A 115,343-nucleotide genomic window follows, 5' to 3' on the forward strand; every position below is an offset into this window, starting at 1 on the left:
CCGATCCCGCATCGCCCTGGTATCGCGACTATACGCGCGCCTATGCGCGCAAGGCGTGGCACCGCGCACCGTTCACCGAACAGGAGATCCGGCGTACGACGGTTGCGAAGATGACGCTCGTCGAATGAGGTAAAAGGAGGAGGGGACCGTGCCGGAGATCGCCTGGATTCGAGCCGGGATCGCGAAATTCGGCCGGGCGATCCCGCGCCTGGCGGCGGCCTGCGCGCTGGCGGTGGCCGGCCTGGTCCTGCCGGATGGTATGGCGCAGGCGCGCGCGCCGGCCCGCGAGGTTGCCGATATCCTGATCGCGCAGGGCACGCTCGTCACCATGGATCCCGCGCGGCGCGTGATCGAGGATGGCGCCGTGGCGATCGTCGGAAACCGGATCGTCGCGGTCGGAACCACGGCGGAACTGCGCGCGCGCTTCCGCCCGCGCACGGTGATCGATGCGCGTCGCAAGGTGGTGATGCCGGGGCTGATCGACGGCCATGGCCATGCCGGCCATGCGATGTTCAAGTCGCTGGGCGCCGACAGCGCCGATTGGAACGAAGCCGTCGAGCGGATGTACGCTCATGGCTCGACGGCCGATTTCTGGAGAGCGGACGCGCTGCTCGCCGGGCTGGAGCGTTTGAAGTCCGGCGTGACCACCTCGGTCAACGTCTTCGGCGGCGGATCGGATGTCTATCGCGTCGATGATCCCGGATATGGCGATGCCTATCTGGGCGCGATCGAGGCGATCGGCCTACGCTGGTTCCTGGGCGTCGGGCCGCGCCGGGGCCCCTATCCCAGCAGATTCACCGAATGGGACGGCGAGGCGCGCAGGGATGTCGAACGATCCTTCGACCAGCAGATCGCGGTGGCCGAGACGCTGATCCGCAAATGGCATGGCGCGGCCGGAGGGCGTGTGAACATGGCGGTCGCCTATCCGACGATCAGCCCGGATCCGAAGCTGGAAGGCGCGGCGCTCGAAGCGGTGAAGCGCGAGGCGCGGACGGCGCGGGACCTGTCGAAGCGCCACCATGTGCTGTTCCTGCAGGACGGCCACACGCGCGGCACCGTCAAATTCGCCAATGACGAACTCGGGCTGCTCGGCCCGGATGCGATCTTCTCGCACGCGACCAGCCTGACCGATGAGGAGATCAAGCTGATCGCGTCGACGGGGACGCGCATCTCGCACAATCCCAGCGCGATCTTCTCGATGTACGGCCGCAATCCGACGACCGAACTGATCGACGCGGGGGCCACGGTCATGCTCGGATCCGACGGCGTCGCGCCGGACCGAAGCTACGACATGTTCCGCCACATGTTTCAGGCGACGCGCTATCATCGCTTCTACTTCCATGATTCCAACGTGCTGCCGGCGGGCAAGGTGCTGGAAATGGCGACGGTCGATGCGGCGCGGGCGCTGGGCCTGGAAAAGGAGATCGGCTCGCTCGAACCCGGCAAGAAGGCCGACATCATTCTGGTCGACTGGTTCAAGCCCCATCTCGTGCCGATGAACATGCCCGTCCATCGCATGGTCTATTTCGCCAATGGCGCCGATGTCGCGACGGTGCTGGTCGACGGCCGCGTGCTGATGCGCGACCGCAAGGTGCTGACCATCGACGAGGAACAGGCGCTGCTGACGGCGCAGCGCGAGGCGGATCTGGCGATCCGCCGTGCGGGGCTGGAGCGGCTGACCACGTTTCCCGAAGGATTCTGGGGTTCGACGAAGCTGAAGCCCTGATCCGGTCTCGGTGGGTTCGCCCCGTCGAGACCCGGATCAGGCCCGCGCGGCGCCTGAGCGGATCGATCCCGGATGCGTCGGCATCGTCGGGATCGCATATCAGCGTCAGACTCGCTGGTATCTGAAGTACCAGACCTCATGACCCTTGCGGCGGGCCTTGGCTTCGTAGCGGGTTTCGGGCCAGCCGCTGGGGCGGACGAGGAAATCCTTCGCCTCCTTGGCCAGCCATTCGAAATCGCGGCGCTGGTTCATCACCATCATCGACCAGCGGCAATAGGTCGGGTCGTCGGTGCCGAGCCGGAATTCGCCGCCCGGCTGGAGTTTTCTTGCAATCAGGTCGAGCGGGCCGTGATTCATCATCCGGCGCTTGGCATGGCGGGCCTTGGGCCAGGGATCGGGATGGAGCAGATAGACGAAGCGCAGCGCACCGTCCGGCACGCGTTCCAGCACGTCGAGCGCATCGCCCATATGCAGGCGGACATTGGGGAGACGGCCGTCGCGGATGTGCATCAGCGCGCCGACCACGCCGTTCAGAAAGGGTTCGCAGCCGATAAAGCCGTGATCGGGCAGCAGGTCCGCGCGATAGGCGAGATGCTCGCCCGATCCGAAGCCGATCTCGAAATGGAGCGGGCGATTATCGCCGAACAGCCCCGTCGCGGTGACGTCGCCGGTCTCTGGCACGCTCAGCGCGGGCAGCAATTCCTCGACGAGCTGCGCCTGGCCCTGACGCAATTTATGGCCCTTGGCGCGGCCGTAGAGACGGCGGATGCTGGCTGGATCGTTCATCGGGCGGCTTTAGAGCATCGTGCGGAAAAGTGGGAACCGGTTTTCCGCAAAAAACGATGCGACGGCTGGAGCATCGTGCGGAAAAGTGGGAACCGGTTTTCCGCAAAAACGATGCGACGACGGTAGAGCATCGTGCGGAAAAGTGGGAACCGGTTTTCTGCAAATGATGCGACGCCGAATAGCGGCGGCGCGTGGCACGCTGTCGCCCGAAGGCGGGCGGCTCAATGCGCGGCCGGGTGAAGTGGAATGTCGCTATTTGAGCGCGTCGGCATTCACTTCGATATTGCTCTTCTTTCCCCAGGTCGATGTCCGCGTGACATAGTCACCGCTCCGCACGATCTCGATCGCCTGCGACGGGGGCGGCAGGCGATCCTGCGATGCGAACGCCGTGATCCGCGAAAGATCGAGCATCTCGATTCGCCAGCTCGGCTTCGCATCGGGTTCGATCAGGCCCGCAAAGCCGTCGGGACGCACGCTGATGCCCCGGCCCGCATCGGAGAGCGCGATCAGATAGCGGTCGCTCGCGTCATCGGGACGATAGACATTGCCCTTGGGCTCGACGCCGTCGTCACGGCACCAGCGCGGTGGCGGCGCGCCTTTCGCCCGGAACTGTCCGGTCAGGCTGGGCAGTGACATCATGGCGCCGGCCAGGTTCGATGCGCCGTCACCCGGTGCGGGGTGCGAACGCGCCTGTGCCGGCAAGGATGTGGCGCATGGTTCGACGGGTATGGCCGGCGGCGCGTCGTCGAGCTTGCCGGGCCATCTGAGCGCGGCGAGCACGCCCCTGATCCGTTCGGCCAGTGCATCGGGCGCGATCGTGCCTGATGAATAACGGATCTTCACCAGCCATTCGCCCATGGGGACAAGCGCCACGCCGGTGCTCTGATACGCGCCGGTCGACGGCATATAGATGGCGATCATACCGGCGTCGCCGGAGCGCCCCGGTGGCGTGAACGTCAGCTTTTCATTGATTCTGCGCGGCGTGCCGTAGAGCTGCGCGCGCGTTTCGATCGCCCAGCGCGCCCGATCGAACCACACGGGAAGGGCGTTGCCGACTTCACGATAGATATAGACCGTGATTCCTTCCGACGCGTCGGGCCTGTCGAAGCGGATGAAGGTGTCGAGCTGATCGTCCTCGAGCGCGGTGATGTTCGAACGGGCGATGCCGTCGAGCATCGGTGGAACTTCAAGCCCGCTATGCTTGTGCTTGAAGGCTTTCTTTGCGGAGAGCCTGATCTCCTGCGGTCCCTGCTGGGCCTGGACGCCGATCGTGCTCAGCGCGAGGGCGGATACGCAGATCAACACAGTTCGCAGCATCGCGATCGCTCCCGTCCATCGTCGCTCGGACAGGTTGGCAGCGGGGGTGTCGCCCGGCAAGCGGTTTGGTCCTCGACGTCACCGCCGGCAGGGTTTGCCCTCATATTGCTGGCGGACCACCACATATTGCCGGCCGTTCCAGCGCTGCACGGGAAAGCAGAAGCCAGGGCCGCCGACTTCGATATCGGCCCAGCCCCCCACGCCCTTCGTGGCCAGGAAATTCGGGATGCCGGTTTCATCGTACCAGCGTTTCCAGCCGGTGGGCGTCGGCGTGACGATGGTGAAGTGGAAGCCGGTATTGCCGTAGCAGGCGCTGCCCTCGTCCATCACGATCACTTCGGGCCGGCCGTCGCCGTTGAGATCGCGGATCGCGGCGCCGGCAACGCCGTCATCGGCGATCGAGGCGTCCGAAAGCCCGTCGCAGCCTTTCCACTGGCCGCCGGCCCTGGCGAAACCCGCCGCGCGCATGATCGCGTCCTTCTGGGCGGGCGTCAGCTTCGCCGCCTTCATCGGCAGCGTCCAGCCATCGGTGGGGTAGGCAGCCGAAGCCGGTGGGGCGGCGATCGATGCCGCGACGAGAGCCAGGGTCAGAAGAATTCGCATGCCGTTTCCCCACCGAGCGAGTCGGTGGGGAGGTTAGAGCGTTTCCACGATGAGCGGAAACGCTCCGGTCTTTCGCGGTCGCATTTTCCGAGTCGTTGGCCGTAAACGGCCAACTCGAGAATGTTCCGGCATGATAAAAGCGCTTGCGCGCCTCGGTTCAGACGGCGGCCTTGAGCTTCTCGACCAGGTCGGTGCGTTCCCAGGGGAAGAAATCACCCTCGGGCGTACGACCGAAATGGCCATAGGCCGCGGTCTTTTCGTAGATCGGCTTGTTGAGGCCCAGATGCGTGCGGATCGCACGCGGGGTCAGGCCACCCAGATCCTCGATCGCCATGATCGCCTGTTCGATCCTGTCGTCACCGACGGTGCCGGTGCCGTGCGTGTCGACATAGAGCGACAGCGGCTTGGAGACGCCGATCGCATAGGCGAGCTGGATCGTGCAGCGCTTGGCGAGGCCGGCGGCGACGATGTTCTTCGCCAGATAGCGGGTGATATAGGCGGCCGAACGGTCGACCTTGGTCGGGTCCTTGCCCGAAAAGGCGCCGCCGCCATGGGGGGCTGCACCGCCATAGGTGTCGACGATGATCTTGCGGCCGGTCAGGCCCGCATCGCCGTCCGGTCCGCCGATCTCGAAGCTGCCGGTGGGGTTGATGTGATATTCGGTCGCGTCCGACAGCAGCTTGGCGGGCAGGATGTCCGCCACCACGCTCTTCACATAGGCGTGAAGCTCGGCTTCGTTGGCGCCTTCGTCATAGCCCTTGGCATGCTGGGTGGAGACGACGATCGCGGTCGCGGCCGCGGGCTCGCCATTCTCGAAGCGCAGCGTGACCTGGCTCTTGGCGTCGGGCTCCAGAAACGGCGCCGCGCCCGAATGGCGGTCGGCCGCCATGCGCTCGAGGATCTTGTGGCTGTAGTAAAGCGTCGCCGGCATCAGGTCCGGCGTTTCGTTGCAGGCGAAGCCGAACATGATGCCCTGGTCGCCGGCACCTTCGTCCTTGTTGCCGGAGGCATCGACACCCTGCGCGATATGCGCGGACTGCGGGTGGAGATTGTTCGAGAAATCGAGCGTCTGCCAGTGGAAACCGTCCTGCGCATAGCCGATGCGCTTCACCGTATCGCGCACGGTCTTCTCGATTTCCTCGGGAACGCCCGGCGCCCAGTTGCCGGCTTCGTCCATGATGCCCTTGCCGCGGATCTCGCCGGCCAGCACGACCTTTTGCGTGGTCGTCAGCGTTTCGCACGCGACGCGGGCTTCCGGATCCTTGGACAGGAACAGATCGACGATCGCATCCGAGATCTGGTCGGAAACCTTGTCGGGATGGCCTTCGGAAACGGACTCGGACGTGAAGAGATAGTTGCTACGCATCGCTGAAAACCCGCAGATATAAGGAAAGCTTTAAATGCGGAAATCGCCTTAGCCGCGACGGCGGCGCAAGGCAACGCCGAGAGCGCCAAGAAAAACTGCGAGCATCAGTGGCAGGATGTTTCCCAGCCGCGCGAACAATGTCGGCGCATGGGGGGCGGGCAGGCGGGTTTCGATAAAGCCCGCGCGCAGATGCGGCACGCTGGCGAGCAGGCGGCCATCGGCATCGACCACCGCCGAAATGCCCGTCGGTGTCGACCGGATCACCGGAATCGCTTCTTCCACCGCACGCAGCCGCGCCTGGGCGAGGTGCTGGGGCGGGCCCCAACTGCCGAACCAGGCATCGTTGGATGGATTGAACAGGAAATCGGGGCGATCGGCGCGATCAATCACCTGGCCGGAAAAGATGATCTCGTAACAGATCTGCACGCCCGTCTTGCCGAAGCCGGGCAGTGCGTAGCTTTGCGGACCCGGCCCGGGCCAGAAATCGACATCGCCGGGCACCAGCCGCGACAGACCGATCGCCGAGAGGATCGGGCGCATCGGCAGATATTCGCCATAGGGAACGAGATGCGCCTTGTCGTAGCGATGAAGCAGCCGGCCGGCCGAATCCATCACGTACATGGAATTGCGCCCGCCGATGGTGCGTTCCTCGACATAGTCGCCGACGAACTTGTTCTCCCGGTAGCGCTTGGTCGCGCCGAGCAGCAGGATATCGCGCGGGCCGAGCAAGGCGGCGACGCGGGCGCGGGCGAAGACATCCTCGTCAAGATATTCGGGCACCGCCGCTTCGGGCCAGAGCAGCAGTCGCGGCTCGGCGCCGGGCGTGCCCGAAAGCGTCGCGAGCTTGCGGAAATTCGCGGCGTCCTGGGCGGGGTCGTATTTGGTTTCCTGGCCGATATTGGGCTGGACGATGCGGATCAGCGCGCCCTTTGCGGACGACGAGGCGTGCCAGGCGGGCAGGCTGACGAAGATGACCAGCGGAAATGCGACGAGGCCGGCGGCGAAAACCAGCGCTTTCGGTGAGGTGACCGGCGTGGCGAAGCGGCGAAACGCCAGCATCCATCCGCCGAAAAGGAGCATCAGGACGCCCGAAAGGCCGTAGGTGCCCGTCCATCGGGCCAGCAGCGCCGTCGGCTGATCATAGGCGATCGCGCCCAGCGGGTTCCATGCGAAACCCGTGAACATCGTCGCGCGCAGCCATTCGGTGACGATCCAGGCACCGGCATGGATCAGCACATAGGCCGGCCCATGATCGCGGCCCCAGCGCCAGGCCAGCCCCGCCGCCATCGCCGGATAGACGGCGAGATAAAGCGACAGCAGCACGACCGCGCCATAGCCGTACCAGTGCGGCATCGCGTCCTGGAAGGTGAAGGCATGGGCGATCCAGTTGAGCCCGACGGTGAAATGCCCGACGCCGAACAGCCAGCCGATCAGCAGCCCGCGCCGGAGCGTGGGCGCTTCGCGGACAAGGTGGAGCAGCAAGGCGAAACAGGCGAGCGTGACGGGCCACAGACCCAGCGGCGCAAAGCCCGTGGCGGAAGCGAGCCCGGCAAGGAGCGCGAGAATCGGGGCGAAGCGCGGCACGGCCCGCTTGTCGCGATCATGTCCGCAGTTTTCAAGCGCGACGTGGCGTGGCAATCAGGCGCGATGACATCCTGGCTCCCCGCCGCATTGCTGTTGCTCGCTTTCGGACAGGAAGCGCCCCCCGTCACATCGGCCCTGCCGAGTGCGGCGCGCTGCGCCGCGATGTTCGCGATCACGCTTGATCAATTGAAGCAGAAGAGCGGCGATCCCGCGATGACCGCCGCTTTCGCCCAGGACACCGCCGCGCTGCGCGCGATCGTGGTTGCGGAGCAGCGTGCCGCGGCCGATCCTGCCGCCGCGGCCGACGCGCTGATCGCGGCCGAGCGCCGTGCGGTGCGCGAACCGGCCGAAGACTTCGACCTCAAGCCCTGTTATCGCGTGAAGGCGCTCGGGCCGATCGGTGTTTGAGCTCCTCGCATTACTGGCTGCCGCACCGCTCGATGCGGCGCAGCGGCGCGATATCGACTGCGTCGCGACGCTTGCCGTCGTCGCGTACGAGCAGCAGCGAGGGCAAACCCGGTGGCCGCCGGTGGGCGAGGACGGCGCCCGCTTCGCGCAACTGGTGGGCGAACGCGTGATGAAGCAATCCGGCAGCACGCGCGAGCAGGTGCGCGATGCGATCGTGGCGGCTGTCGCCGAACGCCAGAAGGCGAAGGCGCTGCCGGACGCGGATGTCGAGGCCTGCCTGACGCTGATGCGCAAGGAAGCCCCGCCACCGCCACCACCGGGCCTGCCGCAATGCGCCGCGATGCTGAAGCTCGCTTATGATGAGGAACATGGCCGAAACGGCCTGTCCGACGATGCCAAGCGGCTCGCGACGATCGCATCGATCCTCGATCACAAGGCGCGCGAGGCGCTGCGCGCCGAAGGTAAGGCGGGCAGCGAGATCGATGCGGCGATGGCCGCCACGCGTGAGGCGGTGGCGGCGGAGGTCAAGACGCGCGCGACGGACGGCGTTTCGGCCGGGCTCGACTATTCCGCCTGTTTTGCGCTCGCCAGACCCTGACAGCCGGAAGACGGAGCGCGTTCAGGCGTTCTCGGTGGTCAGGACTTCGGTTCCCGCATCCAGCCGGACAAGATCGTCGTCGCCGGCGAAGCGCGTGCCCATGGGTGGAGTTCCCGCCTCCATCGCGGCGATCTGCTGGCGGTAGAGCCGCCGCAACATGCCGATGCCGCGATCCGAGGTCACGAGATGCTCGTCGGAATGGAGCGTGATCTCACCCTGGCTCACCTGCGCTTCATAGTCGCCGGGATAGATCTGATGCTCTTCCTCGGTCAGTTCGTGCCAGAGCTTGCCGTTCATGCGTGAACGGATCTGCTTCAGCGCGCCGCTCTCGGTCACGCGGCCGGCCGAATAGATGCGGAACGAGGTGTCGTCGATCGGCACCACCCAGCCCAGCAAGGTGCAGGGGCCATCCTTGGGCGCGCGGGGATTCGCGACGGCCCGGATCGTGGGCAGCACGGCTTCGGTCAGGCGCCGGTGCACCCGGCCTTCGCCAAGATCGCGCAACTGGGTGCTGCGGATGCCGCGTTCGGTGGTTTCGAACTTCACATTGGGCATCACGTTCATCTGCTCGACGAACTGGGTGCCGCTGAAGGTGCCGTGCAGGATCGGCACGTGGAACGGATCCATCACATTCTCGAAATGCTGGAGCCAGTTGCACGGCACGATCGCCGGGCCGCCGCTGCCGATGCTGCTGTCGTCAGCTTCGATCCATTCGCCGTCTTCCAGCTCCTCCAGCACATTGTATCGCGGCAGCAGCGGACGCTGCTCGGGCGGCCCCATATAGGCGAAGATCAGGCCGTAAAGTTCCTCGACGGGATAGCCCGGCTGCCGCACATTGGCGGCCGTGCGTGCGCCGCCATTGGGTTCGCACGGCTGCTCGACGCAGCGCCCGTCCACATCGAACAGCCAGCCATGATAGCAGCAGCGTATGCCCCGTTCCTCGGTCCGCCCGTAGAGAAGCGACGCACCGCGATGCGCGCAGCGGGGGTGGAGCAGGCCGGCGCGGCCGGTGCCGTCGCGGAACAGGATCAGGTCCTCGCCCAGCACCCGGATCAGCTTCGGGCGGGCGGCCGCGTCTTCGGCAAGGCCGACGGGATGCCAATAGCGCCTGAGCAGCTCGCCCATCGGCGTGCCCCTGGCGACCAAGGTCAGTTCGGATTCATGGCTGCCTTGCGGCAGATCATAGGCGCTCAACATGGCGGCCCTCTCTTGTCCGTGCCCAATTATTTAACGCGTTATCTATTATCGACTCGCTTCAGGCAAGCAGAAACTGCATTGGCTTTCCCTGCGATCCATGGGAATCGGAATGAAATTTCACATGTTCATCAAAGCCGGGTTTTCCGAATGAACCAGCAAACCGCTCTTCTCTACGGCCGCAAATATGCGGGCTCGGCCAGCCATCGCGCGGAATGCCGCGAACTGCCGGTCAAGATCATCCGCGTGCGCGAAGCCTTCATGGCGCTGTTCCGTGGCGCCTTCCAGGAAGTCGAGCTGACCGATCCGCAATGGCGCGTGCTGCGCGTGCTGAGCACGGTGGACGAGATCGATACCGCCGCGCTCGCCGAACGCGCCATCCTGCTCGGCCCCAGCCTGACGCGGATCCTGCGCGATCTGGATCAGCGCGGACTGGTCACCCGCCGCAGCAGCCGGCTGGATGCGCGCCGCAGCCTCCATTCGATCACGCCCGAGGGGCTCAGGATCATCGACGAGATCATTCCCCGCTTCGATCCCTTCTATCAGTCGCTCGCGCGGCGGATGGACCAGGGGGATGTCGCCCAGCTCGGCGCGCTGCTCGACATGTTGTTGGATAATCTCGACGCAGCCATCAAGGATAGCGAGGAATAGGATGCGGGTCTCGGCGCGATCCGCCGAGACCCGCATGCCTGTTCAGAAGTTCGCCGTGGCGCCGACGAAGAAGCTCCGGCCGAGCACATCGTAGACGCCGGGATAGGTGTTGGACTGGTAGAAGCTGGTATAGACCGGCGGCTGCTTGTCGGTCAGGTTCACCACGCCCAGCCGCATTGCGAAGCTCTTGTTCACCCGCCATTCGGCGTTCAGGTCGAAATAATGATAGGCGGGCGTGCCGATCGCCGTGGAATTGGCGACGCCGATCGCCGAGACGTCGCGCATCTTCGACAGATAGCGCCATTGCCCGCCGAACTGGAACGCACCCGTGGAATAGCTGAGATTCACGACGCCTTTCCATTTGGGGAAGGCGGCCGATACGCCCGCGCTGCTGCCGGCTGAACTGCCGATCGATCCGGCCAGGTTGGTGGGTGTGTCGCCGGGCAGGTTGGTGGTCGTATATTGCTCGGTCCAGTTGAGCGTCGCCGTCAGGTCGAGCTTGTCCTCGCCGATGTCGAACCGGGTCTGGAGCGTCGCGTCGATGCCCGAGGTGACGATGCGGCCGAGATTGAGGTTGAAGGTCGACACGCCGTTGATCTGGCCGGTCGCCGGATCGCGGCGGAACAGCGCGCAATAGGGATTGTCGGTCGCATATTGGGGATTGTAGCCGCCGATATTGTAGCAGCGGCGCAGCGCGTTCGCGCCGTCCAGCGTGCCGATCGCGTCCTTCAGCGAGATATGATAATAATCGACCGAGAAGGACAGGCGCGAGATCGGTCCGCCCGCCAGCTTCGGCTGCAATACGGCGCCGATCGTATAGGTGTCCGCCTTTTCCGGGGTCAGATTGGGATTGCCGCCCGTCAGTGCGCCATCGGTCAACTGCGTGTTGGTGAAGATATAGCTGTCGACGATGTTCGCGGGCACACCCTGCGCAAGGCAGAGCGAGCGGACCTGCGAAGCGCTGGCGCCGGTGCGATAGGCGCCCCGGATATCGCAGGGATCGCCCTGGCCGACGACGCCGGGCGCGCCGACCACCGGGGCGGTCGGGGTCTGGGGCGAATAGAGTTCGTAGACATTGGGCGCGCGCGCGGCGCGCGCATAGCCGCCGCGCAGGCGCAGCCAGTCGGTCATGCGCCAGTCGCCTTCTAAGCGGTAGGTGCTGATCCCGCCCGAGGTATTATAGTCCGAATAGCGATAGCCCGCGCTCAGGTTCAGTTCCTGGATCAGCGGCAGGCCGCGCAGCACCGGCACCAGGATTTCGCCGAACACTTCCTTGACGTTGGTCGATCCGCTCACCGCCGGGATCGCGCCGGTCGCGAAGCTGACCACGTCGCCCGATGCCAGGCCGGAATCGGGCGTGAAATCGAAGCTGTCCTTGCGATAGTCGGCGCCCAGCGCGAAGCGGACGTCGCCGGCGGGCAGCTTGAACAACCGGCCCTGGACGGACGCCTCGATCATGTCCTGGCTGGCCTCGGTCACGCGCAGCGTATTGCGGCGGATATAGGCCGCGCAGCGGCTGTTGGGCTGGTTTCCGAAGATGTTGTAGCCGCCGCAGGCCGCCACACCGCCGTCTGCGGCGTTGATCAGGCTGTTCAGCGCGGAGAGGCTGACGCCATTCTCGTCATGCTGGTTGGCGGTCTGCTGGCCGCGCGAGACATAGATGTCGAAGCCGCCATCGATGAAGGCGAGATCGCCCTTCACGCCGGCCATCAGCGTATAGCCGTTCGTCGTCGAATTCGCGGTGCGCGCGCCGACATCGGCGAAGCGCTTGGTGACTGTGAAGCTGGCATTCGGGTTGGGCCGCGAGGCGAGGATCTGCCGGAGATCGGCGGGAATGAACGGATTGCCGATAGGCATTGTGACGGTCGCGAAGCCCGGCGCGAAAACCGTGCCGGAGGTGACGTGCTGATATCCGGCATGCGCGTAGACGGTCAGCCCGTCGCGCACCTCGTAATCGACCTTGCCGAACACGCCATAGCGTTCGAAGGGAACAGTGAGGCCGTTGACGCCGCTGGAATTGTAGAAGCTGTTGCCGCCGATCGACAGCATATCCTCCGCGCCACCCAGATAGTTGAACGATCCGGTCGGCGCGAACAGCGTGCCGTTGGTGTTGAAGGCGAGATTGCCGGTCGCGCGCGCGGCGCCTGCCGCGACGCCATAGCGATTGAACACGGCATCGACCGCGCTCTGGCTTGGCAAATTGGCGGCATTGGGATTGAACGCGCCGAAGGGCAGCGACGATGACGGGCGGCTGACCGCCGAAAAGGCGCGGTCGCGATTGTTGACGTCGTCGCGGTTCATCCATTCGAGCGTCAGCACCGCATTGCCCCGGCCATCGGCGAAGCCGCTGCCCGCGGTGAAGGACACTTCCTGTGTCGCGCCGTCGCCGCGTTCGGTGATGCCGGCCTGTCCACTCACCTGGATGCCGGTGAAATTCTTCTTGAGGCGGAAGTTGACGACGCCCGCGACCGCGTCTGAGCCATAGGCGGCCGAGGCGCCGCCGGTGATGACCTCGACGGTTTCGATCAGGCTCTTGGGAATGATGTTGAGATCGACCGCGCCGGTATAGGTCGCGGCGGTCAGGCGGCGGCCGTCGAGGAGCACCAGCGTGCGCGGCGCGCCAAGGCCCCTGAGGCCGATCGTGGTGACGCCGCTCGTCGTCGTGTCGTTCGATCCCTGGCCGAAAGCCGGCGTCACTTCGGGAAGGCGGAACAGCACATCGTCCATCGTGACCGAATTGGTGGCCTTGAGCTGTTCCGCGCCGATCGAGACGATCGGGCTGTTGGAGGTGTAATCCTTCCGCGTGATGCGCGAGCCGGTGACGACGATCTCGGTTTCCGTCGGCTGCCCGGCTTCGGGGGCTTCGGCTTCCTGGGCATGTGCCGCCGTCGGCAGGGCCGCCATGGCGCATCCGGCAAGCAGCGCCGCGCGAAATCCGGTCCGTGTGAACTCGATTCCCATACTCCCGTCCCCTTTTAGTTTCTTGCGGCTGCCCGGTTCGTTGATCGGGGTCTGCGCCGCCGGCCGCAACCCAACCATCGAGTCGCTTGAATTAATTTAACGTGTTATATAATCATGATGCAATAGGGAATGTGATCTGAAATAAATCATTGATATAAAATGATATTATCAGAAATGGATAGATGCAATGTTAAGATTATGCCCTGGAAGCCGCTTGGCTGGCGTCCTCTCCACCCTGCTTTGCGTCGCGATCGCGAACACCGGCATCGCGGCGCCCGTGACCGCTGGAAAGGGGGACAGGGAGGGGGCGGTCGCGAGCGCCGATCCGTGGGTTCGCACGGACCATGCCGGCACGATCGGCGGCAGGGCGATCCGCTACGAAAGCACCGCCGGGACGATCGGGTTGCGCGACGAGCGCGATATCGAGCGCGGGCGGATGTTCTTCGTCGCTTATAGCCTGCCGCAGCCCGCCGGATCGCCGCCCCGGCCGGTCACCTTCTTCTTCAATGGCGGTCCTGGATCCTCGACGATCTGGCTGCATATGGGGGCGTTCGCGCCGGTGCGGCTGCGGGCGTCGCAGCCCGGCAAACCGCTGGCGCCGCCCTTCGTGCTGGCGGACAATCGCTTCTCGCTGCTCGACAAGAGCGATCTCGTCTTCCTCGACGCGGTCGGGACGGGGTTTTCGCGGGCCGCCGATGCCGGGGACAACCGGCGGTTCTGGGGCAACGACCAGGATGCCGACAGCTTCGCCCAGGCGATCGCCCGCTATCTCACCGCCACCGGCCGCTGGAACGCGCCGAAATTCCTGTTCGGCGAATCCTATGGCACGATGCGCGCGGCCAATCTCGCCCCGCGCCTTCATGAGCGGGGCATCGATCTCAGCGGCATCATCCTGATGTCGACGATCCTGAATTTCGGCCATTTCGCGCCGGGTCTCGATCAGGCTGCGATCGACCTGCTGCCGACCTATGCCGCCACCGCTTATTATCATGGCCGGATCGCGAAAGGTGACGGCGATCTGCCGGCGCTGCTCGATCGCGCGCGCGATTTCGCGCGCGGCCGCTACGCCGCTGCGCTGGCGAGAGGGGATCTGATCGATCCGGCAGAACGCGCGGCGGTCGCCGCCGAGATGAGCCGGCTGATCGGCCTGTCGGCGGCGTATATCGAGCGAAGTGGATTGCGGATCGGGCTCGACGCGTTCCGCCGGCAATTGCTTCTCGACCGGTCGATGAACGTCGGTGCGATGGACACGCGCTATGCCGGGCGAGAGACGGAAGCAGCGGGCGCGCTCGCGACCTATGATCCGAGCGACGCGCAGGTCAAGGCGGCCTTCGCATCGGTGTTCGACGGCTATGTGCGGAGCAGGCTCAATTACCGCACCGACCTCGATTATGTGCTGGGCGACAGCCGTGCGATCATGGGCGCATGGGATTGGTCGCACCGCCCGGCGGAAGGCGAAAAGCAGAACAGCCTTGCGAACAGCGTGCCCGATCTCGCGGTGGCGATGCGCCGCATGCCCAGGCTCAAGGTGCTGGCGCTCAACGGCTATTACGACCTGATGACGCCCTTTTTCGGCGCCGAATTCGATCTGGCGCGACTCGGCCTCGGTGCCGAGAGCCACGACCGCGTCCAACTCCGCTACTATCCGTCAGGCCATATAATCTATCTCGACGATGCGGTGATGCCGGCGCTGCGCGGCGATATCGGCGCCTTTTACGAAACGGTGCTGCGCGACGGAGCGTGATGCTCGGTCAGTGGCGCAGCAGGAGCGCCGAGAGCATCTGTTCGCAGCGTTCGAGCTGTTCGATCGCGACGAACTCGTCGGGTTTGTGCGCCTGTTCGATCGATCCGGGGCCGCAGACCAATGTGGGGATCCCGGAGCGTTCGAACAGCCCCGCCTCGGTGCCGAACGCGACATGGCCGCCGGGCGCGTTGCTGCGCAGCGCGCGCTTCACGTCGCGCACGAAACGGGAATCCTCGTCGATCGCGAAGCCCGGCACATCGCCCACCTGGCGCCAGTCGATCGACGCGTCGGGGAAGATCATCCGCATTTCGGGCAGGAGTTGGGTGTCGATGAAATCCTCGATCGCGTCCAGCAACTGCCGATGGCTGGTATGGGGCAGCGACCGGATATCGACCACGAACTCGCACCGGTCCGCGACAATGTTGCCGACCGTCCCGCCGGTGATGCGATTGACCTGGATGGTCGAGAAGGGGACGTCATAGCCTTGGTGGCGCGTCTCATTCTGCTCGAGGTCGCGGGCGATGGCACCGAGATGACCGATCACCCGGCTCGCATAATGAATGGCGTTCACCCCATGTGGGGCGAGCGACGAATGGGCGGCGAGCCCCCTCACCGTGAACGCATACATGCCGGCACCCTTGTGGCCGATGATCGCGCGCATGTTGGTCGGTTCGCCGATGACGCAGCCGGCCAGCGACGTCCGATCCACGGGCATGTCGTCGAGCAGCCTGCGGACGCCCAGACAGCCGATCTCCTCGTCATAGGAAAAGGCCAGATGGACGCCGCGGCCAGGCGTTTCGATGATGCGCGGCACCAGCGCGAGCGCGACCGCGATGAACCCCTTCATGTCGCAGGTTCCGCGGCCGTGGAGGCGGCCGTCGCGTTCGGCGAGGACGAAGGGATCGCTGCTCCAGCATTGCCCGGCGACGGGCACGACATCGGTGTGGCCCGACAGGATGATCGCATCCTGCCCGTGCGTGATCGTCGCGAACAGATTCGCCTTTCGCCCCGTCTCGTCGAAGCTCAGCCGCGACTTGACGTCATGGCGGTCGAGATAGTCGGCGATCCAGCGGATCAGATCCAGATTGCCTTCGCTGCTGACGGTCGGGAAAGCGACGAGCGTCTTCAGCAATCCGATCGCCTCGCTTTCGATCATTTCGCCGAATCGAGGAAGGAGACGACCGCCTGGTTCATCTGTTTGAGCGCGGCCGCGTCGTCATAGGCCATGTGACCGGCCGGCAGGCGGACATGGACGATGTTCGCGAGATAGTCGTGCGGCACCGGCATGTGATCCAGCGCGAATTCCATCGAGGCGAAGGGCGTCGCCAGATCGTAGAGGCCCTGCATCGAGAGGATGCGGAAATTGCTGTCCTTCACGAAGGTGGACTGGAGCGCGCCTAGGGTTTCGGGATAGCCGAGCTGCCCGTAGCGCGCCGGGCCGGCCAGCGCGAAGCGCGTCGCGACATCGCGCGAATACATGCGATAGGGGACCGGGATGTCGACGCGGAGTTCCTCGAGCAGATATTGGCTCGTCGCCGAGGAAAAGGCCGGGGTGAGCGCGCCCATCGCCGGATCGTAAAAGGGTTCCTCCACCCGGGCCTCGGGCGCGGGGCCCAGCAGCCTGCCGTCGACCCGGCCGGTCACCAGCCGGCGGGCGGCATGGAGATATTTCATGAATTCGGGAACCTCGATGCGCAGATTGTGCATCTCGATCACCGAAGCTTCGAGGCCGGTATAGCGGACCAGCCCCGCGACGATCTTCGCGCGTTCCTCGCCACCCAGCCGGCTGCCCTTGGCGAGCGCCGGGCCATAGACATTGAGCGACCAGTCCTCCACCTCGCGCCGCATCGCGTCGTCGTCCTTGAGGCCCGGCAGCAGCCCGTGAAAGGCGGCGACGCTGGCATAGGAGGGCAGGAGAAGCTGATAGGGCAGGTCGTTGGTCATGCCCGGCTCGGTGACGTGGAAGTCGAGCGCCGAGGACAGCAGGATCACGCCCTTCAGGGGGATGCCCTGCCGCACGAGCACGTCGGACAGGCCCGCCACACGAAAGGCGCCATAGCTTTCGCCCCACAGGTACATGGGCGATCCGAACCGGTTGTTCGAACGCAGATAATTCTGGATGAAGGCGGCATAGGCCTGAAGGTCGCCGTCGCGCGAATAGAGACGGGCCTTGGTCTGCTCGTTCGCCACGCGGCTGAACCCGGTGCCCGGCGCATCGATGAACACCAGATCCGCGCGGTCGAGCGGGCTGTCGGTATTGTCCATGAGCCGCGCGGGCGGCGGCGGCACCGAACCGTCGGCGTTGAGCACGATCTTGCGCGGGCCGACGCCGCCCATGTGCAGCCAGGCCGTCGCCGCGCCCGGCCCGCCATTGGTGAGGAAGATGATCGGGCGCTGGCCCGGCGGGACGCCGTCCTTGGTATAGGCGACATAGAAGACCTGCGCGTCGATCGATCCGTCCGGCCCGGTGATGGGAATGCGGCCCGCCGTCGTGGTGTAGCGGATCTTCTGGCCATGGAAGGTGCCGGCCTGCCGGGTGACCGAAGGCGCATAGGCGCCGATATCGCCGTCCTCGTTGAAGGTCCGATTGGCGGTGGCCTCCGCCGGAGTCGCGGGCTCGGCCGATGCCGTGCTCGACGCCAGAGCCGCAACGATAGCGACGGAAATGACACACTTCCTCATATCACCCCTCTCGGCGAAAAATTATTTAACATGTTTTATAATGGGCGAGGGGAAATGGCAAGAGCGGTGCGCGGAGTTGCGTGGTCGATGTTCCCGGGTTTGATCGATCCAAGTCGCAACACCCTATCTGTCATTCCCGCTTTCGCGGGAATGACAGATAGGGTGGCGACCGAAGCGGATCGCCTGCTGCATCCAACTGCAAATCGTTCGATATTGCCGGCAAAAACAAAACGGATCCGGTTCGCCATGAACCGGATCCGTTCTGATCGGATATCGGCGGATCGGATGGTGGTCGTTACCCGCCCGTCGCCTGCATCTGCCAGCCGCCGCCGAGCGCGCGGAACAGATCGACCTGGGTGGTCGCGACGCGGGCGTCGGACAGAGCAAGGTCGGCTTGGGCCTGGGCCAGCGAACGTTCGGCATCGAGCACCGCGAGCGAATCGATCTTGCCTTCGCGAAGCTGGATGCGGGCGAGCCGCGCGGCGGTTTCCGCCTGGGTGCGGGCGTCGTTGAGCGCGATCCGCCGGTCGAGTTCGTGCGCATAGGCGGACAATGCGGTTTCGGTTTCGCGCAAGGCATTGAGCACCGTACCGTCGAAACTCGCGAGCGCAGCCGCCGACGATGCCTCCGCCTGTTCGATCCGCGCCCGGTTCGCTTCCTGATTGGGGAAGGACCAGTTGAGCAGCGGGCCGAGCAGCCAGCGGAAGGGGCCGCCGGTGAAGAGGTCCCCGATCGACGGCCCCGTCGCGCCGATCGACGCGCCGAAGCTGATCCGCGGATAGAGATCGGCGGTGGCGACGCCGATGCGCGCGGTCTCCGCCGCCAGCCGTCGTTCCGCCTGCCGCACATCGGGGCGGCGGGCGATCAGCGTGCGGCCGTCGCCGACGGGGATCGCCTGGTCGAGCCGCAGGATCGTCCGGCGCGCGCCTGCCTCTTGCGGGAGCTCGGCAGGCGCGCGACCGGTGAGCGTGGCGAGGCGGAACAATGCCCCCTCGCGCGGGGCCCGAAGCGGCGGCCGTGGGGGGCGGTGCTGATAGCGGAGGGATGCGACACGGGCAACGTCGAGCCGCGTGCCGCGACCCGCTTCGAAGCGTTTGGTGGTGACGTTCAAGGTCTGGTCGATCAGCGCGACCGTATGTTCGGCGACCGCGAGCCGTTCGGCGGCGGCGCTGGCATCGGCATAGGCGCGCGCGGTTTCCGCCGCGACCGCGACGCGCACCGCGTCGCGCGCGCCTTCCGCCGCCTCGGCATCGCCGCGCGCCGCCTCGATCGAGCGGCTCACCCGCCCGAACAGATCGACCTCATAGGAAATATCGAGACCGATATCGAAACTCGAATCGGTGCGGTCGATCCCCGGCGGCGCCTGAACGGCCGGAATGCGGCCATAGGTTGCTCCCGCGCCGACCGTTGCTTGGGGTAGGCGGCCGGCGCGGGTCTCGCGCAGCTGGGCTCTTGCGCGAGATAGGTTGGCGGTGGCGACACGCAGGTCGGTGTTGTGGACAAGCGCGTCCGCAACCAGCGTGTCGAGCACCGGATCCTGATAGAGCCGCCACCATTCGCCCGTGGGTTCGGCGGCGGTGAAGGCGGGGTTGGCCGCGGCGACGAACGGGCCGGCGGCGGCCGCCTTGGGTGTCGGCGCGACATGGTTCGGGCCGACGGCGCAAGCGGCGAGGGTGAGGGCGCTGGTGAAGGACAGCGCGATGTTGCGAAAGCGGGTCATTTTTCTGTTCTCCCTTATTCGGCGGGCTGGAGCGCGGGCTCCGACGGCGTTCCGCGACGCGGCATCCAGCCGCGCATGGTGCGGAGGGCGACGTAGAAGACCGGGGTGAAGACCAGCCCGAAGAAGGTGACGCCGATCATGCCGAAGAAGACGGCGGTGCCGAGCGCCTGGCGAAGCTCCCAGCCCGGGCCCGATGCGGTGACCAGCGGCAGCACGCCCAGGATGAAGGCGAAGCTGGTCATCAGGATCGGGCGAAGCCGCGCGCGTGCCGCCTCGACCGCCGCCTGGAGCGCGGTGGCGCCGCGTTCCTCCGCCTGCTTGGCGAACTCGACGATCAGGATCGCGTTCTTGGCGGCGAGCGCGATGAGCACGATCAGGCCGATCTGCGTGAGGATGTTGTTGTCCATTCCCCGCAGGTTCACGCCCGCCATCGCCGCGAGCAAAGTCATCGGCACGATCAGGATGATCGCCAGCGGCAGCACCAGGCTTTCGAATTGCGCGGCGAGCACGAGGAAAACGAAGATCACCGCCATGGCGAAGACGATCGCGGCGACGTTGCCGGCGGCCTTCTGCTCGAAGGCGATGCCCGTCCATTCGCTGCGGAAGCCTGAGGGCAGGCTCTTCGCCATCACTTCCATCGTCGCGATCGACTGGCCGGTCGAGAAGCCGCGCGCGGTTTCGCCATCGATCTCGACCGCGGGGAAGAGATTGTAGCGGGTCACGCGATACGGGCCGGTCTTGTTCTCGAAGGTCGCGACCGCGCCGATCGGCACCATGCCGCCGGAGTTGGACCGCGTCTTCAACTGCGCGATGTCCGACGGATCGTCGCGGAAGGGCGCGTCGGCCTGCGCGGTCACGCGGAAGGTGCGGCCGAGCAGGTTGAAGTCGTTGACATAGGCGGAACCCAGATAGACTTGCAGCGCCTCGAACACGCGGCTGGCCGGCACGCCCAGCATATCGGCCTTGGCGCGATCGATGTCCGCATAGATGCGCGGGGTGGCGGTGTTGTAGAGCGTGAAGACGTTCATCAGGCCCTTTTCCTGATGCGCGCCGCCGATCACCCCGCCGGCCGCCTGTTCGAGCGCCTGATAGCCCTCGCCATTGCGGTCCTGCACCATCATGCGCCAGCCGCCGCCATTGCCGATACCCTGGATCACCGGGGGCGGCAGGACGAAGGCCATCGCCTCGTCCATGTCGGCAAGCGCCGCGCGCATGTCGTTCTCGATATTCGCCTCGGTGCGGTCGGTCCCCGCGCGTTCGGAGAAGGGCTTGAAGGTGATATAGGCGGCGGCGGCGTTGGGCGCCTGGGTGCCCGAAGCGCCGTCGAAACCGGCGAACATCACGGCGGCCTGGGTGCCGGGCACCTCCAGCAGCTTCTTCACCGCCTTTTTGAGAACGCGGTCGGTCTGCTCGACCGAACTGCCCGGGGGAAGCTGGATCGCGGCGAGCGCATAGCCCTGATCCTGCGCGGGCACGAAGCCCGCCGGGGTCGCCCAGAAGAGGCCGACCGTCGCGACGACGAGGCCCGCATAGGTGACCAGCATCTTCTTGGGCGCGCCGGCCACGCGCTGCGTGAAGCCGCCATACCAGTTGCTCAGCCGGTCGAAGCTGGTGTTGAAGCGCTCACCCGCGCGAAAGGCGATCCGCCGCCAGCCGCTGGCCGGCGCCTCGGTGGCCTTGGGCTTGAGCAGCCGGGCGGCGAGCGCTGGGGAAAGGGTGAGTGACAGGATCAGCGAGATGATCGTGGCGGTCGCGATCGTCACCGCGAACTGGCGATAGAATTCGCCCGAAATCCCGGTGAGGAAGGTGGTCGGCACGAACACGGCGCACATGACCAGCACGATCGCGATCAGCGCGGCCGAAACCTCGTCCATCGATCGATGCGCGGCCTCGCGCGGGCTCATGCCATGTTCGATATTGCGTTCGACATTCTCGACGACGACGATCGCGTCGTCGACGACGATGCCGATCGCGAGCACCAGCCCGAACAGCGAGAGCGTGTTGAGCGAATAGCCGAAGCCCGCGAGCACCGCGAAGGTGCCGATCAGCGAGACCGGAATGGCGAGCACGGGCACGATCGCCGCGCGCCAGCTCTGCAGGAACACGATGATGACGAGCACGACGAGCAGCACCGCTTCGAACAGCGTCTTCTGCACGGCGGTGATCGATTCGCCGATGAACTCGGTCGGGTTCCAGATGATCCGGTATTCCAGCCCCTTGGGGAAAGTCTTGGCGGCGTCGGCCAGTTCGGACTTGATGCCCATGGCCGCCGCCAGCGCATTGGTGCCCGGCCGCTGGGTGATGCCCAAGATGATCGAATCCTGCCCCGAGAGATAGGCGTTCACGCCATAATCCTCGGCGCCCAGTTCGACGCGCGCGACGTCCCGCAGCCGCGTGATCGCGCCGGCTTCGTCGGTGCGCACGATGATGTTGGCGAATTCGTCGGCGGTCTTGAACCGGCCCTGGGTCTCGACGTTGAGCTGCTGCGCGGCGCCGGTGTCGAACGGCGGCTGGCCGACGGTGCCGGCGGCGACCTGCACGTTCTGCGATCGCAAGGCGGTGACGATGTCGCCCGCCGTCAGGCCCAGCGCGGAGGCGCGGCCTGGATCGATCCAGACGCGCATCGCATAGTCGCGCGCGCCGAACACCTGGACGTCACCGATGCCGTCGACGCGGGTCAGCCGGTCCTTGAGCTGGGTCAAGGCGTAGTTGGAGACATAGCCGCGATCGAGCGATCCGTCGGGCGACAGGACATTGACCGCCATCAGCCATGACGGAGACGTCTTGCGGACGACCACGCCCTGTCGGCGGACCTCCTCGGGCAGGCTCGGTTCGGCCAGCGCGACGCGGTTCTGCACCAGCACCTGCGCGGTATCGAGATTGGTGCCGATCTTGAATGTGGCGGTGATCGTCAGGCGGCCGTCGCCGGTCGATTGCGACGACATGTAGAGCATGTTGTCGACGCCGTTGATCTGCTGTTCGAGCGGGGCGGCGACGGTGTCCGCCACCGTTTCGGCCGAAGCGCCCGGATAATTGGCGGAAACGGTGACCGTCGGCGGCACCACGTCGGGATATTGCGAGACCGGCAGCCCGAAATAGGCCGCGGCGCCGACGATCGTGATGATGATCGCGATCACGCCCGCGAAGATCGGGCGGCGGATGAAGAAATGACTGATGCCCATGGCTTTTGCCTTTGTTTTGTGCCTGATCGCATGGCCCCGGTGCCGCCCGGGCCGGCTCGTCGAAACCTTGCGCATCCGGCCCGGTGTGGCACCGGAACGGCAAGGAGAGGGACTTCGACGGGCTCAGCCCGGACGGGTCGGGGACGCGATCACCGCGCCAGCGTCGCTTGCGATGCCGACGGCGTAAGAACCGGGTTGGCCGATGGCTTGAACGACGCCGGCGGATCGATCTTGCCGATGCGCGCATTCACCTTGCTGCCCGGCATCGCGAATTGCAGGCCCTGGATGACGACGCGGTCGTCGGCCTTCAGACCCGAACGGATGCTGCGCAGCCCGCCGACCAGCGGGCCGGGAACCACTTCGCGCGCAGTGACCGTGCCGTCCTTCGCCACCACGAACACGATCCGGCGGGCCTGATCGGTGCGGACGGCGGCGTCGGGAACCAGCAGCGCCTGGGCGGATCCGCCATCGGTCAGCCGCATGTTGCCGAACATGCCGGGTGCGATGAAATAGTCTGGATTGGCGATCACCGCGCGGCCGCGCATCGTGCCGGACTTGGGATCGATGGCGTTGTCGGTGAAGTCGACCTTGCCCGACCAACTGTAATCGGCCTCGTCCTGCAGCTTGATCTGCACCTGCTGCGCTTCGCCGCCGCCCTTCTGCCTGTCGCGAAGGCCCTTCAGGTACAGCGCCTCCGAACCATCGAAGGTGAAGTAGATGGGATCGAGCGCGAGCACCGTGGTGAGCATCGATTCATTGGCGCCGACCAGATTGCCGACATCGACGCGGCGATCGGAGATGCGCCCGGTCACCGGCGAACGGATCTGGGTGAATTCCAGATCGAGCTGGCGGCTGCGCACCAGCGCCTGCGCGGCAGCGACGCCGGCTTCGCCCGAGCGCATCGCGGCGCGGAGCGAATCCACTTCCTCCTGGCTCACCGCTTCATCGCTGATCAGCCGCGCGGCGCGGGCATATTCGCTGCGCGCGAGCGCGAGCTGGGTCTGCGCCGATGCGGCGCGCGCGCGCGCTTCCGCCAGCGCCGCGGTGAAGGGGCGCTGGTCGATGGTGAAGAGGAGCTGCCCCTTCCGGACGATATCGCCGTCCTTGAAGTGCACGGCGGTGAGCTGGCCCGAGACGCGTGGACGGATCTCCACCGCCTGGCTCGCCTCGAACCGGCCGGTATAATCGTCCCATTCGGTGATGGCGCGTTGCAGCGGCTGGCTGACGGTGACGTTGGGCGGCGGAGGGGCATCGGCCTGCGCCTCGCCACCGCCGAAACCCTTGACGCCGGCAAAGGCGGCGGCGGCGATCAGGACGGCGACGATGCCGGTCTGCGTCTTGCGCTGTACGCCCCAGGGCAGGCGCTTCCGGCCCGCCGGCGTGTCGCCGCCGCCGGACTGTTCTTCCGGCTGGTTGTCGACGGGTTCGCGGTCGCGATCGGGGAATGACTTGTACATGGGTACGCCTTTCAGCGGGAGAGGGGGGAAAGCGCGGTCGCCGCGCGGGGGGAGAAGCCGGCGGCGAAAAAAGCCTGAAGCTCGGGTGCGGGCACGGCGCCGCGCACGGTGCGGGCGATCACCGCGAAGCGCCGCAGCGCTTCCAGCCGGGGGTTGGCGAGGGGATTGGAGCGGCGGATGCCGAACAGCGCCTCGACGATCCGGACGAAGCGGGTCCGCGGGCGGACGCTCCATGCCGTATCGCGCGCGGCGAGCGCGACGACGCTCATTTCGAGCGCGCTGAAGACTGGCTCTGTTCCGGGCGCGGCCGATGTCGCTTCGTCCGCCCGTTGAGCGGCGACGCCAAAAGGCCACCCGTCGAAGGCACGATATGCCATCGGAGCAACTCCCTGTTCTGATCTGTCTCTAAGTCCGAATCGGGATGTTACCGATCGGTAACGCTCTAATAGGTACCGATCGGTAACATGGCAAGCGCTTTTCTGCTGCATCTGCGAAAGGCGTGGTGATAGAAAAGCTTATGGCGCTGAAAGATGCCTTGTATATCGATTTATAATCAACATCTTATGTCGGTGATCGGCCGCCGGGCAGGCTGCGTCGTTCATCACAGGTGCACGATTTGCACTTTAGGTACCGTTCTGTTACATCTTTTTAAACCGCACGGACGTTCCTTGAATGAAGACCAAGACCGCCGACACCGAAGCCAATTGCGTCTGCGAACCCCGCAAAGGCGCCGGCCTGCGCATTTTCGAAACCGCGCGTGAGCTTTTCTACAAGCGCGGCATTCGCGCGGTGGGTGTCGACGAGATCGTCTGCCAGGCGGGCGTGACCAAGCCGAGCCTGTATCGCAGCTATGAATCGAAGGATGCGCTGGTGGCGGCCTGTCTCGAATCCTATGCGGAGGAAAGCTGGGTCGAAATCGATGCGGCGGTGGAAGCCGCAGGCGACAATCCGCGCGATCAGCTTCGCGCGATCGTCACCCATTATGCGGTGCAGATGACGAGCCCGGATTTTCGCGGTTGCCCGATGTCGAACACAGCCGTCGAATTTCCCGAGCCCGGCCATCCGGGACGGCCTGTCGTCGAGGATTGCAAGGTCGCCTTTCGCGGTCGCCTGGTCGATATCACCCGCCGCATGGACGTGCGCGAGCCCGAGGCGTTGGCGGACGGCCTGCTGATGCTGATCGAGGGCGCGTACAGCACGCACCATATCTTCGGTAGCCAGGGGCCTGCGCTGACGCTGGTCCGCGCGGCGGATGCGCTGATCGGAGCCTATAGCGCGCGCTGAGGCTGGCGGGCTCTATTTGAACTGAATCTTCCTATCACGCGTCATTCCGGCGAAAGCCGGAATCTTCTTTGGCATAGTGCACGAGATTCCGGCTTTCGCCGGAATGACGAGGTGTAGGGAGCTGTCGCAAAAAAATCCCAGATCAGCGGGAATCCAGTTGCTTCGACTTTACGAACGGGTCGGAGCCGCTGGATTCCGCTTTCACTGGATTGACAGCGGCCGTTAGTTGAAGCGCCCCTTGCTCGCGGCCTTTTCCGCCAGCAGCGGCGCGATCGCGAAGCCGTGCTTTTCCAGCCCGGCCTTGATCTTGTTGGCGCCCTCCAGATCGGCCCAGAACATCGGGCCGCCGCGATAGACCGGCCAGCCATAGCCATAGACCCAGACGACATCGATGTCCGATGCACGCTGCGCCATCTTTTCCTCAAGGATCAGCGCGCCTTCGTTGACCATCGGATACAGCGTGCGCTCGATGATCTCCTCGTCGCCGATCTCGCGCTTCACCGCGCCCGACCTGGCGGAGAAATCGTCGATGATCGCCTGCACCTCGGCGCTCGGCGTCGGATTGCGCTTCTCGTCATAGTCGTAGAAGCCCTTGCCGGTCTTCTGGCCCCAGCGCCCGACCGCGCAGAGCGCGTCGCGGACATTCTCGATACGGGTGGGGTCGCGATGCCAGCCGATATCGACGCCGGCGAGGTCGCTCATCTGGAACGGGCCCATCGGCATGCCGAAATCGACATGCACCTTGTCGATCTGCTGCGGCGTGGCGCCTTCCATCAGCAGCTTCATCGCCTCGATCTGGCGCGGCTTCAGCATGCGGTTGCCGATGAAGCCGTCGCAGACGCCCGCGACGACGGCGACCTTCCTGATCTTCTTGGCCACCGCCATCGCGGTCGCGAGCACATCGGGCGCGGTCTTGGCGCCGCGCACGACTTCCAGCAGCTTCATGACATTGGCGGGCGAGAAGAAATGCAGGCCCAGCACGTCCTGCGGCCGGCTGGTCGCCGCCGCGATCTCGTTCACGTCGAGATAGCTGGTGTTGGACGCCAGGATCGCGCCGGGCTTGGCGATCGCGTCCAGCTTGCCGAACACCTCTTTCTTGACGTCCATATTCTCGAACACGGCTTCGATGATCAGGTCGCAATCGGCGAGGTCGGCCATGTCCAGCGTCGGGGTGAGAATGCTCATCGCCGCTTCGACCTGCTCGGGCTTCATCCGGCCCTTGGCGGCGGTCGCCTCGTAATTCTTGCGGATCAGGCCGACACCGCGATCGAGCGCTTCCTGTTTCATCTCCAGGATGGTCACCGGAATGCCGGCGCTCAGGAAGTTCATCGAGATGCCGCCGCCCATCGTGCCGGCCCCGATCATGCCGACCTTGCGGATGTCGCGCAGCTTCGTGTCTTCCGGCACGTCGTCGATCTTCGATGCCTTGCGCTCGGAGAAGAAGATATGGCGCTGGGCGGCCGACTGGCTGCCCATCATCAGCTTCATGAATTCCTGGCGCTCGAAAGCGATGCCTTCCTCGAACGGCAGGCGGGTGGCGGCCTCGACACAGGCGATGTTGGCGGCCGGCGCGTCGAAGCCGCGGAACTTCCTGGCATTGGCCTTGGTGAAGCTTTCGATATAGGCGGGATCGCCCTTGACGGGCATCGCGCTCGACTTGCGCGGACCCCTGGCGACGCATTCGCGCGCGAAGGCGATCGCGGTTTCAGCGAGCTTGCCTTCCTCGGCGACCAGATCGACCAGCCCCAGGCTTTCCGCCTTGGCCGCGCTCACCGGATTGCCTGTCGCGCACATCTCCACCGCGGCCTCGATCCCGGCGACGCGCGGCAGACGCTGGGTGCCGCCGGCGCCGGGCAGCAGGCCGAGCTTCACTTCGGGCACGCCGAGCTGTGCGGAGGGAACCGCGACGCGATAATGGCAGGACAGCGCGGTTTCCAGCCCGCCGCCGAGCGCCGTGCCGTGGATGGCCGCGATCACCGGCTTGGGGCTGTTCTCGATCGTCTCGATCATTTCCGGGAAGCTGGGCGGGACCGGCGCCTTGGTGAATTCGGTGATGTCGGCGCCGGCGAAGAAGGTGCGGCCGTCGCAGCGGATGACCACCGCCTTGATGCCGTCATCGGCCAGCGCTTCCTCCACCCCGGCCTTGAGTCCGCCGCGCACGGCCGCGCCCAGCGCGTTGACCGGCGGATTGTTCGAAATGATGACGAGCACATCGCCATGGCGTTCGGTGGTGACGACGGACATTGTTTCCTCCAGTTTCTCTTCTTGCCGGGTAATGATCCCGATTTTTTGTGACAAATTTCAGTCGGCCAGCGCGGCGTAGATCATGGTCTTGATTTCGCGCCGCACCGGATAGGTGTTCGATGGCATGAGCTGCGTCATGAACACCATGATGACGTCTTCCTGCGGATCGACGAAAAAGGCGGTCGAGAACATGCCGCCCCAGAAGAAATCGCCCTTCGATCCGGGAACCATCGTCGCCGCCGGATCGATGGTGGTGGCGAAGCCAAGGCCGAAGCCCGTGCCGGCATTTTCCGCCTCGCTGAACAGCGCCCTGGAATGCTGGGTCAGGTCACCGCCGCCAGGCAGGTGATTGGCGGTCATCAGCGCCAGCGTCTTGCGGCCGATGATGCGCGCGCCGTCCAGCTCGCCTTCGTTCAGCAGCATCCGGCAGAAGCGGTGATAATCGGCCAGGGTCGACGCCATGCCGCCGCCGCCCGAAAGCTGGTTTGGCTTGCGCGCCCAGGCGCTCTTCGCGCCGGTGTCGTACATCTTCTTGGTTTCGGCGGCATTGAAGACGTAGCAGTCGGGCAGGCGATGCTGCTTCGCTTCCGGCACCTGGAAATGCGTGTCGTCCATGCCGAGCGGGCCGGTGACCCGCGCCGCGATCGCCTCGTCGAGCGGCCGATCGTCGACGCGCTGGATGATCGCGCCGAGAATGTCGGTCGCCACCGAATAGTTCCACGAACTGCCGGGATCGAACTGGAGCGGAATGCCCGCGAGCAGCCTGATCAGTTCTTCCAGATCGGGGCCGGCAAAGGCTTCGAGCTTGGCCGCGCGATAGGCCGCGTCGATCGGCGTGCGCTCCTGGAAGCCATAGGTGAGGCCGGAAGTATGGCGCAGCAGGTCGATCATCCGCATCGGCGCCGTCGCCGGCCGCGACGTGAAGGGCTGGTTGCCGCCGCCGGCGACGAACACGCCCAGGTCCTTCCATTCGGGAATCACCCGGTGGACGGGATCGGCGAGCGCGAGCTTGCCTTCCTCGACAAGCTGCATGAACGCGATCGAGGTGATCGGCTTGGTCATGGACGCGATGCGGAAGATCGCGTCGTCCTTGAGCGGTTCGCCGGCACGGGCTTCGCCCTGGACCGAGAGGTGCGCGATCTCGTCGCCGCGCCCGATAAGCAGAGCTGTGTGCGGCAGCCGGCCGGTATCGAGATATTTGGCCTTGAGATGCGCGGGGATGCGGGCGAGACGCGCGGCGTCGAAACCGAGTTCGGTGGGGTCGGACACGGTGATCATGCGCGGACGATCGAGGCGGCGATCGCCTCCGCCTTTTCGAAGAGCGCGGGATCGATGGAGAGGCCGCTGGCTGCGGCATTGTCGTCCACCTGTTCCGGCCGGCTCGCGCCGATGATCGCCGATGCGACATTGGGCTCTCGGAGCACCCAGGCGAGCGCGAACTGCGCCAGCGTGCATCCTGCCTCGGCGGCGAGCGGCCGAAGCTGCTCGACCGCGCCGAGCACCGTATCGTTCATGAAGCGATCGATGAAGCCGCCCATCTGGTCGCTGGTCGCGCGGCTGTCGGGCGGCGGTGCCTCGCCCGGCCTGTATTTGCCGGTGAGCACGCCTTGCGCGAGCGGTGACCAGACGATCTGCGAGATCCCGTTCGCGGCCGAAAGCGGGATGACCTCGGCTTCGGGCGCGCGCCACAGCAGCGAATATTGCGGCTGGCTCGATACGAACTTCACCGTGCCCGGCACGGCGAGCGCGTCGCGGATATTCTGCGGCGTCCATTCGGAAAAGCCGATATGGCGCGCCTTGCCGGAGCGGACGACCTCGCTCAGCGCCTCCATCGTTTCCTCGATCGGCGTTTCGTCGTCGTAGCGATGGCATTGATAGAGGTCGATATAATCGGTCTTGAGCCGCGTCAGCGAGGCATCGACCTGTTTGAGGATCTGCGTGCGCGAAAGGCCGCGATCGTTTTCGGTCATCGGGAAGAACAGCTTCGTCGCCAGTACATAGCTGTCACGCGGCCTGCCTGCGAGCGCTCCACCGAGAAAGCTTTCCGCGGCGCCACGGCCATAGATATTGGCGGTGTCGATGAAGTTGATGCCGATATCGAGCGCGCGGTCGAGACAGGCGCGCGCCTTGTCGGCCTCGACGCCGACACCGAAGGTAAGCCATGATCCGAGCGAAATCTCCGAAACCTGGAGGTCGCTGTCGCCGAGCCTGCGATATTTCACCGATAGTCGTCCTTATGCCGCGGTCTTGCCGGTTTCCTGGCGGGTTACGGGATGCGAGCTGGAAAGCCCGCCATCGACCGCGATCGCCTGTCCGTTCACATAGCTGGATTCGTCGGATGCGAGGAACAATGCCGTGAACGCGATTTCCTCGGGCTGGCCGGCGCGGCGCAGCGGGTTGAGCCGGCCGATCTTCTCCTCGACGCCTTTTTCGCGCGCATAGACGAAGGCGCGCTCGGTCATGCCCGTTTCGATGAGCCCGGGGCAGATCGCGTTGACGCGCACGCCCGTGCCCGAAAGCTGCTGCGCCGCCGTCTGTACCAGATTGATCACGCCCGCCTTCGATGCCGAATAGGCGGGGCAGCCCGCGCCCGACCGGATGCCGGCGACGCTGGCGGTGCAGATGATCGAGCCGGACCCCTTTTTCATGATTTCCTGCGCAGCGTGCTTCACCAGCAGGAAGGGGCCGACCAGATTGACCTGCAGGATCTGCTGCCAATCCTCGACGCTGTGTTCGAACAGGCCGGTCAGCCCGCCGGAAATGCCGGCATTGGCATAGGCGATGTCGAGCCCGCCATAGGAAAGCCGGGCGGTCTGGACGAGGTTCTTCACATCCTCCTCCTTGCCGGCGTTCATCTGGATCGCGTTGACCTCGCCGCCCTCGTCGCGGATCAGCTTCGCCGTCTCATGCACGCTGTCCGCCTTGTCGCCGATCACCAGGCGCGCGCCGTTGCGTGCGAAAAGAAGGGCCGTCGCGCGACCGATTCCCGATCCCGCGCCGGTGATGACCGCGCTCTTGCCCTGCAATCGTCCGCCCATATCGCGTCTCCTATGCCGCTCCCGCCTTCACCGCGAAGCTCCATGCCGCCCGGGCGAGCGATGGCGCGCGCGCGGCGGTCGCCTCCGCCTGCGCGCTCGATGCCGTGCCTTCGAGGATGCGCTTCCTGATGCCCTGGACGATTCCGGTGAGGCGGAAGAGGTTGTAGCTGAAATACCAGTTGAGATCGGGGACGCCCGAACGCCCGGTCGCGGCGCAATAGCGTTCCACCGTTTCCTCAAGCGTCGGGATGCCCAGCGCCGGCAGGTCGAGGCCCCTGATGCCCGAACGCCCCTCCGGTTCGGTCACCCAGTTCATCAGCAGATAGGAAAAGTCGGCAAGCGGATCGCCGAGCGTGGAGAGTTCCCAGTCGAGCACCGCCAGCACGCGCGGCTCCGCGGCGGCGAAGATCATGTTGTCGATACGATAGTCGCCATGGACGATCGATACGCGGTCCTGTGTCGGCACCGTCCTGGGCAGCCATTCGATCAGCCGTTCGACCTCGGGCATATGCTCGGTCTCGGACGCACGATATTGCTTGGTCCAGCGGCCGACCTGACGCTCGAAATAATTGCCGGGCTTGCCGTAGTCGCCAAGGCCGGCGGCCTCGTGATCGATGGTGTGGAGCGCCGCGAGCGTATCGATCATCGCTTCATAGAGGCCGCGCCGCTCGCCGGGCGCCATGCCGGGCAGGGATCCGTCCCACAGGTTGCGGCCTTCGACCAGGCCCATCACATAGAACATCGATCCGATGACGCCGTCGTCGGCGCACAGGCCATAGGGCCGCGCCACCGGAAAGCCGGTGGGATGGAGCGCCGCGATAAGCCGATACTCGCGATCGACCGCATGGGCGGAGGGCAGCAGCGGGCCGAACGGCTTGCGGCGCAGCACATAGGCGCCGCTCGGCGCATCGATGCGATAGGTCGGGTTGGACTGGCCGCCCTTGAATTTCGACAGCCGGACCGGCCCTTCGAAACCGTCGACATTCGCCGTCATCCAGGCGGTGAGCGCCGCTTCGTCGAGCCGGTCCTTCTCGGGTACCTCGACCGTGCCGGTCATGCTCGCCTGCGTATCCCCGCTCATGCGTCGAACACGATCACGGTGCGGGCGGTGTCGCCCTTGCGAAGCTCGTCAAAGGCGTGGTTGATCTTCTCCAGCGGCACCCGTTCGGCGATGATTGTGTCGAGGTCGAGCAGGCCGCGCATGTAGAAATCGACAAGACGCGGGATATCGACCGGGAAGCGGTTGCCGCCCATGAACGCGCCTTGCAGCTTCTTGCCCGACAGCAGGTCCATCGCGCTGAGCCCGGTCTTGTGATCCAGCGGCATCATGCCGAGCACCGTCGCGGTGCCGCCGCGACGCAGCAGCTTCACCGCCATGTCGCCCGATGCCGGCCTGCCGACCGCTTCGATCGCGTGATCGACGCCGCCCTTGGTGAGCGCGACGATCTCCCCCACAGCGCCCTCCGCTGATGCATCGACCGTGTCGGTCGCGCCCAGCTTTTGGGCGAGCGCGCGTTTTTCGGGAACCGGATCGACCGCGATGATCCGTCCCGCGCCCGCGATCCGCGCGGCGTTGACCGCCGCGAGCCCGACGCCGCCGCAGCCCACCACCGCGACGGTTTCGCCCGGCGTGAGCTTCGCCACGTTGAACACCGCGCCGGCGCCGGTGGTGACCGCGCAGCCGAGCACGCTGGCGCGGTCGAGCGGCATGTCCGGATCGATCGCGACACAGGCATGTTCGTGGACGAGCATCAGTTCGGCATAGGCCGACAGGTTGAGCATCTGGTTGATCGGCGCGCCGCCCATGCTCAGCCGGGGCGGTTCGCCCTTCTTGCGGCGGGTGTCGCCGCCCATGCAGAGCGACATCCGCCCGGTGACGCAGAATTCGCAATGGCCGCAAAAGGCGGACAGGCAGGTGACGACCGCGTCGCCGACCTTCACCGTCGTCACGCCTTCGCCGACCATCTCGACGATTCCCGCCGCTTCATGGCCGGGGATGGCCGGCAGCGGATGCGGATAGGCGCCGTCGACGAAATGCAGATCGGACCGGCAGACGCCGCACGCGACGGTGCGGATCAGCACTTCGCGTGGGCCGGGCTTGTCGACCGTGATCTCTTCGATGGTGAGCGGCGTCTTCGCTTCGTGGAGGACGGCGGCCTTCATCAGCGCGCTCCCGCTGCGGCCTTGGCGGCGGCGATCGCGTCGCGCCCGCCATGCTTGCCGAATTCGAGCCGGGCGATGGCGCGGTTGTGCACCTCGTCCGGGCCGTCCGCCAGCCGCAGCGTGCGGATGCCGGCATAGGCCTTGGCCAGGCCGAAATCCTCCGACACGCCGGCGCCGCCATGCGCCTGGATCGCATCGTCGATGATCCGCAGCGCCATGCGCGGCGCCGCCACCTTGATCATCGCGATCTCGGCCTGCGCGGCCTTGTTGCCGGCCTTGTCCATCATGTCGGCGGCTTTCAGGCAGAGCAGGCGGCACATCTCGATATCGATGCGCGCCTCGGCGATGCGCTGCTCCCACACGCTGTGCTCGGCCACCGCCTTGCCGAAGGCGACGCGCGACAGCAGTCGCTTCGCCATCTTCTCGATCGCTTCCTCGGCCACGCCGATCGTGCGCATACAGTGATGGATGCGGCCCGGCCCGAGGCGACCCTGCGCGATCTCGAAACCGCGACCTTCGCCGAGGAGCATGTTTTCCACCGGTACGCGGACGTTTTCGAGCTCGATCTCCATATGGCCGTGCGGCGCGTCGTCATAACCGAAGACGGGCAGGTGGCGCAGGATCTTCACGCCCGGCGCGTCGAGCGGCATCAGGATCATCGATTGCTGCGCATGGCGCTGCGCCTCGAAATCGGTCTTGCCCATGACGATCGCGATCTCGCAGCGCGGATCGCCCGCGCCCGACGACCACCATTTGCGGCCGTTGATCACATAGTCGTCGCCGTCGCGCGTGATCCGCGTCTCGATATTGGTCGCGTCCGACGACGCCACCGCCGGCTCGGTCATCAGGAAGGCCGAACGGATCTCCCCGTTCATCAGCGGCTTCAGCCACCGGTCCTTCTGGTCGCGCGTGCCGTAGCGGTGAAGCACTTCCATATTGCCGGTGTCGGGCGCGGAGCAGTTGAAGACCTCCGAAGCCCAGCCGATCCGGCCCATTTCCTCGGCGCACAGCGCGTATTCGAGATTGGTGAGGCCCGGCCCGTCGAATTCGAAACTGTCGTCGACATGGGGGCGGCCCGATGCCGGCGGCATGAAGAGGTTCCAGATGCCGGCGGCCTTGGCGCGCGCCTTTTCCTCCTCGATCACGGGCAGGACTTTCCATCGTCCGCCCTCTGCCTGCTGCGCATGATAGTCATGGTCGCGTGGGCGGACATGCGCTTCGATGAAGTCGCGGACGCGGTCGCGCCAATAGGCTTGCCGCTCGGTCAGGGTGAAGTCCATCGCGTCTCTCCTGCCTCAAGATTTTCGATCGTGCCCGACAGCCGAAAGCCGATTCCGCCAGGCTTGTGAACCCTGAATTTCAGCCATCGAGCGTATCCCTGTCGCCTTCCGCTACGGCAAGCTGGCGAAGCCGCGCTTCATGCTCGGCGCGGCCGAACGGGAATTTCATGAAGATCCATGCCGCGCCAATCCCGATGACGACGGTAAGGCCGGCATAGGCGGCCATCAGCCGCGTGATGACGGTTGAGTCGATCGCCGCTGGCTGCGCGTCGGCTGGAAAGCCGATCGCGCCGAGCAGCGCGCCCGACAGGAAGATGCCCACGCCGGTCACGCACTTCTGCGTGAAGAAGAAGCCGGCGAAGAACAGCCCTTCGGCCCGTTTGCCGGTTTCGGCTTCCGATGCTTCGGTGACGTCGGCCACCATCGATGCGGTGAGGATCATCACGCCGATGCCCGCCGCGGTCGCGAGCGCCATCAACGTCAGGAAGATCGGCATCATCAGCGGCGACTGATTGCCGGGGAACAGGCCGGCGAGCCGCAGCCAATAGGGCAGGGTGGACAGCACGATGCTGACGAGCGCGAGCATGGCCGCCGCATCCTTCTTGCCCAGCCGTCGCGAAACGGCCGGGACGCCGAGAAAGGCGAGCACCGCGCCGGCGAACAGCGCGAGCGCGTAGGTGATGAAGGCGGCTTGCGGAAATTCCCAGACGAACAGCAGCAGATAGTTGCTGAGCGCGAAGGTGAGGCCCTGGTTGGCGAAGGCGAAGAGCGCCGCCGCCATCAGGATCAGGAAGGGCCGGTTGCGCAGGGTCGAGACGATCGCGCGCAGCGTGGGACCGAGCGGCAGTCGCTCCGGGGCCGTCGGTGCACGGCGCGCATAGCCCCGATGCGTGCCGATCGCGGAGACGAGTACGGCGACGAGCATGATGCCCGCGCCGACGAGGGCGAAGCGATGATAGCCGTTGGGATTGAGCTGGCCGACCGGATAGCCGGGCTCGGGCACCAGCAGCAGTCCGAAGGCGAGCATCAGCATCGCGAGGCCGCCCGCCCAGCCGAACAGATAGCGGTAGCGCAGCACCGCGGTGCGTTCGTGATAGTCGCGCGTGATTTCCGGCGCGAGCGCGAGCGAGGGCACTTCGTAGCAGGAGACGACCGCGCGCACGAGGATCGCAATGCCGATCAGATAGGCGAATTGCACGCCCGGCGCGGCATCGGGCGGATTCCACAACAGGATCCAGACCATCGCGATCGGCAGGGCCGACAGGTACAGCCAGGGATGGCGCCGGCCCCAGCGCGAGTGGGTCTGATCGGAAAGATGGCCGACCATCGGATCGATACAGGCGTCGACGAGCAGCGCGATCATGATCGCCAGCCCGACCTGATGCGCGGGCAGGCCGACCACCTGATTGTAGAAAAGCAGCAGGAAGACGGAGAAGCCGTTATCCTTGATGCCATAGGCGACCGCGCCGAAGCCGTAGCTCAGCTTGGTCGCCAGCGGCACCTGACGGGGCATGGATTGGGGCTCGAATCCCAAGCGCGATCCTCTCTCTTGCGCCATGAGCATGGGCGGCGGCACGGGCGCGGTCAATGCATGCGCCGCTGACGCTACGGCACCCGCGATTCCCGCAGAATCCCTTGCTTGCAGGATTTTGCAGCCATAGTCTTGCCCCGGAATTCCACGCTCGGAGAGGAGCTGACAATGAGCGATCTGGAGACTTTCCGCGCCGAAACCCGCGCCTGGCTGGAAGCGAATTGCCCGCCCGAGATGCGCGAGCCGGTGAAGGACGAAAGCGACGCCTGCTGGGGTGGCCGCAATCCCACTTACAAGAGCCCCGCGCAGAAATTGTGGATGGACCGGATGGCCGAAAAGGGCTGGACGGTGCCCGACTGGCCCAAGCCTTATGGCGGCGCCGGCCTGTCGCCCGCCGAAACGAAGATCCTGCGCCAGGAGATGGCGGCGCTCGGCTGCCGTTCTCCGCTGTCCTCCTTCGGCATCTGGATGCTCGGGCCGGCGCTGCTCAAATTCGGGACCGAGGAACAGAAGGTCCATTATCTCAACCAGATCGCCAGGGGCGAGATCCGCTGGTGCCAGGGCTATTCGGAGCCCGGTTCGGGATCCGATCTCGTCTCGCTCCAGACCTTCGGCGAGGACAAGGGCGATCACTGGGTCGTCAACGGCCAGAAGATCTGGACGAGCTATGCCGACAAGGCGGACTGGATCTTCTGCCTCGTCCGCACCGACAAGGACGACAAGTATAAGGGCATCAGCTTCCTGCTGTTCGACATGGAGACGCCCGGCGTCTCGACCAAGCCGATCAAGCTGATCTCGGGCAATTCACCCTTCTGCGAGACCTTTTTCGACAATGTCGTGGTGCCCAAGCACCAGATCGTCGGCGAACTCAATCGCGGCTGGGACGTCGCCAAATATCTGCTCGGCCATGAGCGCGAGATGATTTCGGGCGCGGGCAATGCGCCGGTGGGTTCGGTCGGCGCGATGCACAGGGATCTGATGGCGGCGGACCCGATCCTGCGCGGCGAGATGGCCCGGCTCGACGTCGATACCCTGGCGTTCCGCGCGATGGGCGAAAAGTTCATCGACGAGATGAAGGCCGGCAAGGCGCATCCCGCCCAGCCCAATATGATGAAATATTTCGGTACCGAACTGAACAAGCGGCGCAACGAACTGGTGATGTCGGCGGGCGGATCCGATGCGCTGGAATGGGAAAGCGAGGCGTCGACCGGCGGGGCCAAGGCGCGCGCATGGCTGCGCACCAAGGCCAATTCGATCGAGGGCGGCACCAGCGAGGTGATGCTCAACGTCGTCGCCAAGCGCATTCTGGACCTGCCGGGCGCCTGACGCGCCGAGGACGACGCGTCCATTCCCCATTCCAATACCGCGCGTTCGCGCGGATCGAAGGATCAGACCATGCCGCTTTACCACACCGAAGATCAGGCGATGCTCAAGGATACCGCCGCGTCTTTCATGAAGACCGAAGCGCCGACCACCCATTTCCGCAAGTTCCGCGACATGAACTGCAAGGACGGCTTTTCGCACGGCCTGTGGAAGCAATTCGCCGAAATGGGTTTCACCGGCATATTGGTGCCCGAGGATCAGGGCGGGCTCGGGCTCGGCCATGTCGAGGCGGGAATCGTGCTCGAGGAGATCGGCCGCAATCTTTCGCCCTCGCCGTTCCTGACCACTTCGGTTGCGGGCGTCGAGGCGCTGAAGGCCGCCGACGCGGCGCTGCGCGAGCGCTGGTTCCCCGGCATCCTCTCGGGCGAAACCGTGCTGGGCCTGGCGATCGACGAAGGCGCGAAGCACAATCCCGCCGCGATCGCGATGAAGGCGGAGCGGGCGGGCAATGGTTTCAGGCTCACCGGTCGCAAGCAGTTCGTGATCCAGGGCGCCTCCGCCGACATGCTGATCGTCGCGGCGCGCACCGCAGGCAGCGCGGGCGAACAGGACGGACTGACCCTGTTCGCGGTCGACAAGGACGCCGCCAATCTTTCGATGGAGGCGGCGCGGCTGGTCGACAGTTCTATGGGCGCGCATGTCGCGTTCGAGGGTGTCGAAGTGGATGCCGATGCAGTGATCGGCGAGGTCGATCAGGGCTGGGCGGTGCTGGCCCGGATGCTGCGCGCGGGGCGGACGGGCGCCGCGTCGGAAATGGTCGGTGTCGGGTCCGCCGCGATGGACATGACGGTCGACTATCTGAAGCAGCGCAAGCAGTTCGGCCGGCTGATCGGCGAATTCCAGGCGCTGCAGCATCGCGCGGCGCATCTCTATTCGGAAATGGAAGTGGCGCGCGCCGTGGTGCTCAAGGCGCAGCAATTGCTCGACGAAGGCAGCGACAATGCCGACCTGATGGTCTCGGTCGCCAAGGCCAAGGTTGGGCAGGCGACGGGCCTTGCGGTGCGCGAAGGCGTGCAGATGCATGGCGGCATCGGCATGACCGACGAATATGACATCGGCCTCTACATGAAGCGCGATCGCGCGCTTCAGGAATTCATGGGCGACGTCAACTTCCACACCGACCAGGTCGCGCGCGCGCACGGTTATTGACGAGGTAGGCTCGATGGCGCTGGATCCCGAGACCTTCGATGCACTGATCGACGCGGTTCGCCGCTTCGTCGCCGAACGCCTGCGCCCGCGCGAGGCGGATGTGGCCGAGCGCGACGAGATTCCGGACGATCTGATCGAGGAGATGAAGGCGCTCGGCCTGTTCGGCATGTCCATCCCGGAGGCCTATGGCGGCCTCGGCCTGTCGATGGTCGAGGAACTGAAGGTCGCCTTCGAGCTTGGCCGCACCAGCCCGGCGATGCGATCCACCTTCGGCACCAATGTCGGGATCGGTAGCCAGGGCCTGGTGATGGCGGGCACCGATGCGCAGAAGGCCGAATGGCTGCCGCGCATCGCGACGGGCGAGATCGTGACCAGCTTCGCGCTCACCGAGCCCGATGTCGGATCGGACAGCGCGGCGGTGAAGACCCGAGCCGTGCGCGATGGCGATGCTTATCGCCTGACCGGCACGAAGCGCTTCATCACCAATGCCGACAGGGCATCGCTGTTCACGGTGATGGCGCGTACCGGCGGGGATGGGGCGCATGGCGTATCGGCATTCCTGGTGCCCGCCGATCTGCCCGGCCTGTCGATCGGGACGCCGGAACGGAAGATGGGGCAGCAGGGCGCCCATGTCTGCGACGTGATCTTCGACGACGTGCCCGTGCCCGCCGCGAACATGCTCGGGGCCGAAGGGGAGGGGTTCAAGGTCGCGATGCGCGTGCTCGATCGCGGACGGCTGCACATTGCCGCCGTCTGTGTCGGCGTGGCGGAGCGTCTGATCGCCGACAGCGTCGCCTATGCGACCGAACGGCGTCAGTTCGGCAAGCCGATCTCCGAGCACCAGTTGATCCAGGCGATGATCGCCGATTCCAAGACCGAGGCGCTCGCCGCGCGGGCGTTCGTGCTCGATGTCGCGGCGAGGAAGGACGCGGGCGAGAACACGACGATGGAGGCGGCGGCGGTCAAGCTGTTCGCGTCCGAGATGGTCGGCCGCGTCGCCGATCGCGCCGTCCAGATCTTCGGCGGCGCGGGCTATATCGCCGACTACGGGATCGAGCGGCTCTATCGCGACGTCCGCCTGTTCCGCATCTATGAAGGCACCAGCCAGATCCAGCAGATCGTCATCGCCCGTGAAACCATCAGGCGCGGCGGATAAGGGAGATCACAACGTCATGAATATCGCCAATCTCTTCAGCCTGGAGGGCAAGGTCGCGCTCGTCACCGGCGGATCGCGCAATATCGGCAAATGGATCGCCGAAGGCTTCATCGCGCAGGGCGCGAAAGTCTATATCTCGTCGCGCAAGGCCGATGCCTGCGACCGGGCGGCTGAGGAACTCGGCCCCAATTGCATCGCGCTGCCGCAGGACGTCTCGACCGTCGAGGGTTGCAAGGCGCTGGCCGCCGCGCTGACCGAGCGGGAGCCGAAGCTCGACATCCTCGTCAACAATGCGGGCGCCGCCTGGGGCGAGCCGTTCGAGGTGTTCCCCGAATCGGGCTGGGACAAGGTGGTGGACCTCAACCTCAAATCGCCCTTCTTCCTGACCCAGGCGCTGCACGGCGCGCTCAAGGCGGCAGCCTCGCCCGACCGCCCGGCCAAGGTGATCAATATCACGTCGATCGACGGGCTCCGCCTCAATCCCTGGGAGACCTACAGCTATCATGCGTCGAAGGCGGGGTTGATCTACCTCACCAAGCGGATCGCCGCGCGGCTGGTGAGCGATCACATCAACGTCACCTCGATCGCGCCGGGCGCCTTCGCGTCCGACATGAACAAGGCGGCGCGAGACCATGGCGATACGGTGGCCCAGCGCATCCCGTCGGGTCGGATCGGCGTGCCGGAGGATCTCGCCGCGACCGCCGTGTTCCTGGCCAGCCGCGCCGGCGATTATGTGGTGGGCGAAACGATCGCGGTCGACGGCGGCATCGTCAATGCTCTGGCCGGCGGCAGCATCGATCCTTGAACAAAAAGCATCTCATGTCATTCCCGCGCACGCGGGAATGACAATGCGGAGATCTCGGCGGATCGAACCCTAATCCCGCACGATCAGGATGTTCATCCGGGCTGCGGCGATCGGCTTTTCGCGTTCGTCCTGCCAGGCGAAGGCCTCGACATTGGCGATGCGCGTGCCGACTCGTGAGACGAGGCCCACGGCGCGCGTGTCCTTCTCCCGGCCGCCGCGCATATAGTCGACGGTGATGTTGATCGGCTTGAAACGCGGTTTGGCCTCACCCTCGAACTGGGCATGGAGTGCGCCGATCGCCGCCATTTCGAGCATGCCGGCGATCGCGCCGCCGTGCAGGAAGCCCGGGCGCCCCATCACATCCTGGCGGAACGGCATGATCAGCACGGGGGCGCCGTCCTGATATCCGTCGGTGGAGAGGCCGAGCAGTTCGGCATAGGGCGGCAGCCAGCTCATTTCAGTGGTCCCGTGAACATATAGGTACCCGCGACGTGCGCGAGCGGATCGTCCGGATCGCCGTCATGCGCCTGGCCGCGGATGAACGCGATGTTGCGGGTGACGCGATAGCATTGGCCACGGCCGACCACCGTCTTGCCCGGTACGGCGGGGCGCAGGTAATCGACGCGCAGGTCGAGCGTCGCCTGGGGCTGGAAATTGCCGGTCCTGATCCAGATCGAGATGCTTGTCGCCATGTCCATCAGCGATACGATCGGCCCCGATGCGAGCACGCCGGTATCGGTATCGCCGACGAGCCGCGGCGAATAGGGCAAGGCGAGCTCGACCCAGTCTTCGCCATGTGCGTGATATTCGATGCCGAGCAGGGCATTGTGGCCATGCCGGCGCATCAGCTTGAGAAAACGTGCGGGATCGAATTCCATCGGATTCGCCTAGCCTTGAGTGTGCGGCTCCGCAACGCGGACGGCCGATCGAATTTTCGCGATAGCAGGTGACAATGGCAGACGTCGCGTTAGGATGACGTTTACGGAAAGGGCAGGCCAGGCGACCTGCCAGCCGGAATGGAGAGCCGATTGACCCATCCCAGCCATCATGCCCGCACCACACCGCAGAAACCGGCGGTGATTTTCGGCGATACCGGCGAAGCGATCGACTATCGCACGCTCGACGCGCGTTCCAACCAGGGCGCGCATCTGTTCCGGCGGGCGGGGCTGCAGCAGGGCGATACCGTCGCCTTCCTGTTCGACAATCATGTCCGCTTCTTCGAACTGGCCTGGGCGGCGCAGCGGTCCGGGCTTTATTATGCCTGCGTCTCGGCGCGGCTGACGCCGCCCGAGATCGCCTATATCGTGCGTGACAGCGGTGCGAGGCTGCTGGTCGCGTCCGAGGGCGTCGGCGAAGCGCTTGCGGCGCTGCCCGATCTGTTCGCCGATCTGCCGCGCTTCCTGATCGGCGCGCCCGTGCCGGGCTGGCGCGACTGGATCGCCGAGGCGGCGGCCGAGCCGGAGACCCCGATCGCGGACGAGGGCGCCGGCACCGACATGCTCTATTCCTCCGGCACCACGGGGCGGCCCAAGGGCGTTCGCCAGGGTGTTCCGCCGGGCGGGGCGATCGATGCGCCCAATGCCTTGACGATGATCGCGGAGAAGGTGTTCGGTTTCGATGCCGACAGCATCTATCTCTCGCCGGCCCCGCTTTATCATGCGGCGCCGTTGCGCTGGAGCATGGTCGTCCACCGGCTTGGCGGAACGGTCGTGATGATGGCGCATTTCGATCCGGTGCAGGCGCTGGACCTGATCGAACGCCACAGCGTCACTGTCAGCCAATGGGTCCCGACCCATTTCATCCGCTTGCTCAAATTGCCGGAGGGGGAGCGCGCCCGCCACGATCTGTCGTCGCTGCGGTCGGCCATTCATGCGGCGGCACCGTGCCCGATCCCGATCAAGCAGGCGATGATCGACTGGTGGGGGCCGGTGATCGATGAATATTATGCCGCATCGGAAGCGATCGGCATGACGGCGATACGATCGACCGACTGGCTGGCGCACAGGGGATCGGTGGGCCGCGCGGTCTATGGCGTGGCGCATATCTGCGACGAGGACGGCAACGAACTGCCGCCACGCAGCGAAGGGCTGGTCTATTTCGGCGAAGGGGCGGAGTTCAGTTACCACAACGATCCAGGGAAAACCGCCGAAGCCGCCAACCGGCATGGCTGGCGGACGGTAGGCGATATCGGCTGGCTCGACGAGGATGGCTATCTCTACCTCACGGATCGCAAGAGCTTCATGATCATCTCGGGCGGGGTGAACGTCTATCCGCAGGAGATCGAGAATCACCTCGTCACCCATCCCCGCGTCGCCGATGTCGCGGTGATCGGGGCGCCGTGCCCCGACATGGGTGAGCGCGTGATCGCGATCGTCCAGCCGATGGACATGGCGGAGGCTGGGGACGGGCTGGCAGCCGAACTCGTCGCCTGGTGCCGCGAAAGCCTGTCCGGCCCCAAGATTCCGCGCCAGATCGATTTCCTGGCCGAATTGCCGCGCCATCCCACGGGCAAGCTCTACAAGCGCCTGTTGCGCGATCAATATTGGGGGCAGGCGGGCAGCCGCATCGTCTGAACATGTCTATCCGGAGCCGAGAATGAACGACCGCGTTTCCATAACCATCGATCAGGGCGTCGCCGATGTCCGCCTGACCCGCGCCGACAAGATGAACGCGCTCGATCCCGCCATGCTGCAGGGGATCGCGGCGGCGATCGACACGCTCGGCGCGACGCCGGGGCTGCGCGCGGTGGTGCTTTCGGGCGAGGGGCGGGGCTTTTGCGCCGGCCTCGACATGGCGAGCATGGCGGCGGGCGTGGGCGACAAGGATTTCGACCTGATGGCGCGCAGCCATGGCCTGGCCAATCTCTACCAGCATGTCGCCTGGGGCTGGCGGACGCTGCCGGTGCCGGTCATCGCGGCGGTGCACGGCGTCGCGTTCGGCGGCGGTTTCCAGATCATGTCGGGCGCCGATATCCGCATAGCGCATCCGGAAACGCGTCTTTCGATCATGGAGATGAAATGGGGGCTGGTGCCCGATATGGCCGGGGTCGCGCTGTGGCGGACGCTGGTGCGCGACGATGTGCTGCGCGAACTGACCTATACCAATCGCGAATTTTCGGGTGAGGACGCGGTGGGACTGGGTTTCGTGACCCGGATCGCGGAGAATCCGCATGCCATCGCCACGGTGCTCGCGCGTGAGATTGCGGGCCGCAATCCGGACGCGATCCGCGGCGCCAAGCGGCTGTTCAATGCGGCGGCCGATGGTGATGCCGCGTCGGTCCTGCTCGCCGAAAGCGAGGAGCAGTTGAAGGTGATCCGCACGCCCAATCAGGTGGAGGCCGTGACCGCCAATTTCGAGAAGCGCTCGCCGCGCTTCAGTGATTGATCCTCGCATCGGCATCGCTTCAGCGTCCGCTGGAGCGATGCCGGAAACAGTCGAAATCCGGGGCTGTCTGTCAGTCGGGCTGTTTCACCAGATGCGCCGTCAAGGCGGACAGCATATGCGCCGGCAGGGGCTGCGAGCCCTTGGCGTCGGTCATCACGATCGTGGTGTCGCATGTCGCGACGCAATGGCCGTTCTGGAAGGCCGCGGCATCGATCCGCCAACTGCGCGTACCGATATGGCCGACGCCCGACGCGATCTCGATATCGTCGGGGAAATGCGCCTCGGCGAGATAGTTGATCGCGATCGCGGCGATCAGCCAGCGCTCGTCGGGCTGCCTTCGATCGAACAGGCCCAGCGACCGGTTGAAGCGAACCCGGCCATTCTCGAACAGCGCCGCCATCGCGACATTGTTGATATGGCCGAGTATGTCGACATCCTGGAAACGCGTCTCGGTCACGAAGCTGAAGGGGTAGGCGGCCCGATCGAGCCGCCAGCCTTCGGGCCGCGCCATCAGCGCGGCGCCATCCGGATCGCGCCGTCGAGACGCACATATTCGCCGTTGAAATAGCCGCACTCGATCATGGTGAGCGCGAGCTGGGCATATTCGGGCGGGCGACCGAGCCGCTTGGGGAAGGGCACCGACGCGGCCAGCGACTGCTGCACATTGTCGGGCAGACTGGCGAGCAGCGGGGTTTCGAAGATGCCCGGCAGGATGGTGTTGACGCGGATGCCTTCGCCCATCAGGTCGCGCGCGATCGGCAGCGTCATGCCGAGCACGCCCGCCTTGGACGCCGAATAGGCTGCCTGGCCGATCTGGCCGTCCTGCGCCGCGACGCTGGCGGTGTTCACGATCGCGCCGCGCTCGCCGAATTCGTCGATCGGCTCCAGCGTCATCATGCCGGCGGCCGATTTGGCGATGCAGCGGAAGGTGCCGAGCAGGTTGATCTGGATGACCCTTTCGAAGGCATCGAGCGGGAAGTGCTTGATGCTGCCGTCTTCCTTCGATCGGCTCGCGGTCTTGATGCCGTTGCCGATGCCCGCGCAATTGACGAGGATCCGTTCCTGGCCATGCGCCGCGCGCGCCTTGGCGAAGCCCGCATCGACGCTCTCTTCGGAACTGACATCGACCGCGCAGAAGACGCCGCCGATCTCGGCCGCGATGGCCTCGCCCTTCTCGGCGTTGAGATCGAAGATCGCGACCTTCGCGCCCTTGGCGGCGAGCGCACGCGCGGTCGCGGCACCCAGGCCGGACGCGCCGCCGGTCACGACGGCGGCAATGCCGTTTTCGATGATCATGAGTCTATTCCCCTGTTCTGGTGTTGGTTTGCGAAAGCGCGGAAGAGTGTTTCTGGCTGCTACCGGCTTCCTCAAATGGGCTTCAGAAACGTTCGACGATGGTGACGTTGGCGAGGCCACCGCCTTCGCACATCGTCTGCAGGCCGTATTTGCCGCCATGGCGCTTGAGCGCGTTGATCAGCGTGGCCATCAGCTTGGTGCCGCTGGCGCCAAGCGGGTGGCCGAGCGCGATCGCGCCACCATGGACGTTGATCTTCGCCGGATCGGCGCCGACATGCTGGAGCCAGGCGAGCGGCACCGGCGCGAACGCCTCGTTCACCTCGTACAGGTCGATATCATTGATCGACATGCCGGCGCGCTTCAGCGCCTTTTCGGTGGCGAACAGCGGCTCTTCGAGCATCACGACGGGATCGCCGCCGGTGACGGTCAGGTGGTGGATACGGCCGATCGGCGTCAGGCCGTGATCCTTGAGCGCCTGTTCGGAGACGATCAGCACCGCCGAGGAGCCGTCGCAGATCTGGCTGGCATTGGCGGCGGAGATCACGCCGCCCTCCTGGAGCAGCTTGACCGAGCCGATGCTTTCGAGCGTCGCGTCGTAGCGGATGCCTTCGTCGCGATCATGGCTGATCGTGCCCTCGGGCGTTTCGACGTCGAGCGCGACGATTTCGTTGGCGAAGGCGCCGGCTTCGGTCGCCGCAGCGCCGCGCCTGTGGCTTTCCAGCGCGTAGGCGTCGAGTTGTTCGCGGCTGAAGCCGTATTTCTTCGCGATCATCTCGGCGCCAAGGAACTGGCTGAACTGGATGCCGGGATAACGCGCTTCCTGGCCGGGGCTCTTCGAGGTGCCCAGGCCCGCCTGCGCGAACAGCACACCGGTGGAGCCCATCGGCACGCGCGTCATGCTCTCGACGCCGGCGGCGATCACCACGTCCTGCGTGCCGCTCATCACCGCCTGCGCGGCGAACTGCATCGCCTGTTGCGAGGAACCGCACTGGCGATCGATCGTGACGGCCGACACGCTTTCGGGCAGCTTCGATGCGAGCACCGCACCGCGCCCGACCTGGAAGCTCTGCTCGCCGCCCTGGCTTACGCAGCCCATGATCACATCGTCGATCGCGCGTGGATCGATGCCGCTGCGATCGACAATGGCATTGAGCACCTGGCCGGCCATGTCGGCGGGATGCCATCCCGCGAGCTTGCCGCCGCGGCGGCCCCCTGCGGTACGAACGGCGTCGACGATATAGGCTGTGGACATCATGGCTCTCCTGTCGGACTCGGATGGGGTCTCCAAATGCTCTTGCCGTTTACGTTAACGTTGGCAAGGGGGGAGTGTCGTCAACGTTGCGGGAGTGAAAGCGGTGAATGTCAGCGAAGCCATGGCCGCAAGGCGCTCCGTCCGCGGATTTCTCGATATGGCGGTCGATCCCGCGCTTATCGCCGCGTTGCTGGAAAAAACCGCGCGTGCGCCCAGCGGCGGCAACCTGCAGCCCTGGCATGTCGATGTGGTGACGGGCGATGCGATGGTCCGGCTGAAGGCGCTGATGCGTGAGCGACTCGCGTCGGGTGCGAGCGAGCAGCATGCCTATGACATCTATCCGGCCAATCTGACCGCGCCTTATCGGGACCGTCGCTTCGCGATCGGCGAGGCGATGTACGCGCATATCGGCATCCCGCGCGAGGACAAGGCGGCGCGGCGGCAATGGTTCGCGCGCAATTTCCAGTTCTTCGGCGCGCCCGCCGCGATCTTCTGCACCGTCGATCGGCAGATGGGGCCGCCGCAATGGTCCGATCTCGGCATGTTCCTGCAAAGCTTCATGCTGCTCGCGGTCGAGGCCGGCCTCGCCACCTGCCCGCAGGAATGCTGGGCGGTCTATCCGGAGACGGTGACGGGTTTCCTCGGCACACCGGCGGAACGCATGTTGTTCTGCGGGGTCGCGATCGGCCATGAGGACCCGGATCAGCCGGCGAACCGGCTGTACAGCGCCCGCGCGCCGCTGGAGGAATGGGCGCGTTTCCTCGACTGAAGATTATCCCTTATTTCCCGTGATTTCCGATCCGGCAGGTGATTCCGCCTGCCTCGAAATCACTCCAGCGCGGCGGTGGAGAGGGCCCGGATCGCCCAAGCCCGAACCTCCCGCGCCTGGTCATCGTCGAGTTGCAGCACGTCCTTGAACACCACGACCGCTTCGATGCCGACGATCAGCGCGACCGCGTGCGCCAGCATGGCGGTGGCATGGGGATCGAGGCGATCGCGGAGCGGGGCGAGCGCCGCCTCGATCGACGGCGTGCGCCGATTCTGGCGGGCGGGAACATCGCCTTCATGCGCGCCCCGTTGCAGTGAATGGGCGAGCATCGCGCGCAACGCCGTCTCGTTCGCGGCGATCATCGCGTGCAACGCGCCATCGACCCGCAGCAGCCGATCGGCCAGACCGCCGCTCATGTCGCCCGCGAAGATCTCGTCCGGCCCGGGAACCGCGACATCGAGCGACGCTTCGAGCAGCAAGGCGTCGAGCCCGGGGAAATAGCGATAGGCAGTCGCGCGGGAGACGAGCGCTTCCTCCGCGATCTCCTCCAGCGTAGGGGTTCGGCCCGCCTTCATCAGCCGGGCCGCCGCCTGCAAGAGGTCCTTGCGCGTGCGCCGTCGCTGGTTGCTTCGGCTCATGCGGCCGATGCCGGCGAGAGCTGCTGGAGGATCGCGGCCAGATCGATCCAGACATTCTCGCGCCTGATCTCGCCGCTGTCGGCGAATTCGAGGACATGAAGCAGGCGGAATGCGAGCGGCCTGTCCTGTCCGTCGATCCCGAACGGCTTGCCGGGCGCGCGCCCGCGCCACAGCGAATCGTCGACCAGGAAATTCTCGCCGTAGAGCCGCCGTCGCGTCTCGAAACTGCCGTCCGAGAGGTCGGCGAAAAGCGCCTCGTAAAAGCCGCGCGCGCCTTCCGGCCCGTAAGTGGGGCCCGTCGGCGCCCCGACAATGTCGTGTTCGACATCGGCGGTCAGCGTGCCGAGCACGCCTTCGACATCGTCATTGGCTTCGAAGCCGAAATGCTCGGCGAGCTTTCGATCCATCTGTTCGTGCGTCAGCGCCATCATGCCCTCCATTCGCTTGATCGGGCTCTTAATGAGACTGAAATCTCATTTCAATACTGTTTTCTCGTCAAAATGATGGGCATTATCGTCGGCAGCGGACATTCCGCCGCAAGAACCGCCCGCCCGGGCGCAGGGCGCGATTGACGCCGTATCTCGGGCCTCTCAAGCCGGTGTGACGGCACGGGGGGCGTTTCCCGCGCCGCCCAGTCGCCATGCGACGGTTCAGGGTAGCGTTCGTTTCATGTTCTTATCGCGTTTCTTCAAGCTGGCCTCGCACGACATGGCCATCGATCTCGGGACCGTGAACACGGTCGTTTATGTTCGTGACCATGGCATCGTGCTCAACGAGCCTTCGGTGGTCGCGCTCGAAACGCGCGACGGCGTGCGCAAGGTGCGCGCCGTCGGCGCCGATGCGAAGCTGATGATGGGCAAGACCCCCGCCAATATCGAGGCGATCCGGCCTTTGCGCGACGGGGTGATCGCCGACATCGACGTCGCGGAGCAGATGATCAAGCATTTCATCGACAAGGCGCATGGCGGCGCGTCGCGCCTGCCGCGCCGGCCGGAGATCGCGATCTGCGTGCCGTCGGGATCGACCACGGTCGAGCGCCGCGCGATCCGCGACGCCGCGACCAATGCGGGGGCGAGCCAGGTCTTCCTGATCGAGGAGCCGATGGCGGCCGCGATCGGCGCCGATCTGCCGGTGATCGAGCCTGTCGGCGTCATGGTGGTCGATATCGGCGGCGGCACCACCGAGGTCGCCGTGCTGTCGCTGCGCGGTCTGGCCTATAGCAATTCGGTGCGCGTCGGCGGCGACAAGATGGACGAGGCGATCTCCGCCTCGATCCGTCGCAAGCACAATCTGATGGTGGGCGAGGCGACATCGGAGCGGATCAAGCTGGAGATCGGCAGCGCTGTGATGCCGCAGGGGGACGGGCTGACGATCAGCGTCAAGGGCCGCGATCTCGTCGCGGGCGTTCCCAAGGAAATCCATGTCACCGAAGCCGAAATCGCCGAGGCGATCGCCGAACCGGTCAGCCAGATCATCGGCGCCGTCCGTGCCGCGCTGGAGAACACCCCGCCCGAACTCGCCGCCGACATCGTCGATCGCGGGATCGTGATGACGGGCGGCGGCGCGCTGCTGCGGCGCATCGACGAGGCGCTGGCGACGGCGACGGGCCTGCCGGTCGCGGTGGCGGAAGAAGCGCTGATGTGCGTCGCCAAGGGCGCGGGCCGCGCGCTCGAGGATTCGGCCTATCGCGGGGTGTTGACGCCGGCCTGATCTTCGGCCCGATGGGCGATCGCGTGCGCCGCGGCGGTGGCGAGCTGCCTTGGCCCATAGGGCTTGCTGATCGTGATGACCGACTGGTGCCGGCCGATATCGCCGATCGCCTCGCCATAGCCGGTGGCGAAGGCGAAGGGGATGCCGCGCCGCGCCAGCGCGTCGGCGACGGGCGCGCTGGTCTCGTTGCCCAGATTGAAGTCCAGCAGCGCGAAATCGAAATCGGTCTGTTCGATCGCCGCCAATGCGCGGGCGACGGTGCCTGTCGTCACCACCTGGACGGCGCCCAGCGCGCGCAATGCGTCCTCTCCGTCGAGCGCGATGATCATGCTGTCCTCGACCAGCAGCACCGCGCATGACTTCAAGGGCTTCGCATGCGCCTGTTCCTCGCTCGAACGCGCCGCCGGCTTCGCCTCGCTGACGCCGGCGACGTGGCGGGAGGGGACGCAGAAATGCGCCTCCAGCCCGGCCAGGCGATAATTGAGTTCGGCGGTGCCGCCCAGATCATAGGGAATCGAGCGTTCGATGATCGTGCTGCCGAAACCGCGTCGCGTGGGCGCGGTCACCGCCGGACCGCCGCGCTCCGTCCAGTCGAGCAGCAGGCTGCCCTCCGGGTCGATCGTCCAGCGGATCAGCACTTCGCCGCTGTCGGAGAGCGCGCCATATTTGGCGGCGTTGGTCATCAGCTCGTGCATCACCAGCGCCAGCGTCGTGAAGGCGACGGGATGGAGCAACACATTGGGGCCATCGATCTTCACCCGGTCGCGCTGCAACCCCGCATAGGCGCCGGTCTCGATCTCGATCAGGTCGAACAGGCGGGCCGGGCCCCAGCGATCGGACGTGACCTGATCATGCGCGCGCGCCAGCGCCTGGATGCGATGCTCCAGCGTGCCGATAAATCCCTCGACCGATTCGGCGCTGTCGCGCGTCTGCGAAATCAGGCCGCGAATGAGCGACAGGATGTTGCGCACGCGGTGATTGAGCTCGGCGATCAGCAATTCCTGCCGCTCGTTCGCGCGCTGCCGTTCCTCGCCCGCCGTGTCGGACAGCCGCACGAGCACTTCGAGCATGCCGGTTTTCAGCGTATTGGCGACGCGCCGTTCGGCCGCGCTGAAGGGCACGCTGCTGCCCTTGACCAGTTCGGACCATGCCTCGAAGCTTTTGCGTGGCGTCAGCCGCGCGCCGCTTGGCCCATATTCCACCGCTTTTTCAGGATTGCCCGCCCAGCGCACCGAGCGCAGGCGTTCGCTTCGGAACAGCACGACATAGTCGCGGGGTTTGCGCGACAGCGGAATGGCGATCAGCCCGGCCGCGCGATCGGCATAGCGCGCCGCTTCCGGCAGCACGCTCTGGATCGAATCGAGCGCGAACACCTCATTGTCGGCGATGCGATTGAGCATGGCGACGATCGCCTCGAACTCGGCATGGTTGGGCGCCAGCCCGCTCAACGAGATCGCGCCGTTCAGATAGACGCCGACACCGTCCGCCGGGATGGTGTCGACGATCATGTCGCCGATCCACGGCGCGTTGCTGAGCAGATCGCCGTCCTGCGCGACCGTCGCCATCATCCGGTCCGCGACGTTGCGCGCGCGCGTCTCGTAATCGGCCGCCTCTCGCCGTTCGCGGCTTTCGAGCATCAGCGAGAACATCTGGCCGAGCAGTTCGGCGGCCGTGCGATTGGCGAAGCTCGGCAGGCGTGGCGCATAATGATGGCAGGCGAACAGTCCCCAGAGCTTGCCCCCGACGATGATTGAGATCGAGAGCGAGGCGGCGACGCCCATATTCTTGAGATATTCGATATGGATGGGTGAAACCGCGCGCAGCACCGAGAGCGATTGGTCGAGCGCCGCGCCGCGCGGATCGAGCATCGGCAGGATCGGCACCGGTTGCGCGCCGACATCGGCGATGATGCGGAACACGCTGCGCATATAGAGCGTGCGCGCCTGTGCCGGGATGTCGCTGGCAGGATAATGCAGCCCCAGAAAGCTGTCGACGCCGGGCTGGAGCGCCTCGGCGACGACTTCGCCCGATCCCTGCTCGTCGAAGCGGTAGACCATCACCCGGTCGAAGCCGGTGATCGCGCGCACCTGTCGCGCGCCTTCGCGCAGAAAGGTCGCCATGGTGTCGCTCTGGCCCAGGCGGGTGACCATGGCGCGCACGACGGCGGCGGCCTCCAGATCCTCCACGATTGCGGGTTCCGCTTCGATGACGATTGTGTCGCCGCTCATATGGACCGCGACGTCGAAGGGCGGGCGGCCGTCGACCAGCGGCTGGGCGAACAGACGCTCGACCGCATCCGGACCACGCAGCATCGCCAACCGGTTGCGGATCGCGTGCAACGCCTTGTCGCTCACCAGCTCGGTGATCGGCCGGCCGAGCAGCATGTCGGGCGTCTTGCCGGTAAAGGCTTCGATATTGTTCGAGACGCGCGCGACCAGCCAATCGCTGCCGAGCGCGACAAGGAAGCCGAAGGGCTGGATCTGCCCCAGCACATGGATCGGCTCGCGATCGCAATTGGTGAGATCGACCGCGAAACCGGCGGGATTGTCGTCAGCCATGGGCGGAGTCCTCGATCGTCGCGGCCAGGCGATAGGCAGAGAAGGTCGCGCGCGCGGCGTCGATCGCATCCGCATGCCACAGGGCGCCGGCACCGTCGGCCGCCGCGTCGATCATCGCCTGGATGCGGCGCCAGCCGCCCGGGCCATGCACCGCGGAAAGATAGGCCTTGGGCAGGTCGACGGGCACGCCACGGGCCAGCATGGCGCCACCCAGTCGCGATCCTTCGATCACATAGATCGCGCCCCAGCGCGCGGCTGCGCCTGGCAAGCCGGAGAAGGGCAGGCTTTCGGGCGTCGCGATATCGAGCGCGGCAAGATCGGCGGCGAGATCGGCGGTCCGGCCACGCCATCCGGGGAGCAGCGTCGCCGGATCGGCGGCCCGTTCCACCGCCGGCAGGATCCGCGCATGCGCGCGCAGGAAGCGTGCATAATGCGTTCGGCTCTCCAGTCCCAGCGATCCGAAGGCGCGGTCCACCGCATCATGCTCGTCGCGCGTCGCTTCGCGAAGCCGCCGATGAAAGGGCATTGCGCCAGAATGCGGGGCCGGCGGACGGCCTTGCCATCCCAGATCGTCGACGCCAGCATGCATCGCCCGACCCTAGGGAGGCGGGGCCGGGCTGTAAACGGCGCTCAGATTGATCCAGAGCAAGCCGACCCGCCGAACCGGCGGGTCGTCGCGGATCAGAGTTTGCGGCCGATCAGTTCCTTCATGATCTCGTTGGTGCCGCCGAAGATCCGGGTGACGCGTGCGCTGCGCCAGGCACGCGCGATCGGATATTCGTTCATATAGCCGGCACCACCATGGAGCTGGAGGCACTTGTCCATCACCTCCCATTGCAGTTCGGTGTGCCACAGCTTGGCGGCGGCGCCCTCCTCGGCGGTCAGTTCGCGCTTGTTGTGGCGGTTCAGCGCCCAGTCGAGATGCGCCCAGCCGACCTGGAGCTTCGACTTGAGATCGGCGAGGGTGAAACGGGTATTCTGGAAATCGAAGACCGGCTTGCCGAACGCCTTGCGATCCTTGGTGAAGGCGACCGTCTCGTCATAGGCGCGTTGCGCGGACGCCTGTGCGCTGACCGCGATCGACAGCCGTTCCTGCGGCAGTTCGCTCATCAGATAGATGAAGCCCTTGCCTTCCTCGCCGAGGCAATTGGTCATCGGCACACGGACATCCTCGAAGAACAGCTCCGACGTATCCGCGGCATCCATGCCGATCTTGTCGAGATTGCGGCCGCGCTTGAAACCCTCTCGATCCGCCTCGACCAGGATGATCGAGACGCCTTTCCACGCCGGCTGAACTTCGGTGTCGGTCTTGGCGCAGACCAGGATCAGATCGGCATTCTGGCCGTTGGTGATATAGGTCTTGGATCCGTTGATGACATAGTGATTGCCGTCTTTGCGGGCGGTGGTTCGGATGCCCTGGAGATCGGATCCGGTGCCCGGTTCGGTCATGGCGATCGCGGTGATGGCTTCGCCCGAGACCAGCTTGGGCAGCCACTGCTTCTTCTGCTCCTCCGACCCATAAGCGGTGAGATAGCCGGCGACGATGTCCGAATGGAGCGAGAAGCCCAGCGTGACACCGCCATGATAAGAGGCTTCCTCGTCGACGATTGCGTTATAGCCGAAATCGAGGCCGAGCCCGCCATATTCCTCGGGAACGGTGGGGCAGAGCAGGCCCAGTTCGCCGGCCTTGGTCCAGATCGCCTTGTCGACGATGCCGGCCTCGTCCCATTTCGCCGCGTTGGGTGCGACCTCCTCCAGCATGAAGCGGCGAACGGTCTGGCGGAATGCCTCGTGATCTTCGGAATATGCGGTGCGCGCCAGGGCGTCGAGGGACATGGGCTCTTTCCTCTCCGGGGATTTGTCTCGATAGTGGCATACGAAGCCCAAGTTGACGTTATGGTCAAGTGACTTTCCGTATTCGTCAAACTGACGGCCCGTGGACAGATTTGGTTTCATTTGATACTAGATGCCGCCAGACCCCCTCTCGCGGTGCATTTTTGAAAGGATCGCCATGAAGCTTGCCAGCCTGAAATCCGGACGCGACGGACGGCTCGTCGTCGTATCCAACGATCTCGCCTGGTATGCCGACGCTGCCCATATCGCACCGACACTGCAGGCGGCGCTCGACGATTGGGACCGGCTGTCCGTCGATCTCGAAAATCTGGCGACCGATCTCGAGCATGAGGTGATCCCGCGCGAACGCTTTCACGAGCGCGATGCCGCTTCGCCGTTGCCGCGCGCCTATCAATGGGCCGACGGATCGGCCTATGTGAACCATGTCGCGCTGGTGCGGCAGGCGCGTAATGCCGAGATGCCCGAAAGCTTCTGGCACGATCCGCTGATGTATCAGGGCGGGTCCGACGGTTTCCTGGGCCCGCGCGATCCGATTCCGCTCGCCGACGAGAGCTGGGGCTGCGACATGGAGGCCGAAGTGGTGGTGGTCACCGGCGATGTGCCGCTGGGCGCGAGCCGCGAACAGGCGCTCGCCGCGATCCGCCTGATCGGGCTGACCAATGACGTCTCGCTGCGCAACCTGATCCCCGGCGAACTGGCCAAGGGCTTCGGTTTCTTCCAGTCCAAGCCCGCCAGCGCCATGTCGCCCGTGTTCGTGACGCCGGAAAGCCTGGGTGAGCGCTGGAAGGACGGCAAGCTGCATGGCGCGCTGATGGTCGATCTCAACGGCAAGCCGTTCGGCCGCGCCGATGCTGGTGTCGACATGACCTTCGATTTCGGCACGCTCGTCGCCCATGCCGCCAAGACGCGCGCGCTGGGCGCCGGTACGATCATCGGATCGGGCACCGTTTCCAATCGCGACGCGGCGGGTGGCCCCGGCAAGCCGGTCGATCAGGGCGGGCTCGGCTATAGCTGCATCGCGGAGGTTCGCACCGTCGAGACCATCCAGTCGGGCAAGGCGGAAACGCCGTTCCTCAAGTCCGGCGACAGCGTCCGCATCTGGATGGAGGATGAGCGCCATCATCCGATCTTCGGGGTGATCGAGCAGACGGTCGACTAGTCTATTTTCAACCGTTTGCTTCGAGCGCAGGTTCGAGCTTGCCGAGAACCGCAGTCGAGAAGGCCCGGCACCGTGCTTCTCGACGGGCGCGTCTCGACAGGCTCGACGCTGCTCGAAGCGAGCGGGTGGGTTTGTGATACTTGGCGATCCCGTCAGGCTCCGGCATAGCCAGGGCGGTACTTGACTGACGGGAGCCACCCATGGCCGCTTTCACGCCCTTTCGCTGGGACGATCCCCTGCTGCTCGACGCGCAGCTCACCGACGACGAACGGATGATCCGCGATACTGCGGAAACCTATGCGCAGGAAAAGCTGCTTCCGCGCGTGCTGTCCGCTACGCGCGAGGAGCGGTTCGACCGTGAGATCATGAGCGAGCTGGGTGAACTCGGCCTGCTCGGCGCGACGATCGACGGCTATGGCTGCGCGGGCGTCAGCCATGTCGCCTATGGTTTGATCGCGCGCGCGGTCGAGCGCGTCGATTCGGGCTATCGTTCGGCGATGAGCGTCCAGTCCTCGCTCGTGATGCATCCGATCCATGCCTATGGCTCCGAGGAGCAGCGCGAGAAATACCTCCCGCGCCTCGCCAGTGGCGAGATCGTCGGCTGTTTCGGCCTGACCGAGCCCGATGCTGGGTCGGATCCGGGCAGCATGAAGACACGCGCGGTCGTGGCCGATGGCGGTTATCGCCTGACCGGCACCAAGATGTGGATTACCAATTCGCCGATCGCCGATGTCGCGGTGGTCTGGGCGAAGCTCGACGGCGTCATCCGCGGCTTCATCCTCGAACGCGGCATGGACGGCTTCTCGACCCCCAAGATCGAGGGCAAGATGAGCCTGCGCGCGTCGATCACCGGCGAGATCGTGATGGATGACGTGTTCGTGCCGGAGGCGAATCTGCTGCCCGATGCGCGCGGGCTCGGCGGTCCGTTCGGCTGTCTCAACAAGGCGCGCTACGGCATCGCCTGGGGATCGATGGGAGCGGCGGAGGATTGTTTCCATCGCGCGCGCCAATATGTGCTCGATCGCAAGCAGTTCGGCCGGCCGCTTGCCGCCAACCAGATCCCGCAATTGAAGCTCGCCAATATGGAGACAGAGATCGCGCTCGGCCTGTCCGCCGCGCTCGCCGTGGGCCGCAACATCGACGCGGGCAGCTGGGCGCCGGAGATGGTGAGCCTGATCAAGCGCAACAATTGCGGCAAGGCGCTCGATATCGCGCGCGTCGCGCGCGACATGCATGGCGGCAACGGTATCGCCGACGAATTCCACGTCATCCGCCATGTCGTGAACCTGGAAACCGTGAACACCTATGAGGGCACCCACGATATCCACGCGCTGATCCTGGGGCGAGCGATCACGGGGATTCAGGCGTTTTCATGATGTTGGAAGAGTCTCCTGGCCGTTCGCTTCGAGTAGCCGTCGAGCCTGTCGAGGCGGTATATCGAGAAGGCCGGTGCCGGTGTTCTCGACACGGGCTCTCGGCTGCGCTCGATCCCTGCTCGAACCCAACGGTCTAGGTGGTTATGGCTGGTCCTCTCAACGGCGTTCGTGTCCTCGATCTGTCCCGCGTGCTCGCGGGGCCCTGGTCGACGATGCAACTCGCCGATCTCGGTGCGGAGGTCATCAAGGTCGAACGGCCGGGCGCGGGGGACGATACGCGATCCTGGGGGCCGCCCTGGTTCGACGACGAAGCCGGAGAGCGGGTGACGAGCAGCTATTATCTGGCGCCCAACCGCAACAAGAAGTCGCTGACCATCGATCTGTCCAATCCCGAGGGGCAGGCGCTGGTGCGCGCGATCGCGGCGAAATCGCATATCGTGGTCGAGAATTTCAAACAGGGCGGGCTTGCCGCCTATGGGCTCGACTGGCCGTCGCTCCAGGCGGTCAATCCGGCTTTGGTCTATTGTTCGATCACCGGCTTCGGCCAGGACGGTCCCCGCGCGCATGAAGCGGGCTACGACTTCATGATCCAGGGCATGAGCGGCCTGATGAGCGTCACCGGTCCGATCGGCGGCGAGCCCTATCGTGTCGGCGTGGCGCTGGTCGATATACTCACCGGGCTCAATGCCACGATCGCCATCCTCGCGGCACTTCGCCATGCCGAGGCGACGGGGGAGGGGCAGCAGATCGACATGGCGCTGTTCGATGTCGCCGTCGCATCCATGGCGAATCAGGCCACCGGCTATCTCGTCTCCGGCGAAGCACCGGGGCGCATCGGCAACGAGCATCCGTCGATCACGCCCTATCAGACCTTTCCGACCAGGGATGGCTATATCATCCTCGCCATCGGCAATGACGGACAGTTCGCGCGCTTCGTCGAGGAAGCGGGCATGGGCGCGCTGGCGCGGGATGCGCGATTCGCCACCAATGCGTTGCGCACGATCAATCGCCGCGCGCTCGAGCCCATATTGGAAGGCGTGCTTGCCGGGCGCACCACCGCCGAATGGATGGCGGCGCTGTCGCGCTGCGCGGTGCCGTGCGGACCGATCAATTCGCTCGATGCGACATTTGCCGATCCCCAGGCGGAGCATCGCGGGCTGCGGCTTTCGATGCCGAGCCCGCATGGGGTGATTCCTGGCGTGCGCAGTCCGCATCGACTGTCGGTCACCCCCGGTCCGGCACCCGCGCCGCCACCGATGCTTGGCGAGCACAGTCGAGAAATATTGTATAATCTGTTGGGTTTAAGTGAATCTGAGCTCGATGATCTGGCTAAATCCGGGGTAATCTGAAGCCAGATCGCAACTTCCCTCTCGCAATGTGCGTTGAAATATAATAACAAGAATTGGCAAGCATTGCTGACCCATTTTTGGGTCCTGAGAGGAACGTCTGCGATGGCTCAAAACGAGGGGCGCCGCAATTTGCGGTCGCTTGAATTGCACGTGCCCGAGCCGAAATTTCGGCCCGGCGATTCGGTCGATTACAGCGACCTGGTGATTCCGCCGGCGGGATCGGCACCGCGCCCGGATATCGATGCGCGGCCGGACAGTTTTCATGAACTCGCCTATTCGCTCGTCCGCGTGCTCGACGAGAAGGGCAATGCCGTCGGCCCCTGGGCGCCCCGGCTTGCGCCGGATCTGCTGCGCGAAATGCTGCGCAACATGGCGCTGACCCGCGCGTTCGACGAGCGCATGTTCCGCGCGCAGCGCCAGGGCAAGACAAGCTTCTATATGAAGTGCACGGGCGAAGAAGCGGTGGCGGTCGCTGCTGCCTATGCGCTCGATCGCGATGACATGTGTTTCCCCGCCTATCGTCAGCAGGGTCTGCTGATCTCGCGCGGATGGAGTCTGGTCGACATGATGAACCAGATCTATTCGAACAAGGGTGACCGGCTGAAGGGCAAGCAGCTGCCGATCATGTACTCGGTCAAGGATGCCGGTTTCTTCTCGATCTCCGGCAACCTGACCACCCAATATCCCCAGGCCGTGGGCTGGGCGATGGCGAGCGCAGCCAAGGGCGACACGCGCATCGCCGCCACCTGGTGCGGTGAGGGTTCGACCGCGGAGGGCGATTTCCATTCCGCCTGCACCTTCGCCAGCGTCTATCGTGCGCCGGTGATCCTGAACGTCGTCAACAACCAGTGGGCGATCAGCTCGTTCTCGGGTTTTGCCGGCGCTGAATCGACGACCTTCGCCGCGCGTGCAGTGGGTTACGGCATTGCCGGGCTCCGCGTCGACGGCAACGACATATTGGCGGTCTATGCCGCGACCGAATGGGCGGCCGAGCGTGCGCGCACCAATCAGGGTCCGACGCTGATCGAGCATTTCACCTATCGCGCCGAAGGCCATTCGACATCGGACGATCCCAGCCAGTATCGCTCGGCGGACGAAAGCAGCGAATGGCCGCTGGGCGATCCGATCGCGCGGCTGAAGCAGCATCTGGTCGCCCTGGGTGAATGGGATGAGGAGCGCCACGCCGCGATGGATCTCGAACTCGCCGAGACCGTCAAGGCCGCGGCGAAGGAATCGGAGAAGAACGGCATTCTCGGGCATGGTCTCAACAACCACCCGTTCGAATCGATGTTCGAGGATGTGTTCGAGGAAATGCCCTGGCACCTGCGCGAGCAATGCGCGCAGATGCTCGAAGAGCAGAAGGCGGCCGGACTGTGAGCGACGAGACCGTGAACACGCGCATGAACATGATCCAGGCGATCAATTCCGCCATGGACGTGATGATGGAACGCGATCCCGATGTGATCGTGATGGGCGAGGATGTCGGCTTTTTCGGTGGCGTCTTTCGTGCAACCGCGGGGTTGCAGAAGAAATACGGCAAGACCCGCGTGTTCGACACGCCGATCACCGAATGCGGCATCATCGGCGTCGCCGTCGGCATGGGGGCCTATGGTCTTCGCCCGGTGCCGGAGATCCAGTTCGCCGACTATATCTATCCCGCGCTCGACCAGCTCGTCTCCGAAGCGGCGCGCCTGCGCTATCGTTCGGGCGGCGAATTCACCGCGCCGCTGACCGTCCGCTCGCCCTTCGGCGGCGGCATCTTCGGCGGCCAGACGCACAGCCAGTCGCCCGAGGGCATCTTCACCCATGTCTCCGGCGTGAAGACGGTGATCCCGTCGACGCCCTACGACGCCAAGGGGCTGCTGATCGCGGCGATCGAGGATAATGATCCGGTGATCTTCTTCGAGCCGAAGCGGATCTATAACGGCCCGTTCGACGGCCGTTACGACAAGCCGGCACGCAACTGGTCGGCGCATCCGGCGGGCGAAGTGCCCGAAGGCTATTATCGCATCCCGCTGGGCAAGGCGAACATCGTCCGCGAAGGCGAGGCGCTGACCGTGCTGTGCTACGGCACGATGGTGCATGTCGTCGAAGCGACGATCGAAGGCCTCGGCATCGATGCCGAGATCGTCGATCTGCGTACGCTGGTGCCGCTCGATATCGAGACGATCGAAGCGTCGGTGAAGAAGACGGGCCGCTGCCTGATCGTCCATGAGGCGACGCGCACCTCCGGTTTCGGCGCCGAACTGTCCGCGCTGGTGCAGGAACGCTGCTTCTATCATCTCGAAGCGCCGATCGAACGCGTGACCGGCTTCGACACCCCCTATCCACACAGCCTCGAATGGGCCTATTTCCCTGGTCCCGTCCGTATCACCGAGGCACTCAAGAAGATCCTGAAGGACTGATCGGCATGGCACGTTTCACGTTCAAGCTTCCCGACATCGGCGAGGGTATTTCCGAGGCCGAGATCGTCGCCTGGCACGTCAAGGTCGGCGACGTCGTCGCCGAAGACCAGCAGATTGCGGACATGATGACCGACAAGGCGACGGTGGAGATGGAATCCCCGGTCGCCGGAACCGTCGTCGAGATCGGCGGTGAGGTCGGCGACGTGATCGCGATCGGCTCCGCGCTGGTGGTGATCGAAACCGAAGGCGAGATCGCCGAGGAAGAGGCGGTCGAGGCGCGTATAGACGCCGAGACGCCCGATGCGGCGACGGTCGCCGTGGTGGAGGCCGCCGCGCCCGAGCCCGAACCCGCGCCCGCGCCCGCGCCCGCGCCGAAGGTCGTCGAAGCGCCGGTGGCGGCCCCTGCGCCGGCCGCGCCTGCCCGCCATGTTCTGGCGTCGCCTGCGGTTCGCGATCGTGCACGGACGCTCGGGATCGATCTGGCCGATGTGAAGGTGTCGGGCGATCGGGTCCGTCACGCCGACCTCGATGCCTATCTCACCTATAATGCCGGCCAGGGCTTCCGCCCGGCGGGCGCCGCGCGCGCGGACGAGGCGATCAAGGTGATCGGCATGCGTCGCCGCATCGCGGAGAACATGGCGGCGTCGAAGCGCAACATCCCGCACTTCACTTATGTGGAGGAGATCGACGTCACCGATCTGGAGGCGATGCGCGCGGACCTCAACGCCAATCGCGGCAGCCGTCCCAAGCTGACCATGCTGCCGCTGATGATCGTCGCGATCTGCAAGGCTCTGCCCGAATTCCCGATGATCAATGCGCGCTATGATGACGAGGCGGGCGTGGTGACGCGCCACGGCGCCGTCCATCTCGGCATGGCGACGCAGACCGATGCCGGGCTGATGGTGCCGGTGATCCGCGATGCGCAGGCCAAGAATGTCTGGCAGCTCGCGAGCGAGATCACGCGGCTTGCCGAGGCGGCGCGCAGCGGCAAGGCGAAGTCGGAAGAGCTTTCGGGTTCGACCTTGACGATCACGTCGCTGGGGCCGCTCGGCGGCGTCGCGACCACGCCGGTGATCAATCGTCCCGAAGTCGCGATCATCGGTCCCAACCGGGTGATCGAGCGGCCGGTGATCAGGAATGGCGAGATCGCTGTGGCGAAGCTGATGAATCTCTCCATCTCGTGCGACCACCGCGTGGTCGATGGCTGGGATGCGGCGAGCTATGTCCAGGCGATCCGCAAGCTGCTCGAGACGCCGGTCCTGCTGTTCGCGGACTGATGCGGCACTTTGTACTGACCTATGAGCTGGCGCCCGATTATATCGAGCGCCGGCCGCTTTTCCGTGCACCGCATCTGGCGCTCGCCTGGGCAGCCGCTGAACGAGGGGAGCTGGTTCTGGCGGGCGCGCTCGGCGATCCGGTGGAAGGGGCCATGCTGCTGTTTCAGGGCGAAAGCGCCGCCGTGGCGGAGGCTTTTGCACTTGCCGATCCCTATGTGGCGAACGGGCTGGTGACCAGTTGGCGGGTGCTTCCCTGGGCGACGGTCGCCGGCGAGCAGGCAGCGGTACCGGTGCGTCCCGAATAGGCTGTGTCACTGTCCCGAAGAGGGTGGAATACGTGGTTTGCTCCAAGCAAGCAAACAGGTGGCGTCATTCCGGCGAAAGCCGGAATCTCGCGCTCGATCTCGACATAGATTCCGGCTTTCGCCGGAATGACGCTGGACACTGACATGGAATATATTCAACCTTTTGGTTGATCATTGGGCGGTCTTGCTGTAATTCAACCATATGGTTGAACGACTCGACATGACATTCCACGCCCTTGCCGATCCCACGCGTCGGGGCATGCTCGCCAGCCTGGCGCTCGGCGAGAAATCGATCGGCGAACTCGCCGAACCCTATGCGATGAGCTTCGCTGGCGCCGCCAAGCATGTGAAGGTGCTCGAAGGCGCCGGCCTGATCGCACGCCGCAAGGTCGGCCGCGCCCAGCTCTGCTCGCTGCGTGCCGCGCCGCTGGCCGAAGCCCAGCAATGGCTGCGGCAATGGGAACGTTTCTGGACGCTGCGGCTTGATCGGCTGGAGGATCTGCTGCGCGACGCACCCGAGGGAGAGGCAGAATGAGCGAGCCTGTCGTCCTGACCGTTCGCCGCGATTATGCGGCGTTGCCCGAACGCGTGTTCGATGCCTGGCTCGATCCAGAGATCGCACCGCGCTTCCTGTTCGCGACGCCCGATGGAGAGATGATCCGTTGCGAGATCGACGCGCGGGTGGGCGGGCATGCCCTGATCGTCGAGCGGCGCCCGGGCGGCGATGCGGGGCACCGCCTGCGATATGAAGAGATCGACCGTCCGCGCCGGCTGGTCTTCCTGTTCGCGGCCGATCCGGCGGCGGACGGCGAATGGACACGGGTGACGATCGAGATCGCGGCCAATGGCAGCGGATCTTCGCTCACGCTGACGCATGAAATGGATCCGCGATGGGCCGAATATGAGGCGCAGACCCGAAAGGGCTGGACGATGATCCTCGAAAGCCTCGACCGTATCATGGAGAGTGAAAATGACTGACTTCGAACGCACCGCCGCCGACACGATCCGCATGGAACGGATGCTCGACGCGCCGGTCGACACGGTCTGGCGCTATCTGGCCGAATCCGAGTTGCGCGGGAAATGGTTCGCGGCCGGCGAAATGGAGCCGCGCGTGGGCGGTTCGGTCGCGCTCGTCTTCGATCACGACAATCTGTCGGCCGACGATGTGCCCTATCTCGAGCCCTATGCGAAATGGAAGGGCGCGATCGGCCATGAGCGCGTGATCGCGTTCGATCCGCCGCGCCGGCTGGCGATCAGCTGGGACGGCGGGAGCGAAGGTGTCGCGACGTTCGAACTGTTCCCGGACGGAGAGCGCACGCGGCTGGTGCTGACTCATAGCGGCATCACCGGCCCCGCGCCGATGGCCAGTTTCGGCGGCGGCTGGCATTCGCATCTCGCGGTGCTCACCGGCCTGCTCAACGGATCGCCGGTCCGCGATTTCTGGGCGGTGCATGCGGAAAGCGAAGCGGCGGTCGCGCGGGCGCTCGCATCGGCTTGAGCGCCATCCTTGCCAGTGGCGGGGCGGCATTCGATAGTCCGATCTCCACAGGAGATACCCGATGCGAATCGCCCTTGCCGCGTTTGCCATGGCGGCTATGCAGCCCGGCATGATCGCCCATGCCCAAAGCCCCGACGCCGTAGACGATCCCTATATCTGGCTGGAGGACTGGAGCGGGCCGAAATCCATGGCCTGGGTCGAAGCGGAGAATAAGCGCACGCTGCAGCGGCTTCAGGCCGATCCGCGCTACAAGACCTATTATGCCGAGGCGCTGACGATCGCGGCGGCGAAGGATCGCATTCCCTATCCCGCCCTGCTCAACGGCCGCATCTTCAACCTGTGGCGCGATGCGGCGCATCCCCAGGGCATCTGGCGCCATACCGACACAGCCGGCTATGCCTCTGCCGATCCCGAATGGACGACGATCCTCGATCTCGACGCGCTGTCGAAGGCCGAGGGCAGGAAATGGGTATGGAAGGGGGCATCCTGCCTCGATCCCGACGAGCGGCTCTGTCTCCTCCGCCTGTCCGACGGCGGCGAGGACGCCGTCACCTTGCGCGAGTTCGATCTTGAGAACGGGAAATTCGTCGAGGGCGGTTTCACGCTGTCGACGTCGAAGCAGAATGAGGCCTGGCTCGACAGGGACACGCTGCTGATCGCGCGTGACTGGGGGGCGGGGACGATGACGACCTCGGGTTATCCCTTCGTGCTCAAGACGTTGAAACGGGGGCAGCCGCTCTCGGCCGCGCGGGAGGTCTATCGCGGCGAGGCCGGCGATCAGGTCGGAGTCTGGCCGTTCATCCTCAGCGACGGCCAGGGCAATCGCGCCGCCTTTGTCCGGCGCGGCACCACCTTCTTCACCAACGAGACATTCCTGATCACGCCGCAGGGGGCGAAGAAGCTGCCCTTGCCGCCCAAGTCGAACATCCAGGGCATGGTCGACGGCCATGTGCTGATCCAGACGAGCGAGGTCTGGGAAACCGGCGGCGTGACCGTTCCCGCCGGCGCGGTGGCGACGGTGACGCTCAGGGATATCGAGAATGGCGGCGCGCTGGTGCCGACGATCCTGTTCGCGCCCAATGCGCGCCAGTCGGTCGATGGCGTCACCGCGACCAGGACGCGCGTGATCGTCGCGATCAACGACAATGTGCGTGGGCGGGCGCTGGTCTTCACGCCCGGCGCGAAGGGCTGGACGTCGACGCCGCTCAAGCTGCCCGACAATGCCTCGATCGGCGTCGTCGCGGCGACCGACAAGAGCGACCTCGCCTATGTGAACGTGACGGGCTTCCTCGATCCGACCACGCTGTGGTCGGTGGATGCGGCCAATCCGGCGCCAAGGCAGGTGAAGGCGCTGCCCGCCAAGTTCGATGCCACGAACCACATCGTCGAACAGTTCGAGGCGGTCTCGACCGACGGCACGAAGATCCCCTATTTCATCGTCCATCGGAAGGACATTGTACGCGACGGGTCCACGCCGACGCTCATGACCGCCTATGGCGGGTTCGAGGTTGCGAACACGCCCTCTTACGGCGCGATCACCGGCAAGCTCTGGCTGGAACGCGGCGGCAGCTATGTGCTCGCCAATATCCGCGGCGGCGGCGAATTCGGCCCAGCCTGGCATCAGGCCGGGCTCAAGACCAAGCGCCAGATCATCTACGATGATTTCGCGGCGGTGGCGAAGGACATCTTCGCGCGCAAGCTCTCCTCGCCGAAGACATTCGGCATCTATGGCGGCTCGAACGGCGGGCTGTTGATGGGGGTCGAGTTCAACCAGCATCCCGATCTGTGGAATGCGGTGGCGATCCAGGTGCCTTTGCTCGACATGATCCGCTACGAACAGATCGCCGCCGGCGCGTCATGGGTCGACGAATATGGCAGCGTCTCGGTGCCCGCCGAAAAGGCGTTTCTGGAGAAGATCTCGCCCTATGCGAACATCCGCAAGGGCGTCGCTTATCCCGAACCCTATATCTGGACGACGACCAAGGACGATCGCGTCGGGCCCCAGCATGCGCGCAAATTCGCCGCGCGCCTGAAGGAATATGGCCTGCCCTATCTTTTCTATGAAGACACGGCAGGTGGCCATTCGGGCGATGCGGACATCGAACAGGGCGCCCGCCTGCAGGCGCTGCAGATGACCTATTTCGCCGAGAAGCTGCTGGGGCCGGCGAAGTAGATTGAATGCTGATGTCATCCCCGCGAAAGCGGGGATCCAGCTTCTTCTTCTTTTTCCGGACGCTTCACGGAATAGCTGGATTCCCGCTTTCGCGGGAATGACAAGAGGGGTTGTGAATCGCCCATGCAATGGCCCCGCCCTCGCCGAAGCAACAGGCGGGTAGCTGATCAGCTACCCTGGGTCACCGGCACCAGCTTGATCTCGACGCGGCGATTCGCCTGGCGGCCTTCGGGCGTCGTGTTGCTGGCGATCGGGCGGCTGGCGGCGAATCCCTGGGTTCCGATCCGCGCGGATTGCACGCCGCGCATCGTCAGATAATCGGCGACGGCGCGCGCACGGTTCTGCGAGAGCGGCACGTTGATCGTGTCGTTGCCCGTCGAATCGGTATGCCCGTACACGTCGACGAAGGTCTTGTTATATTCGCGCAGGGTCGACGCGACCTGGTCGAGCGTGCCCCGGAATTCCGGCTTCACCGTATAGCTGTTGGTATCGAAGGTGACGCCGGCGGGCATGTTCAGGATCAGTTCGTCGCCCTGGCGGATCACTTCCACGTCGGTGCCCGCGGTTTGCTGGCGCAGCTTGCGTTCCTGTTCGTCCATGTAATAGCCGACCCCGGCACCCGCGAGCGCACCGATGCCTGCACCGACGATCTTTTCGGTGCGGTCGCGCCGTCCGCCGACGAGATCGCCGAGCAGATAGCCACCCAGCGCGCCGCCGATTCCGCCGATCGCGGCCTTGGAGATGCGGCGCTCGCCGGTGTTCGGATCGGTTGTGCACGCGGCGGTCAGCGTGACGGCGGAGAGCGCGGCCGTGGTGATGATCTTCGCGGATAGCCTCATGATGAATCCCTTTCCCTTGCTTGGCCGGAGCACGGTTCGGGCTCCGGATCGTGCGGTTTGCTGTCGAGTAGAACCGCTCCCGACCGTGCTTGTTCCGGATGCGCACTGAATGATCTGTGACGGCGATGTTGTGGAACTGAAAGGATTCCGCTTATAGGGGTGTCGCACGCCATGCCGCCGCTTCCCCCCTTTCCTTGGTCCGATGTCCTCATCATCCTGGCGCTCGTCGCGCTCAACGGCGTCTTCGCGATGTCGGAGCTCGCGATCGTCTCCGCGCGCAAGCCTCGGCTTCAGGCGATGGAGAAGAAGGGACGATCGGGCGCACGCACTGCGATCGCGCTCGCATCCGATCCGGGCAAGTTCCTGTCGACCGTCCAGATCGGCATCACGCTGATCGGCATCATCGCGGGCGCCTATTCAGGCGCCAGCCTGGGCGAACCGACGGCCGCGCGGCTCGAACGGCTGGGGATCGATCATGAACTGGCCGAAACGCTCGGCTTCATGATCGTCATCGGGCTCACCACCTACGCGTCGCTGATCATCGGCGAACTGGTGCCCAAGCAATTCGCGTTGCGGAAGCCGGAGCCGATCGCCGCGCTCGTGGCGGTGCCGATGCTGTGGCTGGCGCGAATCACGGCGCCGCTGGTCTGGCTGCTCGATACGACGAGCGGGCTTGTCTTCCGGCTGCTCGGCATGAATCGCGAATCGGAGGACCACGTCACCGCCGAGGAACTGCACCTGATCGTCGCGGAAGCGAGCAAGTCGGGCGTGATCGAGGAAAGCGAACGCGCGATCATCTCGGGCGTGGTGCGCCTGGCCGATCGGCCGGTGCGCGAAGTGATGACGCCGCGCACCGATGTCGACTGGATCGATGCCGACAGCGACGGCGAGGCGATTCGCGCGCGCCTGCTCGAAACGCCGCATACGCGCCTGCCCGTGGCGGAGGGATCGGTCGACCAGATCGTCGGCATCGTCCAGTCGCGCGATATCGTCGCGGCGATGATCCGCCGCGAGCCGCTCGACCTGCGCCAGCTCATGCGCAAGCCGCCGTTCCTGCCGGATCAGATCGACGCGATGAACGCGCTGGAGGCGCTGCGCCAGGCCGAGGTGCCGATGGCACTGGTCCATGACGAATATGGCCATTTCGAAGGATTGGTGACGCCGGCGGACCTGCTGATCGCGATCGCGGGCGAGTTCCGGTCGGACAGCGATATCGGCACCGATCCCGCGCTCGTCGAGCGCGATGACGGCTCCTATCTTGTCTCGGGCTCTATGCCCGCCGACCAGCTTGCCGAGAAGCTCGGCATCGATCTGCCCGAGGATCGCGACTATGCGACCGCCGCCGGCCTTGTCCTGGCCGTGCTGCGCCACCTGCCCAGGGTCGGCGAGCATTTCGACGAACAGGGCTGGCGTTTCGAGATCGTCGACATGGACGGCCGCAAGATCGACAAGCTGCTGGTGAGCGAGATCGACGACCAGGATTGACGCGGCAATCTAAGCGACCGCATTGGCGGCTGGACTGCAACCTCTAACAACTACGTTTGGGCCGAGCTTGTCGAAGCCCTGTCCTTCTACTTCGAGATCCGAAGGAAGGCAGGGCTTCGACAAGCTCAGCCCAAACGGCATGTTCTCCTGACGTCGAGCGTCAGTTCTCGCTGTCGAGCTTGCCGAACTTCGCTTCGAACGCCGCTATGTCGCCCTTGGCGAGATAGCCGGCCTGTTCGATCCACTTGTCGCGGCCGATGCGGCCCTTGAAGGTGCCAAGCTGCGGATCGATCCGAGCGACGTCGTCGTCGTTCCAGCCCGCGATCTGGTCGAAGCGCGTGATGCCGAGCCCGGTCAGCAACGTGACCAGCTTGGGGCCGACGCCTTTGAGCTGCAGCAGATTGTCCGGCCCGGTCGATACGGGGGCGGGCTTCGGCTTGGCGGCTGCCGGCTTCTTCTCCGCCGGGGCCTTGGCGGCGGGCGGGGTGGCTTTCTTGGCCGGCGCCTTGGGGGCGGGCGTCTCGACCTTCGGCGCAGGCGCAGCGGCCTTGGCCGATGCCTTGGCGGCGGTCTTCGGTGCGGCTGCGTTCTTGGGTGCTGCCGCGGGCTTCGACGCGGGTGCCGCCTTGGCGGCTGGCGCCGCTGCCTTGGCCGGGGCTTTCGCGGCCGGTGCAGCGGCCTTCTTCGCGGCGACCGGCTTCTTTTCCGCAACCGCCTTGGCGGCGGGGGCTGCCGCCTTTTTCGGAGCAGCCTTCGGTGCCGCCGGGGCCTTGGCTACCGGCGCCTTGGCGACCGGGGCCGGTGCGGGTTCCGGTGCCTTGGGCTCGGGCGCCTTCGCGACCGGTTCCGGCGCCTTTTCAGCCGGTTTGGGTGCTGGGGGTGCCTCGACGGGCGGCACGTCCGAGACCAGCGCGACAGGCGCGACGGAGGCTTCGGGCAGCGTCGGCGCGGGCGCCGCTTCGGGCAAGGCCGATTTTTCGGCGGGTGGCGGCGCGGCGGGGCGGGCCGGTTCGTCGCCTGTCCTGCGTCCGAGCAGCCAGATCAACAGTCCGACCGCCACCACGGCGAGAACGATCAGCAAGACGATGTTGAGGTCCATTGCGGCGACTCCCCTGTCGGCGAGCCCCGCCCGCCATCTGGGCCGAACCTATCAACTCGTTCCGGACTGTCCAACCCCGTGTCGACGTTTCGTCGAACCGGCTAGTCGGCCCGGCTTTCCCGCTCGACCTCGCGCCAGCCGATATCGCGCCGGCAAAAGCCTGTCGGAAAGTCGATCGCATCGACCGCCGCATAGGCCTTTGCCTGGGCTTCGGTGACGCGTGCGCCCGAGGCGGTGACATTGAGCACCCGGCCGCCATTGGCGACGATCATGCCGTCCGCCGTCGCGGTGCCGGCATGAAAGATCTTGGCGCCATTCGCTTCGGCCGCCGCGATCCCGTCGATCGCGCCGCCCTTCTCGGGCGTGCCGGGATAGCCCCTGGCGGCCATCACCACTGTCAGCGCATAGTCCTGCGCCATGGCCGGCGTCGCGCGGCCGGCGAGATCGCCCGTGGCGGCGGCGTGGAGCAGATCGAGCAGATCCTCCTCCAGCCGCATCATCAGCACCTGGCATTCGGGGTCGCCGAAGCGCGCATTATATTCGATCAGCTTCGGTCCCTCGGGCGTCAGCATCAGCCCGGCATAAAGCACGCCGATATAGGGCATGCCCTCCGCCGCCAGCGTCTCGGCGGTCGGCCGGACGATCCGGTCCATCGCCTGCGCCTCCAGTTCGGCCGTGAGCACGGGGGCGGGGCTGTATGCGCCCATGCCGCCGGTATTGGGGCCGACATCGCCGTCGCCGACGCGCTTATGGTCCTGCGCCGATCCGAAGGGCAGGACGGTGGCGCCGTCGCACAAAGCGAAGAAGCTCGCCTCCTCGCCCGTCATGAATTCCTCGATCACCACTTCCGCGCCCGCGGCGCCGAAGCCGCCCGCGAACATGTCCGCGATCGCTGCTTCCGCCTCGGCACGCGTTTCGGCGATGATCACGCCCTTGCCGGCGGCCAGCCCGTCGGCCTTGATCACCACCGGCAGGCCGAAGCCACCGAGCGCGGCAATCGCCTCGTCGGCGCTGGTCGTCCGCACATAGCCGGCGGTGGGGATGCCGGCGCGTGCGCACAGATCCTTGGTGAATCCCTTGGAGCCTTCGAGCTGCGCGGCGTCTCTGCCGGGGCCGAACACCGGAATGCCGGCGGCGCGCAGGCTGTCCGCCAGGCCATCGACCAGCGGCGCTTCCGGGCCGACCACGACCAGGCCGATTTCGCGCGCCCCGCAGAAATCGATCACCGCTGCGTGATCGGTCGCATCGAGCTTGACCAGTTCGGCGTGAGCGGCAATTCCGGGATTGCCGGGTGCGGCGAACAATGCGGTGAGGCTGGGCGATTGCGCCAGCTTCCAGGCGAGCGCATGTTCGCGGCCACCGGAGCCGAGCAGCAGGACATTCATGAACGACTTTTCCTTCACCGACGATGGAGCCCGGCTGTTAGCGGAGGAGCGGGCGGGGGACAACGCACCAGCTTTGTCGGTGACCGAACTCTCCGGCGCGCTCAAGCGGATGGTGGAGGAGAGCTTCTCCCATGTCCGCCTGCGCGGCGAGATTTCGGGCTATAAGCGTGCCGCCTCGGGCCATGTCTATCTGACGCTCAAGGACGAACGCTCCGCGATCGACGCGATCATCTGGAAGGGGCAGGCCGCGCAGATCCCGTTCCGGCCCGAGGACGGGATCGAGGTGATCGCGACCGGCCGGCTCACCACCTATCCCGGACGCTCCAAATACCAGATCGTGATCGATCGCCTTGAACTGGCGGGCGAGGGCGCGCTGATGTTGCTGCTCGAGAAGCTCAAGGCGAAGCTTGGCGCCGAGGGGCTGTTCGATCAGGGCCGCAAGGTGCGGCTGCCCTATCTGCCGCAGGTGATCGGCGTCGTCACCTCGCCGACGGGCGCGGTGATCCGTGACATTCTCCATCGGCTGGAGGATCGGTGCCCCACCCGCGTGATCGTCTGGCCGGTGCTGGTGCAAGGGCAGGGGGCCGCGGACCAGATCGCGGCGGCGGTTCGCGGGTTTAGCGGGATCACGCCCGGCGGACCCGTGCCAAGGCCCGATCTCGTCATCGTCGCGCGCGGCGGGGGATCGATCGAGGATCTCTGGTCCTTCAACGAGGAAGTCGTGGTGCGCGCCGTCGCTGAATGCACCATTCCGATCATCTCGGCGGTCGGACACGAAACCGATACGACGCTGTGCGATTATGCCGCCGATATCCGAGCGCCGACGCCCACCGCCGCCGCCGAGATCGCGGTGCCGGTCCGCGCGGACCTGCTGGGTCATCTGCGCGAACAGGGCCTGCGCATGCAGCGCTGCGCCAATCGCTACCGCGAGCGCGCGGGCGAGCGGCTGCAGGCGCTGACGCGTCTGCTGCCCAAGCCCGCGCAATTGCTCGATCCGCAGCGGCAGCGCGTCGACGACAATGCGGAGCGGTTGCGCCGTGGGCTTGGCCGGCGTCTGTCCGATGCGCGCGGAGAACTCGCGCGGGCCGGCGGTGCCTTGCGGCCCGCGGTGCTGACGCAGCGGCTGGCCCGCGACCGCGACCGGCTGGAGCGAACCTGGCGGCTGGCGACCTCGCTCAACCCCACCAATCTGCTCCAGCGCGGCTATGCCATGGTCGAGCAGCGCGGCGGCGAGGTGGTGACGAGCGCCGCCGGAGCGCGGGCGGCCGGCGCGCTGACGCTTCGCTTCGCCGATGGCGCGGTGGATGCGCGGGTTGAGCGGCCGGGCGGCAAGCCCTATGTTAAGCCTGAAACCCAGCAGCCAGAGCTGTTTTAGGAGCCAGAATATCCCAATGCTGATGTCGCATGCCGGACGCGCCGCGAAACTCCACTATATGGCGAACGCCTTTCGCGTGCTCGTGCCCGGCGATAATGTGGTGTGCGCGGTGACCGGCGAGCGCATTCCGCTCGATTCATTGCGGTACTGGAATGTGGCGCGGCAGGAGCCCTATGCCAGCGCGGAAATCGCGGTGCGGGCAGAGCTGAACGGATGAGGCTGAATTCCGGGCTGGTGACGGCCGCCTTGGCCGGCATCATTCTGGGTACTTGCGCGCCGCTTCCAACGGCATCCGCCGCACCGCCGACCGTCAAGGCCGCCCAGCCGATTCCAAATCGCGCCAGTGCGCCGCCGGAGCGCCGCAGCTTCGGGTTCGAAGGCGCGATGAGCCAGGGGGGCGTGGTGCTGGGATCGGCACCGTCGGGCACGGTTTCACTCACACTCGATGGCCGTTCCGTCGATCTTGCGCCCGATGGCCGTTTCGTCATCGGATTCGGCCGGGACGCCGCTCCGGCCGCGACCTTGGTCGCGCGATTGGAGAATGGTGGAGAAGTCCGCGAGGCATTGACGATCGCGCCGCGCGCCTGGCGGATCGAGAATCTCAACACGCTGGCGCGCTTTTCGCGGCCCAGCGCGGAATTCGAACGGTTGCGTGCACCCGAACTGGCGGCGATCGAGGCGGCGCGCGCGATTGCAACCGACAGTCAGGGCTGGCGACAGCGTTTCCAATGGCCGGTGACGGGGCGCATCAGCGGCCTTTTCGGTGCCCAGCGCGTCTATCGGGGTGAGCCGGGCGCCTATCATTCGGGTGTCGATGTCGCGAAACCGACGGGCACGATCCTTGTAGCCCCAGCGGATGGTGTCGTGGTGCTGGCGGCCGATCATCCCTTCACGCTGGAGGGAAATTTGCTGATGATCGACCATGGCATGGGCCTCAACAGCGCCTTTCTGCATCTTTCACGCATCGATGTGAAAGCCGGCGATCATGTCCGGCGCGGCCAGGCACTGGGCGCGATCGGCGCGACGGGCCGCGCGACCGGGCCGCACATGCACTGGAGCATGAAGTGGAAGGATCAGCGCATCGATCCGTTGTTGCTGGCAGGGCCGATGACGGGCGTCGCGCAATAGGCGCCGTCGCGGGCGCCCCATAACGGACGGGCCTGCAAAGATATCCATGGGCCGATGGAAATCTTTACGCGTTGAACGCGTTGCGATCTCGCCACTTTTCTTTTCAATCGGATAGCGATTCACACTGTAACAAACTGTTGCAAAATTGTGACTGTCGCCAGGCAACCATCCAATTTGGATGAACCCCCGCTTTACGGCGGTGACCGGATGGGGCAATTCGCCGCTTAATCGGAAAATGGGGGGGTCTGGGACGCTGTCGCTCTTCTCCGCTGGAGCTGGCTGTGTTCCCCCGCCGATTATGTGTTGCCCCGATCGGGGCCTGTAACATCAGTGAAGGGACTGAAACCGTGATAAAAATCAGCAAGACCCGCGGGCTGCGCGCCAGCGCGGCACCGTTCGTGCTCGGTTTGGCGCTGCTCTCCGCGCCGAGCTTCGCGCAGGATGCGGCGCCGCAGGCGGCCGACGAGGCCGCTGGCGAAGAAGCCGCCATCATCGTCACCGGTTCGCGCATCGTGCGTCCGGACCTCGCGGCATCGGTGCCGCTCGCGACCGTTTCCGAGGAACTGATCCAGGAATCGGGTACCGGCAACATTCAGGACGCGCTCGCGGACCTGCCGTCGGTGGGCCAGAACATCAGCCGTACCTCGTCCAACTTCTCGACCACCGGCAACGGTGTCGCGACCGTCAACCTGCGCAACCTGGGTTCCGCGCGTACGCTGGTGCTGGTCAATGGCCGCCGCTTCGTCGCTGGTCTGCCCGGCACTTCGATCGTTGACCTCAACACCATCCCGACCGACCTGATCAAGCGCATCGACGTCGTCACCGGCGGCGCTTCGGCGGTCTATGGTTCGGAAGCCATCTCCGGCGTCGTCAACTTCATCCTTGACGATCGTTTCGAGGGGTTCCGTTTCCGCGGCCAGGGTTCGATCACCGACAAGGGTGATGCCGGCCGTCAATATGTGTCGGGCACCTTCGGTCACTCGTTCGCCGATGGGCGTGGTCATGTGACGCTCTATGGCCAGTATGATCGCGACGAAGGCCTGCGTTCGCGCAATCGCAAATTCTCGGCGACCGACATTCCCAACCGCAGCTCCTTCTCTGCGCAGGGTTTGTTCAGCCTCGACGAGCTGAATCCCAACCGTCCGGAATTCTCGCCGGGTGCGAATGCGTTCACCTATGATGCTTCCAACAATCTGAAGCAGTATCAGAGCGCCAATATCGACGGGTACAACCGCAATGCGGACCGTTATCTGGGCGTGCCGGTCGAGCGTTATATGGGCAACCTGCTGGCGGACTATGAGATCACCGACGGTGTGACCGCCTATTTCGAAGGCAGCTTCGTCAAGAGCAAGTCGCGCTCGAGCCTCGAGCCGCAGGCTGTTGCCGATACCGACCTGGTTTATGCCGACGGTACGCCGTTCGCGGGCATTCCGCTCACCAATCCGTTCATCCCCACAGCGATTCTCGCGCGTATCAATGCGCTGAATTCCGATGCCGATCCGACCAACAATGTCGGCAACACGCTGTTCTTCCGTCGCCGTTCGAACGACATCTTCAATCGCAGCAACCGCAACGATCGCGAAACCTGGCGCGTGGTTGCCGGCCTGCGCGGCGATATCGGTTCGAAGCTGAACTGGGACGTCTATTACACCCACGGCGAGACCAAGGACTATACGCGGTCCGAAACGATTCTCGGTCCGAACTACATCAACGCGCTCAACGCGGTGCAGGGGCCGAATGGACCGGTTTGCTCGATCAACGTCGATGCCAATCCGAACAATAACGATCCGAACTGCGTGCCGATCAACATTTTCGGATTCAATTCGGTCGACCCGCGTGCTGCCGCCTATGTGACCAACAACGGTCAGCTTTCGACCTATAACGCGAAGATCAAGCAGGACGTGTTCTCTGCGTCGATCTCGGGCGATCTCTTCGATCTTCCCGGTGGCGCGCTCGGCGTCGCGGGCGGCTTCGAATATCGTCGCGAATCGAGCACCGAGGACTTTGACGAGGCGACCAATCTCGGCCTGACTCTCGGCAACTTCCTGTCCGACACGCGCGGCAAGTACAACGTCAAGGAAGGCTTCATCGAGGTCAACGCCCCGATCATCTCGGAGCGTCCCGGTTTCCACTATCTCGGCCTCGAAGGCGCGGCGCGTTACGCCGACTATTCGACCGTCGGTGGCGTGTGGAGCTGGAAGGTGGGCGGCACCTATGCGCCGACGCCGGACATCAAGTTCCGCGCTGCCTATGCGGAAGCGACCCGTGCGCCGAACATTTCGGAGCTCTTCTCGGCGCAGAGCGAAACCTTCCCGGCCGTCATCGATCCTTGCGATCAGCGTGCGGGCGAGGGCGACACCGGAGCAATCACGATTCCGCGTTCGAGCCTGCCTGCGGCGTGCCTTGCCATTCCGGCGATCGCTTCGGCTTCGAACACCGCGAATGGCTTTGTCTATTCGACGGCGCAGATCCAGAACATCAACGGCTTCCTGGGCGGCAACCCCAACCTGAAGCAAGAGACGGCGAAGACGCTGACGATCGGCGGCGTGTTCACGCCGACCTTCCTGCGCAACTTCAGCCTGACCGTCGATTATTATCGCATCAAGGTTCAGGATGCGATCGGCATCATCGGTCAGCAGACGTCGCTGGACGAGTGCTTGACCGGCAGTGGCGAGGCGATCTTCTGCGACAATATCGTCCGCGATGCCACGGGCCGCGTCACGACCGTCAATGCGATCAACCTCAACACCGGTTCGTTCACCGTTGAAGGCATCGATACGCAGGTTCGTTACCGTACCAGCCTGGGCGGCAATGCCAGCCTGGATCTGAACGTCTATTGGAACCACCTGCTCGCACAGAGCCAGGTTTCCTATCCGGGCGGTCCGAAACAGGACGAACTCGGCCAGCTCGACTGCTATTCGTGCGGTCGCCTGGGCAGCGGTTTCAAGGACAAGGTGACCGCTTCGGCTACGCTGAAGTATGACACCTTCTCGCTGAACTGGCGCACGAACTACTACAGCTCGGTCGTGGACGATCTGACGAAGACCACCCCGATCAGCACCGGTTCGTTCTGGTATCACGACGCGCAGCTGCGTACCTCGCTGGGCGAGAAGAGCGCGTTCGACTTCTACATCGGCGTGAACAATGTCTTCGACAAGAAGCCCCCGATTTTCGGTGACACCAATGTCGTCACCTTCCCGGGCGCGCAAACCTCGGCGAACACCTACGACCTGTATGGCCGTATGTTCTACGCGGGCGTGGACGTGAAGTTCTAGAAGCCGCAGTCAGAGGCGGAGGCGCCAGGCGCTTCCGCCAATGGCGGAAACAAGAAGGGGCGGAGCCGGAAGGCTCCGCCCTTTTTTGAATTTCAGCCGAGCACGTCGGCCAGCACGCGTGCCCAGTTGCCGCCCATGATGCGGTCGATCTCGCCGCCGGTGAAGCGGCTGCGCTCCAGCGCGCGACGGATGCGCGTCATTCGGTCGATGCTGTTGAGTTCCGGGATCACGACATGTTCGGGGATCGTCGCGAAGCCGGGAATGCCGGAATCGCGCATCGCGATCCACCAGGGCAGATATTCCTTCACGCCCTCGCGATTGTCGTTGTCGAGCTTGAGCAGGTTGGTCTGCCCGGCCATCGGAAAATCGTTGGAGATGCCCACGGCGTCGATGCCGCCGACACGGATGACGTTGCGGATATTGGCGATCAGGTGATCGACGGTCGGTACCGGATCGCGCGTCAGCCAGAAGCTCATCATGAAGATGCCCATCATGCCCCCGCGTTCCGCCACTGCACGGATCGCCGCATCGGATGCGCAGCGCGGATGATCGACGATCGCCTTGCAGGCGCCGTGCGAGATCACGATCGGCGTCCGGCTCGCGCGCGCCGCTTCCAGCATCGTCGGCTCGGATCCGTGCGACACGTCGGGCAGGATTCGCAGCCGGTTCATTTCGTCCAGGCCCTCGCGGCCCAGCGCGGTCAGGCCCGTCTGTACGCGTTCCAGCGCGCCACCCGCGAAGAGATTGTTGTTGTGATGCGTGAATTGCAGGATGCGCAATCCCTTGCCATGGAAGCGCGCGATCCGTGACAGATCGGTGCCCACCGGCTCGCAGGACTGGAACTGGAGGAAAGCCGCGCATCCCGGCCGGCTGCCGATTTCGCTGCCCTTGAGCGCGACGAAACCATATTCGCTCGAGCGCAGCCGCTCCGCCGCCTTGTCGAGCGCGGCGTCATTGACCTCGAATGTCCGCAGATAGCGGGGAATGCCCTGCGCGTCCTTGACCTCCTGCACCTCGGATACGTCGCAGATCATGGCCGTCAGTCCGGCTGCGCGGATCTCCGCGAGATCCTCGGGCAGGAAGCTGAGGCCATCGATCACCGGAGGTGTGCCGCCGCGACCGGACAATGTGCTGGTGCACGCGCCGAGCGCGGCCGCGGCGCCTGCGGCCATCAACGATCGGCGGGTCATCATGGTGGTGGTCATTCGAATCTTTCGGAGCCGGGATTGGTGGGGGTCAGCCTACACGTTTCATGCGAAAGGCGGGCCAGTTGCCGACCTTGCCGACATAGCTGCCAAGCGCGCCGCGCTTGATCTCGATCGTCATGCCGCTGCGAGGCGCGCGATTCTTGATGGGTTCGACGGTCTGCCATTCTGCGCCGTCTTCCAGATGGAACGACCATTTGCCGTAGCCGATCTCGCGCACCGACGTGATCTTCGCCTCGATCGTCGCGAATTCGGGCTTCATCTCGTCATTGTCACCGCCCAGGAATGGCAGTTTGGGGAAGCTGAAGCCGAACAGCGACCGGCGCGTTTTCTTCAGCCCTTCCTTGTCGAGCACGACGACCTCGTCGCGCTGTGCGGCCGCGTCCATCGCCGCGACCTGTTGATCGTAACAGGCGAGGCGCTGGGCACTGTCGGTGATCGCGCGACAGTCGAGCAGCTTGTTGAAGATCTCCGGCCGTTGCTGCGTGCCTGGTGCGGCTGAGGCCGGCAGGAAGCCGATGACTGCCGCGCCCATCGTCATCGAACCGATCAAGCCAAGCTTCGCCATTCTGGATCGTTTCATCGCGCGCTTCCCCCTGTGCCGTATCAACCGGACGGTTTCATCATGAAGAGTGCACCACGCCGGCGCAAGCGGCCGTCAACGGGGCGCTATTGGGCAGGTCCCTCAGTTTTTCTTGGCCGATATAGGATATGCGAGGCAAAGCGCGCCTATTTCGCAACTCTTTGAAGGTCTTGTTGCATAATAGATACAGGCGGCGACAAAAGCAGGCAGCGCCAGCCGGTCATGCTTTACAGTGATTCTAGGTCCTCACACTATAAGGATAGCTGTGTGTGGATTTGGGGGCGTCGTCCAAAGCGCGCATTTTCATACACTGGCGACAAACAGGCGGAATTGCCCGCCACAACCCAGATTAAGGGGCTGGATTGTGACTAAACTCTCTACGAACGCGCTTTTGCGCGCGACCGCTGCGCATGCCATTTTGGGCGCAGCCTTTCTCTCCACACCGCTCTACGCTCAGACTGCTGAAGCGACAGCCGATACCGAAGAGGCGATCATCGTCACCGGTACGCGCATTCAGCGGCCGGATCTGGAAATCTCCAGCCCGGTCAATGTCATCGGCGCCGAGGATATCCAGTTCAAGCAGCCGAACACCGCCGAAGATCTGCTGCGCGATCTGCCGTCGGTGCGCCCGGCGCTTGGCCCGGCGGTGAACAATGGCGGTGACGGTTCGGCGCAGGTCGACCTTCGCGGCCTCAACCAGGCCGGCACCAACACGTCGCAGCGCACGCTGGTGCTGCTCGACGGCCGCCGTGTCGTTCCGTTCGGCCTCGACGGTTTTGTCGATCTCAACAATATCCCGGTGGCGCTGGTCGAGCGCGTCGATGTCGTCACGGGTGGCGCATCGACGGTGTACGGCGCCGACGCCGTCGCCGGCGTTGTCAACTTCGTGCTCAAGCAGGACTTCCGGGGCATCGATTTCTCGGGCAGCTATCGCATCAGCGAGCGTGGCGATGCGCGCCAGTTCCGTGGCGACATCACAATGGGCGCGGGCTTCGACGACGGTCGCGGCAATGTCGTGCTGTCGATGGGCTATACCGATCGCGCACCACTCTTCTCGACCAGCCGTTCCGTCGGCCGCTTCCCGCGTTCGATCGCCAACGGCAATTTCCAGGGCGCGACCGCAGCGGTTCCGACCATCCTGCAGGGCTCGCCGTCCAACGCGGCACTTGGCCTGGGCCCCAGCGATTTCGGCGCGGCATATGATCCCGCGCTTGGCGCATTCCGCACCGCCCTGCAGTCGGACACGTACAACACCAACGAATTCCAGTATGTTCAGGCGCCGCTCGAGCGCTTCAACGTCTATGCGGCGGCGCGCTACGAGATCGCCGACTGGATCGAGGCCTATAGCTCGGGCATGTTCACCCGCAACTCGGCGCGCATCCAGCTTGCCTCGACCGGCACGTTCAGCAATCCGTTCTCGATTCCGCTGAGCAACGCCTATCTGCCGGTGGCCGCGCGCAATCAGCTTTGCAACGCGTTCGACACCGATCCGAATACGGCTGGCATCCAACCGCTCACTGCCGCTCAATGTACGGCGGCCGCTGCTGCGACCTCGCGGACCGATCCCAACTATCGTGAGATCGCCGCCTCGCCGGGCCGCCGCATCGTCGAGTTCGGCGCACGCGGCAACCAGGTCGATTCGACGCAGTTCCAGCTCAACTTCGGCTTCCGGGGCACGATCTTCGACAATCTGAAGTATGATCTGTTCGCGCAATATGGCGAAACCAACCAGAACCAGACCCGCGAGAACTGGGGTTCGTACACCAAGCTGCAACAAGCGCTGCGTTCGTATCGCAACGCGGCCGGCCAGGCGGTCTGCTACGACACCACCAATGGCTGCGTTCCGATCAACCTGTTCGGTCCGCTCGGCAGCATCACCGCCGACCAGCTCGCCTTCATCGATCTCGACGCGCAGATCCGTCGCGTCGTGAAGCAGAGCGTGATCGGCGGCAACATCTCGGGCGATCTGTTCGGCCTGAAGAGCCCGTTCGCCGATGGCGCGATCGCTTTCTCGATCGGCGCTGAGCGCCGCGTGCTTTCGGCGCGCAGCTCGCCGGACGCGCCGTCGCAGATCCAGAGCGAAGTGCTGGGCACCGGTGCGCGCACGCCGCCCGATTTCGGTCGTATCGCGGTCAATGAGGTCTTCGGCGAAATCATCATCCCGATCGTGCAGGACAAGCCCTTCTTCAAGAGCCTGACGGCTGAGGGCGGCATCCGTTATTCGGACTACACCACGACGGGTGCATCGACGACGTGGAAGGCGGGCGGCAGCTACGAGCCGATCGACGGCTTCAAGTTCCGCGGCATGTATCAGGTCGCGGTGCGATCGCCGAACATCCAGGAACTGTTCCAGTCTCCGGTGACGGGCCTGAACAACCTGAACCCCGATCCCTGCCAGGCGAGCCAGTTGCCCTCGGCCGCCGCGAACCCGGCTCTGGCCGCGCTCTGCGTCTATACGGGCGCGCCGTCGAGCACGATCGGCCAGATTCCGTCGCCGACTTCGGGACAGATCAACGCGACCACCTCGGGCAATCCGAATCTCGATGTCGAGCGGGCCTACACCTATACGCTGGGCGCCGTTCTTCAGCCGAACTTCATTCCGCGGCTCGCGATCACGGTCGATTATTTCAACATCGTGATCAAGGATGCGATCAGCAACCCGGCGGCGAACGACATTCTGGTCGGTTGCTATGGTGCGGCTGGTGCAGCGACGCCGACGACCCCGAGCGCCTTCTGCGACCTCATCCGTCGCAGCCCGCTCAACGGTTCGCTCAACGGCGCGGGTGAAACGCCGGGCGTGATCCTGTCGGGCTCGAACCTCGGGCGGATCGAAACGGCGGGCATCGACCTCGGCGTCACCTATCGTCTCGATCTCGCCGATCTGGGCCTGGGTGGTGATCCGGGTTCGCTGCGTTTCGCCTTCAACGGCACCTGGCTGGATTATTATCACTTCCAGGCGACCCCGAGGTCGATCAACCGCGATTGTACCGGCTATTACAGCACGAGCTGCACCAATCCGCGCGCGGAATGGAAGTGGAATGCCCGCCTGACCTATTCGACGGGGCCGTTCGACTTCTCGCTCAACTGGTCTCATATTTCGGCCGTCAAGCTCGAGCCTGCCGCTTTGCCGGCAGCGAGCCGCCCGCCGATCGATGTGCCGCAGACTGCCGGTCCGAACCCGGCGACGATTTTCGACGCTTATGAAGCGATCCCAGCCTACGACTATTTCGATCTTGGCATCTCGGCGGATGTCAGCGAGAATCTCAGCATGACGCTGACCGTCGACAACCTGTTCGACAAGAAGCCTCCGGTCGTCGGCGCGACCATCGGCGGTACGGCGTTCAACAACGCCAACACCTTCCCGAGCACCTATGACGTGCTGGGACGCACCTTCACGGTCGGCGCTCGTCTGAAGTTCTGATCGTCGAAGACATTCGGGAAACTTGGGGGCGGGCCGTGTGTCCGCCCCTTTTCTTTTGGACCGCACGATCGCAGAAAAGCCTATGACCATCGTCCATGGCGGATCCGATCCCGAACGCGCCATCAACATGGCGATCGACCTGCGCGATGCGGGCCGTGGCGCCGAAGCGATCGGGCTGCTCCGTGAGGCCCTTGGCTCGAATCCTCGAAACCCCCGGCTCTGGCAGACACTGGGCGTGGTTCATCGTGTGCTCGAGCAATCGGCGGCGGCGATTGCGGCCTTTGCCGAAGCTGCCAAGCTGGTGCCCGGAGACTTGAAGGCGGCCTATGGCGTGGCGCAGGCGAGCCTGGAGGCCGGGCGGCCGGCGGTGGCGCTGTTCGATCGCGCCTGCGCGCTGGCGCCGGCGGACGGCTCCCTGCTGATCGGTCGCGCGGCGGCATTGATCGCCGAAGGGCGAGGCGCCGAAGCGACCGCTTTCCTCGATGCGATCGTCACAGCCAATCCGGCATGGGGGGATGGCCAAGCGACGCTGGCGCGGATCCGCTGGATGATGGGCGATGTCGATGGTTTCACCCAGGGCTATGAACGCGCTCTGGCGGCCGCCCCCAATCATGGGGGGCTCTGGATCGCCTTGCTCAACACATTGCTTCATGCCGAGCGTTACGATCGGGCGGCTGAAGTCCTGGCTTCGGCGCGCCAGGCGATCGGCGCCCATTCCGCCTTGATGCCGGCCGAGGCGATCTGCGCGTCCGAACTGGGCGAGGATGCCCGCGCCGACGTCCTGTTCGCGCAACTGGCGCCGCAGGCCGATGTGACGCTTGTCGAAAGGCATATGCGCCATCTGCTCCGGACCGGGCGCCCCGAGCAGGCCGCGAGCCTGGCCGAGCCATGGCTGGCGCGGTCCGAGGGCGAACGGCTCTGGCCCTTCGTGTCGCTGGCATGGCGACTGATCGACGATCCGAGAAGCGCCTGGCTTGATGGCGATCCGGCGCTGATCGGCATCCATGATCTCGCCGATCTCGATCTCGATCGGCTCGCGGCAAGATTGCGGACATTGCATCTCGCGAAGCGCGACCCGCTCGGTCAGTCCGTGCGCGGCGGTACCCAGACCGACGGCCCATTGTTCGCGCATGAAGCGCCCGAGATTCAAGCTCTCCGGGCACGCATCGTCGATGCGGTCGAGCGGCATATCGCGACAATGGGCACGCGCGATCCCAAACACCCGGCCTTGCGCCATGTCGGCAAGCGTTTCCGCTTCGCGGGATCGTGGTCCGTGCGGCTGACCGGCGCCGGGCATCACAGCAATCACATCCATCCGCAGGGCTGGCTCAGTTCCGCCTTTTACGTGGCGCTGCCGCCGCAGGAAGACATGGGCCCCGCGCCCGCGGGATGGCTGGGGTTCGGCGGTCCGCCGACCGAACTGTCGCTCGACATGGCGCCGCTGCGCCATATCGAACCCAAGCCCGGCCGGCTCGTGCTGTTCCCGTCGACCATGTGGCACGGCACTATGCCGATCGCCGGCGGCGAACGCCTGACGGTGGCGTTCGACGTCGCGGCGATCGGTTGATCAGCCTGCCGTCAGCACCAGCGCGCCGTCACCCTCATCGACCTTGACGGTCGATCCGTCGGGTACCTGGCCGCGCAGGATCATGTCGGCGAGCGGATCCTGCAGATATTTCTGCACCGCGCGTTTCAACGGCCGGGCGCCATAGACCGGATCATAGCCGACACGACCCAGCCAGTTGCGCGCGCCTTCGGTCAGGTCGAGCGTCACCTTGCGGTCCTTGAGCAGCTTCTGCACGCGCGCGACCTGGATCTCGACGATCGGGCCCATATGCGCCTGGCCCAGCCGGTGGAACAGGATGATCTCGTCCAGCCGGTTCAGGAATTCCGGGCGGAAATGCGCGCGGACGATCTCCATCACCTGCGGTTCGACATCCGCAACCTTCTGGTCGTCGGCCATGCCCGCGAGATACTGGCTGCCCAGGTTCGAGGTCAGGATGATCAGCGTGTTCGAGAAATCGACCGTGCGGCCCTGGCCATCGGTCAGGCGCCCGTCGTCGAGCACTTGCAGCAGGATGTTGAACACATCCGAATGCGCCTTCTCGACCTCGTCGAACAGGATCACCTGATAGGGGCGACGGCGAACCGATTCGGTTAGAACACCGCCTTCCTCATAACCAACATAGCCCGGAGGGGCGCCGATCAGCCGGGCGACGCTGTGCTTCTCCATGAATTCGCTCATGTCGATGCGCACCATCGCATTGTCGTCGTCGAACAGGAATCCGGCGAGCGCCTTGGTCAGTTCGGTCTTGCCCACACCCGTCGGACCCAGGAACAGGAACGAACCGAGCGGGCGATTGGGATCCTGAAGCCCGGCGCGGCTGCGGCGCACGGCGGTCGAAACCGCCTTCACCGCGGCTTCCTGCCCGATCACGCGCTTGCCGATCGCGTCCTCCATCTGGAGCAGCTTCTCGCGTTCGCCTTCGAGCATCTTGTCGACCGGGATGCCCGTCCAGCGGCTGACGACCGAGGCGATGTCCTCGCTCGTCACTTCCTCGCGCAGCATCGCGCCGGCCGCCGCGCTTTCGGCTTCGGAAAGCTGCTTTTCGAGCTGGGGGATCGTGCCGTAGCTGAGCTCGCCCGCCTTCGCGAGATCGCCCGAACGCTGCGCCTGTTCCAGTTGCAGCCGGGCCGCGTCGAGCTGTTCCTTGATCTTCGCCTCGCCCGCGATCTTCTCCTTTTCCGCCTGCCAGCGGCCGGTCAGTTCGGCGGACTGCTGCTCGAGATTGGCGAGCTCGCTTTCCAGGGTCGCCAGCCGGTCCTTCGACGCGGCGTCGCTCTCCTTCTTCAGCGCCTCGCGCTCGATCTTGAGCTGGATGATCCGCCGGTCGAGCGTCTCGATCTCCTCGGGCTTGGATTCGACCTCCATGCGCAGGCGGGACGCCGCCTCGTCCATCAGGTCGATCGCCTTGTCGGGCAGGAACCGGTCGGTGATATAGCGATTGGAAAGCGTCGCCGCCGACACGATCGCGCCATCGGTGATGCGCACGCCGTGGTGCAGCTCGTATTTCTCCTTGAGGCCGCGCAGGATCGAGATCGTGTCCTCCACGGTCGGCTCGCCGACGAACACCGGCTGGAAACGCCGCTGGAGCGCGGGGTCCTTCTCGACATATTTCTGATATTCGTCGAGCGTGGTCGCGCCGATGCAGTGCAGTTCGCCGCGCGCCAGCGCGGGCTTCAGCAGGTTGGACGCATCCATCGCGCCTTCGCCCTTGCCGGCGCCGATCAGCGTGTGCATCTCGTCGATGAACAGGATGATGTCGCCCTCGGCGCCGCGCACTTCATCGAGCACGCCTTTCAGCCGCTCCTCGAATTCGCCGCGATATTTGGCGCCCGCGATCAGGCTGCCCATGTCGAGCGCCATCAGGCGGCGATCCTTCAGCGAGTCGGGCACGTCGCCATTGGCGATGCGCAGCGCCAGTCCCTCGGCGATCGCGGTCTTGCCGACGCCGGGTTCGCCGATCAGCACGGGATTGTTCTTGGTGCGGCGCGCCAGGATCTGGATCGTCCGGCGGATTTCCTCGTCGCGGCCGATCACCGGATCAAGCTTGCCGTCGCGCGCCGCGTCGGTCAGGTCGCGCGCGAATTTCTTGAGCGCGTCGTAGCGATCCTCGGCGCCGGCGGTATCGGCGGTGCGGCCGCCGCGAAGCTGCTCGATCGCGGCATTCAGCCCCTCGGCGGTCACGCCGGCGGCGGCCAGCGCCTTGCCGGCGGCGGTCGTGGTGGCGAGCACCAGCGCCAGCAGCATCCGCTCGACGGTCACATAGGAATCGCCAGCCTTGCCCGCGATCTGCTCGGCCTGATCGAGGACACGGACCAGATCATTGTCCAGCCCCGGCGCCTGTTGCGCGCCGCCGCCGGAGACGGCGGGCAGCTTGGCGAGCGCCTTGTCGGTTTCCGCGAGCGCCACGGGCGCATTGCCGCCGGCCGCCTTGATCAGGCCGGATGCCATGCCCTGTTCGTCTTCGAGCAGGGCCTTCAACAGATGTTCCGGGCTGATCCGCTGATGGCTCATCCGGATCGCCACGGTCTGCGCCGATTGCAGGAAACCCTTGGCGCGGTCGGTGAATTTCTCGAGGTTCATGTCGTCCCCTTTGTCAGGTCGGCGCCGATATGGTGTTGCTTTAATGCAACACAAGGCCCGGGCGATGCATATTCGTCACTGCCGACATGCATCGCCGGGGCCGATCCCCCTATTCGCAAAAACCCTTATGCGTTCGCGGGTTCCGAAGAGACTATTCGGGGGGACCGGTGCCGTCGAGGGGAGGCCTCCTTATTTGCCGGCCTTCGGTGCGCGCTGCTTGCCCGCCGCGAATGTATCGCCGAAGAAATCGCCCTCGATCCACAGTGGCGGCGTGTCGGCGTCGGCCATGGCGCGGGTGATGCGGTAATTGGCCTCGGCGAAGCGGGCGCCGGCCTGCCAGTCGATCTTCTGCATCATGTCGTCGCCCGGGTGATGATAATTGCCCGACAGGAACTCGCCCCAGGCCTTTTCGCCGCCATTGGCGAAGCCCGTCGCCAGGAACACCGCTGGTACGCCCTGGCGGACGAACATATAATGGTCCGAACGCGTGAAGATGCCTTCCTGCGGCATCGGATCGGGCGAGAGCTTGACGCCCATCGGCGCGACCGCCTTGGCGACCATCGCGCCCAACGAGCTGTGATCGGCGCCGAAGGCGATGACGTCGGTGAAGGGATAGAGCAGCAGCGGCATGTCCAGATCGACATTGCCGACGATCCTGTCGGCCGGCACGGTCGGGTGGCGCGCGAAATAATCGGCGCCGATCAGGCCCTTTTCCTCGCCGGTGGAGGCCAGGAAGATGATCGAGCGGCGCGGCTTGTCCGGCGATTCAGCCGCGGCGCGCGCGACTTCGAGCATCGTTGCGATGCCGGCGGCATTGTCGAGCGCGCCATTGTTGATCCGGTCGGTCTCCGCCGTGTCGCCGGGCTTGGCGCTGGCCAGACCGATATGGTCGAGATGCGCGGAGAGCACGACATATTCGGCTGCCAGTTTCGGGTCCGATCCCGGCAGGATCGCTGCGACATTGGGGCTGGTGACGCGCTTCGTGGTGCTCTCGCCCTGGATGCGGATGCTGGTCTTGAGCGCGAAGCCCTTGGGCTTGCCGCCGGCCTTGTCGGCCTCCGCGCGGATCCGGGCCAGCGTGCGCGGCGCGCCCGCGAACACCGCCTCGGCCGCCGGCGCGTTGAGCATGGCGCTGGCGCGGATGCCGGGCGCGGAACTGTTGGGCTTGCCGTCGGGGGAGACCCAGGCGAAGCCGGGTTCATCCGCGAAATGGACGATCTTCTCCCAGGGCCGCGCCTTCGCCGATTGCAGCGTCGCGATGCTGACCATGCCGATCGCGCCGTGGCGTTCGGCGGCCTCGGCCTTGGTGGCGCTGACATGCGCGCCTTCCTCGCTCGGCAGTCCCTTGGGATAGCCTTGCAGCGTGACGACGATCTTCCCCTTCACGTCGAGCCCGCGATAGTCGTCGAGGCCGAGCCGGGCATTCTCGATGCCATAGCCGACGAACACCAGGGGCGCCGACACGTCGAGCCTGGGCTCGCGCGCGCTGAGCCCGACCAGCACGTCGGTGGCATGCGCCCAGCTCTTTTCGCCGGCGGGGCCGCTCACCGTCACCGTGCCGGGATTGGCGCCGGGGTCGGTCTGCTGCAGGCCCACCTGCTGGTACCAGCCGCCATTCTCGCCGGCGGGCTTCAGGCCCAGGGCCTCGAACCGCGTCGCGACATAGCGCGCCGCGATCTCGTAACCCTTGCTGCCGGTGTCGCGCCCTTCGAGCAGGTCGTCGGACAGGAATTCGACATGGGCGCGCACGGCTTCGGGGGTGAAGACCGGTTCCGCCTGTTGCGCGATCGCGGCGGCAGAAAGGGAAAACAGGCCGATTCCTGCAAGGAGCGATGCGACGCGCATAGTTGGATTGTCCCAGTTCCGAATAAGAAGAAGCGCGCGGCGATATCGCAAATCGTGCCCCGGTCAATGTCGTTCGCCGAACTGTGTCGTACGTTGGTGGCCAACCGGTCCAGTTGGCTTGCGACTTGTCCGGTGGCTGCTATTGTTCGATTACGTTTTGAACAAGGATCTTTTCTTGATGCGTCGCCTGATTACCGGCCTTGCCGCCGTTCCCTTTCTTGTGCTCACCGTGCTGCCCGCTTCCGCGCAATCGGGATCGAAACCCGTCCCGGTCGCGACGCTCGTCAAGAAAGTCGATATTCCGTACGAGGCGTTCACGCTGGCCAACGGCCTGCGCGTGTTCGTCCATACCGATCGCAAGGCCCCGATCGTAGCGGTGTCGGTCTGGTACGATGTCGGGTCGAAGCACGAGCCCAAGGGCAAGACGGGGTTCGCGCATCTGTTCGAACATCTGATGTTCAATGGATCGGAAAACGCGCCGGGCGATTTCTTCGAGCCGCTCCAGCAAGTGGGCGCGACCGATTTCAACGGTACCACATGGTTCGATCGCACCAATTATTTCGAGACGGTGCCGACGCCGGCGCTGGAGCGCGCGCTGTTCCTCGAATCCGATCGCATGGGGCATCTGCTCGGCGCGGTGACGCAGGACAAGCTCGATAACCAGCGCGGCGTCGTCCAGAACGAGAAGCGCCAGGGCGACAACCAGCCCTATGGCCTGGTCGAATATGCGCAGATCGCCGCGCTCTTCTCGCCCGATCATCCCTATGGCCATTCGACGATCGGTTCGATGGCGGATCTCGACGCCGCCAGCCTGGAGGATGTGAAGAACTGGTTCCGCAGCCATTATGGGCCGAACAATGCGATCATCGTGCTCGCCGGCGACATCGATGCGAAGACGGCGCGGCCGCTGATGGAGAAATATTTCGGCGATATCGCGCGTGGGCCGCAGACCGCCCCGGTCAACGCACCGGTGCCGACGCTCGCCGCGCGCAAGGACGAGGTGATGAAGGATCGCGTCGCGCAGACGCGGATCTATCGCACCTGGATCGTGCCCGGCCTCAACGACAAGGATACGGTGCCGCTCGCGGTCGGCGCGACGGTGCTGGGCGGCCTGTCGAGCTCGCGGCTCGACAATATCCTGGTCCGCCAGGAAAAGAGCGCGGTGCGCGTTTCCGCCAATCTCCAGGAATTCGCGAACATCAGCCAGTTCGAGGTGCAGGTCGACGTCAAGCCCGGCGTCGATGCGGAGGCGGTATCGAAGCGCCTGGACACGATCATCTCCGATTTCGTGAAGGCCGGGCCGACGGCGGACGAAGTCGAGCGCGTCGCCACCCGCGTGGTGGCGGGGCGGATCGCCGGGCTTGAATCGGTGGGTGGTTTCGGCGGCAAGGCCGTCGCGCTCGCCGAGGGCGCGCTCTATTCGAACGATCCGCAATTCTACAAGAAGCAGCTCGCCGCCTATGCCAAGGTGACGCCCGCCGAGGTGCGCGCCGCGATGGGCAAGTGGCTGAGCCGTCCGGTCTATGCGCTGACCGTGATCCCCGGCGAGCGCGCGGCCTATGACGAAGCCAAGGGCGCGCCCAGCGGCGGCGCGACCTTCGCGCCATCCTATTATCGTGCGCCGAGCGCGGTCGAGAAGCCGATGGCCGCGCCGTCGAAGATCGCACCCGAGGATGCGTCGGCGAGCGGCGCCGCGCCGCTGACCGCGGTCGATCGTTCGAAACTGCCCGAAGTCGGCCCGATCGCCGATCTCGATTTCCCGCAGGTGACGCGCGCGAAGCTCTCCAACGGTGTCGAGCTGATCTACGCCAACCGCGCCGCGGTGCCGATCACCCAGATCGCTCTGTCGTTCGACGCGGGCAATGCCGCCGATCCCAAGGCGAAGCTCGGCACCCAGTCGCTGATGCTGGCGCTGCTCGAAGAAGGTACCACCAGCCTCAATTCCGTGCAGATCGCTGAGCGTCAGGAACGGCTGGGCGCGGGCATCAACGCCGGTTCCTCGATGGATCGCACGACCGTGTCGCTGTTCGCGCTGTCCGACAATCTGGCGCCTTCGCTCGACCTGTTCGCCGATGTCGTCCAGCATCCGGCTTTCGATCCCTCGGAGGTCGAACGGCTGCGCGGCCAGCAGCTCGCGCGGATCGCGCAGGAGATGACGCAGCCGCAAAGCATCGCGCTGCGCCAGTTGCCGCCTTTGCTGTTCGGCAAGGCGCACCCTTATGGCGTGCCTGCCACCGGCACCGGCGATCCGGCGGCGGTGGCGCAGGTGACGCGCGACGATCTGCTCGCCTTCCATCGCGCCTGGTTCCGCCCGGAAAAGGCGAAGATCTTCGTGGTCAGCGATCAGCCGCTGGCGAAGATCCAGTCCCTGCTGGAGGCGCGCTTCGGCAAATGGGCGAGCGACGGGGCGGCAGGCGCCAAGAATTTCGATGCCGCGATCCCCGCCGCCAAGCCGCGCATCGTGTTGATCGACCGCAAGGATTCACCGCAGTCGCTGATCCTGGCGGGCGAGATCCTGCCGCTCAAGGGCAATGCCGAGATCACCGACCTGCTGGCAGCGAACGACGTGCTCGGCGGCAGTTTCCTGTCGCGTATCAACATGGACCTGCGTGAGACCAAGGGATGGTCTTATGGCGTCGGCGCGCAGATCAGCCGCTTCGCCAACGACATGCCCTATATGATCTTCGCGCCCGTCCAGGCCGACAAGACCGGACTCGCCATCGCTGCGCTGCGCGAGCAATATCAGGCGTTCCTGGGGCCCAAGGGCGTAACGGCGGAGGAGCTGGAGCGCACCAAGAACGGCAGCATCCGCGAGCTTCCGGGCAGCTACGAAACCGCCGCCGACGTGCTGGGCGGCATGCAGCGCAACGATCTGTTCCAGCGTTCGGACGATTATTACGACACGCTCGCCGATCGCTATCGCGCGCTTACCGCGGCTGATCTCGACAAGGCGGCGCGCGGCGCGATCAAGCCCGACCAGTTGACCTGGATCGTGGTGGGCGATGCCGCGAAAGTGAAGCCGCAGCTCGATACGCTGGGATTGCCCGTCGAAGTGGTGGCGGCGCAATAGCCGCCATCGTCCGAAGGCGATAAGGAAGACGCTGGCTCCGGCCGTTGCCGGAGCATTTTGTGGGAGACGACCGAATGGCCAATGTCGATGGCGCCTGGGATTGCACGATCAAGTCGCCGCTGGGCGATCAGAATGCGGTGCTGACCGTGCAGAGCGACGGGAGCAGCTTCACGGGCAGCATGTCCGGTGCGCTCGGCTCGCTCGATGTCGAGGACGGCGTGGTCGATGGCGACACGCTGAAGTGGAAGATGAACATCAAGGTGCCCATGCCGATGACGCTCGATTGCGAGGCGACGGTGGACGGCGATTCGCTGACGGGCAGCGCCGGCGCCGGCGCGTTCGGCAGTTTCCCGCTGACCGGCAAGCGTCAGGCTTGAGCCTGTGAAGGGGCCGCATATGTGCGGCCCCTTTTTCGGATTGATGCACGGCCATTGCGGGCGATGCCGTCCGTCATCGGCCCGTGGAGCGAAGATGGGACGGGATGGCGATCGAGCCGTTCGATGCGCCGGTGCTTGGCGGGGCCGAACTTGTCGCATTGCTGCGCGGTGCGGCCGGGGCGGCGCAGGCCTTTATGGTCGCCGTCCGCCCGGCAGTGGCTGCGCGCATATCGATCGATGGGCGGATCGATCGCCGGCGTGCGGATGAGGAACAGCATCTCGTCCACGGTTTCGGCTGGTACGCCGCTTATGCCGAGCTGCTCAATCAGGTTGCCGGCTGGGCCGAGCGACTTTCGGCGGATGGCCGGTTCGGCGAGACCGAGGCGCTGCTGTCGCAATTGCTGTTCGGTGAATATGCGCGGCAACTGACCGGCGGCATCCCCATGAACCAGGGCGAGATCGTCCGCCCCGAAGATCTGACCGCCGATCCGGTAACGTTGAGGCATCTGGAAGCGCCCGCGCTGGGGCGGCTGGCGCGCGAAGGCACGACCCGGTCGGTCAAGAGTGCCGCCGCCGCGCGCATAGCCCTGGCATCGGGCAACGCCACCGTCGAGATTACCGGCCTCGACGACACGCTCGAGATGGTCAGGGAGCAGTTCTACCTCTTCGCGCGGGAGAAGGTCGCTCCCCATGCCCAGCAATGGCATCTCGACAATGCGTTAATCCCGCTGCCGCTGGTCGAGGAACTGGGCGAGATGGGGGTGTTCGGCCTGACCATCGACGAGGATTATGGCGGCCATGGCATGGGGAAGACCGCCATGTGCGTCGTCTCCGAGGAATTGTCGCGCGGATGGATCGGCGTCGGATCTCTGGCGACGCGTTCGGAAATCGCCGGGGAGCTGATCCTGTCGGGGGGCACCGAGGCGCAGAAGCGTCACTGGCTGCCGTTGATCGCAAGCGCGCGGATATTGCCGACGGCGGTGTTCACCGAACCCGATACCGGATCCGATCTGGGTGCCTTGCGCACGCGCGCGGCGATCGCCGGCGATCATTATGTCGTTTCGGGCGCCAAGACATGGATCACCCATGCCGCGCGTGCCGACATGATGACATTGCTGGTGCGCACCGATCCGGCGGCGACGGATCACCGCGGCCTCTCCATGCTGCTGGCGCCCAAGCCGCGCGGCACGGTGGAGGATCCGTTCCCGGCCAAGGGCATGAGCGGCGGCGAGATCGGCGTGATCGGCTATCGCGGCATGAAGGAATATGAGATCGGCTTTGACGGCTTTCGCGTCGATCGCGCCAATCTGCTCGGCGGTGTCGAAGGGCAGGGCTTCAAGCAGTTGATGGCGACGTTCGAAAGCGCGCGCATCCAGACCGCCGCGCGTGCGGTGGGTGTCGCCCAGGCCGCGCTCGACACCGGTCTTGGCTATGCATTGGCGCGGCGGCAATTCGGACGGCCGATCTTCGAATTCCCGCGTGTCGCCAACAAGCTGGCGATGATGGCGGCGGAGATCATGGGCGTGCGACAGCTCACCTATTTCGCGGCGCGCCGGAAGGATGAAGGCAAGCGCTGCGACCTGGAAGCCGGCATGGCGAAGCTGATCGCCGCGCGGGTCGCCTGGGCAGCGGCGGACAATGCGCTGCAGATCCATGGCGGCAATGGTTTCGCCGAGGAATTCGTGGCGAGCCGCCTGCTCGCCGACGCGCGTATCCTCAACATCTTCGAAGGCGCGGGCGAGATCCAGGCGCAGGTGATCGCGCGCCGCCTGCTCGAGGACGCGAACTGACCGGCAGCGTCCGAAAGTTCTGGAAAAGCGGAATTCCCGCTTGCACCGGAATGGCATAGGATGGCTGCAAGGATTGACGAAATGACCGGCGAATCGAGGGATGGACCGGATTTGAAACGGGGACGGGACAGGTGACGAAACTCAACATCAACGGCAAGGATCGCGAGATCAGCGCGGCGGCCGATACGCCTCTGCTCTGGGTGCTGCGCGACGAGATGGGGCTGACGGGCACCAAGTTCGGCTGCGGCATCGCGCAATGCGGCGCCTGCACCGTCCATGCCGATGGCGAGGCCATCCGATCCTGCGTCACCACGGTCGAGATGGCGCAGGGCATGCGCATCACCACGATCGAGGGGCTGGAGGCGAAGCATCCGCTCCAGGCTGCGTGGGAACGCCATAATGTGCCGCAATGCGGCTATTGCCAGTCCGGCCAGATCATGAGCGCTGCGGCGCTGCTCGCGACCAAGCCCAAGCCGAACGATGCCGAGATCGTCGAGGCGATGAACGGCAATATCTGCCGCTGCGGCTGCTACAATCGCATCGTGGCGGCGATCAAGGATGCGGCGGGAGTGGCGGCATGAGCGGGCACGAACGTATCGGCGCCTCGCGCCGCGAACTGCTGATCGGCGCGCTCCTCGTCGGCGGCACCCTGGTGGTCGGTGGCACGCCCGCGCTGGCGGCGGTCGCCGACGAAGCCGATTTCGTGGCGTTCGGGCCTTTTGTCCGTATCGCGCCCGATGACAGCGTCACCGTGATCGCCAAATTCTCGGAGCTTGGCCAGGGCGCGCAGAGCGGTCTTGCCGCGCTGGTCGCCGAGGAGCTCGATGCCGACTGGTCGAAGGTCTCGGTCGAGAATGCCGCCGCCGATGTGAAGCTCTATGCGCGCGGTGGCTTCGGCATCCAGTTGACGGGCGGATCGGGCAGCATCACCGACAGTTGGGATCAGCTCCGCAAGGCAGGGGCCGCTGCGCGCGCGATGTTCGTTTCCGCCGCCGCCGCCGAATGGGGTGTGCCGGCCGCCGAGATCACGGTGGAAAACGGCATCCTCAGCCATGCGGGAAGCGGCAAGCACAGCGGTTTCGGCCGATTGGTCGCCGCGGCGGCGAAGGTGACGCCGCCCGCCGAGCCCAAGCTCAAGCCGGCGAGCGCCTACAAGCTGATCGGCACCAATCGCGTCACCCGGCTCGATGCGCGCGCCAAGTCCACCGGCACGGCGCGCTTCACCCAGGATGTGCAGTCGCCGGGCATGCTGATCGCCGTCGTCGCGCATTCGCCGCGCTTCGGCGGAACGGTCGCGTCGTTCGACGACAAGGCGGCGCGCAAGGTCGCGGGCGTCGTCGATGTCGTGCAGATCCCCAGCGGCGTCGCGGTGGTTGCGAGCAACACCCACGCCGCGATCGCCGGACGCGACGCGCTGGTCGTCCAGTGGAACGACGACAAGGCGGAGAAGCGTTCGTCGGGCGCGATCGCCGAGCAATATCGCGCGATGGCGCATGGCACGGAAGCCGTGCAATGGGCGCCGTTCGACCAGCGCGGCGATGCCGCCAAGGCGTTCGACGATCCGGCGCGCACGCTCGACATCGACATGACGCAGCCCTTCCTCGCCCATGCCTCGATGGAGCCGATGAACTGCGTCGCGCTGGTGAAGGAGAAGGGCGCGAAGCTCACCTTCGGCTGCCAGAGCCAGACGATGGACCAGAATGTCATCGCCGCCCTGCTCGGCTGCGATCCGTCCGATGTCGAGATCGAGACCCTGCCCGCCGGCGGCAGCTTCGGGCGGCGCTCGGTGGCGACGGCGGATTATCAGAAGGAAGCCGTGGAGGTCGCGCGGCGGATGAAGGGCCGTCCGGTCAAGCTGGTCTGGACGCGTGAGGACGATATGGGCGGCGGCTATTATCGACCGCTCACCCATCATCGCGCGCGCGTCGCGGTCGATGCGGCCGGCTATCCTTCGGCGTGGGAGCATCGCATCGTCACCGCGTCGCTGATGCGCGGCACGCCGTTCGAGATGGTCATCAAGGACGGTGTCGACAGCACCGGCGTGGAGGGCGTGCAGGGCTCCCCCTATCTGAAGGCGACGCCTGTGGTCGATGCCAGGGCTTTCCATCCGGAGACCAAGGTTCCGGTGATGTGGCTGCGCTCGGTGGGCGCCACGCATACCGCGATGATGATGGAGCATGCGATCGACCAGCTTGCACATCGCGCGAAGGTGGATCCGGTCGCCTATCGCCGCGCGCTCTATGCCAAGGCCAAGGCGGAATCGCACCTCGCCGTGCTCGATCTCGCCGCCCAGAAGGCGGGCTGGGGCAAGCCGATCGAGAAGGGCTGGGCGCGCGGCGTCGCGGTGCATGAATGCTTCGGATCGACCGTCGCCAATATCGCCGAGGTCAGCCTGGTGAATGGCGAGCCGCGCGTCCGCCGCGTGGTGGTCGCGATCGATTGCGGCATCGCGGTCGCGCCCGATCAGGTGCGCGCGCAGATGGAGGGCGGCATCATGTATGGCCTGTCCTACACGCTGTTCGGCGACGTGAAGATCGAGGACGGCATCGTCCAGAACCGGAATTTCGACGGGTATCGCGTGCTCCGCCTGGAGGAGGCGCCGATCGTCGAGGTCCATATCCTGCCGTCGACGCGGACTCCGGCCGGCGCGGGCGAACCGGGGACCCCGGTGATCGGGCCGGCCGTCGCCAACGCGCTGCTCGCGCTCACCGGCAAGCCGACGACTGCACTGCCGCTGGTGAAGGCCTGAAGGCGCAATTTTGAAGCGGCACCGGCCCGCTCCCCCACCCAGCCTCCCAGAACATACTGCCGTTGGGAGGCCGGGTGGGGGAGCGGGCGGAACAGGCGAAGGTTCCGGCGATGCGAAGCATCGTTGGAATGCCTGTGGAGGGCGGTGCGGCAATGCGCCGGAGGCGCATTTTCCAACAAACCTCAACGGCAGCGCCGGACCGGGCGAATCCGGCGGCATTCGCCCCTTCGATATATGCCGAAGGGCTTGCCCGGACCGGTCGTTTCGGGTGCAATGTGCATTGCACAATCCATGTTGGCGGGCTGAGTCGCATGATTCGAAGCGAAGATGTCATCAGCGATGAATTGCCGGTCGTGGGGCTCGGCAACGAATATATCTCGGGCTTCGTCGATCCGATGCACAGCCACCCCAAGGCGCAGCTCCTCTACGCCATATCCGGCGTCATGGAAGTAACGACCGAACGCTGCAGCTTCATCATCCCGACCAACCGGGCCATGTGGATTCCCACCGATTGCAGGCATGAGGTGCGCTATCGCGGATCGGCGTCGCTACGCACGCTCTATATCGACAATGTCTATGATCTCGAGCCATCGAAATGCCGCGTCCTCGAAGTTTCCAACCTGTTGCGTGCGCTGATCGTCGAGGCGGTGGGGTTTTCGTGTGACTATGATGTCGACAGCCGGGAAGGGCGTATCGTCGGCGTGCTGCTCGAGGAGATCAGGCGGATGTCCACCATCTCCTACCACGTCACCATTCCCACGGATCGGCGGCTGGCGCGCGTGTGCCGCGCGATCCTCGACAATCCAGCGGATGCGCGGGTGATCGACGATTGGGCGTCGCTGGTGGGGATGAGCCGGCGCAGCTTCACCCGCCTGTTTCGCGAGGAACTCGGCATGGGTTTCGCGCTCTGGCGCCAGCAGGTGCGGCTGCTGGAGGCGATCTCGCTTCTCGAGGCCGGCCATTCGGTGGCTTCGGTCGCCTTCGACGTCGGCTATGAGAGCCCGAGCGCCTTTACTGCCATGTTCACGCGGACCTTCGGGCGATCGCCCAGCCTTTATGCGGGACGATCGTGAAGGCCTGATTCTCGCGACGTTACCGGATCGCTACCGTGTGCGGGCGAGCAGGAGCCCCTGCGCCCGCCCGGCCTTGAGCGTATAGCCGGTAACCTTCCGGCTTCTGTCGCGGGCGAAGGTCAGCGTGACGCCGTCGCCGAAGAATATGTCCTTGCCCTGAGGAGCGAAGTGCGTCGCCGGCAGAAAGCCGACGCGGAGATCGAGGCCGTTGCCTGCGGCGGACAAGATATGATCGGCGTCGAGTTCCGCGCTTGCGTAGCGACCTGCATAATCCTGCAGCGAATAGGGCTTTTCCAGCACATAGGGCGGTGATTTGGCCGTCTGGTCGACCGATCCGCGATATCGCGGTTTGGGCTGTTCCGTTGGTGGGCCCCTCAGCAGATCCTGGGGCAGATACAGGTCCGCCACCGCGCGGCTCAGATTGGTCGCGGGCGCGCCGCCCAGATTGCAGAGGACGGTGACCGCGAGCTTTTGCGCGGGGAAAAGCAGCATGTTCGTCGCATAGCCCGGAATGCCGCCGGAATGGCTGACCACGGGCAGGCCGCGATACTCTCCGACGGTGAGGCCCAGCGCATAGGTGGGCGAGCCCTCGTCCGCCCGGGCCGGCTTGCCGTCGTTGAAGACTCCGGGCGTCCGCAGCGCGTCCACCAGCGCCTGGGGATTGGGGCCGAGCGATGGGTGGAGGAAATTGTTCGACCAGATCGCCATGTCCTGGACGGAGGTCAGCACCGCGCCGTCGCCCTGGATCTGGTCATAGGTGGGGCGCCAGATCGCGAAGCCCTTGCCGTCGTCGCGCATATAATGGCCGGGCGCGCGGTTCTTCATGATCATCTGGCGGTCGTCGTAGACGCGGGTGTGCAGCATGCCCATCGGTTCGAACACGTTGCGGCCGAGAAACTCACCGAGCGGCTGGCCGGCGACGCGCTTGACCACGATCCCCAGCAGCACATAGCCCGAATTGCTGTAGGTATAGGCCGTTCCGGTCGGGAAGTTCAGCTGCTTCTGACGGGCGATGAGGCCGAGGATCTTTTCCTCGGTGACCGCGTCGAGCCAGTTCCAGCCCGAGAATTCCAGCAATGTCAGGAAATCGCGGATGCCGCTGGTATGATTGGCGAGATGGCGCAGGGTGATCGGGCGGCCATATTCGGGAATTTCCGGCACATATTTGCGGATATCGTCGTCCCAGGACAATTTCCCCTGCTGCGCGAGAAGCTCGACGGCGGTGGTGGTGAAATGCTTCGACAGCGACGCGATGTTGAACACCGTATCCGGCCGGTTCGCCACGCCCTGTTCGAGGTCGGCCATGCCGTAGCCCGCCTGGAAGACGGATCTGCCGTCACGGGTCACGCCGACGGCGCAGCCCGGGCTCGTGCTGCTCGCCCAGGGCGCGAAGATCGCGTCCACGGCTTCCTTCCGCGGCTCCGCATGCGCGGTTCCGGTCAGGCAAAGGCTGAGAGCGATACAGAGGCCAGGTCTCGTCATCGGATCGTCCATTCTCGCTGTGGAGGCCGAGCGCCCCTGCGGGCGCCCGCCTTTATGAAACCGGGTGGCGGAAGCGGTGTGTAGGGCTGTCGTCAGCCCCAGAAGTCCGGCCAGGGTGGTGTCATGGCGCCGTCCTCATAGACGATGCCATTGTCCCAATCCCTGCTTTGCAGCAGCGGTCCGTCCAGGTCGCGGATTTCGCAGATCTGTCCGAGGATCATCGCCGGCGCCATCGCGACCGAGCCGCCGACCATGCACCCGACCATCAGTTTGAAGCCCTGATCCTGCGCGGCCCTTGCGAGTTCGAGCGCGGCTGTCAGCCCGCCGGTCTTGTCCAGCTTGATGTTGACGAAGTCGTACCGGCCTTTCAGGTGCGGCAGATCGGCGACGGTGTCGATCGCTTCGTCGGCGCAGATCGGCACGGGGCTGGCGAAGTCGATCAAGCCGTCGTCTCCGTCGACGGGCACGGGCTGTTCGAGCAGCGCGACGCCCAATCCCGCCAGATGCGGGGCGAACGTCTTCAATTGCTCGACACTCCATGCCTGGTTCGGATCGACGACCAGCCGCGACGACGGCGCGCCGCGATGCACGGCTTCGATACAGGCGATGGGATCGTCGGCCGCCACCTTGATCTTGATCCAGGGGTAGCGGTGCAATTCCCGCGCGCGCGCCTCATAGCCGGCGATATCGCGGATCCCGATCGTGATGGCGGTGGTGATCGGGCCGCCGCTGCCGACGCCGGCCTTCTCCCAGGCGCGGGTGCCGCCAAGCTTGGCTTCCAGATCCCACAAGGCGCCGTCCAGCGCATTGCGCGCACCGCCCGGGGGCAGCAGCGACAGCAGATCCTGCCGGCCGGCGCCGGCTTCGATCTCGCCGCGAACGGCTTCGATCTGCGCTTGCATGCTTTCCGGCGTCTCGCCGTGATAATCCACGCCGGCGGCTTCGCCCAGGGCGAGAACACCCTGTTCATGAAGGCGAACCACCACGACCTCGGATGTGGTCTGCACACCGCGAGAAATGGCGAAAGGCTCCTTCAGGGGCCAGGAGATCGGTTGAACGTCCAGTTTTCGTGTCATGGCGCCTGCAATTTGCTGATGATCGCATCCGGAGAGGTGCGAAGGGGATCGAAGCTCGGAACCTGAAGCAGATCCTCCGCTTCGTCTAGCGCCCGTTCGCTGGCGCCTTCGTCGAGGCGCGAGGTGTTCAGGCTGGCGCCGACCAGCCGCACGCCGGGATTGGTCAACCGCGCGGCCTGCAGATACATCTCAGCGAGCTGATCGAGCGGCGGAATCCGGATGGCCGGCTGATCGTTGATATGGGCGCGGCCGGCTTCGTGGCAGAGCACGAGCGCATCGGGCTGGGACCCGTGGATCAGGGCGAGGGTGACGCCCGCATAAGCGGGGTGGATCAGCGAACCCTGGCCTTCGATGATATCCCAGTGATCGGGGGCGGCGTCGGGCGAAAGCGCCTCCGCCGCGCCGGCCGCGAAGTCGACGACCACCGCGTCCATCGGAAGGCCCTGGCCGGCGATAAGGATACCGGTTTGTCCGGTGGCCCGGAAATCGGCATCGATGCCGGCCTGGCGCATGGCCTTCGCCAGCGAGAGCGCGGTGTATTTCTTGCCGAGCGCACAGTCGCTGCCGACCGTCAGCAGGCGCTTGCCCGGCCGCTTGTCGCCGGTGGCGACGGCGATGCCCTTCGGCGGCTCGCGCACGTCGATCAGCGCGATGCCGTTGCGCCGCGCCGCCGCGACGAGTTCGGGATTATCGTTCAGTCGGCTGTGGAGCCCGGCGACGATATCCAGGCCCGCATCGGCGGCGGCGACAAGGCAATCGATCCAGTGCGCCGGAATCCGGCCGCCGGCGGGCGCGATTCCGATCACCAGCGATGCGGCGCCGTTGGCGGCGGCCGTCGCGGCGTCCATTTCAGGCAACTCCAGATCCGTGCGGCATCCGGGAAGGCGCCATTGCGCCAATACGGTGTCGGGCGCCCAGTCGCGGATGCCGAACGCCGTCTTGGCGTGGCCGGCCGAAGGGGCGTCGCCGATGAAGAGAAGATAGGGCTTGCGAAGCGAGTATGAAACGCCTGTCCTGGACGGAGGGGCTGATGTCGCGATTGTCTGTACGCTCATGGATGATCGGGCCTTGCTTGCGGAAGGTCGTCATCGTCCTAGCGGCCGGGAGGGATATGCCGCATCCGTATAAATGCCTGATTCTCGATCTTTTCCCAATTTCGATGTTTTCGAGAGGCGAGAGAATAAGATGTCGCGTTCGTCGGTGAGGTATTTGCGCCGATGTCAGAGAGTTTACAATGATCTTTATTGATATACTCGCGCTGTGATAGGTGGGTGTGTGTCGTATGAGATATGTTAGGTGAAAATACTTAAGGGTGGGTGCTTTATATGGGTGATTTTATTTGCAGGAATAATTTGATTTCTCGCGCGTTTGTAAGACTGTCGAGAGCGGCGTGCATCGCTGCGTTGCTGGTGTCCGTGGCGCCGTTGCAGCCGGCGATGGCGGCAAAGGGCGGCGGAGTGGCGGTGAAGCCCGGGCCGGTCACGCTCGGTCAGCGCTTCGTGATCCGTTCGAAGCTGCTGAAGGAGGATCGCGAGATCCTGGTGCGGCTGCCCGCATATTATGATCGGGCGAAGCAGCATTATCCGGTGCTGATCGTGCTCGATGGCGGGAATCATTTTCTGCACGCGTCCGGCGTCGTCGATTTCCTCAGCGCCGGCGGCCGCATTCCCGAGATGATCGTGGTCGCGGTGCCGACGATGCAGCGCCGCGCGCGCGACCTGACCGCGCCGTTCGTCAACGACGAGAAGGCGCGCGAGGATTACAAGGACATCCCTGTGGGCGGTGGCGCCGCCTTCGCGAACTTCCTGGCGGACGAGGTGATGCCATGGGTGGATTCGCATTATCGCACCGCGCCGTACCGTGTGCTGATGGGCCATTCGCTGGGCGGACTGTTCAACTTCATCGCGCTGTTCGATCGGCCCGATGCCTTCCAGGCGCATATCGCGGTCAGCCCGTCGCTATGGTGGGACAAGCAGGCCTATGTGACGCTCGCCGAACAGAAGCTCGGCACGCTCAAGCAGCCGCATTTCCTGTTCATGAGCTGGGGCGACAAGGAGAAGACGATCAGCGAGTCCAGCCAGAAGCTGGTCGACTGGATGACCGCGCATCCGCCCGCCGGCCTGACCTGGAAAGCCCGTTATTATCCCGGCGACGATCATGGCACGACGCCGCACCGCACGCTCTATGACGGGCTGTCGGCGCTGTATGAGGGCTGGCTGCCCGATACCAACCTGCACGATGCCGAGGATCCCGACTATGTCGCGGAGAAGGATTTTCCGGCGTTGCTCGCCGCGCATCGGGCGGCACGATCGCGCCGCTTCGGCTATGACGTGCCGATCCAGCCGGTGGAGGCGGACACGCTGGTCAAATGGCTGATCAAGCGCAAGCGGCTCGACGAGGCGCTGGCCACCGCGCGGCGCCATGCGGCGCTGTTCCCCGAATATTCGGACTTTCAGGAGGGGCTGGGCAAGGTGTTGACTGAAATGGGCCGCCATGCCGAAGCGCTTCCCCATTACGAGGCCGCCATCAACGATCCGGGCGAATATAACGATGTCTGGAGCGACGCCGTCCGCCTCCGCAAATTGCGCGATCAGGCGAAAGCGCCATCCGCCCCGGCCTCCAATTGATCGTCCGCCCACCGCGAGTCCTGTTCGGCATAGGTATAAACTGCTGGCTCGTCGGTGGGCGTTGCATGGCCATCAGGCCGATCGGACGCGCCGCCATCCACGACGAATGCCCGGATTGGCGCGGTAATCGGCCGCCTGGCGGGGCTCTTTCACCCCGTTCGGCATGGCTGGCCCACTTGCAAAGACATCAGACCTGCCGCCGCTATCTGGTGCCGCGATTCCTGCGTAACCTTTGTGCATCGGAATCGTCACACGAGTTTCACGAACGGTCGCAGAACCGGGGAACTCGCCAGGGAGGAAATCCCATGATGCAGATGTCCAAGATCGAGCGATTGCAGAAAGGGCCCCATTCGCCGTCGAAGCTGAAATCGGCGTTCGACCTGAACTCGTTCTGGGATTCCTTCGTGGAGATCATCGACACCGCGATTCCCTATGAAGCCTGCGAGCTCTTTTTCGATTTCGATGGCTTCCAGCCGCGTCGCGCATTGTACCATTCCCGCAAGGCCGGGCATTCCGGATATCGTCCGCCCGTCAGCCTGAGCATCGCGGCGCCCTATCTGCAGAGAAATCCACGCGAGAAACTGTACAGCTATTCCCAGATTGCGCGTACCGATCCGGAGGCACCGCAGCGCCGCGACGAACAGAAGAGGAAATCGCACGAATGGAAGGACTTCGTGCAATCCGCCTTCTGGCGTGACGGCGAACTGGAAGCCGTCATCAGCATCGGGTGGGACAGCCTGGACAAGACCTTGCCCGAACGTGCGATGGATCTGCTGAGGGGGCTGTATTTCGATGTCGAGACCGCGCTTCGGCGCCTGCGCATGCTCGATCATGAGCGGCTGAAATATGGCGCTCTCGAGCAGGTGATGCTCGACATGCCGATCCCGGTGATGCTGATCGATGGTGACGGCGAATTGCTGTTCTGCAATGCCCGCGCCCGCGCGGCCAATGCGCGCTGGAATGCCGCGCTGCCAAGGGCCGCGGAGCCTCTGCCGGCCTCGCTGAGGGGCATGATCGAGGATCGGCGATCCGGCGACGACCCCGCCTGGGTCGGCCAGATCCGGCATCCCGGCCTCGAGAATTTCTGGATCCGCGTCGGCGTGAGCTGGGGAACGCCCAGTATCCGGTCGAGCCCATGCTATGTCGTAACCTTCGTCGAACAAGACGACATATGCGCCGAAGGCAAGACGCATCTGCCGGACAAGGTGGATCAATCGATCAGTGCCTTGCAGTCATTGTCACCGCGGGAGAGGCATGTGGCGATACTGATCAGTCAGGGACTGAGAAATGCGGAGATCGCGCAAAAGCTGGTGCGTTCCCGAAGGACGATCGAGTTCCAGGTCGCCTCCATATTCAGAAAACTCAATATTTCCAATCGCGTTCAACTGGTGCGTTTGATGTCCGTCTGACGCCGTTCGCACCCGTAAAGAAAAACGGAATCTGAAGAACACGATCGATGGCCGCGCTTTTGCGCGTTGGCCTCGCTCGCCTTGCAATCATCGCGCCCTGGGACGGCGCGTGAACGATCAAACGCAAAAAACGGGGAGAAGTCATGTCCAACCATTCATCCAGTCGCAGCGCCTCCCGGGGCGTGTTCAAGCGGTCCTTTCTGTCGATGGCCGCGCCGGTGCCGCTCGCGCTCGCGCTGTTCCATGCCGCACCCGCGATGGCCCAGGCCAATGCCGATGAGGACAAGGAGTCGAAGGAAATCCAGGACGCCATCGTCGTGGTCGGCAATGCCGCGGCGCGCGACCTCACCATCGGCCGGACGCCGCTTTCGATCCGCGAAACGCCGATGTCGGTGGTCGTCATGGACGCCGGGCGCATCGAGGACCAGAATCTTCGCAGCCTCGACGATGTGCTGCTGCAGACGCCGGGCGTGGTCCTGGGCGCGGACAGCAGCATCGAGAATACCTATTATGCGCGCGGCCATGTGATCCAGTCGACCCAATATGACGGCATGACGACCGAAACCGCCGCCGAACAGATCGCCAGCCCGAACATGGCGATGTACGAAGCAGTCGAAGTCCTGCTCGGTTCCAACGGCTTGCTGAATGGCGTCAACGGATTCGGCTCCATCAATCTGCGTCGCAAGCGCGCGCTCGACTCGTTCCAGTTCAACGGCGGCGTGGCGGCCGGCAGTTGGGATCGCTACCATATCGACGCCGATGTTACCGGCCCGCTCGACAAGGATGGCAAGGTGCGTGGCCGCGTCGTCGCGTCCTACGACAGCAAGCAATATTTCTACCCCTATGCCGATTTCAAGGAATTGCTGCTGTTCGGCACCCTGGAAGCCGATCTGACCGAGACGACGAGGTTGCGCGTCGCTTCGCACTGGCAGAATACGGATGCGCATCCGAACACGCCCGGCGTGCCATTCTATACCGATGGCGGTTCGATCGGCCTGCCGCGCTCGACCATGCTGAGCCCGGCCTGGAGCCGGTTCCGCTACAATACGAAGAACGCGTTCGTCGAATTGAACCAGGAACTCGGATCCGATTGGAGCATCAAGGGGATGTTCAACTATCTGGATACCAAGAGTTCGAACAATTACGCCTATTATTGGGGTGGAATCGATCGCGCGACCCAGGCCGGGGCGGCGGACTGGATGGGGCTGTTCTTCGAACAGGCGAGGTTCCGCCTGAAGCAGCAGGCCTATGATCTGGCGATCAGCGGACCGCTGCGCTTCTGGGGACGGGAGCATCGGGTGCTGCTGGGCGTCAATCACCAGGCGACGCGGTCCTTCTCGACATGGGCCTATCCGTCACCCGACGATAATCGGATCAATATCTTCGATTTCGATCCCACCAGCGTGCCCCGGCCCGATTGGGGGACTCCCGAATATTATTCTCCGGCCTCCACCACGCAGACCGGCATATTCGGGCAGGTCGCGCTCAAGCCGCTCGACAGTCTGACGGTCATGCTGGGCGGCCGCGTCAGCTGGTGGGAAACCGATTCCCGCGGATATATCTGGGGCACCAACGCCTATGACTGGGGGGACAAGCTCAAGCTCGACTCGCTGTTCACGCCATTGGTCGGGCTGGTGTGGGATTTCTCCAAATCATGGTCGGCCTATGCGAGCTTCACCGATTATCAGACGCCGCAAACCGCCAGGAATCGCGACGGCGATTTGCTGGGGCCGATGAAGGCGACGAATTACGAAATCGGGATCAAGGGCGCGTTCTACGGCGGCAGGCTGACGACGTCGCTCGCATTCTTCCGCTTGCAGGAGGTCAATCGCGCGATCGCGGATACGGCCGGTCCGCCGAACCAGGGCGGGGCGACTCCCTTCATCGCGGGTGGTGAAACGCGCAGCGACGGCATCGAGCTTCAGCTCAATGGCCAGATCACGAACGACTGGAGCATGAACTTCGGCTATACGTACAATACGACGAAATATGTGAAAGCGGATGTCGATCAGGGCAGGCCCTTCGCAACCTTCACGCCGAAGCATCTCGCCAAGCTCTGGACCCTGTATTGCCTGCCGTTCGACGACGGGCGCATGTCGGTCGGGCTTGGCATCGTGGCGCAAAGCAAGCTTCGCCGGCCCCTTGATGATCAATGGTCGGTATTCCTGAAGAAGAAAGGATATATCGTTGCTGACGTAAGAGTTACCTATCGCGTTACCGAAAACTGGACGGCTGGCGTCAATCTCAACAACATCTTCGACAAGAAATACTATGCCGGATCCGTCGGTAGCAGTGCCGATGGCAATCATTTCTACGGCGATCCGCGGAACTTCATGTTCACGCTTCGCGGAAAATACTGAAATCCGATCCCATGTTCCGGGGGCGCAGGGCGATTGCTTGTCCTGACGAGCGGGGATCCGCGCCTCCTTCTTTCTGGAGTCCTGAATGAGCATCTCTCTTTCCCCGGTCAGCGTTCCGGCCGAAGCGAAGCCCGACGACGACGGTCTCGATCCGGAAATCCGCGCATTCGTGCGCGGAATGTCCGAGCGTTGGCGCCAGCATCCCCCATTGGCGTCGGTCGGGATTCCGGAAGCGCGGAAGATCGCGGAAGAGGTGCGCAGCGTCTGGACCGAAGGCGGGCCGCGCATGGCGCGCACCACCGAAATCCAGGTGCCGATGGACGAGGGCAGCGTGAGGATCCGGATCCTGCAACCCGAAGGGGCGAGCGCCCAGCCCGCGCTCGTCTATCTTCACGGCGGCGGCTGGACGATCTTCAGCATCGACACCCATGATCGGCTGATGCGCGAATATGCGGGCCGCGCGGGCATTACCGTGGTGGCGGTCGATTATTCGCTCTCGCCCGAGGTGCGCTTTCCCCGCGCGATCGAGGAGACGCTGGCGGTTGTGCACTGGCTGCGCGCCAATGGCGGCGCCTATGGCATCGACGCGGCCCGTATCGCGATCGGCGGCGATTCAGCCGGCGCCGCGATGACCCTCGCGGTCTGCATGATGCTCCGCGATGCCGGTCTCGGCGATGCCGTGTCGGCGATGCTGCTCAATTACGGCGCCTATGACGCCGCCTGCGACACGCCATCCTACGATCGCTACGGCAATGGCGGCTATATGTGGGATTCGGGCGAGATGGCCGCGTTCTGGGCGAATTATCTCGCCGATCCCGCCGATGCGCTCAATCCGCTCGCCTGCCCGATCCGCGGTGACGTCCACGATCTGCCGCCATCGTTCCACGCGATACCGGAATGCGACGTGATGTTCGACGAAGCGCGCGTCATGGCCGAAAAACTGCGTGTCGCCGGAAACAGGGCGCAGACGGTGATCTATCCCGGCGCGACGCACAGCTTCCTAGAAGCCGTCTCCGTCGCCCGCATCGCGGACCGCGCTTTCGACGAGGCGTCGCGCTGGCTGAAGGACATGCTCGACGCCTGAGCGAAAGGCCGGGCCTGCCCCGGCGCCCCGAAAATGGAGTGACGCAGCATGCCCGATCGACCCATGGCTGCCGCCGGACGAAAGCCGTTGCGATCGTTTCTGCGCAGATATGCCGCCTTCCTGTTGATATCGTCGACGGCGGTCATGGTGGACGGGCATGCGTTCGCGGCGCCATCGCGCGCGGTTGGGATCGCGGATCTGGAAAAACTGCAAACCGTGTCGGGCATGCGCCTTTCGCCCGACGGAAGCCAGGCCGTCTATACCGTGACGGAGAAGGATGCGGGCGGCGACGAAACGCGCACCAGCATCTGGAAAGTGGCGGTGAAAGGCGGCGCGCCGGTGCGGATCGGCACCGGCCATATGCCAGGCTGGAGCCATGACGGCCGCCGGATCAGCTTCCTGCGCGCCAACGCGCGGGGGCCGCAGCTTTGGCTGATCGACGATGCGGCGAGTGGCACGGAACGGCGCGTCACCGATATTCCCGGTGGCATCGACAGCTATGTCTGGTCGCCGGACGGTGCTCGGCTGGCGTTGGTGCATACGGAGCGAACCGAGGAACCGCGCGACGGCGCGGCGACGGCGGTACCATCGCCCTGGGTGATCGATCGCGTGATCTTCAAGGCGGATGCGGGCAGCGGCTATCTCCATTCGGGCATCAAATCGCCGCGAATCTATCTGTTCGAACCTGAAACCGGGGCGTTCGCGCCATTGACGGCCGGCGGCGATTTCGAGGAATCCGATCCGGCCTGGTCTCCGGACGGGACGCGCATCGCCTTTGTCAGCAACCGCGAACGCGACTGGCAGCACAGCGATTATGGCGACATCCATGTCGCCGAAGCGCGCGCCGGCAGCACGCCCAGGCGATTGACCGATTTTCCGGGCGCGGATTATGGCCCGGCCTGGAGCCCCGACGGACGCCGGATTGTGTTCCTGCAGGGCAGCGATCCGAAATACTGGATGTACAATCAAACCGGTCTGGCGATCGTTCCGGCCGATGGCGGCGTCGTCCGGCCGATCGGACGGGCGCTGGATCGCGATATGAACCGCGCACGTTTTTCGGCGGATGGGCGTGAGGTCCATGTTCTCGTCGACGACGACCGCGAGCGCTATCTGGCGCGGATCCCGGTCGCCGGCGGCAAGGCGATCCGCATGTCTCCGTCCTCACTGGTGCTTCACGACTATCAGGTCGCGGGCGGCAAGACGGTCGTGCTGGCCGCGTCGAGCATGCATCCGGCCGAGATCTTCGCGCTGGATAGCGGAAAGCCCCGCGCGCTCACCCGGCACAATGCCGTCGTGCTAGACGGGATCGCGGTGGCGGGCTGGGAGGATGTGTCGTTCACGGCCGGCGACGGCACGCGCGTCTCCGGTCTGCTGGCGAAACCCGTCGGCTATGTCGCGGGGAGATCCTATCCGACGATCCTCTGGCTCCATGGCGGCCCCTATGGCCAGGATACCCGCGAGTTCGATCCGGTCACGCAATGGCTGGCGGCGAACGGCTATGCGGTGCTGGCGGTCAATTATCGCGGCAGCAGCGGTCGTGGCGTCGAATTCGGGCGCGGGATATTCGCCGATTGGGGCAATCGCGACGTCAGCGATTCACTGGCCGGTATCGATCATCTGGTCCGCCAGGGCATCGCCGACCCCGATCGCCTTGGTGTCGGCGGCTGGAGTTATGGCGGCTTCCTGACCGATTTCATCATCGCCAGCGATACGCGCTTCAAGGCCGCGATATCGGGCGCGGGATCGGGGACGAAGACATCGCTCTACGGCACCGATCTTTATGCGCATGGCAACGAACTGGAATTCGGAACGCTCTGGAGCGACAGGGATACATGGCTGCGCGTGTCGCGGCCGCTGTTCCAGGCCGATCGTATCGTCACCCCCACACTGTTCCTGCACGGGGAAAAGGATTTCAACGTGCCGGTCAGCGGCAGCGAGCAGATGTACCGGGCGTTGAAGACGCTGCGCGTTCCCACGCAGATGGTGATCTATCCCGACGAGCATCATTCGATCCATCGCCCGAGCTTCGTGCGCGACATGATGCAGCGCATCGTCAAATGGTACGATCAATATCTGTCGAAATAGCACGCCCCCGTTCGAGCGGAGAAGACAAGCCATGGCGGTTATCGAAGACGGCGGCGCGATGCCGCGCCGGCGGTTTCTCAAACAGGCGCTGGCGGGATCCATCGTCGCGGTCTCCGCCGCGCATGGCCGTTCCCCCAGCCGGGCGGGCGCATGCATCACCAATATCCGCCTGATCGACGGCACCGGCGCGGCGGCCCGGCGCGCGGCGGTGCGGATCGCGGGTGGCCGCATCGTCGAGATCGGCGCCACGTTCGCGCCGCGTGCCGGTGAGGCGGTGCATGACGGGCAGGGGCAGGTGCTGGCGCCCGGCTTCATCGATACGCACAGCCATCATGATCGCGGATTGCCCGACGCGCCCGACGCGGCGGCGCTGCTGAGCCAGGGCGTGACCACGATCGTTGTCGGGCAGGATGGTTCTGCGGCACTGCCCTTGCGGTCGCTATGGGGCGACCTGGCGAAGACCGGCGCGGCGGTGAACGTCGCATCCTATAGCGGGCATAACAGCCTGCGCGCGAAGGTGATGGGCGAAGATTACCGGCGTGCCGCCACGACCGGCGAAATCGAGCGGATGAAGGCGTTGCTCGATGCCGATATGCGCGCCGGCGCGATCGGGCTGTCGAGCGGTCTCGGCTATGATCCCGGCATCTATTCGGCGTCGGACGAGGTCGTCGCGCTCTGCAAGACGATCGCGCCTTATGGCGGGCGCTATATCAGCCATATTCGCAGCGAAAACGTCAATCTCTGGGCATCGATCGACGAACTGATCCGCATCGGCCGGGAGGCGCGGGTGCCGGTGCAGCTTTCGCACGCGAAATTGTCCATGGCGTCGTTATGGGGCCAGTCGCGGAAACTGCTCGACCGGCTGGACGCGGCCCGGGCGCAGGGCATCGATGCGACGCTGGACATCTACCCGTACGAATATTGGCAATCCACCATGACGGTGATGCTGCCCGATCGCGATTTCGACGATATCGAGGCGGCGCGGTTCGCCTTGCGCAATTTCGTTGTTCCGGAACGCGTGATCTTCAACGTCTATGATGCCGATCCCACGATCGTCGGCAAGACGCTCGCTGCGCTGGCGGCGGAACGCGGGCGCGATCCGGCCGAACTCTATCTCGAACTGATCCGCACGGCCGTGGCGGCGGACAAGGATGAAAGCATCATCGCCGCCAGCATGAGCGAGGCGGATATCGCGACGATGATGCGCTGGCCGCACGCCAATATCTGTTCGGACGGCGAAATGCGGGGCGGACATCCGCGCGGCGCCGGATCGTTCAGTCGCATCCTGCGCAAATATGTGCGCGAAGACGGGGTCTTGACGCTCGAACAGGCGGTTCACAAGATGTCGGGCCTGGCGGCGGATCATATGGGCTTTCGCGATCGCGGCCGGATTCGTCCGGGGCAGGCGGCGGATCTGGTCCTTTTCGATCCGGACATAGTGCGCGATCATGCGTCGATCGAGACGCCCCGCGCGCTCTCGACCGGCATAAGCCGCGTCTGGGTCAATGGCGAACCGGTCTGGCACGATGCGCGGGCGACGGGCGCCCTGCCCGGGCAAACCCTGCTCAACCGGCACCCCCTCGGCTGAGCGATCCTGATCATGTCGCTTCAGGCGCGATCAGGTCGATTTCAGTGGAAAGATTTGCCGATCGGAGAATTCGGCGTAAGCTGTTGCGTCACCATCCCCGGGGGAATCACCATGATCGTTCGCCGCTTCGCCACGGCCCTGCTTTCGTCCGCTCTCGCGCTTGCCGCCGCCGTGCCGGCCATGGCGCAGACCCGGGTCACCAGCGACATCCCGCCGGGCTTCAAGCCGTCGGACGATCTCAAGGACTTCACGATCCGCGAGGTGCAGATCCCGATGCGCGACGGCGTGAAGCTGCATGCGAACATCGTGATTCCGAAGGGCGCGAAGAACGCGCCGATCATCTTCTCGCGCACGCCTTATTCGGCGGATAAGGCGATCACCGGCCTGCCGTCCAACCGCTATTCGATGGCGTTGCCCACGGCTTATGCGGAGCTTGCCGCGGCCGGCTACATCATCGTCGTCCAGGATGTGCGCGGGCGCTACAAGTCCGAAGGCGACTATATCATCGCCAAGCCGCTGATCGGCCCGCTCAACGACACCAAGAACGATCACTCCACCGACACATATGACAGCATCGACTGGCTGGTGAAGAACGTGCCGGAAACCAACGGCAAGGTCGGCACGGTCGGCGTCAGCTATGGCGGATTCACCACGCTGATGAGCCTCGTCAATCCGCATCCGGCGCTGAAGGCGGCGGTGCCGATCAACCCGCTGGTCGATGGCTGGATCGGCGATGACTGGTTCCACAACGGCGCCTATCGCCAGAGCTTTCTCGACTGGGTCTACCGGATGAGCGCCGACAAATCGTCGCGCTACGGGCTCCAGTTCGATCGGCAGGATACCTATGAAAGCTGGCTGAAGGCCGGTTCGGTCAGCGACATGGCGAAGCTGATCGGCGTCGACAAGCTGCCGGTGTTCCAGAAAGCGGTCGCCCATCCCGCCTATGACGATTATTGGAAAGAGCAGGCGCTCGACAGGATCCTGGCGAAGGAGCCGCTCAAGGTGCCGACGCTCCATGTCCACAGCCTGTGGGATCAGGAGGATATCTACGGCGCGCCGGCCGTCTACGAAGCGATGGAGCCCAAGGACAAGGGCAATGACGAGAATTTCATGATCATCGGCCCGTGGCGCCACGGCCAGAACATGAATCTCGACGGATCGAAGCTGGGGGCGATCGATTTCGACGGCAACACATCCGCCTGGTATCGCGAGAAGGTGCTGATCCCCTTCTTCGATCAGCATCTGAAGGACGGCGGAAAGAATGCGAAGCTCGCGCCGGTGACGGCATTCGAAACCGGCGCCAACGAATGGCATCGCTATAATCGCTGGCCGCTGTCGTGCGCCAGCGGCTGTCCGTCCCAGTCCAGGTCGATCTATTTTTCGGCGGACGGCGGACTGGGCTGGAGCGCGCCGGGCGGGGCCGGCGGCTTCGCCGAATATGTCTCCGATCCCGCACGGCCGGTCACCTATCGCCAGCGGCCGATCCTCTCGACCTACAATCCGCAGACGAGCTGGGGCCAATGGCTGGTCGACGACCAGCGTTTCGCCGAAGCGCGTCCCGACGTCGTCACCTTCGTGAGTGACGTGCTGACCGACGATGTCCGCCTGGCCGGCCAGCCGATCGCCAAATTCTTCGCTTCGACCAGCGGCACCGACAGCGACTGGGTGGTCAAGCTGATCGACGTCTATCCGGCCGAATATCCCGCGGCGCCCGAAATGGGCGGCTATGAACTGGCGATCTCGATGGACATCATGCGCGGCCGCTATCGCGACGATCCGTCAAAGCCCAGCGCGATCCCCGCGAACAAGGTGGTCGAATATCAGCTCAAGCTGCCTCAGGTGAGCCATAAATTCCTGAAGGGCCACCGCATCATGGTGCAGATCCAGTCGAGCTGGTTCCCGCTCTACGATCGCAACCCGCAGACCTTCGTGCCCAACATCTTCACCGCGAAGAAGTCGGACTATGTGAAGGCGACGCAGCGCATCTACAGCTCGGCCAAATATCCGAGCCGCATCGAATTGCCCGTGATCCCGTGAGGGTCGCACGCCCCGCGCCGGCGCCATGCGCCGGTGCGGGGTGAAACGCGTGGCGGACATATCGCCGCGACAATCTGTCGAAACGAGAATGAAAGGGCCGCAAGGCCGGATCGAGGGTGTCATGGTGAAGGCATTGCAGCTGTTCGGAACGGCATTGGCGCTGGCGGTATCGCTGCCGGCGTTGGCACAGGCGCAATCCGCACCCCCGGCTCCAGACGCTGCGAAGATCGAGATGCGATGGGGCGTCAAGATCCCGCTGCGCGACGGTGTCGAACTCAACGCCACCGTCTATCTGCCCAAGGGGCAGGCGGCGCCGGCACCCTGTATCGTCACGCTCACCCCCTATATCGGACAGAGCTATCATGATCGCGGGGTCTATTTCGCGGCGCATGGTCTCCCGTTCCTGACCGTCGACGTGCGCGGGCGCGGCAATTCGGGCGGGGAGTTCCGTCCGCTCATCCAGGAGGCGAAGGACGGTCACGACGTCGTCGAATGGATGGCGAAACAATCCTGGTGCAACGGCAAGGTCTCGATGTGGGGCGGCTCCTATGCCGGCTACAACCAATGGGCGACCGCCAAGGAAGCGCCGCCGCATCTGGTGACGATCGTGCCGGTCGCTTCGCCCTATCCGGGTTATGATTTCCCGACGCGCAACAACATGGCCGCGCCGTATCTGATGCAGTGGCTCACCTTCACCTCGGGCAAGACTTCGCAGGCCAGTATCTTCGGCGATCCCTTCTTCTGGTCCTCGCTGTGGCGCGAGCGTTTCGAGAAGGGGGAGGCGTTCAGCACGTTGCCGAAGGTCTTCGGCGGGGATCAGAAGATCCTCGAGGAATGGATCTCCCACCCCGAGGTCGACGCCTGGTACGACAGCTATGCGCCGACCCCGGAGCAGTTCCAGGCGCTCGACATGCCGATCCTGACGATCACCGGCAGCTATGACGGCGACCAGCCCGGCGCGCTCGCCTTCTACAAGACGCATATGCGGCTGGCGGCGCCTGCGCAGCGCGCGAAGCATTTTCTGATCATCGGCCCCTGGGATCATGCCGGTACGCGCACGCCGCAGGCGGAGGTCGGCGGCGTCAAGTTCGGGCCGGAAAGCCTGCTCGACCTGCCCAAGCTCCATCTCGACTGGTACGCCTGGACGATGGCGGGCGGCGCCAGGCCCGCCTTCCTCAAAAAGCCGGTGGCCTATTATGTGACGGGCGCGGAGAAGTGGCGCTATGCGGACACGCTCGAAGCGATCACCGCCGAGCAGCGCGCCTATTATCTCGATTCGACCGCCAATGCGACGCGGGTCATGGCGTCCGGCGCGCTATCGCCGACGGGGGCGGGCAAGGGCGCGCCCGACAGCTATGTCTATGATCCGCGCGACGTTTCGGGTGCCGCGCTGGAGGCTGGCATCGATCCTTCGTCACTGACCGATCAGCAACTCGTGCTGGCGGGCGACGGCAAGCAGCTCGTCTATCACACCCCCGTGTTCGACAAGGAAACCGAGCTGTCGGGTTTCTTCCGGCTTGCCGCATGGATCGCGATCGACCAGCCGGACACCGATTTCCAGGCTTCGGTCTATGAGATCGACGGCAAGGGCGGGAGCATCCTCCTCACCAACGACGTGATCCGGGCGCGCTATCGCGAAGGGCTGCGCGCGGCGAAGCTGATCACGACCAAGGATGCGCTGCGCTACGATTTCAACAGCTTCACCTTCGTCTCGCGCCGGATCGCCAAGGGCAGCCGGTTGCGGCTCGTCGTCGGCCCGATGAATTCGATCTACACGCAGAAAAACTATAATTCGGGCGGTGTGGTCTCCGACGAGACGATGAAGGATGCCCGTCCCGTCACGGTGAAGCTGTTGCACGACAAGGCGCATCCGAGTGCGCTCTACCTGCCGATCGCGCAGCCGGACTAGGGTCCGGACCCTGGTCGATCAGGCCGGCCAGCCGCGCATCGCGGCCCTGCGCAGATAGGCTTTCACGATCACGATGTGGAACGGACGGATCGCGGCGAGATAGAGGCGGCCAAGGCGGTTGTGGCAACGCACCACCGTCGTCACGATCGCGACAGCGGCCGCATCATGTTCGTCCGCGCGGATCAGCACCGATGTCCGGAAATCGAGATGGCGGTCATCCTCGCCGACGATCAATTCATGCGGCGATCGTGAGATCACCGGAAAGAAATCGATCCGGTCGCGATCCTGAGATGACGTTGCCGCGCGGATCTGTTTCGCGGTCTTGATCCCCAGCATGCCCATCACAGCGTCGCGGATACGCATGAGCACGCCCACCCAGGGGGCCGGATGTGCAAGGATCGCCTTGGCGAGACTGTCGATGTCGCGTGTCGTGCCTTGCGGCAGGATGATGGCATAGGCATCGGTCAGGTTCGCGCCGGCATAGTCCGGCGCAAGAGCGCTTTCAGGCGGCGGTGAGATCGCATGGGGCGTGGTCGGCGATGCCATGCCGCCATATAGACTCGAAAGGGTCCGATGATGAGCGGCAATCGAGTCGACGACCAAGGTGACGGTGAGGAACGACGCAAGACGATGACAAGCGAGACGGCAACTCCCGCGCTTCTCAAGGACATACTCGGGCCGCAGGCGCTGGGGACGATCGCCGATGCCGGTGCGGCCGCATCGCCGGATTTCGGCCGGGCCGCCTTTCTGACGGCGGCGACGAGCGGATTGGAGCCGCTCTCGATCATGGAGCGTGTCCGCCATATCGCCGATGCGCTGAAGCGCGCGTTGCCGGGGGATTATGCGGATGCGCTCGCGATCCTTCGCGCGATGGCGCCCGATCTGACGCATGGTTTCCAGGCGGTCGCGATCACCGAGTTCGTCGCCCGGCATGGGCTTCATGACTTCGACAGGTCGATGGCGGCGCTCGCCGATCTCACCCGCTTCGGCACCGCCGAATTCGCGATCCGGCCGTTCCTGGCGTTGGATGCCGACCGCACATTGGCGGTGATGATGCATTGGGCGGGCAACGAGAACGAGCATGTCCGCCGGCTGGCGAGCGAGGGCTGCCGGCCCCGATTGCCCTGGGCGGCGCGCGTGCCCGCGATCAAGGCCGATCCGACGCTGGCCGCGCCGATCCTCGAGCGGCTCAAGGCCGATCCGAGCCTGTATGTCCGCAAATCGGTCGCCAACCATCTGAACGATATCGCCAAGGATCGCCCCGATTGGCTGCTCGATCGGCTCGGCGGCTGGCCGGCCGGTGATCCGCGCACCGGCTGGATCGTCCGCCACGCGCTGCGCACGCTGATCAAGCAGGGCGAGCCGCGCGCGCTGGCGCTGATCGGCGTCGGGCATGGCGCGGCAGTGGAGGTGCGGGGGTTCACGGTCACACCGGAGACCGTCCGTCTTGGTGACGCGATCGCGATCGCCGCCGATCTGCGGTCGACGGCCGACAGCGCCCAGCGACTGGTGGTCGATTATCGCATCCACTACGCCCGCGCCGGCGGCAAGCGCGCGGCCAAGGTGTTCAAGCTCAAGACCTTCGAACTGGCCGCCGCCGACAGCGTCGCGCTCGGCATCCGTCAGCAGATCAAGGATTTCAGCACCCGCCGCCATCATCCGGGCAGCCATGAGGTGGAGTTGATCGTCAACGGCCAGACGGTGGCCTGTGCCGGCTTCGACCTTCTGGGTGACGCAGAGGCCTGATGCCGGCATGGCGAAGAAGAAATATTATCTCACGGCCACCTTGCCCGATGGCTATGTCAAGACGATCGGCCCGACGGCG

At 65.1% G+C, this 115,343-nt stretch carries 91 protein-coding genes (2 of these 91 only partly in view); 49 read left to right on the top strand and 42 right to left on the bottom strand.

What is annotated here, in order from left to right; translation table 11 throughout:
* Positions 1–128, top strand: partial view of a penicillin acylase family protein gene (locus tag K7G82_RS08590; protein ID WP_222989435.1) — the end only. 2,209 nt of this gene lie to the left of the window's left edge; 128 of the gene's 2,337 nt are visible here — the last part of the coding sequence; its start codon lies beyond the left edge, outside the window; it ends in the stop codon at positions 126–128.
* A gap of 20 nt (positions 129–148) precedes the next feature.
* The gene (locus K7G82_RS08595) at positions 149–1,726 is read left to right on the top strand and encodes an amidohydrolase family protein (RefSeq protein WP_222989436.1); all 1,578 of its coding nucleotides are present in this window, start codon (positions 149–151) and stop codon (positions 1,724–1,726) included.
* Positions 1,727–1,831: 105 nt separating this feature from the next.
* On the opposite strand, the gene trmB is transcribed toward K7G82_RS08595, so the two are convergent.
* From trmB to lnt, 5 genes are all read right to left on the bottom strand, one after another.
* Positions 1,832–2,512: a tRNA (guanine(46)-N(7))-methyltransferase TrmB gene (trmB, locus tag K7G82_RS08600; RefSeq protein ID WP_222989437.1), complete on the bottom strand. Its 681-nt coding sequence runs from the start codon at positions 2,510–2,512 to the stop codon at positions 1,832–1,834.
* A gap of 252 nt (positions 2,513–2,764) precedes the next feature.
* A complete protein-coding gene (locus K7G82_RS08605) occupies positions 2,765–3,829 on the bottom strand; it encodes a hypothetical protein (RefSeq protein ID WP_222989438.1) in 1,065 nt (354 codons plus the stop codon).
* Positions 3,830–3,907: 78 nt separating this feature from the next.
* Positions 3,908–4,432, bottom strand: a complete 525-nt coding sequence (locus K7G82_RS08610) for a hypothetical protein (RefSeq protein WP_222989439.1) — start codon at positions 4,430–4,432, stop codon at positions 3,908–3,910.
* Between the two features lie 157 nt (positions 4,433–4,589).
* Positions 4,590–5,798, bottom strand: a complete 1,209-nt coding sequence (gene metK / locus K7G82_RS08615) for a methionine adenosyltransferase (protein ID WP_222989440.1) — start codon at positions 5,796–5,798, stop codon at positions 4,590–4,592.
* Positions 5,799–5,846: 48 nt separating this feature from the next.
* Entirely contained in the window at positions 5,847–7,382 is a 1,536-nt protein-coding gene (gene lnt, locus K7G82_RS08620) for an apolipoprotein N-acyltransferase (protein WP_222989441.1), read from the bottom strand.
* Positions 7,383–7,445: 63 nt separating this feature from the next.
* Here lnt and K7G82_RS08625 point away from each other — a divergent pair, with 63 nt between their 5' ends.
* Both K7G82_RS08625 and K7G82_RS08630 read left to right on the top strand, forming a co-directional pair.
* Entirely contained in the window at positions 7,446–7,790 is a 345-nt protein-coding gene (locus K7G82_RS08625) for a hypothetical protein (RefSeq protein WP_222989442.1), read from the top strand.
* The gene (locus K7G82_RS08630; protein WP_222989443.1) at positions 7,783–8,388 is read left to right on the top strand and encodes a hypothetical protein; all 606 of its coding nucleotides are present in this window, start codon (positions 7,783–7,785) and stop codon (positions 8,386–8,388) included. Before K7G82_RS08625 ends, K7G82_RS08630 begins: the two co-directional genes overlap by 8 nt.
* A gap of 21 nt (positions 8,389–8,409) precedes the next feature.
* Here the strand turns inward: K7G82_RS08630 and K7G82_RS08635 are convergent, their stop codons facing one another.
* On the bottom strand, positions 8,410–9,585 hold the full coding sequence (locus K7G82_RS08635; protein ID WP_222989444.1) for an aromatic ring-hydroxylating dioxygenase subunit alpha: 1,176 nt from the start codon (positions 9,583–9,585) through the stop codon (positions 8,410–8,412).
* 147 nt (positions 9,586–9,732) lie between these two features.
* On the opposite strand from K7G82_RS08635, the gene K7G82_RS08640 reads away from it, so the two are divergent.
* The gene (locus K7G82_RS08640; protein WP_222989445.1) at positions 9,733–10,233 is read left to right on the top strand and encodes a MarR family transcriptional regulator; all 501 of its coding nucleotides are present in this window, start codon (positions 9,733–9,735) and stop codon (positions 10,231–10,233) included.
* Positions 10,234–10,275: 42 nt separating this feature from the next.
* Here the strand turns inward: K7G82_RS08640 and K7G82_RS08645 are convergent, their stop codons facing one another.
* A complete protein-coding gene (locus tag K7G82_RS08645; RefSeq protein ID WP_222989446.1) occupies positions 10,276–13,194 on the bottom strand; it encodes a TonB-dependent receptor in 2,919 nt (972 codons plus the stop codon).
* 214 nt (positions 13,195–13,408) lie between these two features.
* Between K7G82_RS08645 and K7G82_RS08650 the strand changes: the two genes are divergently transcribed.
* A complete protein-coding gene (locus K7G82_RS08650) occupies positions 13,409–14,938 on the top strand; it encodes a S10 family peptidase (protein WP_222989447.1) in 1,530 nt (509 codons plus the stop codon).
* Positions 14,939–14,945: 7 nt separating this feature from the next.
* Here the strand turns inward: K7G82_RS08650 and argE are convergent, their stop codons facing one another.
* The 6 genes from argE to K7G82_RS08680 form a co-directional block, all read right to left on the bottom strand.
* Entirely contained in the window at positions 14,946–16,094 is a 1,149-nt protein-coding gene (gene argE / locus K7G82_RS08655) for an acetylornithine deacetylase (RefSeq protein ID WP_222989448.1), read from the bottom strand.
* A complete protein-coding gene (locus tag K7G82_RS08660) occupies positions 16,091–17,620 on the bottom strand; it encodes a S10 family peptidase (protein ID WP_222989449.1) in 1,530 nt (509 codons plus the stop codon). The genes argE and K7G82_RS08660 overlap by 4 nt, the downstream gene beginning before the upstream one ends.
* 295 nt (positions 17,621–17,915) lie before the next feature.
* Positions 17,916–19,340: an efflux transporter outer membrane subunit gene (locus K7G82_RS08665; protein ID WP_222989450.1), complete on the bottom strand. Its 1,425-nt coding sequence runs from the start codon at positions 19,338–19,340 to the stop codon at positions 17,916–17,918.
* A gap of 14 nt (positions 19,341–19,354) precedes the next feature.
* A complete protein-coding gene (locus tag K7G82_RS08670) occupies positions 19,355–22,522 on the bottom strand; it encodes an efflux RND transporter permease subunit (protein ID WP_222989451.1) in 3,168 nt (1,055 codons plus the stop codon).
* Positions 22,523–22,671: 149 nt separating this feature from the next.
* Entirely contained in the window at positions 22,672–23,979 is a 1,308-nt protein-coding gene (locus K7G82_RS08675; protein WP_222989452.1) for an efflux RND transporter periplasmic adaptor subunit, read from the bottom strand.
* Positions 23,980–23,990: 11 nt separating this feature from the next.
* Positions 23,991–24,356 (bottom strand): hypothetical protein, encoded by a 366-nt coding sequence (locus tag K7G82_RS08680; protein WP_222989453.1) that lies wholly within the window; start codon positions 24,354–24,356, stop codon positions 23,991–23,993.
* Between the two features lie 295 nt (positions 24,357–24,651).
* On the opposite strand from K7G82_RS08680, the gene K7G82_RS08685 reads away from it, so the two are divergent.
* Entirely contained in the window at positions 24,652–25,263 is a 612-nt protein-coding gene (locus K7G82_RS08685; RefSeq protein WP_222989454.1) for a TetR/AcrR family transcriptional regulator, read from the top strand.
* Positions 25,264–25,485: 222 nt separating this feature from the next.
* On the opposite strand, the gene K7G82_RS08690 is transcribed toward K7G82_RS08685, so the two are convergent.
* The 8 genes from K7G82_RS08690 to K7G82_RS08725 form a co-directional block, all read right to left on the bottom strand.
* Positions 25,486–27,507 (bottom strand): 3-hydroxyacyl-CoA dehydrogenase NAD-binding domain-containing protein, encoded by a 2,022-nt coding sequence (locus K7G82_RS08690; RefSeq protein ID WP_222989455.1) that lies wholly within the window; start codon positions 27,505–27,507, stop codon positions 25,486–25,488.
* A 57-nt stretch (positions 27,508–27,564) separates the two neighbouring features.
* Positions 27,565–28,785 carry a serine hydrolase domain-containing protein gene (locus K7G82_RS08695; RefSeq protein ID WP_222989456.1) on the bottom strand — a complete coding sequence of 407 codons (1,221 nt, stop codon included), beginning with the start codon at positions 28,783–28,785 and terminating at the stop codon, positions 27,565–27,567.
* The gene (locus K7G82_RS08700) at positions 28,782–29,729 is read right to left on the bottom strand and encodes an aldo/keto reductase family protein (RefSeq protein WP_222989457.1); all 948 of its coding nucleotides are present in this window, start codon (positions 29,727–29,729) and stop codon (positions 28,782–28,784) included. The genes K7G82_RS08695 and K7G82_RS08700 overlap by 4 nt, the downstream gene beginning before the upstream one ends.
* A gap of 12 nt (positions 29,730–29,741) precedes the next feature.
* Positions 29,742–30,545: an SDR family NAD(P)-dependent oxidoreductase gene (locus K7G82_RS08705; RefSeq protein ID WP_222989458.1), complete on the bottom strand. Its 804-nt coding sequence runs from the start codon at positions 30,543–30,545 to the stop codon at positions 29,742–29,744.
* A gap of 10 nt (positions 30,546–30,555) precedes the next feature.
* Positions 30,556–31,626, bottom strand: a complete 1,071-nt coding sequence (locus K7G82_RS08710; protein WP_222989459.1) for a phosphotransferase family protein — start codon at positions 31,624–31,626, stop codon at positions 30,556–30,558.
* The gene (locus tag K7G82_RS08715; protein WP_222989460.1) at positions 31,623–32,708 is read right to left on the bottom strand and encodes a Zn-dependent alcohol dehydrogenase; all 1,086 of its coding nucleotides are present in this window, start codon (positions 32,706–32,708) and stop codon (positions 31,623–31,625) included. The genes K7G82_RS08710 and K7G82_RS08715 overlap by 4 nt, the downstream gene beginning before the upstream one ends.
* Positions 32,708–33,988, bottom strand: a complete 1,281-nt coding sequence (locus tag K7G82_RS08720) for an acyl-CoA dehydrogenase family protein (RefSeq protein WP_222989461.1) — start codon at positions 33,986–33,988, stop codon at positions 32,708–32,710. The genes K7G82_RS08715 and K7G82_RS08720 overlap by 1 nt, the downstream gene beginning before the upstream one ends.
* A 79-nt stretch (positions 33,989–34,067) precedes the next feature.
* Positions 34,068–35,522 carry an MFS transporter gene (locus K7G82_RS08725; RefSeq protein ID WP_246623385.1) on the bottom strand — a complete coding sequence of 485 codons (1,455 nt, stop codon included), beginning with the start codon at positions 35,520–35,522 and terminating at the stop codon, positions 34,068–34,070.
* A gap of 165 nt (positions 35,523–35,687) precedes the next feature.
* Between K7G82_RS08725 and K7G82_RS08730 the strand changes: the two genes are divergently transcribed.
* The 4 genes from K7G82_RS08730 (at position 35,688) to K7G82_RS08745 (ending at position 40,012) form a co-directional block, all read left to right on the top strand.
* Positions 35,688–36,845 (top strand): acyl-CoA dehydrogenase family protein, encoded by a 1,158-nt coding sequence (locus tag K7G82_RS08730; protein WP_222989462.1) that lies wholly within the window; start codon positions 35,688–35,690, stop codon positions 36,843–36,845.
* Between the two features lie 69 nt (positions 36,846–36,914).
* Positions 36,915–38,051, top strand: coding sequence for an acyl-CoA dehydrogenase family protein (locus K7G82_RS08735; RefSeq protein ID WP_222989463.1), 1,137 nt, complete (start codon positions 36,915–36,917; stop codon positions 38,049–38,051).
* Between the two features lie 13 nt (positions 38,052–38,064).
* Positions 38,065–39,207 carry an acyl-CoA dehydrogenase family protein gene (locus K7G82_RS08740; RefSeq protein ID WP_222989464.1) on the top strand — a complete coding sequence of 381 codons (1,143 nt, stop codon included), beginning with the start codon at positions 38,065–38,067 and terminating at the stop codon, positions 39,205–39,207.
* Positions 39,208–39,223: 16 nt separating this feature from the next.
* Complete coding sequence (locus K7G82_RS08745; protein ID WP_222989465.1) at positions 39,224–40,012, top strand: SDR family oxidoreductase; 789 nt, start codon at positions 39,224–39,226, stop codon at positions 40,010–40,012.
* A gap of 69 nt (positions 40,013–40,081) precedes the next feature.
* Here K7G82_RS08745 and K7G82_RS08750 read toward each other — a convergent pair whose 3' ends face one another.
* Both K7G82_RS08750 and K7G82_RS08755 read right to left on the bottom strand, forming a co-directional pair.
* On the bottom strand, positions 40,082–40,468 hold the full coding sequence (locus tag K7G82_RS08750; protein WP_222989466.1) for a PaaI family thioesterase: 387 nt from the start codon (positions 40,466–40,468) through the stop codon (positions 40,082–40,084).
* A complete protein-coding gene (locus K7G82_RS08755; RefSeq protein WP_222989467.1) occupies positions 40,465–40,890 on the bottom strand; it encodes a PaaI family thioesterase in 426 nt (141 codons plus the stop codon). Before K7G82_RS08755 ends, K7G82_RS08750 begins: the two co-directional genes overlap by 4 nt.
* Positions 40,891–41,028: 138 nt before the next feature.
* Between K7G82_RS08755 and K7G82_RS08760 the strand changes: the two genes are divergently transcribed.
* Entirely contained in the window at positions 41,029–42,585 is a 1,557-nt protein-coding gene (locus K7G82_RS08760; RefSeq protein WP_222989468.1) for an acyl-CoA synthetase, read from the top strand.
* Between the two features lie 22 nt (positions 42,586–42,607).
* A complete protein-coding gene (locus tag K7G82_RS08765; RefSeq protein WP_222989469.1) occupies positions 42,608–43,396 on the top strand; it encodes a crotonase/enoyl-CoA hydratase family protein in 789 nt (262 codons plus the stop codon).
* A 70-nt stretch (positions 43,397–43,466) separates the two neighbouring features.
* On the opposite strand, the gene K7G82_RS08770 is transcribed toward K7G82_RS08765, so the two are convergent.
* From K7G82_RS08770 to K7G82_RS08780, 3 genes are all read right to left on the bottom strand, one after another.
* Positions 43,467–43,907 carry an acyl-CoA thioesterase gene (locus K7G82_RS08770; protein ID WP_222989470.1) on the bottom strand — a complete coding sequence of 147 codons (441 nt, stop codon included), beginning with the start codon at positions 43,905–43,907 and terminating at the stop codon, positions 43,467–43,469.
* A complete protein-coding gene (locus tag K7G82_RS08775) occupies positions 43,907–44,692 on the bottom strand; it encodes an SDR family NAD(P)-dependent oxidoreductase (protein WP_222989471.1) in 786 nt (261 codons plus the stop codon). The genes K7G82_RS08770 and K7G82_RS08775 overlap by 1 nt, the downstream gene beginning before the upstream one ends.
* 82 nt (positions 44,693–44,774) lie before the next feature.
* Positions 44,775–45,944, bottom strand: a complete 1,170-nt coding sequence (locus K7G82_RS08780) for an acetyl-CoA C-acetyltransferase (RefSeq protein ID WP_222989472.1) — start codon at positions 45,942–45,944, stop codon at positions 44,775–44,777.
* A 103-nt stretch (positions 45,945–46,047) separates the two neighbouring features.
* Between K7G82_RS08780 and K7G82_RS08785 the strand changes: the two genes are divergently transcribed.
* Positions 46,048–46,713, top strand: a complete 666-nt coding sequence (locus tag K7G82_RS08785) for a nitroreductase (protein WP_222989473.1) — start codon at positions 46,048–46,050, stop codon at positions 46,711–46,713.
* 59 nt (positions 46,714–46,772) lie between these two features.
* Here the strand turns inward: K7G82_RS08785 and K7G82_RS08790 are convergent, their stop codons facing one another.
* Together K7G82_RS08790 and K7G82_RS08795 are read right to left on the bottom strand one after the other, a co-directional pair.
* On the bottom strand, positions 46,773–47,351 hold the full coding sequence (locus tag K7G82_RS08790) for a TetR/AcrR family transcriptional regulator (protein ID WP_222989474.1): 579 nt from the start codon (positions 47,349–47,351) through the stop codon (positions 46,773–46,775).
* A complete protein-coding gene (locus K7G82_RS08795) occupies positions 47,348–47,779 on the bottom strand; it encodes an ester cyclase (RefSeq protein ID WP_222989475.1) in 432 nt (143 codons plus the stop codon). The genes K7G82_RS08790 and K7G82_RS08795 overlap by 4 nt, the downstream gene beginning before the upstream one ends.
* 241 nt (positions 47,780–48,020) lie before the next feature.
* Here K7G82_RS08795 and K7G82_RS08800 point away from each other — a divergent pair, with 241 nt between their 5' ends.
* Positions 48,021–49,061 (top strand): rod shape-determining protein, encoded by a 1,041-nt coding sequence (locus K7G82_RS08800; RefSeq protein ID WP_222989476.1) that lies wholly within the window; start codon positions 48,021–48,023, stop codon positions 49,059–49,061.
* Here K7G82_RS08800 and K7G82_RS08805 read toward each other — a convergent pair.
* The 3 genes from K7G82_RS08805 to K7G82_RS08815 form a co-directional block, all read right to left on the bottom strand.
* On the bottom strand, positions 49,034–51,619 hold the full coding sequence (locus K7G82_RS08805; protein WP_222989477.1) for an HWE histidine kinase domain-containing protein: 2,586 nt from the start codon (positions 51,617–51,619) through the stop codon (positions 49,034–49,036). The genes K7G82_RS08800 and K7G82_RS08805 overlap by 28 nt on opposite strands.
* The gene (locus K7G82_RS08810; protein WP_222989478.1) at positions 51,612–52,145 is read right to left on the bottom strand and encodes a biliverdin-producing heme oxygenase; all 534 of its coding nucleotides are present in this window, start codon (positions 52,143–52,145) and stop codon (positions 51,612–51,614) included. The genes K7G82_RS08805 and K7G82_RS08810 overlap by 8 nt, the downstream gene beginning before the upstream one ends.
* 155 nt (positions 52,146–52,300) lie before the next feature.
* Positions 52,301–53,455: an acyl-CoA dehydrogenase family protein gene (locus tag K7G82_RS08815; RefSeq protein WP_222989479.1), complete on the bottom strand. Its 1,155-nt coding sequence runs from the start codon at positions 53,453–53,455 to the stop codon at positions 52,301–52,303.
* Positions 53,456–53,630: 175 nt separating this feature from the next.
* Here K7G82_RS08815 and K7G82_RS08820 point away from each other — a divergent pair, with 175 nt between their 5' ends.
* From K7G82_RS08820 to K7G82_RS08870, 11 genes are all read left to right on the top strand, one after another.
* Positions 53,631–54,632: a fumarylacetoacetate hydrolase family protein gene (locus tag K7G82_RS08820; protein ID WP_222989480.1), complete on the top strand. Its 1,002-nt coding sequence runs from the start codon at positions 53,631–53,633 to the stop codon at positions 54,630–54,632.
* Between the two features lie 200 nt (positions 54,633–54,832).
* Entirely contained in the window at positions 54,833–56,008 is a 1,176-nt protein-coding gene (locus K7G82_RS08825; protein WP_222989481.1) for an acyl-CoA dehydrogenase, read from the top strand.
* 143 nt (positions 56,009–56,151) lie between these two features.
* Positions 56,152–57,357 (top strand): CaiB/BaiF CoA transferase family protein, encoded by a 1,206-nt coding sequence (locus K7G82_RS08830; protein WP_222989482.1) that lies wholly within the window; start codon positions 56,152–56,154, stop codon positions 57,355–57,357.
* Between the two features lie 102 nt (positions 57,358–57,459).
* Positions 57,460–58,734, top strand: a complete 1,275-nt coding sequence (locus tag K7G82_RS08835; protein WP_222989483.1) for a 3-methyl-2-oxobutanoate dehydrogenase (2-methylpropanoyl-transferring) subunit alpha — start codon at positions 57,460–57,462, stop codon at positions 58,732–58,734.
* Between the two features lie 23 nt (positions 58,735–58,757).
* Positions 58,758–59,762, top strand: coding sequence for an alpha-ketoacid dehydrogenase subunit beta (locus K7G82_RS08840; RefSeq protein WP_222990230.1), 1,005 nt, complete (start codon positions 58,758–58,760; stop codon positions 59,760–59,762).
* A 5-nt stretch (positions 59,763–59,767) separates the two neighbouring features.
* On the top strand, positions 59,768–61,039 hold the full coding sequence (locus tag K7G82_RS08845; protein ID WP_222989484.1) for a dihydrolipoamide acetyltransferase family protein: 1,272 nt from the start codon (positions 59,768–59,770) through the stop codon (positions 61,037–61,039).
* On the top strand, positions 61,039–61,344 hold the full coding sequence (locus K7G82_RS08850; RefSeq protein WP_222989485.1) for a YciI-like protein: 306 nt from the start codon (positions 61,039–61,041) through the stop codon (positions 61,342–61,344). The genes K7G82_RS08845 and K7G82_RS08850 overlap by 1 nt, the downstream gene beginning before the upstream one ends.
* A gap of 220 nt (positions 61,345–61,564) precedes the next feature.
* Complete coding sequence (locus K7G82_RS08855) at positions 61,565–61,879, top strand: ArsR/SmtB family transcription factor (protein ID WP_222989486.1); 315 nt, start codon at positions 61,565–61,567, stop codon at positions 61,877–61,879.
* The gene (locus K7G82_RS08860) at positions 61,876–62,322 is read left to right on the top strand and encodes an SRPBCC family protein (RefSeq protein ID WP_222989487.1); all 447 of its coding nucleotides are present in this window, start codon (positions 61,876–61,878) and stop codon (positions 62,320–62,322) included. The genes K7G82_RS08855 and K7G82_RS08860 overlap by 4 nt, the downstream gene beginning before the upstream one ends.
* The gene (locus K7G82_RS08865; RefSeq protein ID WP_222989488.1) at positions 62,315–62,842 is read left to right on the top strand and encodes an SRPBCC family protein; all 528 of its coding nucleotides are present in this window, start codon (positions 62,315–62,317) and stop codon (positions 62,840–62,842) included. Before K7G82_RS08860 ends, K7G82_RS08865 begins: the two co-directional genes overlap by 8 nt.
* Before the next feature lie 61 nt (positions 62,843–62,903).
* Positions 62,904–65,015 (top strand): prolyl oligopeptidase family serine peptidase, encoded by a 2,112-nt coding sequence (locus K7G82_RS08870; RefSeq protein WP_425517253.1) that lies wholly within the window; start codon positions 62,904–62,906, stop codon positions 65,013–65,015.
* A 167-nt stretch (positions 65,016–65,182) separates the two neighbouring features.
* Here K7G82_RS08870 and K7G82_RS08875 read toward each other — a convergent pair whose 3' ends face one another.
* Positions 65,183–65,854: a YiaD family glycine zipper/OmpA-like lipoprotein gene (locus tag K7G82_RS08875; RefSeq protein ID WP_222989489.1), complete on the bottom strand. Its 672-nt coding sequence runs from the start codon at positions 65,852–65,854 to the stop codon at positions 65,183–65,185.
* A 171-nt stretch (positions 65,855–66,025) separates the two neighbouring features.
* Between K7G82_RS08875 and K7G82_RS08880 the strand changes: the two genes are divergently transcribed.
* Positions 66,026–67,339, top strand: coding sequence for a hemolysin family protein (locus tag K7G82_RS08880; RefSeq protein ID WP_222989490.1), 1,314 nt, complete (start codon positions 66,026–66,028; stop codon positions 67,337–67,339).
* 160 nt (positions 67,340–67,499) lie between these two features.
* Here the strand turns inward: K7G82_RS08880 and K7G82_RS30295 are convergent, their stop codons facing one another.
* Together K7G82_RS30295 and purD are read right to left on the bottom strand one after the other, a co-directional pair.
* Complete coding sequence (locus K7G82_RS30295) at positions 67,500–68,438, bottom strand: hypothetical protein (RefSeq protein ID WP_222989491.1); 939 nt, start codon at positions 68,436–68,438, stop codon at positions 67,500–67,502.
* 101 nt (positions 68,439–68,539) lie between these two features.
* Positions 68,540–69,823: a phosphoribosylamine--glycine ligase gene (purD, locus tag K7G82_RS08890; protein ID WP_222989492.1), complete on the bottom strand. Its 1,284-nt coding sequence runs from the start codon at positions 69,821–69,823 to the stop codon at positions 68,540–68,542.
* On the opposite strand from purD, the gene xseA reads away from it, so the two are divergent.
* The 4 genes from xseA to K7G82_RS08910 all read left to right on the top strand — a co-directional run bounded on the left by xseA (position 69,822) and on the right by K7G82_RS08910 (position 75,601).
* Positions 69,822–71,198 carry an exodeoxyribonuclease VII large subunit gene (gene xseA, locus K7G82_RS08895; protein WP_222989493.1) on the top strand — a complete coding sequence of 459 codons (1,377 nt, stop codon included), beginning with the start codon at positions 69,822–69,824 and terminating at the stop codon, positions 71,196–71,198. The genes purD and xseA overlap by 2 nt on opposite strands.
* Positions 71,199–71,214: 16 nt before the next feature.
* Positions 71,215–71,415: a DUF2093 domain-containing protein gene (locus tag K7G82_RS08900; protein WP_222989494.1), complete on the top strand. Its 201-nt coding sequence runs from the start codon at positions 71,215–71,217 to the stop codon at positions 71,413–71,415.
* Positions 71,412–72,326: a M23 family metallopeptidase gene (locus tag K7G82_RS08905; RefSeq protein WP_222989495.1), complete on the top strand. Its 915-nt coding sequence runs from the start codon at positions 71,412–71,414 to the stop codon at positions 72,324–72,326. Before K7G82_RS08900 ends, K7G82_RS08905 begins: the two co-directional genes overlap by 4 nt.
* Before the next feature lie 347 nt (positions 72,327–72,673).
* Entirely contained in the window at positions 72,674–75,601 is a 2,928-nt protein-coding gene (locus K7G82_RS08910) for a TonB-dependent receptor domain-containing protein (protein ID WP_343228545.1), read from the top strand.
* A 92-nt stretch (positions 75,602–75,693) separates the two neighbouring features.
* Here the strand turns inward: K7G82_RS08910 and K7G82_RS08915 are convergent, their stop codons facing one another.
* Positions 75,694–76,806, bottom strand: coding sequence for a membrane dipeptidase (locus K7G82_RS08915; RefSeq protein ID WP_222989496.1), 1,113 nt, complete (start codon positions 76,804–76,806; stop codon positions 75,694–75,696).
* A 31-nt stretch (positions 76,807–76,837) separates the two neighbouring features.
* On the bottom strand, positions 76,838–77,374 hold the full coding sequence (locus K7G82_RS08920; protein WP_343228546.1) for a hypothetical protein: 537 nt from the start codon (positions 77,372–77,374) through the stop codon (positions 76,838–76,840).
* Between the two features lie 379 nt (positions 77,375–77,753).
* Between K7G82_RS08920 and K7G82_RS08925 the strand changes: the two genes are divergently transcribed.
* Together K7G82_RS08925 and K7G82_RS08930 are read left to right on the top strand one after the other, a co-directional pair.
* Positions 77,754–80,810 (top strand): TonB-dependent receptor plug domain-containing protein, encoded by a 3,057-nt coding sequence (locus K7G82_RS08925; RefSeq protein WP_343228547.1) that lies wholly within the window; start codon positions 77,754–77,756, stop codon positions 80,808–80,810.
* Between the two features lie 82 nt (positions 80,811–80,892).
* Complete coding sequence (locus K7G82_RS08930) at positions 80,893–82,377, top strand: 2OG-Fe(II) oxygenase family protein (protein ID WP_222989497.1); 1,485 nt, start codon at positions 80,893–80,895, stop codon at positions 82,375–82,377.
* On the opposite strand, the gene clpB is transcribed toward K7G82_RS08930, so the two are convergent.
* Together clpB and K7G82_RS08940 are read right to left on the bottom strand one after the other, a co-directional pair.
* Entirely contained in the window at positions 82,378–84,957 is a 2,580-nt protein-coding gene (clpB, locus tag K7G82_RS08935) for an ATP-dependent chaperone ClpB (RefSeq protein WP_222989498.1), read from the bottom strand.
* Between the two features lie 189 nt (positions 84,958–85,146).
* Entirely contained in the window at positions 85,147–86,802 is a 1,656-nt protein-coding gene (locus K7G82_RS08940) for a M28 family metallopeptidase (protein WP_222989499.1), read from the bottom strand.
* Between the two features lie 178 nt (positions 86,803–86,980).
* Here K7G82_RS08940 and K7G82_RS08945 point away from each other — a divergent pair, with 178 nt between their 5' ends.
* The 6 genes from K7G82_RS08945 (at position 86,981) to K7G82_RS08970 (ending at position 95,861) form a co-directional block, all read left to right on the top strand.
* Positions 86,981–89,872: a M16 family metallopeptidase gene (locus tag K7G82_RS08945; protein WP_222989500.1), complete on the top strand. Its 2,892-nt coding sequence runs from the start codon at positions 86,981–86,983 to the stop codon at positions 89,870–89,872.
* A 74-nt stretch (positions 89,873–89,946) separates the two neighbouring features.
* The gene (locus K7G82_RS08950) at positions 89,947–90,249 is read left to right on the top strand and encodes a hypothetical protein (RefSeq protein ID WP_222989501.1); all 303 of its coding nucleotides are present in this window, start codon (positions 89,947–89,949) and stop codon (positions 90,247–90,249) included.
* A 104-nt stretch (positions 90,250–90,353) separates the two neighbouring features.
* Positions 90,354–92,039 carry an acyl-CoA dehydrogenase family protein gene (locus K7G82_RS08955; protein ID WP_222989502.1) on the top strand — a complete coding sequence of 562 codons (1,686 nt, stop codon included), beginning with the start codon at positions 90,354–90,356 and terminating at the stop codon, positions 92,037–92,039.
* 131 nt (positions 92,040–92,170) lie between these two features.
* The gene (locus tag K7G82_RS08960; protein ID WP_343228548.1) at positions 92,171–92,620 is read left to right on the top strand and encodes a (2Fe-2S)-binding protein; all 450 of its coding nucleotides are present in this window, start codon (positions 92,171–92,173) and stop codon (positions 92,618–92,620) included.
* Positions 92,617–94,788, top strand: coding sequence for a xanthine dehydrogenase family protein molybdopterin-binding subunit (locus K7G82_RS08965; RefSeq protein ID WP_222989503.1), 2,172 nt, complete (start codon positions 92,617–92,619; stop codon positions 94,786–94,788). Before K7G82_RS08960 ends, K7G82_RS08965 begins: the two co-directional genes overlap by 4 nt.
* A 311-nt stretch (positions 94,789–95,099) precedes the next feature.
* On the top strand, positions 95,100–95,861 hold the full coding sequence (locus K7G82_RS08970) for an AraC family transcriptional regulator (RefSeq protein ID WP_222989504.1): 762 nt from the start codon (positions 95,100–95,102) through the stop codon (positions 95,859–95,861).
* A gap of 30 nt (positions 95,862–95,891) precedes the next feature.
* Here the strand turns inward: K7G82_RS08970 and K7G82_RS08975 are convergent, their stop codons facing one another.
* The 3 genes from K7G82_RS08975 to K7G82_RS08985 form a co-directional block, all read right to left on the bottom strand.
* On the bottom strand, positions 95,892–97,343 hold the full coding sequence (locus tag K7G82_RS08975; RefSeq protein WP_222989505.1) for a serine hydrolase domain-containing protein: 1,452 nt from the start codon (positions 97,341–97,343) through the stop codon (positions 95,892–95,894).
* A gap of 92 nt (positions 97,344–97,435) precedes the next feature.
* The gene (gene dgcA / locus K7G82_RS08980; RefSeq protein WP_222989506.1) at positions 97,436–98,419 is read right to left on the bottom strand and encodes an N-acetyl-D-Glu racemase DgcA; all 984 of its coding nucleotides are present in this window, start codon (positions 98,417–98,419) and stop codon (positions 97,436–97,438) included.
* Positions 98,416–99,474, bottom strand: coding sequence for an N-acetyltransferase DgcN family protein (locus tag K7G82_RS08985; protein WP_222989507.1), 1,059 nt, complete (start codon positions 99,472–99,474; stop codon positions 98,416–98,418). Before K7G82_RS08985 ends, dgcA begins: the two co-directional genes overlap by 4 nt.
* 381 nt (positions 99,475–99,855) lie before the next feature.
* Between K7G82_RS08985 and K7G82_RS08990 the strand changes: the two genes are divergently transcribed.
* The 8 genes from K7G82_RS08990 to K7G82_RS09025 all read left to right on the top strand — a co-directional run bounded on the left by K7G82_RS08990 (position 99,856) and on the right by K7G82_RS09025 (position 113,518).
* Positions 99,856–101,046: an alpha/beta hydrolase gene (locus K7G82_RS08990; RefSeq protein WP_222989508.1), complete on the top strand. Its 1,191-nt coding sequence runs from the start codon at positions 99,856–99,858 to the stop codon at positions 101,044–101,046.
* A 65-nt stretch (positions 101,047–101,111) separates the two neighbouring features.
* Positions 101,112–102,455, top strand: a complete 1,344-nt coding sequence (locus K7G82_RS08995; RefSeq protein WP_222989509.1) for a response regulator transcription factor — start codon at positions 101,112–101,114, stop codon at positions 102,453–102,455.
* A 143-nt stretch (positions 102,456–102,598) separates the two neighbouring features.
* Positions 102,599–104,815, top strand: a complete 2,217-nt coding sequence (locus K7G82_RS09000) for a TonB-dependent siderophore receptor (protein ID WP_222989510.1) — start codon at positions 102,599–102,601, stop codon at positions 104,813–104,815.
* Between the two features lie 85 nt (positions 104,816–104,900).
* Positions 104,901–105,899 (top strand): alpha/beta hydrolase fold domain-containing protein, encoded by a 999-nt coding sequence (locus tag K7G82_RS09005; RefSeq protein WP_222989511.1) that lies wholly within the window; start codon positions 104,901–104,903, stop codon positions 105,897–105,899.
* 48 nt (positions 105,900–105,947) lie between these two features.
* Positions 105,948–107,984 (top strand): S9 family peptidase, encoded by a 2,037-nt coding sequence (locus K7G82_RS09010; protein WP_222989512.1) that lies wholly within the window; start codon positions 105,948–105,950, stop codon positions 107,982–107,984.
* A gap of 31 nt (positions 107,985–108,015) precedes the next feature.
* On the top strand, positions 108,016–109,572 hold the full coding sequence (locus K7G82_RS09015) for an N-acyl-D-amino-acid deacylase family protein (protein ID WP_222989513.1): 1,557 nt from the start codon (positions 108,016–108,018) through the stop codon (positions 109,570–109,572).
* Positions 109,573–109,683: 111 nt separating this feature from the next.
* Entirely contained in the window at positions 109,684–111,609 is a 1,926-nt protein-coding gene (locus K7G82_RS09020; protein WP_246623387.1) for a CocE/NonD family hydrolase, read from the top strand.
* Positions 111,610–111,697: 88 nt separating this feature from the next.
* Positions 111,698–113,518, top strand: a complete 1,821-nt coding sequence (locus tag K7G82_RS09025; protein ID WP_222989514.1) for a CocE/NonD family hydrolase — start codon at positions 111,698–111,700, stop codon at positions 113,516–113,518.
* Between the two features lie 18 nt (positions 113,519–113,536).
* On the opposite strand, the gene K7G82_RS09030 is transcribed toward K7G82_RS09025, so the two are convergent.
* Complete coding sequence (locus K7G82_RS09030) at positions 113,537–114,064, bottom strand: DUF2867 domain-containing protein (RefSeq protein WP_222989515.1); 528 nt, start codon at positions 114,062–114,064, stop codon at positions 113,537–113,539.
* Positions 114,065–114,094: 30 nt separating this feature from the next.
* Here K7G82_RS09030 and K7G82_RS09035 point away from each other — a divergent pair, with 30 nt between their 5' ends.
* Positions 114,095–115,264, top strand: coding sequence for a DNA alkylation repair protein (locus K7G82_RS09035; protein WP_246623388.1), 1,170 nt, complete (start codon positions 114,095–114,097; stop codon positions 115,262–115,264).
* Between the two features lie 7 nt (positions 115,265–115,271).
* Positions 115,272–115,343, top strand: the 5' portion of a protein-coding gene (locus K7G82_RS09040) for a hypothetical protein (protein WP_222989516.1). Its footprint extends 189 nt past the window's final position; 72 of the gene's 261 nt are visible here — the first part of the coding sequence; the start codon lies at positions 115,272–115,274; its stop codon lies beyond the right edge, outside the window.

Origin of the sequence: Sphingomonas colocasiae (assembly GCF_019880585.1) — a bacterium.
Taxonomy (GTDB): domain Bacteria; phylum Pseudomonadota; class Alphaproteobacteria; order Sphingomonadales; family Sphingomonadaceae; genus Sphingobium_A; species Sphingobium_A colocasiae.

Coding starts and splice junctions, on each gene's coding strand:
- K7G82_RS08840 (WP_222990230.1), top strand. CDS start 58,758: ATGAACATGATCCAGGCGATCAATTCCGCCATGGACGTGATGATGGAA.
- K7G82_RS08830 (WP_222989482.1), top strand. CDS start 56,152: ATGGCTGGTCCTCTCAACGGCGTTCGTGTCCTCGATCTGTCCCGCGTG.
- K7G82_RS08880 (WP_222989490.1), top strand. CDS start 66,026: ATGCCGCCGCTTCCCCCCTTTCCTTGGTCCGATGTCCTCATCATCCTG.
- K7G82_RS08985 (WP_222989507.1), bottom strand. CDS start 99,474: ATGAGCGTACAGACAATCGCGACATCAGCCCCTCCGTCCAGGACAGGC.
- K7G82_RS08940 (WP_222989499.1), bottom strand. CDS start 86,802: ATGCGCGTCGCATCGCTCCTTGCAGGAATCGGCCTGTTTTCCCTTTCT.
- K7G82_RS30295 (WP_222989491.1), bottom strand. CDS start 68,438: ATGGACCTCAACATCGTCTTGCTGATCGTTCTCGCCGTGGTGGCGGTC.
- K7G82_RS08790 (WP_222989474.1), bottom strand. CDS start 47,351: ATGAGCCGAAGCAACCAGCGACGGCGCACGCGCAAGGACCTCTTGCAG.
- K7G82_RS08775 (WP_222989471.1), bottom strand. CDS start 44,692: ATGATCATCGAAAACGGCATTGCCGCCGTCGTGACCGGCGGCGCGTCC.
- K7G82_RS09030 (WP_222989515.1), bottom strand. CDS start 114,064: ATGGCATCGCCGACCACGCCCCATGCGATCTCACCGCCGCCTGAAAGC.
- K7G82_RS08635 (WP_222989444.1), bottom strand. CDS start 9,585: ATGTTGAGCGCCTATGATCTGCCGCAAGGCAGCCATGAATCCGAACTG.
- K7G82_RS08735 (WP_222989463.1), top strand. CDS start 36,915: ATGCCGCTTTACCACACCGAAGATCAGGCGATGCTCAAGGATACCGCC.
- K7G82_RS08930 (WP_222989497.1), top strand. CDS start 80,893: ATGACCATCGTCCATGGCGGATCCGATCCCGAACGCGCCATCAACATG.
- K7G82_RS08850 (WP_222989485.1), top strand. CDS start 61,039: ATGCGGCACTTTGTACTGACCTATGAGCTGGCGCCCGATTATATCGAG.
- K7G82_RS08875 (WP_222989489.1), bottom strand. CDS start 65,854: ATGAGGCTATCCGCGAAGATCATCACCACGGCCGCGCTCTCCGCCGTC.
- K7G82_RS08990 (WP_222989508.1), top strand. CDS start 99,856: ATGGCGGCAAAGGGCGGCGGAGTGGCGGTGAAGCCCGGGCCGGTCACG.
- K7G82_RS08905 (WP_222989495.1), top strand. CDS start 71,412: ATGAGGCTGAATTCCGGGCTGGTGACGGCCGCCTTGGCCGGCATCATT.
- K7G82_RS09015 (WP_222989513.1), top strand. CDS start 108,016: ATGGCGGTTATCGAAGACGGCGGCGCGATGCCGCGCCGGCGGTTTCTC.
- K7G82_RS08670 (WP_222989451.1), bottom strand. CDS start 22,522: ATGGGCATCAGTCATTTCTTCATCCGCCGCCCGATCTTCGCGGGCGTG.
- dgcA (WP_222989506.1), bottom strand. CDS start 98,419: ATGACACGAAAACTGGACGTTCAACCGATCTCCTGGCCCCTGAAGGAG.
- K7G82_RS08645 (WP_222989446.1), bottom strand. CDS start 13,194: ATGGGAATCGAGTTCACACGGACCGGATTTCGCGCGGCGCTGCTTGCC.
- K7G82_RS08750 (WP_222989466.1), bottom strand. CDS start 40,468: ATGAGCTGGCTGCCGCCCTATGCCGAACTGCTCGGCCTCTCCACCGAC.
- K7G82_RS08690 (WP_222989455.1), bottom strand. CDS start 27,507: ATGTCCGTCGTCACCACCGAACGCCATGGCGATGTGCTCGTCATCATT.
- K7G82_RS08820 (WP_222989480.1), top strand. CDS start 53,631: ATGAAGCTTGCCAGCCTGAAATCCGGACGCGACGGACGGCTCGTCGTC.
- K7G82_RS08755 (WP_222989467.1), bottom strand. CDS start 40,890: ATGGAATTCGATCCCGCACGTTTTCTCAAGCTGATGCGCCGGCATGGC.
- K7G82_RS08795 (WP_222989475.1), bottom strand. CDS start 47,779: ATGGCGCTGACGCACGAACAGATGGATCGAAAGCTCGCCGAGCATTTC.
- argE (WP_222989448.1), bottom strand. CDS start 16,094: ATGATCGAAAGCGAGGCGATCGGATTGCTGAAGACGCTCGTCGCTTTC.
- purD (WP_222989492.1), bottom strand. CDS start 69,823: ATGAATGTCCTGCTGCTCGGCTCCGGTGGCCGCGAACATGCGCTCGCC.
- K7G82_RS08660 (WP_222989449.1), bottom strand. CDS start 17,620: ATGAGGAAGTGTGTCATTTCCGTCGCTATCGTTGCGGCTCTGGCGTCG.
- K7G82_RS08665 (WP_222989450.1), bottom strand. CDS start 19,340: ATGACCCGCTTTCGCAACATCGCGCTGTCCTTCACCAGCGCCCTCACC.
- K7G82_RS08625 (WP_222989442.1), top strand. CDS start 7,446: ATGACATCCTGGCTCCCCGCCGCATTGCTGTTGCTCGCTTTCGGACAG.
- K7G82_RS08835 (WP_222989483.1), top strand. CDS start 57,460: ATGGCTCAAAACGAGGGGCGCCGCAATTTGCGGTCGCTTGAATTGCAC.
- K7G82_RS08720 (WP_222989461.1), bottom strand. CDS start 33,988: ATGGACTTCACCCTGACCGAGCGGCAAGCCTATTGGCGCGACCGCGTC.
- K7G82_RS08705 (WP_222989458.1), bottom strand. CDS start 30,545: ATGGGCGGACGATTGCAGGGCAAGAGCGCGGTCATCACCGGCGCGGGA.
- K7G82_RS08610 (WP_222989439.1), bottom strand. CDS start 4,432: ATGCGAATTCTTCTGACCCTGGCTCTCGTCGCGGCATCGATCGCCGCC.
- K7G82_RS08915 (WP_222989496.1), bottom strand. CDS start 76,806: ATGACCACCACCATGATGACCCGCCGATCGTTGATGGCCGCAGGCGCC.
- K7G82_RS08945 (WP_222989500.1), top strand. CDS start 86,981: ATGCGTCGCCTGATTACCGGCCTTGCCGCCGTTCCCTTTCTTGTGCTC.
- K7G82_RS08710 (WP_222989459.1), bottom strand. CDS start 31,626: ATGAGCGGGGATACGCAGGCGAGCATGACCGGCACGGTCGAGGTACCC.
- K7G82_RS08695 (WP_222989456.1), bottom strand. CDS start 28,785: ATGATCACCGTGTCCGACCCCACCGAACTCGGTTTCGACGCCGCGCGT.
- K7G82_RS08825 (WP_222989481.1), top strand. CDS start 54,833: ATGGCCGCTTTCACGCCCTTTCGCTGGGACGATCCCCTGCTGCTCGAC.
- K7G82_RS08965 (WP_222989503.1), top strand. CDS start 92,617: ATGAGCGGGCACGAACGTATCGGCGCCTCGCGCCGCGAACTGCTGATC.
- K7G82_RS08995 (WP_222989509.1), top strand. CDS start 101,112: ATGGCCATCAGGCCGATCGGACGCGCCGCCATCCACGACGAATGCCCG.
- K7G82_RS08760 (WP_222989468.1), top strand. CDS start 41,029: ATGGAGAGCCGATTGACCCATCCCAGCCATCATGCCCGCACCACACCG.
- K7G82_RS08605 (WP_222989438.1), bottom strand. CDS start 3,829: ATGCTGCGAACTGTGTTGATCTGCGTATCCGCCCTCGCGCTGAGCACG.
- K7G82_RS08640 (WP_222989445.1), top strand. CDS start 9,733: ATGAACCAGCAAACCGCTCTTCTCTACGGCCGCAAATATGCGGGCTCG.
- K7G82_RS08815 (WP_222989479.1), bottom strand. CDS start 53,455: ATGTCCCTCGACGCCCTGGCGCGCACCGCATATTCCGAAGATCACGAG.
- K7G82_RS08745 (WP_222989465.1), top strand. CDS start 39,224: ATGAATATCGCCAATCTCTTCAGCCTGGAGGGCAAGGTCGCGCTCGTC.
- K7G82_RS08860 (WP_222989487.1), top strand. CDS start 61,876: ATGAGCGAGCCTGTCGTCCTGACCGTTCGCCGCGATTATGCGGCGTTG.
- K7G82_RS08810 (WP_222989478.1), bottom strand. CDS start 52,145: ATGCCCTTTCATCGGCGGCTTCGCGAAGCGACGCGCGACGAGCATGAT.
- K7G82_RS09000 (WP_222989510.1), top strand. CDS start 102,599: ATGTCCAACCATTCATCCAGTCGCAGCGCCTCCCGGGGCGTGTTCAAG.
- K7G82_RS08715 (WP_222989460.1), bottom strand. CDS start 32,708: ATGAAGGCCGCCGTCCTCCACGAAGCGAAGACGCCGCTCACCATCGAA.
- K7G82_RS08970 (WP_222989504.1), top strand. CDS start 95,100: ATGATTCGAAGCGAAGATGTCATCAGCGATGAATTGCCGGTCGTGGGG.
- trmB (WP_222989437.1), bottom strand. CDS start 2,512: ATGAACGATCCAGCCAGCATCCGCCGTCTCTACGGCCGCGCCAAGGGC.
- K7G82_RS08920 (WP_343228546.1), bottom strand. CDS start 77,374: ATGGCGAAGCTTGGCTTGATCGGTTCGATGACGATGGGCGCGGCAGTC.
- K7G82_RS08955 (WP_222989502.1), top strand. CDS start 90,354: ATGGCGATCGAGCCGTTCGATGCGCCGGTGCTTGGCGGGGCCGAACTT.
- clpB (WP_222989498.1), bottom strand. CDS start 84,957: ATGAACCTCGAGAAATTCACCGACCGCGCCAAGGGTTTCCTGCAATCG.
- K7G82_RS08765 (WP_222989469.1), top strand. CDS start 42,608: ATGAACGACCGCGTTTCCATAACCATCGATCAGGGCGTCGCCGATGTC.
- K7G82_RS08900 (WP_222989494.1), top strand. CDS start 71,215: ATGCTGATGTCGCATGCCGGACGCGCCGCGAAACTCCACTATATGGCG.
- K7G82_RS08770 (WP_222989470.1), bottom strand. CDS start 43,907: ATGGCGCGGCCCGAAGGCTGGCGGCTCGATCGGGCCGCCTACCCCTTC.
- xseA (WP_222989493.1), top strand. CDS start 69,822: ATGAACGACTTTTCCTTCACCGACGATGGAGCCCGGCTGTTAGCGGAG.
- K7G82_RS09025 (WP_222989514.1), top strand. CDS start 111,698: ATGAAAGGGCCGCAAGGCCGGATCGAGGGTGTCATGGTGAAGGCATTG.
- K7G82_RS08975 (WP_222989505.1), bottom strand. CDS start 97,343: ATGACGAGACCTGGCCTCTGTATCGCTCTCAGCCTTTGCCTGACCGGA.
- K7G82_RS08685 (WP_222989454.1), top strand. CDS start 24,652: ATGAAGACCAAGACCGCCGACACCGAAGCCAATTGCGTCTGCGAACCC.
- K7G82_RS08780 (WP_222989472.1), bottom strand. CDS start 45,944: ATGTCCACAGCCTATATCGTCGACGCCGTTCGTACCGCAGGGGGCCGC.
- K7G82_RS08805 (WP_222989477.1), bottom strand. CDS start 51,619: ATGGCTGACGACAATCCCGCCGGTTTCGCGGTCGATCTCACCAATTGC.
- K7G82_RS08675 (WP_222989452.1), bottom strand. CDS start 23,979: ATGTACAAGTCATTCCCCGATCGCGACCGCGAACCCGTCGACAACCAG.
- K7G82_RS08845 (WP_222989484.1), top strand. CDS start 59,768: ATGGCACGTTTCACGTTCAAGCTTCCCGACATCGGCGAGGGTATTTCC.
- K7G82_RS09010 (WP_222989512.1), top strand. CDS start 105,948: ATGCCCGATCGACCCATGGCTGCCGCCGGACGAAAGCCGTTGCGATCG.
- K7G82_RS09035 (WP_246623388.1), top strand. CDS start 114,095: ATGAGCGGCAATCGAGTCGACGACCAAGGTGACGGTGAGGAACGACGC.
- K7G82_RS08865 (WP_222989488.1), top strand. CDS start 62,315: ATGACTGACTTCGAACGCACCGCCGCCGACACGATCCGCATGGAACGG.
- metK (WP_222989440.1), bottom strand. CDS start 5,798: ATGCGTAGCAACTATCTCTTCACGTCCGAGTCCGTTTCCGAAGGCCAT.
- K7G82_RS08680 (WP_222989453.1), bottom strand. CDS start 24,356: ATGGCATATCGTGCCTTCGACGGGTGGCCTTTTGGCGTCGCCGCTCAA.
- K7G82_RS08950 (WP_222989501.1), top strand. CDS start 89,947: ATGGCCAATGTCGATGGCGCCTGGGATTGCACGATCAAGTCGCCGCTG.
- K7G82_RS09020 (WP_246623387.1), top strand. CDS start 109,684: ATGATCGTTCGCCGCTTCGCCACGGCCCTGCTTTCGTCCGCTCTCGCG.
- K7G82_RS08870 (WP_425517253.1), top strand. CDS start 62,904: ATGCGAATCGCCCTTGCCGCGTTTGCCATGGCGGCTATGCAGCCCGGC.
- K7G82_RS08855 (WP_222989486.1), top strand. CDS start 61,565: ATGACATTCCACGCCCTTGCCGATCCCACGCGTCGGGGCATGCTCGCC.
- K7G82_RS08730 (WP_222989462.1), top strand. CDS start 35,688: ATGAGCGATCTGGAGACTTTCCGCGCCGAAACCCGCGCCTGGCTGGAA.
- K7G82_RS08740 (WP_222989464.1), top strand. CDS start 38,065: ATGGCGCTGGATCCCGAGACCTTCGATGCACTGATCGACGCGGTTCGC.
- K7G82_RS09005 (WP_222989511.1), top strand. CDS start 104,901: ATGAGCATCTCTCTTTCCCCGGTCAGCGTTCCGGCCGAAGCGAAGCCC.
- K7G82_RS08800 (WP_222989476.1), top strand. CDS start 48,021: ATGTTCTTATCGCGTTTCTTCAAGCTGGCCTCGCACGACATGGCCATC.